Source organism: Candidatus Poriferisocius sp. (assembly GCF_965219775.1).
GTDB lineage: Bacteria > Actinomycetota > Acidimicrobiia > Acidimicrobiales > Bin134 > Poriferisocius.
This window is the reverse complement of the sequence record NZ_OZ244793.1, coordinates 1145813-1259775: the sequence shown is the minus strand read 5'-3', so window position 1 is coordinate 1259775 and position 113963 is coordinate 1145813. Positions and strand designations below refer to the sequence as shown.

At 68.9% G+C, this 113963-nt stretch carries 103 protein-coding genes, 4 tRNA genes, 1 other RNA gene and 1 pseudogene (2 of these 109 running past the window's edge); 77 read left to right on the top strand and 32 right to left on the bottom strand.

Annotated elements, in window-relative coordinates; all coding sequences use genetic code 11:
• The 7 genes from ACOQPQ_RS05785 to ACOQPQ_RS05755 all read left to right on the top strand — a co-directional run.
• On the top strand, window positions 1-118 hold the end of the coding sequence (locus tag ACOQPQ_RS05785) for a 3-isopropylmalate dehydrogenase (RefSeq protein ID WP_420638492.1). The gene continues 863 nt to the left of window position 1, outside the view; 118 of the gene's 981 nt are visible here — the last part of the coding sequence; its start codon lies beyond the left edge, outside the window; it ends in the stop codon at window positions 116-118.
• 70 nt (window positions 119-188) lie between these two features.
• The gene (locus ACOQPQ_RS05780; RefSeq protein WP_420638491.1) at window positions 189-1109 is read left to right on the top strand and encodes a branched-chain amino acid transaminase; all 921 of its coding nucleotides are present in this window, start codon (window positions 189-191) and stop codon (window positions 1107-1109) included.
• Window positions 1096-2823, top strand: a complete 1728-nt coding sequence (cimA, locus tag ACOQPQ_RS05775) for a citramalate synthase (protein WP_420638490.1) — start codon at window positions 1096-1098, stop codon at window positions 2821-2823. Before ACOQPQ_RS05780 ends, cimA begins: the two co-directional genes overlap by 14 nt.
• 2 nt (window positions 2824-2825) lie before the next feature.
• Window positions 2826-3368: a hypothetical protein gene (locus ACOQPQ_RS05770; RefSeq protein WP_420638489.1), complete on the top strand. Its 543-nt coding sequence runs from the start codon at window positions 2826-2828 to the stop codon at window positions 3366-3368.
• The gene (locus tag ACOQPQ_RS05765; protein ID WP_420638488.1) at window positions 3352-4704 is read left to right on the top strand and encodes a glutamate--tRNA ligase; all 1353 of its coding nucleotides are present in this window, start codon (window positions 3352-3354) and stop codon (window positions 4702-4704) included. Before ACOQPQ_RS05770 ends, ACOQPQ_RS05765 begins: the two co-directional genes overlap by 17 nt.
• Before the next feature lie 59 nt (window positions 4705-4763).
• Window positions 4764-4835: transfer RNA gene (locus ACOQPQ_RS05760), tRNA-Gln, on the top strand.
• Between the two features lie 95 nt (window positions 4836-4930).
• A complete protein-coding gene (locus ACOQPQ_RS05755) occupies window positions 4931-5224 on the top strand; it encodes a DUF7124 domain-containing protein (RefSeq protein ID WP_420638487.1) in 294 nt (97 codons plus the stop codon).
• A gap of 9 nt (window positions 5225-5233) precedes the next feature.
• Here the strand turns inward: ACOQPQ_RS05755 and ACOQPQ_RS05750 are convergent, their stop codons facing one another.
• Complete coding sequence (locus ACOQPQ_RS05750; RefSeq protein ID WP_420638486.1) at window positions 5234-6376, bottom strand: cysteine desulfurase family protein; 1143 nt, start codon at window positions 6374-6376, stop codon at window positions 5234-5236.
• A 109-nt stretch (window positions 6377-6485) separates the two neighbouring features.
• Between ACOQPQ_RS05750 and ACOQPQ_RS05745 the strand changes: the two genes are divergently transcribed.
• On the top strand, window positions 6486-7328 hold the full coding sequence (locus ACOQPQ_RS05745; RefSeq protein ID WP_420638485.1) for an Mrp/NBP35 family ATP-binding protein: 843 nt from the start codon (window positions 6486-6488) through the stop codon (window positions 7326-7328).
• A gap of 76 nt (window positions 7329-7404) precedes the next feature.
• Here the strand turns inward: ACOQPQ_RS05745 and ACOQPQ_RS05740 are convergent, their stop codons facing one another.
• The 3 genes from ACOQPQ_RS05740 to ACOQPQ_RS05730 all read right to left on the bottom strand — a co-directional run bounded on the left by ACOQPQ_RS05740 (window position 7405) and on the right by ACOQPQ_RS05730 (window position 10639).
• A complete protein-coding gene (locus ACOQPQ_RS05740) occupies window positions 7405-8724 on the bottom strand; it encodes a DUF222 domain-containing protein (RefSeq protein WP_420638484.1) in 1320 nt (439 codons plus the stop codon).
• Window positions 8725-8823: 99 nt separating this feature from the next.
• Complete coding sequence (locus tag ACOQPQ_RS05735) at window positions 8824-9111, bottom strand: hypothetical protein (RefSeq protein WP_420638483.1); 288 nt, start codon at window positions 9109-9111, stop codon at window positions 8824-8826.
• A gap of 238 nt (window positions 9112-9349) precedes the next feature.
• Window positions 9350-10639 (bottom strand): DUF222 domain-containing protein, encoded by a 1290-nt coding sequence (locus ACOQPQ_RS05730; RefSeq protein ID WP_420638482.1) that lies wholly within the window; start codon window positions 10637-10639, stop codon window positions 9350-9352.
• Window positions 10640-11211: 572 nt separating this feature from the next.
• Between ACOQPQ_RS05730 and dapA the strand changes: the two genes are divergently transcribed.
• The 16 genes from dapA (at window position 11212) to ACOQPQ_RS05650 (ending at window position 33012) form a co-directional block, all read left to right on the top strand.
• On the top strand, window positions 11212-12105 hold the full coding sequence (gene dapA / locus ACOQPQ_RS05725; protein WP_420638481.1) for a 4-hydroxy-tetrahydrodipicolinate synthase: 894 nt from the start codon (window positions 11212-11214) through the stop codon (window positions 12103-12105).
• Window positions 12098-13756 carry a ribonuclease J gene (locus ACOQPQ_RS05720; RefSeq protein ID WP_420638480.1) on the top strand — a complete coding sequence of 553 codons (1659 nt, stop codon included), beginning with the start codon at window positions 12098-12100 and terminating at the stop codon, window positions 13754-13756. Before dapA ends, ACOQPQ_RS05720 begins: the two co-directional genes overlap by 8 nt.
• 129 nt (window positions 13757-13885) lie before the next feature.
• Window positions 13886-16384 carry a DNA translocase FtsK 4TM domain-containing protein gene (locus ACOQPQ_RS05715; RefSeq protein ID WP_420638479.1) on the top strand — a complete coding sequence of 833 codons (2499 nt, stop codon included), beginning with the start codon at window positions 13886-13888 and terminating at the stop codon, window positions 16382-16384.
• A gap of 39 nt (window positions 16385-16423) precedes the next feature.
• Entirely contained in the window at window positions 16424-17458 is a 1035-nt protein-coding gene (locus ACOQPQ_RS05710) for a sodium:calcium antiporter (RefSeq protein ID WP_420638478.1), read from the top strand.
• Window positions 17459-17467: 9 nt separating this feature from the next.
• Window positions 17468-18712, top strand: a complete 1245-nt coding sequence (gene rimO, locus ACOQPQ_RS05705) for a 30S ribosomal protein S12 methylthiotransferase RimO (RefSeq protein WP_420638477.1) — start codon at window positions 17468-17470, stop codon at window positions 18710-18712.
• Window positions 18713-18767: 55 nt separating this feature from the next.
• The gene (locus ACOQPQ_RS05700) at window positions 18768-19364 is read left to right on the top strand and encodes a CDP-alcohol phosphatidyltransferase family protein (protein WP_420638476.1); all 597 of its coding nucleotides are present in this window, start codon (window positions 18768-18770) and stop codon (window positions 19362-19364) included.
• An 87-nt stretch (window positions 19365-19451) separates the two neighbouring features.
• Window positions 19452-20693, top strand: a complete 1242-nt coding sequence (locus tag ACOQPQ_RS05695; RefSeq protein ID WP_420638475.1) for a competence/damage-inducible protein A — start codon at window positions 19452-19454, stop codon at window positions 20691-20693.
• A gap of 40 nt (window positions 20694-20733) precedes the next feature.
• The gene (locus tag ACOQPQ_RS05690) at window positions 20734-21480 is read left to right on the top strand and encodes a maleate cis-trans isomerase family protein (RefSeq protein ID WP_420638474.1); all 747 of its coding nucleotides are present in this window, start codon (window positions 20734-20736) and stop codon (window positions 21478-21480) included.
• Window positions 21470-22681, top strand: a complete 1212-nt coding sequence (locus tag ACOQPQ_RS05685) for an FAD-dependent oxidoreductase (RefSeq protein ID WP_420638473.1) — start codon at window positions 21470-21472, stop codon at window positions 22679-22681. The genes ACOQPQ_RS05690 and ACOQPQ_RS05685 overlap by 11 nt, the downstream gene beginning before the upstream one ends.
• Before the next feature lie 109 nt (window positions 22682-22790).
• Window positions 22791-23675, top strand: coding sequence for a hypothetical protein (locus ACOQPQ_RS05680; protein WP_420638472.1), 885 nt, complete (start codon window positions 22791-22793; stop codon window positions 23673-23675).
• A 34-nt stretch (window positions 23676-23709) separates the two neighbouring features.
• Complete coding sequence (locus tag ACOQPQ_RS05675; RefSeq protein ID WP_420638471.1) at window positions 23710-24987, top strand: SBBP repeat-containing protein; 1278 nt, start codon at window positions 23710-23712, stop codon at window positions 24985-24987.
• Window positions 24988-25046: 59 nt separating this feature from the next.
• The gene (locus tag ACOQPQ_RS05670) at window positions 25047-26360 is read left to right on the top strand and encodes an acyl-CoA dehydrogenase family protein (protein WP_420638470.1); all 1314 of its coding nucleotides are present in this window, start codon (window positions 25047-25049) and stop codon (window positions 26358-26360) included.
• The gene (locus ACOQPQ_RS05665) at window positions 26357-26602 is read left to right on the top strand and encodes a hypothetical protein (protein ID WP_420638469.1); all 246 of its coding nucleotides are present in this window, start codon (window positions 26357-26359) and stop codon (window positions 26600-26602) included. The genes ACOQPQ_RS05670 and ACOQPQ_RS05665 overlap by 4 nt, the downstream gene beginning before the upstream one ends.
• Window positions 26603-26720: 118 nt before the next feature.
• Window positions 26721-28148 (top strand): hypothetical protein, encoded by a 1428-nt coding sequence (locus ACOQPQ_RS05660; protein WP_420638468.1) that lies wholly within the window; start codon window positions 26721-26723, stop codon window positions 28146-28148.
• Window positions 28149-28169: 21 nt separating this feature from the next.
• Window positions 28170-30215 (top strand): ATP-binding cassette domain-containing protein, encoded by a 2046-nt coding sequence (locus ACOQPQ_RS05655; protein WP_420638467.1) that lies wholly within the window; start codon window positions 28170-28172, stop codon window positions 30213-30215.
• Window positions 30216-30225: 10 nt separating this feature from the next.
• On the top strand, window positions 30226-33012 hold the full coding sequence (locus ACOQPQ_RS05650) for an ABC transporter permease subunit (RefSeq protein WP_420638466.1): 2787 nt from the start codon (window positions 30226-30228) through the stop codon (window positions 33010-33012).
• Window positions 33013-33020: 8 nt separating this feature from the next.
• On the opposite strand, the gene ACOQPQ_RS05645 is transcribed toward ACOQPQ_RS05650, so the two are convergent.
• Together ACOQPQ_RS05645 and ACOQPQ_RS05640 are read right to left on the bottom strand one after the other, a co-directional pair.
• On the bottom strand, window positions 33021-33833 hold the full coding sequence (locus ACOQPQ_RS05645) for an SDR family NAD(P)-dependent oxidoreductase (RefSeq protein WP_420638465.1): 813 nt from the start codon (window positions 33831-33833) through the stop codon (window positions 33021-33023).
• 70 nt (window positions 33834-33903) lie between these two features.
• Window positions 33904-34938, bottom strand: a complete 1035-nt coding sequence (locus ACOQPQ_RS05640) for a hypothetical protein (RefSeq protein ID WP_420638464.1) — start codon at window positions 34936-34938, stop codon at window positions 33904-33906.
• Between the two features lie 107 nt (window positions 34939-35045).
• On the opposite strand from ACOQPQ_RS05640, the gene ACOQPQ_RS05635 reads away from it, so the two are divergent.
• The 4 genes from ACOQPQ_RS05635 to ACOQPQ_RS05620 all read left to right on the top strand — a co-directional run bounded on the left by ACOQPQ_RS05635 (window position 35046) and on the right by ACOQPQ_RS05620 (window position 38035).
• Window positions 35046-35501 (top strand): hypothetical protein, encoded by a 456-nt coding sequence (locus ACOQPQ_RS05635; protein ID WP_420638463.1) that lies wholly within the window; start codon window positions 35046-35048, stop codon window positions 35499-35501.
• The gene (locus ACOQPQ_RS05630; RefSeq protein ID WP_420638462.1) at window positions 35498-36307 is read left to right on the top strand and encodes a DUF3891 family protein; all 810 of its coding nucleotides are present in this window, start codon (window positions 35498-35500) and stop codon (window positions 36305-36307) included. The genes ACOQPQ_RS05635 and ACOQPQ_RS05630 overlap by 4 nt, the downstream gene beginning before the upstream one ends.
• A 61-nt stretch (window positions 36308-36368) precedes the next feature.
• Window positions 36369-37361: a hypothetical protein gene (locus tag ACOQPQ_RS05625; protein ID WP_420638461.1), complete on the top strand. Its 993-nt coding sequence runs from the start codon at window positions 36369-36371 to the stop codon at window positions 37359-37361.
• Window positions 37358-38035 carry a hypothetical protein gene (locus ACOQPQ_RS05620; RefSeq protein ID WP_420638460.1) on the top strand — a complete coding sequence of 226 codons (678 nt, stop codon included), beginning with the start codon at window positions 37358-37360 and terminating at the stop codon, window positions 38033-38035. The genes ACOQPQ_RS05625 and ACOQPQ_RS05620 overlap by 4 nt, the downstream gene beginning before the upstream one ends.
• Before the next feature lie 21 nt (window positions 38036-38056).
• Here ACOQPQ_RS05620 and ACOQPQ_RS05615 read toward each other — a convergent pair whose 3' ends face one another.
• From ACOQPQ_RS05615 to ACOQPQ_RS05600, 4 genes are all read right to left on the bottom strand, one after another.
• Entirely contained in the window at window positions 38057-39016 is a 960-nt protein-coding gene (locus tag ACOQPQ_RS05615) for a hypothetical protein (protein WP_420638459.1), read from the bottom strand.
• Between the two features lie 69 nt (window positions 39017-39085).
• A complete protein-coding gene (locus ACOQPQ_RS05610; RefSeq protein WP_420638458.1) occupies window positions 39086-39802 on the bottom strand; it encodes a hypothetical protein in 717 nt (238 codons plus the stop codon).
• The gene (locus tag ACOQPQ_RS05605; RefSeq protein ID WP_420638457.1) at window positions 39799-40983 is read right to left on the bottom strand and encodes a Rieske 2Fe-2S domain-containing protein; all 1185 of its coding nucleotides are present in this window, start codon (window positions 40981-40983) and stop codon (window positions 39799-39801) included. Before ACOQPQ_RS05605 ends, ACOQPQ_RS05610 begins: the two co-directional genes overlap by 4 nt.
• Window positions 40984-40985: 2 nt before the next feature.
• On the bottom strand, window positions 40986-41834 hold the full coding sequence (locus ACOQPQ_RS05600; protein ID WP_420638456.1) for an oxidoreductase: 849 nt from the start codon (window positions 41832-41834) through the stop codon (window positions 40986-40988).
• A gap of 137 nt (window positions 41835-41971) precedes the next feature.
• Between ACOQPQ_RS05600 and ACOQPQ_RS05595 the strand changes: the two genes are divergently transcribed.
• The gene (locus ACOQPQ_RS05595; RefSeq protein ID WP_420638455.1) at window positions 41972-42796 is read left to right on the top strand and encodes an HpcH/HpaI aldolase/citrate lyase family protein; all 825 of its coding nucleotides are present in this window, start codon (window positions 41972-41974) and stop codon (window positions 42794-42796) included.
• Here the strand turns inward: ACOQPQ_RS05595 and ACOQPQ_RS05590 are convergent.
• Window positions 42761-44434, bottom strand: a complete 1674-nt coding sequence (locus tag ACOQPQ_RS05590; RefSeq protein ID WP_420638454.1) for a nitrilase-related carbon-nitrogen hydrolase — start codon at window positions 44432-44434, stop codon at window positions 42761-42763. The genes ACOQPQ_RS05595 and ACOQPQ_RS05590 overlap by 36 nt on opposite strands.
• Before the next feature lie 174 nt (window positions 44435-44608).
• On the opposite strand from ACOQPQ_RS05590, the gene ACOQPQ_RS05585 reads away from it, so the two are divergent.
• Genes ACOQPQ_RS05585 through ACOQPQ_RS05570 form a run of 4 tightly spaced genes read left to right on the top strand, consistent with a single transcriptional unit; the run spans window position 44609 to window position 49601 of the window.
• Window positions 44609-45811 carry a CaiB/BaiF CoA transferase family protein gene (locus ACOQPQ_RS05585; RefSeq protein ID WP_420638453.1) on the top strand — a complete coding sequence of 401 codons (1203 nt, stop codon included), beginning with the start codon at window positions 44609-44611 and terminating at the stop codon, window positions 45809-45811.
• Between the two features lie 31 nt (window positions 45812-45842).
• Window positions 45843-46652: a cyclase family protein gene (locus ACOQPQ_RS05580; protein ID WP_420638452.1), complete on the top strand. Its 810-nt coding sequence runs from the start codon at window positions 45843-45845 to the stop codon at window positions 46650-46652.
• Window positions 46653-46667: 15 nt separating this feature from the next.
• Complete coding sequence (locus ACOQPQ_RS05575; protein WP_420638451.1) at window positions 46668-48080, top strand: MmgE/PrpD family protein; 1413 nt, start codon at window positions 46668-46670, stop codon at window positions 48078-48080.
• Between the two features lie 48 nt (window positions 48081-48128).
• The gene (locus ACOQPQ_RS05570) at window positions 48129-49601 is read left to right on the top strand and encodes a dihydroorotase (protein ID WP_420638450.1); all 1473 of its coding nucleotides are present in this window, start codon (window positions 48129-48131) and stop codon (window positions 49599-49601) included.
• A gap of 10 nt (window positions 49602-49611) precedes the next feature.
• Here ACOQPQ_RS05570 and ACOQPQ_RS05565 read toward each other — a convergent pair whose 3' ends face one another.
• Complete coding sequence (locus ACOQPQ_RS05565) at window positions 49612-50523, bottom strand: hydroxymethylglutaryl-CoA lyase (RefSeq protein ID WP_420638449.1); 912 nt, start codon at window positions 50521-50523, stop codon at window positions 49612-49614.
• A gap of 24 nt (window positions 50524-50547) precedes the next feature.
• On the opposite strand from ACOQPQ_RS05565, the gene ACOQPQ_RS05560 reads away from it, so the two are divergent.
• The 4 genes from ACOQPQ_RS05560 (at window position 50548) to ACOQPQ_RS05545 (ending at window position 53616) form a co-directional block, all read left to right on the top strand.
• A complete protein-coding gene (locus ACOQPQ_RS05560) occupies window positions 50548-51744 on the top strand; it encodes a CaiB/BaiF CoA transferase family protein (RefSeq protein WP_420638448.1) in 1197 nt (398 codons plus the stop codon).
• An 88-nt stretch (window positions 51745-51832) separates the two neighbouring features.
• Window positions 51833-52468 carry an isochorismatase family protein gene (locus ACOQPQ_RS05555; RefSeq protein ID WP_420638447.1) on the top strand — a complete coding sequence of 212 codons (636 nt, stop codon included), beginning with the start codon at window positions 51833-51835 and terminating at the stop codon, window positions 52466-52468.
• A gap of 301 nt (window positions 52469-52769) precedes the next feature.
• Window positions 52770-53375, top strand: a complete 606-nt coding sequence (locus tag ACOQPQ_RS05550) for a hypothetical protein (RefSeq protein ID WP_420638446.1) — start codon at window positions 52770-52772, stop codon at window positions 53373-53375.
• A gap of 25 nt (window positions 53376-53400) precedes the next feature.
• On the top strand, window positions 53401-53616 hold the full coding sequence (locus ACOQPQ_RS05545) for a hypothetical protein (RefSeq protein WP_420638445.1): 216 nt from the start codon (window positions 53401-53403) through the stop codon (window positions 53614-53616).
• Window positions 53617-54835: 1219 nt separating this feature from the next.
• On the opposite strand, the pseudogene ACOQPQ_RS05540 reads toward ACOQPQ_RS05545, so the two are convergent.
• Window positions 54836-55222: pseudogene (locus ACOQPQ_RS05540) on the bottom strand (type I restriction-modification system subunit M N-terminal domain-containing protein); the annotation flags it as partial.
• Between the two features lie 208 nt (window positions 55223-55430).
• On the opposite strand from ACOQPQ_RS05540, the gene ACOQPQ_RS05535 reads away from it, so the two are divergent.
• Entirely contained in the window at window positions 55431-56129 is a 699-nt protein-coding gene (locus tag ACOQPQ_RS05535) for a DUF6338 family protein (protein WP_420638444.1), read from the top strand.
• An 849-nt stretch (window positions 56130-56978) separates the two neighbouring features.
• Here ACOQPQ_RS05535 and ACOQPQ_RS05530 read toward each other — a convergent pair.
• The 3 genes from ACOQPQ_RS05530 to msrB all read right to left on the bottom strand — a co-directional run bounded on the left by ACOQPQ_RS05530 (window position 56979) and on the right by msrB (window position 58595).
• Complete coding sequence (locus ACOQPQ_RS05530; RefSeq protein WP_420638443.1) at window positions 56979-57341, bottom strand: hypothetical protein; 363 nt, start codon at window positions 57339-57341, stop codon at window positions 56979-56981.
• A 62-nt stretch (window positions 57342-57403) separates the two neighbouring features.
• The gene (locus tag ACOQPQ_RS05525) at window positions 57404-58183 is read right to left on the bottom strand and encodes an SDR family NAD(P)-dependent oxidoreductase (RefSeq protein WP_420638442.1); all 780 of its coding nucleotides are present in this window, start codon (window positions 58181-58183) and stop codon (window positions 57404-57406) included.
• 1 nt (window position 58184) lies between these two features.
• The gene (gene msrB / locus ACOQPQ_RS05520; protein ID WP_420638441.1) at window positions 58185-58595 is read right to left on the bottom strand and encodes a peptide-methionine (R)-S-oxide reductase MsrB; all 411 of its coding nucleotides are present in this window, start codon (window positions 58593-58595) and stop codon (window positions 58185-58187) included.
• Between the two features lie 246 nt (window positions 58596-58841).
• Between msrB and recA the strand changes: the two genes are divergently transcribed.
• From recA to ACOQPQ_RS05475, 9 genes are all read left to right on the top strand, one after another.
• Window positions 58842-59855, top strand: a complete 1014-nt coding sequence (gene recA, locus ACOQPQ_RS05515; RefSeq protein WP_420640363.1) for a recombinase RecA — start codon at window positions 58842-58844, stop codon at window positions 59853-59855.
• Window positions 59856-59889: 34 nt separating this feature from the next.
• Window positions 59890-61341 (top strand): tRNA (N6-isopentenyl adenosine(37)-C2)-methylthiotransferase MiaB, encoded by a 1452-nt coding sequence (miaB, locus tag ACOQPQ_RS05510; protein ID WP_420638440.1) that lies wholly within the window; start codon window positions 59890-59892, stop codon window positions 61339-61341.
• Window positions 61338-62315 (top strand): tRNA (adenosine(37)-N6)-dimethylallyltransferase MiaA, encoded by a 978-nt coding sequence (gene miaA, locus ACOQPQ_RS05505; RefSeq protein WP_420640362.1) that lies wholly within the window; start codon window positions 61338-61340, stop codon window positions 62313-62315. The genes miaB and miaA overlap by 4 nt, the downstream gene beginning before the upstream one ends.
• A gap of 77 nt (window positions 62316-62392) precedes the next feature.
• Complete coding sequence (dapF, locus tag ACOQPQ_RS05500) at window positions 62393-63205, top strand: diaminopimelate epimerase (RefSeq protein ID WP_420638439.1); 813 nt, start codon at window positions 62393-62395, stop codon at window positions 63203-63205.
• Window positions 63202-64584, top strand: a complete 1383-nt coding sequence (gene hflX, locus ACOQPQ_RS05495) for a GTPase HflX (RefSeq protein ID WP_420638438.1) — start codon at window positions 63202-63204, stop codon at window positions 64582-64584. The genes dapF and hflX overlap by 4 nt, the downstream gene beginning before the upstream one ends.
• Window positions 64585-64592: 8 nt before the next feature.
• Window positions 64593-65738 (top strand): pyridoxal phosphate-dependent aminotransferase, encoded by a 1146-nt coding sequence (locus ACOQPQ_RS05490; protein WP_420638437.1) that lies wholly within the window; start codon window positions 64593-64595, stop codon window positions 65736-65738.
• Complete coding sequence (locus ACOQPQ_RS05485) at window positions 65735-66559, top strand: 2,3,4,5-tetrahydropyridine-2,6-dicarboxylate N-succinyltransferase (RefSeq protein ID WP_420638436.1); 825 nt, start codon at window positions 65735-65737, stop codon at window positions 66557-66559. The genes ACOQPQ_RS05490 and ACOQPQ_RS05485 overlap by 4 nt, the downstream gene beginning before the upstream one ends.
• 126 nt (window positions 66560-66685) lie before the next feature.
• Window positions 66686-67762, top strand: a complete 1077-nt coding sequence (gene dapE, locus ACOQPQ_RS05480; protein ID WP_420638435.1) for a succinyl-diaminopimelate desuccinylase — start codon at window positions 66686-66688, stop codon at window positions 67760-67762.
• A gap of 140 nt (window positions 67763-67902) precedes the next feature.
• Complete coding sequence (locus ACOQPQ_RS05475; protein ID WP_420638434.1) at window positions 67903-68244, top strand: hypothetical protein; 342 nt, start codon at window positions 67903-67905, stop codon at window positions 68242-68244.
• Here the strand turns inward: ACOQPQ_RS05475 and ACOQPQ_RS05470 are convergent.
• Window positions 68241-69053, bottom strand: a complete 813-nt coding sequence (locus tag ACOQPQ_RS05470) for a dihydrofolate reductase family protein (RefSeq protein ID WP_420638433.1) — start codon at window positions 69051-69053, stop codon at window positions 68241-68243. The two genes, ACOQPQ_RS05475 and ACOQPQ_RS05470, sit on opposite strands and share 4 nt — an antisense overlap.
• Before the next feature lie 353 nt (window positions 69054-69406).
• On the opposite strand from ACOQPQ_RS05470, the gene ACOQPQ_RS05465 reads away from it, so the two are divergent.
• The 3 genes from ACOQPQ_RS05465 to ACOQPQ_RS05455 all read left to right on the top strand — a co-directional run bounded on the left by ACOQPQ_RS05465 (window position 69407) and on the right by ACOQPQ_RS05455 (window position 75088).
• Window positions 69407-72172, top strand: a complete 2766-nt coding sequence (locus ACOQPQ_RS05465; protein WP_420638432.1) for a vitamin B12-dependent ribonucleotide reductase — start codon at window positions 69407-69409, stop codon at window positions 72170-72172.
• 158 nt (window positions 72173-72330) lie between these two features.
• Complete coding sequence (locus ACOQPQ_RS05460; protein ID WP_420638431.1) at window positions 72331-73425, top strand: Zn-dependent alcohol dehydrogenase; 1095 nt, start codon at window positions 72331-72333, stop codon at window positions 73423-73425.
• A 1-nt stretch (window position 73426) separates the two neighbouring features.
• Complete coding sequence (locus ACOQPQ_RS05455) at window positions 73427-75088, top strand: alpha-amylase family glycosyl hydrolase (protein ID WP_420638430.1); 1662 nt, start codon at window positions 73427-73429, stop codon at window positions 75086-75088.
• 25 nt (window positions 75089-75113) lie between these two features.
• Here ACOQPQ_RS05455 and ACOQPQ_RS05450 read toward each other — a convergent pair whose 3' ends face one another.
• Both ACOQPQ_RS05450 and ACOQPQ_RS05445 read right to left on the bottom strand, forming a co-directional pair.
• Window positions 75114-75899, bottom strand: a complete 786-nt coding sequence (locus ACOQPQ_RS05450; RefSeq protein ID WP_420638429.1) for an SDR family oxidoreductase — start codon at window positions 75897-75899, stop codon at window positions 75114-75116.
• Window positions 75900-75915: 16 nt separating this feature from the next.
• Complete coding sequence (locus tag ACOQPQ_RS05445; RefSeq protein ID WP_420638428.1) at window positions 75916-76371, bottom strand: nuclear transport factor 2 family protein; 456 nt, start codon at window positions 76369-76371, stop codon at window positions 75916-75918.
• Window positions 76372-76453: 82 nt separating this feature from the next.
• Between ACOQPQ_RS05445 and lgt the strand changes: the two genes are divergently transcribed.
• The 9 genes from lgt (at window position 76454) to ACOQPQ_RS05400 (ending at window position 83701) form a co-directional block, all read left to right on the top strand.
• Window positions 76454-77368 carry a prolipoprotein diacylglyceryl transferase gene (lgt, locus tag ACOQPQ_RS05440; RefSeq protein ID WP_420638427.1) on the top strand — a complete coding sequence of 305 codons (915 nt, stop codon included), beginning with the start codon at window positions 76454-76456 and terminating at the stop codon, window positions 77366-77368.
• 92 nt (window positions 77369-77460) lie between these two features.
• Entirely contained in the window at window positions 77461-78600 is a 1140-nt protein-coding gene (locus tag ACOQPQ_RS05435; protein ID WP_420638426.1) for a DEAD/DEAH box helicase, read from the top strand.
• A gap of 311 nt (window positions 78601-78911) precedes the next feature.
• Window positions 78912-80117 carry a homoserine O-acetyltransferase MetX gene (metX, locus tag ACOQPQ_RS05430; RefSeq protein WP_420638425.1) on the top strand — a complete coding sequence of 402 codons (1206 nt, stop codon included), beginning with the start codon at window positions 78912-78914 and terminating at the stop codon, window positions 80115-80117.
• Window positions 80107-81339, top strand: a complete 1233-nt coding sequence (locus ACOQPQ_RS05425) for a trans-sulfuration enzyme family protein (RefSeq protein ID WP_420638424.1) — start codon at window positions 80107-80109, stop codon at window positions 81337-81339. Before metX ends, ACOQPQ_RS05425 begins: the two co-directional genes overlap by 11 nt.
• The gene (locus ACOQPQ_RS05420; protein WP_420640361.1) at window positions 81336-82235 is read left to right on the top strand and encodes a DNA-formamidopyrimidine glycosylase family protein; all 900 of its coding nucleotides are present in this window, start codon (window positions 81336-81338) and stop codon (window positions 82233-82235) included. Before ACOQPQ_RS05425 ends, ACOQPQ_RS05420 begins: the two co-directional genes overlap by 4 nt.
• Window positions 82236-82286: 51 nt before the next feature.
• On the top strand, window positions 82287-82634 hold the full coding sequence (locus ACOQPQ_RS05415) for a hypothetical protein (protein WP_420638423.1): 348 nt from the start codon (window positions 82287-82289) through the stop codon (window positions 82632-82634).
• Window positions 82634-82861 carry a hypothetical protein gene (locus tag ACOQPQ_RS05410; RefSeq protein ID WP_420638422.1) on the top strand — a complete coding sequence of 76 codons (228 nt, stop codon included), beginning with the start codon at window positions 82634-82636 and terminating at the stop codon, window positions 82859-82861. The genes ACOQPQ_RS05415 and ACOQPQ_RS05410 overlap by 1 nt, the downstream gene beginning before the upstream one ends.
• A 5-nt stretch (window positions 82862-82866) precedes the next feature.
• Window positions 82867-83505 (top strand): DUF4202 domain-containing protein, encoded by a 639-nt coding sequence (locus ACOQPQ_RS05405; RefSeq protein WP_420638421.1) that lies wholly within the window; start codon window positions 82867-82869, stop codon window positions 83503-83505.
• A gap of 120 nt (window positions 83506-83625) precedes the next feature.
• Window positions 83626-83701, top strand: a tRNA-Gly gene (locus ACOQPQ_RS05400).
• On the opposite strand, the gene ACOQPQ_RS05395 is transcribed toward ACOQPQ_RS05400, so the two are convergent.
• Window positions 83690-84622, bottom strand: coding sequence for a hypothetical protein (locus ACOQPQ_RS05395; RefSeq protein WP_420638420.1), 933 nt, complete (start codon window positions 84620-84622; stop codon window positions 83690-83692). The two genes, ACOQPQ_RS05400 and ACOQPQ_RS05395, sit on opposite strands and share 12 nt — an antisense overlap.
• A 40-nt stretch (window positions 84623-84662) precedes the next feature.
• Window positions 84663-85646, bottom strand: a complete 984-nt coding sequence (locus tag ACOQPQ_RS05390) for an LLM class flavin-dependent oxidoreductase (protein WP_420638419.1) — start codon at window positions 85644-85646, stop codon at window positions 84663-84665.
• Between the two features lie 143 nt (window positions 85647-85789).
• Here ACOQPQ_RS05390 and ACOQPQ_RS05385 point away from each other — a divergent pair, with 143 nt between their 5' ends.
• On the top strand, window positions 85790-86998 hold the full coding sequence (locus ACOQPQ_RS05385; RefSeq protein WP_420638418.1) for an ATP-binding protein: 1209 nt from the start codon (window positions 85790-85792) through the stop codon (window positions 86996-86998).
• Window positions 86999-87085: 87 nt separating this feature from the next.
• Here the strand turns inward: ACOQPQ_RS05385 and ACOQPQ_RS05380 are convergent, their stop codons facing one another.
• The gene (locus tag ACOQPQ_RS05380; RefSeq protein ID WP_420638417.1) at window positions 87086-88093 is read right to left on the bottom strand and encodes a DUF7065 domain-containing protein; all 1008 of its coding nucleotides are present in this window, start codon (window positions 88091-88093) and stop codon (window positions 87086-87088) included.
• Window positions 88094-88278: 185 nt separating this feature from the next.
• Here ACOQPQ_RS05380 and ACOQPQ_RS05375 point away from each other — a divergent pair.
• Window positions 88279-88355 (top strand) — tRNA-Cys (locus ACOQPQ_RS05375).
• Window positions 88356-88387: 32 nt separating this feature from the next.
• On the opposite strand, the gene ACOQPQ_RS05370 is transcribed toward ACOQPQ_RS05375, so the two are convergent.
• Window positions 88388-89251 carry a hypothetical protein gene (locus tag ACOQPQ_RS05370; protein ID WP_420638416.1) on the bottom strand — a complete coding sequence of 288 codons (864 nt, stop codon included), beginning with the start codon at window positions 89249-89251 and terminating at the stop codon, window positions 88388-88390.
• Between the two features lie 151 nt (window positions 89252-89402).
• Here ACOQPQ_RS05370 and ACOQPQ_RS05365 point away from each other — a divergent pair, with 151 nt between their 5' ends.
• The 8 genes from ACOQPQ_RS05365 (at window position 89403) to ACOQPQ_RS05330 (ending at window position 95032) form a co-directional block, all read left to right on the top strand.
• A complete protein-coding gene (locus ACOQPQ_RS05365) occupies window positions 89403-90665 on the top strand; it encodes a DUF222 domain-containing protein (RefSeq protein WP_420638415.1) in 1263 nt (420 codons plus the stop codon).
• Window positions 90666-91424: 759 nt separating this feature from the next.
• Window positions 91425-91748, top strand: a complete 324-nt coding sequence (locus ACOQPQ_RS05360) for a hypothetical protein (RefSeq protein ID WP_420638414.1) — start codon at window positions 91425-91427, stop codon at window positions 91746-91748.
• A 219-nt stretch (window positions 91749-91967) separates the two neighbouring features.
• A complete protein-coding gene (locus ACOQPQ_RS05355; RefSeq protein ID WP_420638413.1) occupies window positions 91968-92603 on the top strand; it encodes a hypothetical protein in 636 nt (211 codons plus the stop codon).
• A 128-nt stretch (window positions 92604-92731) separates the two neighbouring features.
• Window positions 92732-93301 (top strand): hypothetical protein, encoded by a 570-nt coding sequence (locus ACOQPQ_RS05350; RefSeq protein ID WP_420638412.1) that lies wholly within the window; start codon window positions 92732-92734, stop codon window positions 93299-93301.
• A 91-nt stretch (window positions 93302-93392) separates the two neighbouring features.
• Window positions 93393-93469 (top strand) — tRNA-Val (locus tag ACOQPQ_RS05345).
• Window positions 93470-94345: a DMT family transporter gene (locus ACOQPQ_RS05340; protein ID WP_420638411.1), complete on the top strand. Its 876-nt coding sequence runs from the start codon at window positions 93470-93472 to the stop codon at window positions 94343-94345.
• 99 nt (window positions 94346-94444) lie between these two features.
• Window positions 94445-94630 carry a carboxymuconolactone decarboxylase family protein gene (locus tag ACOQPQ_RS05335; RefSeq protein ID WP_420638410.1) on the top strand — a complete coding sequence of 62 codons (186 nt, stop codon included), beginning with the start codon at window positions 94445-94447 and terminating at the stop codon, window positions 94628-94630.
• Window positions 94631-94651: 21 nt separating this feature from the next.
• A complete protein-coding gene (locus ACOQPQ_RS05330; protein ID WP_420638409.1) occupies window positions 94652-95032 on the top strand; it encodes a carboxymuconolactone decarboxylase family protein in 381 nt (126 codons plus the stop codon).
• A 53-nt stretch (window positions 95033-95085) separates the two neighbouring features.
• Here the strand turns inward: ACOQPQ_RS05330 and ACOQPQ_RS05325 are convergent, their stop codons facing one another.
• The 3 genes from ACOQPQ_RS05325 to ACOQPQ_RS05315 all read right to left on the bottom strand — a co-directional run bounded on the left by ACOQPQ_RS05325 (window position 95086) and on the right by ACOQPQ_RS05315 (window position 99073).
• Window positions 95086-96255 carry an epoxide hydrolase family protein gene (locus ACOQPQ_RS05325; RefSeq protein ID WP_420638408.1) on the bottom strand — a complete coding sequence of 390 codons (1170 nt, stop codon included), beginning with the start codon at window positions 96253-96255 and terminating at the stop codon, window positions 95086-95088.
• Window positions 96256-96282: 27 nt separating this feature from the next.
• The gene (locus ACOQPQ_RS05320) at window positions 96283-97881 is read right to left on the bottom strand and encodes an ABC transporter permease (RefSeq protein WP_420638407.1); all 1599 of its coding nucleotides are present in this window, start codon (window positions 97879-97881) and stop codon (window positions 96283-96285) included.
• Between the two features lie 118 nt (window positions 97882-97999).
• The gene (locus ACOQPQ_RS05315) at window positions 98000-99073 is read right to left on the bottom strand and encodes an ABC transporter ATP-binding protein (protein WP_420638406.1); all 1074 of its coding nucleotides are present in this window, start codon (window positions 99071-99073) and stop codon (window positions 98000-98002) included.
• A gap of 75 nt (window positions 99074-99148) precedes the next feature.
• Between ACOQPQ_RS05315 and ACOQPQ_RS05310 the strand changes: the two genes are divergently transcribed.
• Entirely contained in the window at window positions 99149-99928 is a 780-nt protein-coding gene (locus tag ACOQPQ_RS05310; RefSeq protein WP_420638405.1) for an alpha/beta fold hydrolase, read from the top strand.
• Between the two features lie 21 nt (window positions 99929-99949).
• Here ACOQPQ_RS05310 and ACOQPQ_RS05305 read toward each other — a convergent pair whose 3' ends face one another.
• Both ACOQPQ_RS05305 and ACOQPQ_RS05300 read right to left on the bottom strand, forming a co-directional pair.
• Window positions 99950-101149, bottom strand: coding sequence for an acyl-CoA dehydrogenase family protein (locus ACOQPQ_RS05305; RefSeq protein ID WP_420638404.1), 1200 nt, complete (start codon window positions 101147-101149; stop codon window positions 99950-99952).
• 65 nt (window positions 101150-101214) lie between these two features.
• Entirely contained in the window at window positions 101215-102273 is a 1059-nt protein-coding gene (locus tag ACOQPQ_RS05300; protein ID WP_420638403.1) for an LLM class F420-dependent oxidoreductase, read from the bottom strand.
• A 95-nt stretch (window positions 102274-102368) separates the two neighbouring features.
• On the opposite strand from ACOQPQ_RS05300, the gene ACOQPQ_RS05295 reads away from it, so the two are divergent.
• Window positions 102369-103586, top strand: coding sequence for an aspartate aminotransferase family protein (locus ACOQPQ_RS05295; protein ID WP_420638402.1), 1218 nt, complete (start codon window positions 102369-102371; stop codon window positions 103584-103586).
• A 61-nt stretch (window positions 103587-103647) separates the two neighbouring features.
• Here the strand turns inward: ACOQPQ_RS05295 and ACOQPQ_RS05290 are convergent, their stop codons facing one another.
• From ACOQPQ_RS05290 to ACOQPQ_RS05280, 3 genes are read right to left on the bottom strand one after another with little or no spacing between them, the layout of a single operon-like run.
• Entirely contained in the window at window positions 103648-104466 is an 819-nt protein-coding gene (locus tag ACOQPQ_RS05290) for an SDR family oxidoreductase (RefSeq protein ID WP_420638401.1), read from the bottom strand.
• Between the two features lie 41 nt (window positions 104467-104507).
• Window positions 104508-105593 carry a Zn-dependent alcohol dehydrogenase gene (locus ACOQPQ_RS05285; RefSeq protein WP_420638400.1) on the bottom strand — a complete coding sequence of 362 codons (1086 nt, stop codon included), beginning with the start codon at window positions 105591-105593 and terminating at the stop codon, window positions 104508-104510.
• A 28-nt stretch (window positions 105594-105621) separates the two neighbouring features.
• A complete protein-coding gene (locus tag ACOQPQ_RS05280; protein ID WP_420638399.1) occupies window positions 105622-106185 on the bottom strand; it encodes a M48 family metallopeptidase in 564 nt (187 codons plus the stop codon).
• Between the two features lie 168 nt (window positions 106186-106353).
• On the opposite strand from ACOQPQ_RS05280, the gene ACOQPQ_RS05275 reads away from it, so the two are divergent.
• From ACOQPQ_RS05275 to ACOQPQ_RS05250, 6 genes are all read left to right on the top strand, one after another.
• A complete protein-coding gene (locus ACOQPQ_RS05275) occupies window positions 106354-107466 on the top strand; it encodes a DUF1214 domain-containing protein (protein ID WP_420638398.1) in 1113 nt (370 codons plus the stop codon).
• A gap of 76 nt (window positions 107467-107542) precedes the next feature.
• Window positions 107543-107872, top strand: coding sequence for a hypothetical protein (locus ACOQPQ_RS05270; RefSeq protein WP_420638397.1), 330 nt, complete (start codon window positions 107543-107545; stop codon window positions 107870-107872).
• A 9-nt stretch (window positions 107873-107881) separates the two neighbouring features.
• Window positions 107882-109870, top strand: a complete 1989-nt coding sequence (locus tag ACOQPQ_RS05265; protein ID WP_420638396.1) for an acetoacetate--CoA ligase — start codon at window positions 107882-107884, stop codon at window positions 109868-109870.
• Between the two features lie 109 nt (window positions 109871-109979).
• On the top strand, window positions 109980-110444 hold the full coding sequence (locus ACOQPQ_RS05260; protein WP_420638395.1) for a pyridoxamine 5'-phosphate oxidase family protein: 465 nt from the start codon (window positions 109980-109982) through the stop codon (window positions 110442-110444).
• Between the two features lie 75 nt (window positions 110445-110519).
• Window positions 110520-112940 carry a transglycosylase domain-containing protein gene (locus ACOQPQ_RS05255; RefSeq protein ID WP_420638394.1) on the top strand — a complete coding sequence of 807 codons (2421 nt, stop codon included), beginning with the start codon at window positions 110520-110522 and terminating at the stop codon, window positions 112938-112940.
• Window positions 112941-112980: 40 nt separating this feature from the next.
• Complete coding sequence (locus ACOQPQ_RS05250) at window positions 112981-113703, top strand: zinc ribbon domain-containing protein (protein WP_420638393.1); 723 nt, start codon at window positions 112981-112983, stop codon at window positions 113701-113703.
• Between the two features lie 56 nt (window positions 113704-113759).
• On the opposite strand, the gene rnpB is transcribed toward ACOQPQ_RS05250, so the two are convergent.
• Window positions 113760-113963, bottom strand: an RNA gene (gene rnpB, locus ACOQPQ_RS05245) — RNase P RNA component class A (it continues 183 nt past the right edge of the window).

Here is a 113963-nt window from a genome sequence, read left to right as displayed (position 1 = left end):
GGTCGACTTCCTGGGCGACACCGATGCCGCCCGCCGGATTCGGGCCGCCTGCGGCGATCCCACAACACAGACGGGCACCACCACCGAAATCGGCGACGCCATCGCCGAGCGGGTGTGACCCCCGGCCGGACCGAGGCCGCCGACAAGGCAGCCAACAAGGCCGCCGCCCCAGAAAGGAACTGAGGACCATGCCGATCGAAGCCAGCGAAAAAGTGTGGATGGACGGCGAGCTGGTGGACTGGGCCGACGCCACCGTGCACGTGCTCACCCACACGCTCCACTACGGCAACGGTGTGTTCGAGGGCATCCGGGCCTACGAGACCGACGAGGGGCCGGCCGTGTTCCGGCTCACCCCCCACATTCGTCGTCTGTTCGCCAGCGCCAAGATTCTGCAGATCGACATCCCCTACACCGTGGAAGAGCTGGTGGACGCCACCAAGCAGACCGTGCTGGTCAACGGGCTGCAGAGCTGTTACATCCGTCCACTTGCCTATCTGGGCTACGGCGAGATGGGGCTGAACCCCCTGCCGTGCTCGGTGAACGTGGCCATCGCCGTGTGGCCGTGGGGCGCCTATCTGGGCGACGAGGGGATCGCCAACGGGGTGCGCCTCATGGTCAGCTCCTGGCAGCGTCACGACCCCAACGCCATGCCCACCGCGGCCAAGGGGTGCGGCCACTACATCAACAGCCAGATGGCCAAGGTGCAGGCGGTGAAGGCCGGCTACGACGAGGCGGTGCTGCTGTCGCCCCAGGGCTTCGTGAGCGAGTGCACCGGGGAGAACCTGTTCGTGGTGCGCGACGGCACCATCGTCACCCCGCCCACCTCGGTGGGGGCCCTGGAGGGCATCACCCAGGACGCCATCCGCACCATGGCCGGCGATCTGGGCATTCCCTACGTGGCCGACAACCTGTTGCGCAGCGATCTGTATCTGGCCGACGAGGCCTTCTTGTCGGGCACCGCCGCCGAGGTGGTGCCCATCCGGTCGGTGGACGACCGCGAGATCGGCGATCCCGGCCCGATCACCCGCAAGATCCAGGAGGTCTTTGCCGACGCGGTGCGGGGTCGTCAGGCCCAGTACCGCCACTGGAACGAGCATGTCGACCGCTGACGCGGGGGCCTCGGGTCCGGTATCGGGGGCCTCGCCTTCAGGTTCGGGTGCGCTACCGGGGGTGTCCGGGCGGCCGCTGCCGGCGGCGGTGGAGATATACGACACCACGCTGCGCGACGGGAGCCAGCTCGAGGGCATCTCCCTCACCGTGGAGGACAAGCTCCGCATCGCCCGCCAGCTCGATCTGCTCGGCGTCCACTACATCGAAGGCGGCTGGCCCGGTTCCAATCCCAAAGACGACGAGTTCTTCGACCGGGCCCAAGCGGAGTTGGCCCTGGAGACCAGCACCCTGGTGGCCTTCGGCTCCACCCGGCGGGCCAAGGGGCGTAGCGACGAAGACCGCACGCTGGCCAACCTGGTGGCCTCCGGCGCCCAGGTGGCCTGCATCGTGGGCAAGTGCTGGGACTACCACGTGCTGGAGGCCCTGCGCACCACCCTCGACGAGGGGGTGGCCATGGTGGCCGACTCGGTGCGCTTCCTGAAGGAACACGGAATGGCGGTGTTCTTCGACGCCGAACACTTCTTCGACGGCTACGAGAACAACCCGGACTTCAGCCTGGCCGTGCTGGAGGCCGCCGCCGTGGCGGGCGCCGATCGCCTGGTGTTGTGCGACACCAACGGCGGCTCTCTGCCAACCCGGGTGGAGCGCGTGGTGGGCGCGGTGGTGGACTACCTGGACACCCCGGTGGGGGTTCATCTCCACGACGACACCGGCTGCGGGGTGGCCAACGCCCTGGCCGGGGTGCGGGCCGGGGCCACCCAGGTGCAGGGCACGATCAACGGCTACGGCGAGCGCACCGGCAACTGCAACCTGGTGCCCATCATCGCCAACCTCAGCCTGAAGATGGGGGTGCAGACCGTGCCCGCCGACCGGCTGGAGCGGCTCACCGCGGTGTCACACCACGTGGCCGAGCTGGTGAACTTCACCCCCGATCCCCAACAGCCCTACGTGGGGTCGTCGGCGTTCGCCCACAAGGCGGGCCTGCACACCAGCGCCATCGCCCGCCGCCCCGACGCCTACGAGCACATCAATCCGGCCGCGGTGGGCAACGGCACCCGGTTCGTGGTGTCGGAGATGGCCGGGCGGGCCACCGTGGAGCTGAAAGCGCAGCAGCTCGGTCTGGAACTCGACGGCAAGGCGGTGGGCGAGATCGTGGACACCCTGAAGAAGCTGGAGCACGCGGGCTACCACTTCGAGGTGGCCGACGCGTCGCTGGAGCTGCTGATGCGGGGGGCCTCGGGGTGGACGCAGCCCTACTTCGAGTTGGAGTCGTTCAAGGTGTCCACCGAGCACCGGTCGGGCACCGGGGCCCGGGCCTGGAACGAGGTGGCGGTGGATATGGACACCGAGGCCACGGTGAAGATCCACATGAGCGGCGAGCGCATCGTGGCCACCGGCGAGGGCAACGGCCCGATCAACGCCCTGCACGCCGCCCTGATGTTGGCGGTGGGCGACCGCTACCCGGCCTTCCGGTCCATCTCGCTCATCGACTACAAAGTGCGGGTGTTGGACACCTCGGCGGGCACCGGTGCGGTCACCCGGGTGATCATCGACTCCACCAACGGCGACCGGGTGTGGACCACCATCGGGGTGTCCACCAACATCGTGGAGGCCAGTTGGCAGGCCCTGGTGGACAGCCTGGTCTACGGGCTTCTCCACAGCAATGACGCGGCCAACAGCAAGGGGGCAACTGCCCCAAAGGAGGCGACGTAGCGATGGCCGCTCCCGACTACGTGCCCGCCGACACCGCAACCGCCGACCGGTACTACGTCTCACCGCCCCGGCGGCCCCAGCCGTGGATGGCCGACCGGCCGGGGGAACTGGCCGGGGGCCAACCGGAAGGATCCGGCTTGGGCGTGCCCGGCCCCGATCAGGGCTACGCCCTGCGGCTGGCCCGCCGATTCGAGGACCGGCTGGCGCTGGCTCCCGGGGAACACGCCGAGGATGCCCTTGCCGGGTGCGTGGCCGTGGCCCTCAAGCGGGCGGCGGCCTTCGGGAGGGCGCCGGTGAGCGCCGACGTGGAGGTGGCCCTGCGGCTGTTCGGCTTCCTGTCCCCGACCCCCGGCGAGGCCCAGGTGGCCCGGCGCCGGGAGCTGTTCGCCGGGGTCGGCCATCCCCACCACTACGGCGAGGTGCGCCGCCTGGTGGATCTGGTGCCCGAGGCGGTTCTGCGACTGTCGCCCGCCGAGGTGGAAGCGGCTGGCGCCGACGGCCACCTCACCCTGCCGGCCCCGAGCACCGGTGAGCAGCACGGCTGAGCCGCGGGTGCGGTTCGCGCCGTCGCCCACCGGATACCTCCACGTCGGCTCGGCCCGCACCGCCCTGTTCAACTGGCTGTTCGCCCGGTCCACCGGGGGGACCATGATCCTGCGGATCGAGGACACCGACGAGAGCCGCAACCGCCCCGAGCTGACCGACGCCATCTTCGAGTACCTGGAGTGGCTGGGCATCGACTACGACGAGGGGCCCTACTACCAGTCGGAGCGGCGGAGCCGTCACCATGAGGCGGTACAGCAGCTCTTGGCCGACGGCCGGGCCTACCTGTGCGACGCCGACGACAACGAGGTGCCCGGCACCACCTGGGCTGACGGCTGGGCCGTCCGCTTCCGCACCCCACCGGGCACCACGGTCGTCCCCGACGTGATCCGGGGCGAGGTGTCCTTCGACCACGACCAGCTCGGCGACTTCGTGATCCGGCGCTCCGACGGGTCGCCCACGTTCGTATTGGCCAACGCGGTGGACGACGCCGACATGGCCATCAGCCACGCCATCCGGGGGGAGGACTTGCTGTCGAGCACCCCCCGGGCCGTGCTGGTGGCCGAGGCCCTGGGCGCCACCCCGCCCGTGTACGCCCACCTGCCGCTGTTGGTGAACGAGCAGCGCAAGAAACTGTCCAAGCGCCGCGACGACGTGTCCCTGGAGAGCTACCGCCAACGGGGCTACCTGGCCGAGGCCATGGCCAACTACCTGGCCCTGTTGGGCTGGGGGCCCCGCGACGAGGTGGAGATCCGGCCCATGGACGAGATCATCGGCCAGTTCCGCCTGGAGGACGTGAACCGGGCCCCGGCGTTCTTCGACCTGGTCAAGCTGGAGCACTTCAACGGCGTCTACATCCGGGATCTCGGCCCCGACGAGTTGCTGGCCGCAATGGCACCGTTTGTGGAGTCCGACCAGGTGCCGTGGCCGCCCGAGCGCTACCGGGCCGAGGTGGTGGCCGCCATGGCCCCCCTGGTGCAGGAGAAGCTGCGCACCCTGGCCGACATCGAGCGCCAGGTGGACTGGATCTTCCTGGCCGAGCCGCCCACCGATGAGCAGTCGTGGGAGAAGTCTGTGGTTCGGGCCAAGGCGTCGGCGGCCGTGCTCGACGACGTCATTGCCGCGCTGGGGAGCTGCCCGTGGGATCCCGAGACGGTCAAGGAGGCCGTGTTCGCCGCCGGGGCGGCCCACGGCCTCAACCGGTCCAAGTCCCAGGCCCCGGTGCGGGTGGCGGTCACCGGTCGCTCGGTGGGGCCGCCGCTGTTCGAGCCGATGGTCCAGCACCTGAGCCGTGAGGAAGTGCTGCGCCGCCTGCGGGCCGCCCGTTCCCGGCTGTAGCTCCTTCGCCCAAATCTGTTGTCGCCTGCTTCGGGTCGGGGGGTACACTGACCCCGCTCTCGGGAGTGGTGTAATTGGCAACACACCGGGTTCTGGTCCCGATATTGGGGGTTCGAGTCCTCCCTCCCGAGCTGAACACCGCTAACCTGCCGGCATCCTGATATCGTTCGACATCGACGGCACCCTGGAGTGCGGCGACCCGCCGGGGCCGATCTCGCTGGAGGCCGTGCGCGAGGCCAAGGCCCGGGGATGGGTCATTGGCAGCGGCTCCGACCGGGTGCGCTCCGATCAGCAGCGGCTGTGGGACACCCACGACATCGAAATGGACTTCGTGGGCGGCAAACACAACCTCGACCAGGTGCGCGACCAATTCGAGGCCGCCCGCTACGTCCACATCGGTGACACCGACGTCGACCGCCACTTCGCCCAGGCGGCCGGGTTCGAGTTCCTCCACGTGGACGACCTCAAGGGCATCCCCGGGGCCATCGCGGGCGACGACTTCTTCGACTGGCTGGGTTAGCCCAACCCCCTAGCCGGCCCCCCGCAACCGCCGCAGATCGGCGAGCACTGCTTCAAGGGCCGCCGCGGCGGCGTCCACGTCGTCGTCGCTGGTCGACCATCCCACCGACAGGCGCAGCGAGTGGTGGGCGTCGGCTCCCATGGCCTCCAGCACCGGCGACGGCTCCAGGCCTTCGGAGGCGCACGAGCTACCCGAATGGGCGGCCACCCCGGCCCGATCCAGGCCGATCAGCACCGCTTGGGGTTCCACGTCGGCGATGCCCACGCACACCAGGTGGGGCAGCCGTCGCTGGGGGTGGCCGTAGCTCACCACGCGGTCCAGGTTCAGGGCCCTCTCGCGGAGCCGATCGGTCTGGGATTGGGCCCGGCGGGCCTCGTCGTCCAGTCCGCCTTCGGCCAGCACGGCACAAGCCGCGGCCAAGCCGGCGATGGCCGGGCCGTTCTCCAGTCCGGCCCGGCGGGCCCGTTCCTGGTCCCCGCCCTCCAGCAGCGGCACCAGTCGCAGCCCCCGTCGCACCAACAGCGCCCCGATGCCCGGTGGACCGCCGAACTTGTGGGCGCTGATCGAAAGCAGATCGGCCCCCACCTCGGCAAAGTTCACCGGCACCCGCCCGCAGGCGGCCGCCGCGTCCACGTGGATCAGCACCTCGGGGGATCGTGCTCGACAAGCGGCCACCACTTCGGCCACCGGCTGCACCGTGCCCACCTCGTGGTTGGCCCACTGGCAGTGCACCACGCCGGTGTCGTCCTGGATGGCCGCGGCCATCCGGTCGGGGTCCACCAGGCCGGTTTCGTCCACCCCCACCACCGTGGCCCGTTGCCCGAGGGCCTCCAGCCGCGCCACCGAGAGCCGGACCGCCGAGTGCTCCACCGCGCTCAGCACCTGGTGGGGGCCCCGGCGTGACGCCCCCTGCACCACCGCGGCGATGGACTCGGTGGCCCCGCTGGTGAACACCACCTCACGGGACCGGGCGCCCAGGAATTGCGCCACCTGGCTGCGGGCCTCCTCGATTTCTGAGCGGGCGGCCAGGGCCTCGGTGTGCATACGGGACGGGTCGCCGTGCCCGTCGCCCCACCAGCGGTTCATGGCGGCCAACGCCTCGGGTCGAAGCGGGGAGGTGGAGGAGTGATCCAGGTAGTGGCGGCTGGTCACGGCACTCGGTCACCGGTGTCGGCGGTGCGGTTCACGGTACCGGTGGGGCGGGGTCGATGGGGCTGCTCACGGCACGGGAATGGGAGAGTCGATGCCGTAATCTACCGGCATGGCCCCCGCAGGAGACACTCCCGCCTCGGCGGGCCGGTCCATCCCCTTCACCGATCCGAGTTCCACCACCCGGGTGCTGTTGATCGCCTCCGGCAAGGGGGGGGTGGGCAAGTCGTCGGTCACGGTCAACCTGGGGGTTGCGCTGGCCGCCGCCGGGCACAACACCGCAGTGGTCGACGCCGACGTGTGGGGGTTCTCCGTTCCCAAGATGCTGGGTATCGACCAGTCACCCCAGATGGTGGGGGAGATGATCGTGCCTCCGGAGGCCCACGGGGTGCGGTGCATCTCCATGGGGTTCTTCGCCGAAGAGGACCAAGCGGTGATCTGGCGGGGCCCCATGCTCCACAAGGCGCTGGAGCAGTTCCTCACCGACGTGTCGTGGGACGACCCCGATTTCCTGTTGGTGGATCTCCCCCCCGGCACCGGCGACATCTCCATCTCGCTGGCCCAGTTCCTGCCCCGCTCCGAGGTGTACGTGGTGACCACGCCGCAGCCTGCGGCCCAGCGGGTGGCCCAGCGGGCGGCGTTCATGGCCGAAAAGGTCAACCTTACCGTGCGGGGCGTGATCGAGAACATGAGCTGGTTCACCGGTGACGACGGCAAGCGGTACGAGCTGTTCGGCGCCGGGGGAGGCCAGGAGCTGGCCGACCGGCTGGACGTGCCCCTCATCGGGCAGGTGCCACTGGTACCCGCGCTGAGGGAGGGAGGCGACGGAGGCCGGCCGATCGCCGCGGTGGCTCCCGACTCCGAGGCCGGACAAGTGTTCGCCGCCATGGCCGCCCACCTGCTGGACAACCCCCCACCCCGCCGCATCTACCGCCCCGAACTCAAGATCAGTTAGCTGGCTTAGACGCCAAGACCCACCTCAGGCCGCTGGGCGCGGGTTCGGGTTCTGGGCCTGATGTCGGCCCCCTGTGTCAGCGAGGGGTGAGACAGGTCCAGAGGGGGTCAGCAGACGAGGGGCAGGCCGGTGCCGGCTCGGGAAGCAGGAGCGGGAGGGGGTCCGGGGTCGGAGTTCGCGGCGGGATGTTGCGCCGGTGGGACTTGGGGGGACCGTGGTGGTGGTTGCGGTGGGTTTTGCGGTGGCAGGTGGGGCAGAGGAGGACGAGGTTGTCGATGTTGGTGGGGCCGCCGTGTTCCCAGGGGAGGACGTGGTGGATGTCGCAGGCTTGGGCGGCGAGGCCGCAGTCGACGCAGGCCTGGTCCCGGGCGAACAGGGCCATCCTCTGAGCCTGGTTGGGGGCTCGTTGGGTGCGGCCGAGGTAGAGGGGTTGGGCGTCGGTGCCGAAGATGGTGGGGATGATGTCGGCGTCGCAGGCGAGGCGGCGGAGTTCTTCGATGTCGATGGGGGTCCCGTCGATGAGTTCGGCGTCTTGGAGCACCCCGTAGATCGGATCCCACTCGGCGGTGACCACCAACGTCGTCTTCTGCGGCAACGGCCCGCAATTGGTGCCGTAGGAAGCCTCACCGTCGGTGCCGGAGCGGTTGCCTGCGGGTTGTTGGGTGATCAGCGCGACGAGGGCATCCGCGTTGCGTTGCTCGAACGACCGTTCTTGGCCGACTCGGCTGTCGTGGTGGAGCAGGCGGGTGTTCATGGCCGACAGGGCGGTTTTGACGCGTTGGCCTGCGATGGTGTCGAGTTCGGCGTGGACGATGACCATGTCGTTGTCCCCGTCGAACACGCTGGCGGTGCGGCGGGCGTGTTGGCGTTCGGTGCGGGTCATCCCATCGGCGGCCATGCGTTGGTTCTCCCTGGTGGCCAGCGACCGGCGGAACTGGTCGAACGACTGGGTCAGGGCCAGCTTGACCAGCTCGTACCCGTCACCGTCACGCAACGGTGCGCGTTCGTGGGAGGCGGCGATCAACTCGGCGTGGTCCATGGTGATGAACCCATCCCTTGCGGCATCCAACACATCGGGCAGTGCCCGCAACCCCTTGGCCGTCTTCGCCTGACGCTTGGCCTTGCGGGAACCCAAACCGAACTGCTGGCACACCGCCTCCACGGTTTCATCACCGGCGAGTTCGCCTAGCCGGACCAACAACCCGGCCTGGTGCGCTTCGATCTGGCGGCGGACCGTGTCGGTTTCCAACACCCTCTTGATCACCCCAGAGGCATCCAACTCCGAATAATCCTGCAACTCGAACTCGGCCACCATCGCCGCCACCGCATCCTGCACCCCGCCCGGCGGATCAGCAGAAGTGCCCGAGACTGTGCCGTTGGAAGAATCAAACTCCATACATGCAAGTATACCGGGGCGGGTGACAACATCCCCCCAGAATTAGGGCAAAAGCGGGATTTTGGAAGAAAAGTCTTGCCAGAGCATCCAATAGGCTGCTCAGTACTTGGGCAGGTCGCAGTCTTCCTCACCCTTGGCTGCCCAGTGGTTGGCAGCAGTCATCAGGGACAACATAATTGCGAACATGATGGGAAATGACAGGTACAGGGTGATTTCCGTGAACTGAATGATGCAGTTTCCAGCAGCCGCGCCGATTCCGGCAGCGGGAGGAACGGACATCATGTAACGTCTCCGTTCTCTCTTACACGCTAGGCGTCGCTCAAAGAGTTTCTTGATTTGTGCCTTCCTGTCTGCAATCTCTTGTTCATCCGGTGCAGTGTTCGCCATGGGATTCTGGGCCTCCGGGAATCTCTGCTGTGGGTGCTGCCCATCCGGTTGAGGCAGCCCCTTGCCATGGACATGATCTCCAGTGCGGTAGGAACTCCCTGTCGTATGGTGAATCAAGCTTACAGCCCGGGCAGCAGTGCGGGCCGGGGCACCGGGGGGCTGGGGTTGCCACGTCGGGTGGTGCCCCTGGGGGTGGTGGTGTCGCGTGTCAAGGTTCGTGGGGCAGGTCTGGGTTGGGTCAGCAGACGAGGGGCAGGCCGGTGCCGGCTCGGGAAGCAGGAGTGGGAGAGGGGTCCGGGGTTGGAGTTCGCGGCGGGATTTTGCGCCGGTGGGACTTGGGGGGACCGTGATGCTGGTCGTGCCTGTGGGTTTTGCGGTGGCAGGTGGGGCAGAGCAGGACGAGGTTGTCGATGTTGGTGGGCCCGCCGTGTTCCCAGGGAACTACGTGGTGGATGTCGCAGGCTTGGGCGGCGAGGCCGCAGTCGACGCAGTGCTGGTCCCTCGCGTACAGGGCGAGGCGTTGGGCTTGGTTGGGGGCTCGTTGGGTGCGGCCGAGGTAGAGGGGTTGGCCGTCGGTGCCGAAGATGGTGGGGATGATGTCGGCGTCGCACGCCAGGCGGCGGAGTTCTTCGATGTCGATGGGGGTGCCGTCGATGAGTTCGGCGTCCTGGAGCACCCCGTAGACGGGATCCCATTCGGCGGTGACCACCAAAGTCGTCTTCTGCGGGGTAGGCCCGCACTTGGCTCCGCCTCCGGGCCCACCCCCACTCTCAGCCGGGCGTCCGGGTTGTTGGGTGATGAGGGAGACGAGGGCATCGGCGTTGCGTTGCTCGAACGACCGTTCCTGACCGACGGTGGAGTCGTGGTGGAGCAGCCGGGTGTTCATGGCCGACAGGGCGGTCTTGACCCGTTGGCCTGCGATGGCGTCCAACTCGGCGTGGAGGATGACCATGTCGTTGTCCCCGTCGAACACGCTGGCGGTGCGCCGGGCGTGTTGGCGTTCGGTGCGGGTCATCCCATCGGCGGCCATCCGTTGGTTCTCCATGGTTGCCAGCGACCGGCGGAACTGGTCGAACGACTGGGTGAGGGCCAGCTTGACCAGTTCGTACCCGTCACCGTCGCGCAACGGGGCGCGTTCGTGGGAGGCGGCGATCAACTCGGCATGGTCCATGGTGATGAACCCATCCTTGGCGGCATCGAGCACATCGGGCAGTGCCAGCAACCCCTTGGCCGTCTTCGCCTGACGCTTGGCCTTGCGGGAAGGCAAACCGAACTGCTGGCACACCGCCTCCACGGTTTCGTCGCCAGCGAGTTCCCCCAACCGGACCAACAACCCGGCCAGGTGCGCCTCGATCTGACGGCGGACCATGTCGGTTTCCAACACCCTCTTGATCACCCCAGAGGCATCCAACTCCGAATAATCCTGCAACTCGAACTCAGCCACCATCGCCGCCACCGCATCCTGCACCCCACCCGGCGGATCAGCAGAAGTGCCCGAGACTGTGCCGTTGGAAGAATCAAACTCCATGCATGCAAGTATACCGGGGCGGGTGACAACATCCCCCCAGAATTCCAAGAAAAGTCAAGGAATCCTGTCAGAATGTCGAATTGGCTGCTCAGTACTTGGGCAGGTCACAGTGTCCCGAACCTTTGGTGCCCGAACCGCCAATTGTTTGAAGCCGGTGTGGGAAAGTGTTGATGTGTTGTCCAGCCCTTATTTGGGGGAATGTTGACAGTCCAGTCTCAGCAAGCGAGGGTCCGGTCAGTGGCGATGGCGCATGTGATGCTGCTGCCGACTGCGGGGCCGGTGGAGGCACCGTCGGATGCGTGGAGTTGGCCGCGGTCGTTGCTGCCCCAGTAGGCGGGGGAGGTCGACCACTTGACCGACACGGCCAGTCAGCCGGGGGACTCCCGCAACCGGTTGCGGGTTCTTGGAGCACGGTCCCTCTGTGGCGCATGGAATCCAAAATCCGAGGGGATCAAACGGTGGTGGGTCGGTTTGGGGAGGCGGGGTAGGGTGGGGGAGTGAGTTGGTTGGGTGAGGGCCGGGCCGAGGCTTCCACCACTTAGTCCGCGACCGCCGAGGCTTAAGGAGAATCAATGGCTCGATTCGGCAAGGTGCTCACCGCCATGGTCACGCCCTTCGGGGATGACGGATCGCTCGATCTGGACGCGGCCGCTTCCCTGGCCCAGTGGCTGATCGAGCACGGTAGCGACGGTCTGGTGGTGGCGGGCACCACCGGGGAGGCCCCCACCCTCACCCACGACGAGCAGATCGAACTCATCGCCGCCGTGGTGGCCGCGGTGGACGCACCGGTGGTGGCCGGAGCGGGGAGCAACGACACCGTGGCCGCGGTGGAACTCACCCAGCGGGCCACCGCGGCGGGAGCCCACGGCATCTTGTCGGTGACCCCCTACTACAACCGACCCTCGCAGGCGGGCCTGGTCGAGCACTTCGGCGCCGTGGCCCAAGCCACCGACCTGCCGGTGTTGATCTACGACATCGCCGTTCGCACCGGGCGCAAGGTGGACACGGCCACACTGCTGGAGTTGGCCCACCGCCACCCCAACATCGTCGGCGTCAAGGACGCGGCTGGCGATCCGGCCGAGACCGCCAACCTCATCGCCAGCGCCCCCGAGGGATTCGAGGTGTACAGCGGCGACGACAGCCTGACCCTGACGCTGTTGGCCGTGGGCGCAGTGGGGGTCATCGGGGTGGCCACCCATTGGGCCGGGGCCGAGTTCGCCGCCATGATCGCCGCCTTCGAGCGGGGCGACGTGGCGGCCGCCCGCCGGATCAACGCCGGGTTGATCCCCTCCTACGAGTACGAGACCGGCCTGTTGGCGCCCAATCCCGTTCCGGCCAAGGCCATGATGCGGGTGGTCGGCCAGCCGGTGGGCCGGTGTCGCCCCCCGATGGGCGGCGAGCCCGAGGGCTTGGAGGCCGACGCCGCCGAGGTGTTGGCGGGCACGCAACTCGGTGCCCATGGCTGAACCGGTCCGGATCACCTTTCTCGGGGGATTGGGCGACATCGGCAGGAACTGCGCGGCCATCGAATGCGGCGGCGACGTGCTCCTGTTGGACTGCGGGGTGCTGTTCGCCGACGAAACCATGCCCGGCGCCGACTTCGTGCTGCCCGACCTGGAGTACCTGCGGGACAAAGCCGACCGCATCGTGGGTTGCATCTGCACCCACGGCCACGAGGATCACATCGGCGCTCTTCCCCGGGCCCTGGACTGGCTGTCGTTTCCGATCTACGCCTCCCGGTTCACCCTGGGCTTGATCCGCAAACGCCTCGAGGAACGGGGCAACCTCCACCGCACCAACCTGCATCCCATCGGCGACCACGACCGCATCCGCATCGGATCGTTCGACTGCGAGTTCATTCCCGTCACCCACTCGGTGCCCTCCGGGTTGATCTCGGCCATTCGCACCCCGCAGGGGGTGGTCCTCCACTCCAGCGACTTCAAGCTGGACCTGAACCCGGTGGACGGCCGCCGCACCGATCTGGCCCGCATCGGGGCCATCGCCCGGGACGAGGGAATCCGGTTGCTATTGTGCGACTCCACCAACTCCGAGATTCCCGGCAGCTCCCGTTCGGAGTCCGAGGTGGGCCAGGTGCTCAAGGGGGTGTTCGCCGCCCACCCCGACCGGCGGCTGGTGGTGGCCGCCTTCTCCAGCCACATCCACCGGGTGCAGCAGATCGTGGACGCGGCGGTGGCGTCGGATCGGCTGGTGGCCACCCTGGGGCTGTCGATGAAGCGCAACTTCGCCCTCGCCCGGGAACTGGGCCTCTTGCGGCTGCCCGACCAGATGGTGATCGACGTGACCGGCGCCGAGCGGTATCCCCCCGAACGGGTGTGTGTGGTGTCGACCGGTTCCCAGGGGGAGACCCGATCGGCCCTGGCCATGGCGGCCACCGGCGACAGCCGATGGCTGGACATCGGCCCCGACGACGCCGTGGTGTTGAGTTCCAGCCCCATCCCCGGCAACGAGGCCCGGGTGGCCCGCATGATCAACAACCTGGTGCGGCGGGGGGCCCACGTGGTGCACAGCGGTCAGCTCGATGTCCACACCACCGGGCACGGCAAGCAGGACGAGTTGCGCATCCTGCACACGGTGGCCGACCCCGAGTACTTCGTGCCGGTCCACGGCGAGGCCCGTCATCTGGCGGCCCACGCCAACCTGGCCGAACGGATGGGCCAGCCCTCGGATCGGGTGGTGGTGGCCTGCGACGGGGAGCAGGTGGAACTGGGCGACCGGGGCCTGCGCAACCGGGGCAAGGTGACCACGGGGGCCTACTACTACGTGAACGGTCAGATGGTGGAAGACGACCAGGACCTGTTCGGCGAGCGTGATCTGCTGGGCACCCAGGGGGTGGTCACGGTGGTGGTGGCCGTGAACGGGGCGAAGGGCCGGTTGCAGGCTCGTCCCCGGCTGGTGAGCAGGGGATGGGTCGGGGCCGACAACGTGCAGGCCCTGGAGCGAGACGGGTCCGACGAGGTGGCCGCCGCGGTGGAAGCGCACCTGGCATCGGGGAACGCCGACGGGCTCGAGCGGGTGGTGCGGCGGGCCGCCGGTCAGTTCGTGAGCCACACCACCGGCCGCCGCCCGGTCATCGTCCCCGTGGTCGTGAACCTGTAGGGATGAACCTGTAGGGACAAGCTGTAGTCACCAGCGGTGGTTGCCGACCCGGGCAAGCCCTGGCTGCTCGCCATCCACCGGGCCGCATTTGCCAAACCGTTGGTTGGCGGTGTTGTCAATGGTACGTTTGTGGCTGTTGTGGCCACCAAGACCGCTCGAAAAGCCCCGGCCAAGTCCCGCGCCCCGGCCAAACCCAAGGCCGGTGAGGGTTCCAACTCCTGGCTGAAGCAGGCCCTGGCCGCGCTGTGGGCTCGGCATCGGATCGACATCGTGGCGGTGGGCTTCGTGCTCGCCGGGTTGGTGGCGGCCTGTGGGCTCTGGGCCGATGTGGCCGGACCGTTGGGCTCGGGGATGCGGACCCTGCTGGGCGCCCTGATCGGCGCCGCCCGGGTGGTGGTCCCCCTGGCGTTGGTGGGCATTGGGCTGGTGCTGTTGCGAGGGCCTCGTCCCGAACCGGCCGACGGCGATGAGGCCGACGGCCCCGGTGCCAAAGCCGACCGCAGCCCGCAGGCCGACGCCGTGCGGGCCGACGTGGTGCTGGCCGTGCGACTGGCCATCGGCACGACGCTGACCCTGTTGTCGGTGACCGGCCTGCTGCACATCGCCGTGAACCGGCCCGGCCTCGCCGACCTGGACGGGCTGATGGCCGCCGGGGGCGCCCTGGGCGTGGCCTTCGGTGGCACGCTGGCCGCGGTGGTCGGGGTGTGGGGTGCCGGCCTGGTGGTCGGGGCGTTCGGACTGCTGGGGATGGTGGTGCTCACCCGGGTGTCGTTGCGGGCCTGGGCCCGCCGGGTGGACGGCACCAAGGTCAAAGCCGGCCTGCACCGCATCGGCCGACGCTTCAGCCAAGCGGCGGGCTCGCCCAACGGATCGGCCTCCCCGCCCGCGGCAACACCGGATCATCCTGAACAGCCGTCCACCGCCGACGGGGATGCCGCTCAAGCCCGCGCGGCCGCCGGTGGCGCCGCCCACCCTGCGCCCGAACCCGAGCCCGCGCCCGAACCCAAGCCGGAGGCCTGGGTGGCCATCCCACCGCAAAAGCCCGCACCCGAGGCAAACCCACCGGCACCCAAGCCCTCGCCGCAATGGCGGGCCCCCGCGGTGGTCGGCGACCGCCCGGCGCGGTCCTCGATATGGAAGCTCCCGTCGCTCAAACTGCTGAAAGGCGCCGACGCCCGTCAGGTCAACGGCGATGAGGCCCACCGAAAGGGGGCCGCCCTGGAGCAGGCGTTGGCCGCCCACGACGTGGGCACCAAGCTGGTGGGCATGGTGGTCGGCCCCACCGTCACCCGCTACGAACTGGAGCTGGCGCCCGGGGTCAAGGTCAGCCGGGTCACCAGCCTCAGCAAGGACATCGCCTACGCCCTGGCCTCCCCCGACGTCCGCATCCTGGCCCCCATCCCCGGTCGCCAGGCCATCGGCGTGGAGGTCCCCAATCGCGACCGCCAGGTGGTGACGTTGGGCGGCATCCTGGCCTCCGACGACGCCCGCTCAGCCACCCATCCTCTGGAGGTGGCCATCGGCAGGGACATCAACGCCACCCCGGTGATGATGGATCTGTCCCGGATGCCCCACATCCTCATCGCCGGGGCCACCGGGGCGGGCAAGTCCTCGTGCATCAACTCGATGATCACCTCGGTGCTGATGCGCTCCACCCCCGATCAGGTCCGCATGATCCTGGTCGATCCCAAGATGGTGGAGATGGCCCAGTACGAGCACGTGCCCCATCTGCTGACCCAGCCGGTCACCGACCCGAAGAAGGCGGCCAACGCCTTGGCCTGGGCCTGTCGGGAGATGGATCGCCGCTACGAGGTGCTGGCCTCGGTGGGCGTGCGCGACATCGACGGCTACAACCACGCCTGCGACCGGGGTGCCGTGGCGGCCGACCGTCGACGGGGCATCGGCGATCCCGAGCCCCTGGAGCGGATGCCGCTCATTCTGGTGGTGGTGGACGAGCTGGCCGACCTCATGATGGTGGCCCCCCGGGACGTGGAGGACTCCATCTGCCGGATCGCCCAGAAGGCCCGGGCGGTGGGCATCCACTTGGTGATCGCCACCCAGCGGCCGTCCATCAACGTGATCACCGGCGTGATCAAGGCCAACATCCCCGCCCGGCTGGCCTTTGCCGTGTCCAGCCAGACCGACAGCCGGGTGATTCTCGACCAGCAAGGGGCCGAACGCCTGGTGGGCCGGGGCGACATGTTGCTGCTCAGCCCCACATCCACCTCCGCCCAGCGCATCCAGGGCGCCTGGGTGACCGAAGAAGAAGTGCGCAACGTGGTGGCCTGGTGGCGACGCCAAGCCGCCAAGATGGAACCGGCGGGCCAGGGGCGCTCGGTAACCGCCGACGGCCGGGGCAACGCCTCAGGAGACGACGACCCGCTGGCCCCCGCTCCCTCCTCCGGTGCCGATCGGCCTGGCAGCGAGGACGACGAGCTGTTGTCGCAGGCCATGAAGCTGGTAGTGGAGAGCCAGCTCGGTTCGACGTCGATGCTCCAACGCAAGCTCCGGGTGGGGTTTGCCCGGGCGGGCCGGCTGATGGATCTGCTGGAACAGCAGGGTGTGGTCGGACCCTCCGAGGGGTCGAAAGCCCGAGAGGTGCTGATGACCCCCGACGAGCTGTCCTGAGTCGGGCCCACCCGCACCCCACACCACTAGTCTCCACCCGTGGCGTTGGCAGCGGTTCTCTTGGCGGGGGGCCTCATCGTGCTGGCGGTGGGGGCCGACCAGCTCGTGGTGGGGGCGTCGCGGCTGGCCTTCGCCCGGGGCATCTCCCCGATCGTGATCGGGGCCCTGGTGATCGGTTTCGGCACCAGCGCCCCCGAAATGCTGGTGTCGGGTTTGGCCGCCGCCGACGGCGACGCCGACCTGGGGGTGGGCAACATCATCGGCTCCAACGTGGCCAACCTGAGCCTGGTGCTGGGCTCCGCCGCGTTGGTGGCCGCCCTGGCCGCCGGGGGGCGGTACATACGGGTGGCCCACAGCACCCTGCAGCGGGAGGGTGCGATATCGGTGGCCGCGGCGGTGTTGTTCTGGCTGCTGGTGCAGGACGGCTTCGAGCGCTGGGAGGGCATCGTCCTGCTGGTTGCCTTCCTGGTGGCCATGGCCGTCATCTTGTGGAGACCACCCCAGGAAGCCCGCGCCGCCGAAGTCGTGCCCGCCGACAAGCCGATCAGCCAACCTGCCGAGCTGGCTCGTACCGTGCTGGGGCTGGCGGCCACGGTGGTGGGAGCCCAAATGGCGGTGGAGGGCGCGGTGGACATCGCCCTGGAGGTGGGGCTGGGTTCGGGCTTCGTGGGGCTGTCGCTGGTGGCCTTCGGCACGTCGCTGCCCGAGCTGATCACCGGGGTGCAGGCCGCCCGCCGGGGGGAGGCCGACCTGCTGGTGGGCAATATCTTGGGATCCAACACCTTCAACAGCCTGCTGGTGAGCGCGGTGGTGGCGTTTGCGGGCCCCGGCCCGCTGGTGGACGCCAACCTCTCCGGTTTGGCCGTGTGGATCATGATGGGCATCTCGGTGGGCGCCTGGCTGCTCATGTTCCGGGGCGACGGCATCGAGCGGTGGTGGGAAGGGGCGATGTTGCTGGCGGTGTATCTGGTGTCGCTGCCGTTTCTCATATCGGACCCCGAAGAACAAGCGGTGCCCACCGCCCCGGCGGTGGAGGTGTCCCAGACCGTGGGGGAGCCGGGCCCGAGGGCGTAGCCTGGGCCGGTGCGCCGGTTCTGGGTTGAGACGCTGGGGTGTCCCAAGAACCAGGTGGACTCCCACAAGCTGACCGGGCTCCTGTCGCGGGACGGCATGGTGGCCGCCACCACCCCCGAGGAGGCGGAGCTGGTGGTGGTGAACACCTGCGCCTTCATTGAGGAAGCCCGCCAGGAATCGGTGGACACCGCGCTGGCCCTGCGGGCCGCCGCCCCCGATGCCGAACTGGTGCTCACCGGGTGCATGGCCGAGCGATACGGCACCGAGCTGGCCGAGGCCCTGCCCGAGGCCGACCGGGTGGCCGGATTCGGCGTGCCGGTCAGCATCGGGGCCAAGCCGGGGCCGAGCCTGCCCGCCTTCGACCTGCTGAACCTGCCCCGACCCCCGGCGACCGCGCCGTGGGCCTACGTGAAGATCGCCGAGGGCTGCGACCGTCGCTGCGGGTACTGCGCCATTCCCAGCTTCCGGGGGCCGCAACGATCCCGCTCGCTGGAGGCCGTCGTGGCCGAAGTGGAGGCCCTCGGGGTGCGCGAGGTTGTGCTGGTGGCCCAGGACCTGGCCTCCTACGGCCGGGACCAGGGGCGCGGGGAGCGGGCCATCATCCCGTTGGTGGACGATCTCCGCCGCCGGGTCGACTGGGTGCGCCTGCTCTACCTGTACCCGTCGGACCTCACCGACCCGCTGGTCGACGCCATCTGCGCCACCGGCGTGCCCTACTTCGACCTGTCGCTGCAGCACGTGTCCCGTCCGCTTTTGGCTCGGATGCGCCGGTGGGGCGACGGCGACCGATTCTCGGCCCGCATTGCCGACATCCGGCGCCGCCGCCCCGAAGCGGTGTTCCGCTCCAACTTCATCGTGGGCTATCCGGGCGAGACCGAGGCCGACCACGATGCCCTGCTCGATTTCGTGGCCGAGGTTCGCCTCGACTGGTGCGGGTTCTTCACGTACTCGGCCGAAGCGGGCACCTACGCCACCACCTTGGACCACCAGGTGCCCGCCGAGTTGGCCGCCGAGCGCCACCGGGAACTGACCGAGTTGCAGGACGGGATCACCGCCGCCAAGCGTGACCAACTCATCGGTCGTCCCGTGGAGGTGCTGGTGGATTCGCCCGGCGTGGCGCGCAGCTTCCGGGAAGCCCCGGAGATCGACGGCATCATCTCCGTGCCCGACCATCTGCCGGTCGGACAGTTCCACACCGTGCAGGTGGTGGACGCCCAAGGTCCCGACCTGATGGCGGAGGTGGCGGCCGCGTGAGCCGGACGGTGCTGGTCAGGGGGTGTGGCCCACCCGTGAGCCGGGCAGGGACTCCGTGAGCCGGGAAACGGAGTTTTCCTGGGGTGATCTTGCCCTGGTGGCCAACCTGATCACGCTGGGGCGAATCGTGTTGTCGCCGGTGCTGTTCGTGCTGATCCTGGTGGCGGGCGACGACCACGGCACGTCGTGGGCCGTGGTGGCCGTGGGCTGGGTGTTGGGGGCCAGCGACTACTACGACGGCCGCATCGCCCGGTCGTCGGGCAGCGTCAGCCGCTGGGGCGCCTTTCTGGATCCGTTGGCCGACAAGGTGATGATCCTGGGGGCGGCCTGGTGTTTCGTGGCCGTGGGTCGGCTGTTCTGGGTGCCGGTGCTGGTCATCTCGGTGCGGGAGCTGCTGGTGAGCGCGGCTCGAACCCGGTGGGCCCGCGACGGCTTGTCGCTGCCCGCCCGCCAATCGGCCAAGCTGAAGACCCTGGTCCAAGGCGCCGCCCTGACCGTGGCCGCCCTGCCCCCCCTGGAGCCCCACGCCTGGGCGCCGTCGGTGGCCATCTGGGTGGCGGTGGCCGTGACCCTCTACTCCGGCTGGCGCTACTGGGCCGACGGCCGAGCCGGGGCCGAGGCGGCGTCTGCCCACGGAGGGGGCGAGCGGTAGCGGCCACTCGGCCCATACCGCGAGCCACCACCGGTGATCCGGCCACGGGTGGGGCAGGTGGTGGGGCCGGAGGTATAGCCTCCGGGCGTGAATTGCGAGGTCATTGCCGTGGGCACCGAGCTGTTGCTCGGCCAAATCGTCGACACCAACTCGTCGTGGATCGGCGAGCAACTGGCCACCGCCGGCATCGACTCCCACCACCAGGTGAAGGTGGGCGACAACTTCGAGCGCATGCGAACCGTCCTCAACCATGCCCTGGAGCGCAGCGACTCGGTCATCATGTGCGGCGGGTTGGGGCCCACCCAGGACGACATCACCCGCGACGTGATCGCCGCGGCCGTGGGGGTGGAGCTGGTGCGGCGCCACGACCTGGTGGACCGCATCTCCTCGGTGTTCGGGGGCCGAGGGCGGCCCATGCCGGAGAACAACCTGCGCCAGGCCGACGTGCCCGAGGGTGCCGAAGTGTTGCCGGTGATGCCGGGCACGGCCCCCGGTTTCAAGGTGGAGGCGGGCGGCAAGGCGGTGTACGCCGTGCCCGGCGTGCCCTGGGAGATGCAGCAGATGGTCGAGCAGTGCGTGCTGCCCGACCTCAAGCAGCGGGCGGGCATTACCGCGGTGATCAAGAGCCGTACCCTGCGCACCTGGGGCGACTCCGAGTCGGGCCTGGCCGAGAAGCTCCACGACGAGATCGGACGGCTCGACGAGACCGGCGAGTGCACCATTGCCTTTCTGGCCTCGGGCATGGAGGGCCTGAAGGTTCGGCTCACGGCCAAGGCCCCCAACGAGGCGGCCGCCGACGAGATTCTGGCCGCCGAGGAGCGGATCGTGCGGGGCGTGATCGGCGACGACGTTGTATTCGGGGTGGACGACCAGACCATGGAGTTCGCCGTGCTCGACGCCCTGCGCTCCCGGGGTTGGACGCTGGGTTTGGCCGAATCGCTCACCGGCGGGCTGATCGGCGCCCGGCTCACCGCCGTGCCCGGTGCCAGCGACGTGTTCCGGGGGGGCCTCATTTCCTACGCGGGCGAGGTGAAGTTCGATTTGCTGGACGTGCCCGAAGGCCCGGTGGTGAGCGAGGAGGCGGTGACGGCCATGGCTCGGGGCGCGGCCCGGTTGCTCGAGGCCAATTGCGCCATCGCCGTGACCGGGGTGGCGGGCCCCGACCCGCTCGACGGCGAGGAGCCGGGCACGGTGTGGATGGCCACCCTGGTGGACGGGGTGGTGGAGGCCAACCGGGTGAAGTTCCCCTTCGACCGGGAGCGCACCCGCCAATTCACCACCGTGTCGGTGCTCAACAACCTGCGCATCCGCGTGCTGGCCGGTCGATGATTCATCGGGAAGGAAAGACCTCAAGAGAGCGGAGCATCTGATGCCTGACGTGGTGGGGTACCGAGCCAAGATCGGCGTGATCGTGCCGTCGACCAACACCGTGGTCGAGCACGATCTGGCCCAGGTCCGCCCCGCCGGGGTGACTTTTCACAGCGGACGGTTCCTGGTGGAGGCTCCCGATCTGAGCACCGACGAGGCCTTCCTGCACTTTCTGGATCTGATCCGCCAGACCATCCCCACCGCCGTGCGCGACATCATGACCTGCGAGCCCGACCACATTCTGATGGGCATGTCGGCGGAGACGTTCTGGGGGGGCAAGGAGGGCAACGCCGCCTTCGCCGAACGGGTGCGCGACATCGCGGGCGACATCGGCATCACCTCGGGGGCCTCGGCCTGCAACGCCGCCCTCGAGAAGCTCGGCGTGTCGTCCATCGCCTGTCTCACGCCGTACCAGCCCGCGGCCGACGAGCAGGTGTACGGCTACTTCACCGAGTGCGGTTTCGACGTGAAGCGGGTACACGGCCTGCGCTGTGCCACGGCCACCTCGATTGCCGACGTGACCCCGGAAACCCTGGTGGAGGTGCTGAAGGCCCTCGACGGTGACGACATCGACGCCATCGTGCAGTGCGGCACCAACCTGTCGATGGTGGAGGTGGCCGATCAGGCGGAGCGCTGGCTGGGCAAGCCGGTGCTGGCCATCAACGCCGTCTGCTTGTGGCACGCGCTGCGCACCTTGGGCATCGACGATCAATTCACCGGCCACGGCACCATGCTGCGTGAGTTCTAGCCTTCGGGTCATCGTGGTCGGCGCCGGTCCGGTGGGGTGCGCCGCCGCCGGGATGCTGGCCGAACGCGACATCGACGTGCTCCTGCTGGAGGCGGCCCCTGATCTGCCCCGAGAGCTGCGGGCGTCCACGTTCCACCCGGCCACCCTCGACCTGATCGATCGGTTCGGCGTGGTGCCCGAAATGCTGGCCCGGGGGTTGCGGGCCCCCCGCTTCTCCTACCGCCACCGACGCACCGGGTTGGTGGCCCGCTTCGACCTCGGCATCCTGGCCGACGTCACCGACCATCCCTTCCGGTTGCAGTGCGAGCAGTACAAGTTCTGCGAGGTCATGGTCGACCGCCTGGCCCGCTCCGACAGGGTGGACATTCGCTTCGGCGCCGAGGTGGTGGGCGTTTCCCCGTCGGACGACCGGGCCACGCTGGCGTTGCGTTCCGGCGAAGAGCTGGCCGCCGATGCGGTGGTGGCCGCCGACGGTGCCGCCAGTGCGGTGCGTAAGTCGCTGGGCTTGGGGTTCGAGGGCATGACCTACGAGGACCGGTACCTGGTGGTGTCCACCCCCTTCGAGATGGCCGACCGCCTCGACGACCTGGACTACGTGAACTACATCTCCGGCCCCGACGAATGGCTGGTGCTGCTGCGCACCGTCGATCTCTGGCGGGCGCTGTTCCCCGTGGGCGACGGGGAGACCGACGCCGAGGCGTTGAGCGACGAGAGCGCCCAGCGGCGTCTGAGGGGAGTGGCGGGGGTGGACGGGCCGTTCACCGTCGCCCACCGCACGCTGTACCGGGTACACCAGCGGGTGGCCGACCGGTTCCGGGTCGGTCGGGTGGTGCTCATGGGCGACGCCGCCCACATCAACAATCCCCTGGGGGGCATGGGCATGAACGGCGGGATTCACGACGCCGTGTTGCTGGGGGCCTCGCTGGCCGGGTGGCTACGGGGCGACATCTCCGAGCAGCAACTCGACCAGCACGCCGACCTCCGCCGGACCATGGCCATCGACTACGCCATGCGCCACTCCCACCAGAACGCCCTCAGCCTGGCCGCCCCCGACCCCCACATGCGCCAACAGGCCCTGGACCGGTTGGCCGAACGGGCCGCCGATCCCCAGCAGGCCCGGGCGTACCTGCGGGACGCCGCCATGGTCTCCGCGGTGGAGGCCATGAGGCCGGCGCTGAGAGAGGCCGGCGTGGTCGGCTGACCGGCGGGCGGCCATTCGTTGACCGTGGCCCGGATTGGCCCTACCCTGCCCCAAGTTGCACGCGAACGTCGACCCCGTTGAACGGGGTCAGAATTGCGGAGGGGACGACATGTCGAGGATGAGGATCCGGCACCTGACGGCAGCCGCGGTCGTGGCCGTACTGACCGGGTTTCTGCTGGCCCCGGCGGCGGTTGCCGACCACGGGGAGGGCCACAACGGTGAGACCATGGAGCTGTCCAAGAGCGACGGCATCGCCGACGGCGAGACGGTGAGCGTGACGCTGAGCAGTTGGCTGCCGGGCAAGACCGCCACCATCGTCACCTGCTTCAACTACCCGGCGGTCGGGCCGGCGGACTGCGAGCTGAGCAACTACGGCATGCACACGGTGACCATCAGCGACGACGGCACCGCCACCAAGGACTACCCCGTGGCCGTGGTGCCCGGCCGGTGCGACGTGGACAACTCGTGCTTCGTGGTGGCCGGGGACGGGTTCGGGCCCGACGCCAACTATGCCGCCCAGGCCATCACCTTTGTTGCCGGGGCACCCCCCGAGCCCGAGCCGGCCGTGGAAGACGAGGAGCCAATGCCGGTGGCCGAGCAGCCCGACGACGCCGCTGATGACACGGCGGCGGTGGCGGCCCCCGATTCGGATGACGACGGGGACTTCGCCACCGGCCCGGTGACCGAGCCCACCCTGCCGGCGGAACTCGACCAGCCCGCACCGGATGACGCCGCTGACGACACGACTGATGACTCGGCGGCGGCCCCCGATTCGGGTGACGACGGGGACTCTGCCACCGGTCCGGTGACCGAGCCCACGAGCGAGGAACCCTCGGAGGCGGACGACGGCAGCGAGATGGCGGCCCCAGCCGCCGGCGATGACGACGGCAGTTCGGTGTGGGTGTGGCTGTTGCCGGTGATCATCGTGGTCGTGGTGGTGGCCGGGATCGGCCTGTGGTTCTTCCGGCGCCGGAGTGGTTCTGCCGCGGCGTAATGTGAAACCGCACGGGAAGCCTCACCTCGGCACAGTGAGGACGGCCGCGGCCGCAACCGCGGTGGCCGCCGTCGCCCTGGTGGGCGTGGCCTGTGGTGGTGGCAGCGAGGCCGCCCCCGAGCCCTGGGTGGTGCAGGTGGGCACCGAGGCTGCCGACACCACCTACGGCGTGGCCGCGGTGCCCGAGGGCGGGGTGGTCGTCGCCGGGATCACCAGCGGCAGCCTGGTTGGGCAGAACCAAGGCGGACGGGACGTGTTCTTGGCCCGCTATTCCCCGGAGGGCGAGTTGGCCTGGTCCCGCCAATTCGGCGGCCCGGAGAACGACTCCCCCCTGGGCGTGTCGGTGGCCCCGGACGGATCGGTGTACGTCGGAGGATTCACCGAGGGTGATCTGGCCGGACCCCATCAGGGATCGGCCGATGTGTGGCTGGCCCGGTTCGCCGCCGACGGCCAGGAGTTGTGGCGAGCCCAATTGGGCGGTGAGCAGTGGGACCGGGGCTTCGACGTGGCCGCCTTCAACGGGGGCGCCTACATAACCGGTTACACGGCCGGGGTGCTCGATCCCGGCACCGATCTCGGGGGATTCGACGGCTTCGCCGCCCGCTACGACGCCGACGGCACCCTGGAGTGGGTCCGCCAGTTCGGCACCGACGCCACCGACTGGGGCCAGGGAGCGGCGGTGGCCCCCGACGGCGGCCTCTACGTCACCGGCTACACCGAGGGCGCCCTCGGCGGGCCCGGCGCGGGCGACAAGGACGTGTTCGTGGTGCGGCTCACCCCCGACGGCGACACCGCCTGGGCGACCCAGATCGGCACCGAGGCCCTGGACTGGACCCAAGGCGTGGGGGCGGGGCCCGACGGTGGGGTGCTGGTGGCCGGCTCCACCGAGGGGTCGTTGGCCGCCGCCAACGCGGGCGGGCGGGACATGGTGGTCATCTCCCTGGACGCCGGCGGAACCGAGCAATGGCGGTGGCAGGCGGGCACCCCCGGCGAGGACACCGCCTTCGAAGTCCGCCGGGTGGGCGACCGCATCGCCGTGACCGGCAGCGTCGGCGGCGCCCTGGGTGCTGCGGCACCCTCCGGGGGCAAGGACGCCGTGGTGGTGTGGCTCAACCGGGACGGCACCACCGCGCGGATCGACCAGTTCGGCACCGAGGCCGATGACGACGCCACCGGCTTGGACGCCGCCTGGGATTCCGGCGACGACGAGGCCGTGTACTGGAGCGGGCACACCTTCGGCTCGCTGTCGGGGGCGGGCGCCGGGGCGTCCGATCTGGTGTTCGGCCGCAGGCTGTTCCCGGGGTCGGGCTGACGTGAGGGTCGACAGCGTGGTTCACGGGGCCCGATGGCCGTCGGGCGGATCGGACCGAGATGGGCGCTGAGAGCCCCGGTCGGGCCACCGGGGAGCTCCTGGTGGAGGACATGACCGATGCGGAGCGGGGGCGGGCCCTCCGGGTCGACTCGGTGCTGGGGTCGCTGGCCGAGCGGGCCGAAGAGGCTGACCGCACCGGGCAGTTCCCCCTGGAGCACGTGCGGACCATTTCCGACGCGGGCCTGCTGGGGCTGACCGTACCGGTGGCCTACGGAGGGCTGGGCGGTGGCCTGCGCGACCTGGCCGCGGCCACCTTCGCCATGGGAACGGCCTGTGCGTCGACCGCCCTGGCCTACTTCTTCCAGTGCAGCGGATCGTCACGAGGGCTGTTGCCGCTGGATGCCGTCGATGCCGGGCTGTTCGCCGACGACGAGGTGCCCGTCGTGCGGGCTTTCGGGGAGAAGGTGCTGCGGCGGATGGGGGCCGAGGGGCGTTGGGTGGCCAACTTCGCCAGCGAGTCGGTCCGCTCCAAGAGCGCGGCCGTTACCATCGCCACCGAGGCCACCCGCACCGAGGGCGGCTGGAGGCTCAACGGGGTCAAGTCGTTCGGCTGCGCCACCGGGGTGGCCGACGACTACCTGGTGACCGCCAAGCTCGACACCGGCAACACCGCCGAGCACCTGGTCGTGTTCCTGGTGCCCCGCACCACGCCCGGGGTCGCCGACCGCACCAAGTGGGACGCCATCGGCATGCGGGCCAGCGCCACCCACGGCATCGTGCTGGACGACGCCTTTGTGCCCGACGAGAACGCCCTGGCCGTGCCCGGTGTGTTCATGAAGATGACCCAGGTGAGCCGGGGCAGCTTCGTGGGAAACCAGGTGGCCCTGTCCTGTGTGTACCTGGGCGCCGCCCAGGCGGTGTACGACTACGCCCTGGGGTTCTTGACCACCACCACCTACCACGACTCCGACGAGCCCATCGGCGGCAGCGACGTCCACCGCCAGCTCATCGGCAAGATGCGGGCCCACCTGGACACGGCCTACCTGTGGGCCCGTCGACAGATCGCTCTGGAGTCCACCGATCCGCCCGTCATCCCCAAGGACGACGTGGTGGCCAACTGGCGCATCGCCAAGGGGGAGATCGCCGACAACTGCTTCAATGTGGCGGTGCACGCGCTCAAGGCCTGCGGCACCGGCAACACCGGGATGCAGGGACCCATCTCCCGGGCGTTGCGCGACCTGTCGATGGGATTGGTGCAGGGCTTTCCCGCCGAGCGGGGCCGGCTGGAGGCCGCCGCCTACCACGTGTTCGGGAAAGAGGGCGAGCAATTCGCCACCGCGGGCCCCCAGGGTGCGCAAGGGCGGGGGCGATGAACCGGCTGCGATCCCGTCCGTGGTTCTTCCCGGTGCTCGGGGCGGCGTTGTACTTGACCGGGATGAACGACGAGCTACTGCACATCGTGGGCGATGCCTGGCTGGAGCTGGGGCGCTGGGTGCAGACCGCGGTGGTGCTGGCCCTGTTGGCGTTGATCGCCTACTTCACGCTGGACGCGCTCAACCGCCGCCGTTCGGCCTACCGATCGGCGCTTCGTGCAGCCGACAAGCAATCGCAATAGTCCAGCAAACGCAAGAGTGAGGTGACCCATGGAGACTGCTGAGAACCCCGGACCTGGGACGACGTTCCGACCCTTCGGGCCGGCAACCAGCCGACCGTCACCCCGAAACCGGCGGTGGATGCGACGGGCAACCATCCTCCTGGTGGTACCCGCCCTGTTCGCGGCGGCGTGCGGGTCGTCGGGCGGGGACGAGGGCGCGCCCGAACCGGCGGTGTCCACGCCCACCCAAGGCGCAGCCGATGGAGCCGAACCGGCCGCCGACGAACCTCCCGCCGGCGAGCCCGGTTCCGATGAACCTGCTGCCGGGGATACTGCCGGCGGGGAGGCGGGGCCCGTCCCCGCCGGACCCGACACCCCCGGCGTCTCCGACGACACCGTGACCCTCTCGTTCATCATCACCGACACCTCGGCGGTGGCGGCCGCCTTCGGCTGGGAAACCCCCGACGAGGGCGACCGGGAGGCCCAGCTGGACGCCCTGGTCGAGCACTTCAATGCCACCGGCGGCTTGGCCGGCCGCCAGATCGAGGCCAAGTCCATCGTGTTCAACGCCATCACCGACGGTCCGGTGGCCGAAGAAGCACTGTGCAACACCATCACCCAGGACCACAAGGCCTTCGCCGTGGTGCTGACCGGGCAATTGCAGGAGAACGCCCGCCCCTGTTACCGCAACGCCAACACCCTCATGTTCGACGCCACCCTCTACCCGGTGGACAACGCCGGGTTCGAGGCCCTGGCCCCCTACTACTGGTCACCGCTGTTGCCGTCCTACGACGACCTGGTGAGCGGGCTGGCCGCCGGGCTTATCGCCGACGGCTGGTTCGACGGGGCCACCATCGGGGTCATCGCCATCGAGTCCGACCTGGGTCAGCGGGTCTACGAGGAGCAGTTCCTGCCCCGGTTGGCCGACGCGGGCGTGGAGGTGGCCTCCTACAACACCATCGATCCCACCGACGGCACCTCCTTCAACAACGACCAGCTTCAGGCCATCATCAACTTCAAGGAGGCCGGGGTCGACAAGGTGGTGGCCATCGGCGGATCCCGGCTGGTGTCCTGGTTCATCGACACCAGCATCACCCAGAACTTCGCCCCCGCCTACGCGGTGTCCAGCTACGACGCCCCGGAGTTCAACGTGTTCAACTACCCCGAGATGATGGCCGGGGCCAGTGGCATCAGCGTGTTGCCCGGCTACGACGTGGAGGACGACCAGTACGCCTTCCCGGCGGGCGACGCCGAACAGGAGTGCGCCGACATCTTCGCCGCCGCCGGGCTGGAGTTCCAGGAGCGGGCCAACATCCGCACCGGCCTCATGTTCTGCGACGTGTTCCGCCTGCTGCGGGCGGCCTCGCCCCACCTCACTGAACTGAGCGCCCAAGGGGTGACCGAGGCGGTGTGGACCTTGGGGGACGGCTTCCAGCCGGCCTCGGTCTACGGGGTGGAGTTCCACGAGGGCAGCTACGCCGGTGGCGATCTGTTCCGGCGCTTCCGTTTCGACCCGGAGTGCCAGTGCATGGCGCTGTCGGGTGACCCGCTGGACTTCGACGGCTGATCTGCCGATGTGCTTCCCGGCATGACTGAGGATCACGCGGCCGGGATGTCCCCGCGGGGGTTGGGGGCAATGGCCGTCCAGGCGGCCGCGCTGGCCTCGCCCATCCCGGTGCTGCTGTTCCTGCGGGCCGACATCGCCCACCGGCTCGGCCGATCCGGGAACCTCACCGGGGAGCTTGCCGTCTTGGGCGGGATAGCGGTGGTGGCCGCCTTGGGGGTGCCCCGGCTGCGCAACACGCTGCCCGCCGGTGCCGGTTGGGTGCTGGGCGGTGTGCTGGCCACCGTGGGGCTGGCCTTGATGGCCGGTGCGGGCCGGACCTCCACGTTCGTGGTCGGAACGGCGCTTTTGGGCGTCGGCGCGGCTCCGGCGCTGGTCACCCATCGAGTGGTCCTGGCCGTCGACGGCCACCAAGGGGCTCGATTCCGCAGGCTGTCGTGGTACTGGGCCGGGGTCTCGGCCGGTGCCGCCTGGCCTCTGGTGATCGGCATCTTCGGCTCGGTGGCCGACGATCACCTTCTGTGGGCCTGCACCGGGCTGATGGCCGCGGCCACGGTGTTGACGGCGCCTCGTGGATTGGCCCACGACGACGACGTGAACGTGGAGCGATCCGTGGCCCGCACCGATGTGCCCTGGGCCCGACGGTCGTACGCGGCGGCCGCCACCGTCGGCGCCGTGGTGATCGGCGGTGCGGTGCCCGCCCAGTCGTTGCTGGAGGGGGAGTGGCAGCGCAGCGACGCCCAGACGGCTGCCGTGCTGGCCGTGGGGGTGGTGGCTGCCGCCCTGATCAGCGCGCTCGGCCCCTGGTACCACCGGCTGCACCGGCTGAGGGGTGATCGCCGGGCCGATGCGGTGGGCACCCAGTTCCTATTGGCCGGCGCGCTGGTGGCGCTGGGAGGGGTCTCGTTCACCTACATCGGGCTGATCGTCTGCTGGGGGGTGGCCGGGGGCGCCGTCGCCTTGGCCGCCGCGGGCACCGATGCCGCCGTGTTCCCCACGGTGGCCCCGTCCCTTCGCCGGGCGGTGGCCGCCCGCCAGGTGCTGTGGGCCGGCATCGGGGCGTTTGGGGCGGTGGCGATCAATGCCTGGGTGATCGGCGGCTGGTCGGATCAGTGGCGGATCGCCTGGACCGGGCTGCCGCTGGTGGCCGTCGGCTGGGCTGTGCGGCGGTTCGCCGCCTCGGCCCGTGACGCCGAGCTGGACACCACCCGGTTGGACGCCACCACCGTGCCCCGCCGGGTCTACGAGCACGCCGGGGCAGACCAACCGCCGGTGCTGTCGGTGGAGGAGGTGTCGGTGGCCTACGGGCCGGTGCAGGTGCTGTTCGACGTGGACGTGCGGGTGGATGACGGCACGGTGGTGGCCCTGCTGGGGACCAACGGGGCGGGCAAGACCACGCTGTTGCGGGCCGTGTCGGGGCTGGAGCCCACCATCGGTGGCCGCATCGTCTACGCCGGGCTGGACGTCACCAACACCCGCCCCACCTGGCGGGTGGGAATGGGCCTGCACCAGGTGGTGGGCGGTCACGCGGTGGTGGACTCCCTCACCGTGGACGAGAACCTCCGGCTGTTCGCCCACGGCCTGTCGGGGTCGCGCCGCACCGAGGGGATCGCCGAGGCCCTCGAATTGTTCCCCCGACTGGCCGAGCGGGCCGGCCAGCGGGCGGCCACCCTGTCGGGGGGCGAGAAGCAGATGCTGGCCTTGGCCAAGGCAGTGATGGTGCCCCCTCGCCTGCTGTTGATCGACGAGTTCTCCCTCGGGCTGGCCCCTTCGGTCATCGCCGATCTGCTGCCGGTGTTGCGGGGCATCGCCGAGGGCGGCGCCTCGGTGCTGCTGGTGGAGCAGTCGGCCAACATCGCCTTGTCGGTCGCCGATCAGGTGTACGTGATGCAAAAGGGCAGCATCGTCCACTCGGGCCCGGCCCGCGATGCGCGCGACCGGCCCGACCTGTTGCAGGCCGCCTACCTCACCGGGGTGGCTCAAGCCCCCGCCCCGAGCCCCTGGCCGTCCGCCATGGGTTCGTTCGACGTGTCCCCACAACCACCAACCGGCAAACCGCCAATCGGGTAGGCAGCGCGCCATGGGTTCGTTCGATGTGTCGCTGCCGCTGCTGCTCCTTGGCACCATCTTCGGGATGGGGTACGGGCTGTTGGGCATCGGGCTGGTGTTGGCCTACCGGTCCAGCGGCTTCATCAACTTCGCCCACGGCTCGGTGGGCTTGGTCGTGGCCGCCATGATGGCGGTGGTGGTCGACGGGTACGGCGTCCCCTACTGGTTGGGGTTCGTCGGGGCGGTGATCGCCGCCGCGCTGCTGTCGGCCGGCCTGGAGGCCTTCGTGGTCCGCAAGCTGGCCCACGCACCCCGGGTGTTGTCGATGGTGGCCACCCTGGGCGTGGCCGAGGCCCTGTTGCTGTTGGCCTTGTCGTTCTCCAAGGGCGGTCTGGGTGGAGGCCGCTTCCCCCAGCCCCCCGGCTTCCCCCGGTTCGATCTGACCGTGTTCGTGTCGCCGTCGGCGTCGGCCCTGTTGATCCTCTCGCCGGTGGTGGTGGCGGCGCTGTCGATCTTCTGGATGCGCAGCCGGTACGGCCTGGCCATCCGGGGGGCGGCCGCCAACCCCGATTCGGCCACCCTGGCCGGTGTCGATCCCCGGCACATGGCGATGCTGTCGTGGGCCTTGGCCGGGGCCCTGGCCGCCTTCGCCGCCATGTTGATCATTCCCAACCAGTCCACCGTCACCGCCGACGCCCTCGGCCCCGACTTCATCATCCGGGGCTTGGCGGTGGCCGCGGTGGCCGGCTTCGCCAACCTGCCCCTGGCGCTGGGCGCCGGTCTGGGCATCGGCCTGATCGAGCAGATCCTGGCCACCAACACCGAGGCCACCGGCTGGTTCGAGGTGGTGCTGTTCGGGTTGATCCTGGTGGGGGTGGCTCGTCGGGGGCGCCTGGGCGCCATCGCCACCGAGAGCTGGGCCGTGTTGGCCCCCGACCGCCGACTGCCCGATGCCTACCGGGACGTGTGGCTGATCCGCAAACTCGGCGGGGTCATCGGCGCGGTGGCGCTGGCGGTGGCCGCCCTGGCCCCGCTGTGGATCACCAACCGCTCAGCGTTCGTGCTGTCGACCATCGCGGCTTTCGCCGTCATCGGGATCTCGGTGAGCTTCCTCACCGGGGTGGCGGGGCAGCTCTCCCTGGGGCAGGTGGCGTTTGCCGCCATCGGGGCGGTCGCCGGGGTGCGGGTGGCCACCGGTACCGGCAGCATGGTGCTCGGCCTGCTGGCGGGGGGTGCGGTGGGGGCGGCCACCTCGGCGGTGGTGGGGTGGCCCGCCATGCGAATCAAAGGGGTGCTTCCTGCGGTGGCCACGCTGGCCTTCGCCCTGGCCACCTTCAGTTGGCTGCTGCGCGAGGACTGGGCCTTCGGCACCGGCTTGTCCTCCCGCCCGGTGAGCATTGTCGGGATCGACCTGCTCACCTCCCGGGCCTTCTACTACGTGGGGTTGACCGTGCTGGCCGGGGTGTTGGCCGGGGCCGGACTGTTGCGCCGGTCCTCCTTCGGACGCTCCCTGGTGGCGGTGCGTGACAACGAGGCCGCCTCCCGGGTGTTGCAGATTTCCCCACGAGGGTTGCTGCTGCGGGCTTACGGGGTGGCCGGGTTCGTGGCCGGGGTGGGAGGGGTGGTGCTGGCCATGAGCAATACGTTTGTCTCCCGCAGCATCTTCACCCCGTCCGACAGCATCAATGTGGTGTCGCTGGCCGTCATCGGCGGGCTCTCCGAGCTGACCGGTCCGCTGTTGGGCGCGGCCTATCTGATCGGCGCCCGGGAGTTCTTCGACCTGGAGCTGTCGGCGCTGGCCGGCCTCAACGCCGCCTGGCTGATTCTGATTCTGGAACAACCCCGGGGCATTCACGGCTTGTTGGCCTCCACCCGCCGCAACGTGATCGACCAGATCGCCCGATGGCGAGGGGTCGACCCGGCGGCCGCCGCCCCGACGGCACAGGGCCCATCGGACCAGCCGATGCTTCTCCCCGTGGCCACCCGAACCGACTCCGGTCGCTCGGAAGTAACTGAGCAACAGCCGCACGAACCGGTTCTGCTGGACGTTCAGGGTCTGACCAAGCGATTCGGCGACCTGGTGGCGGTCAACGAGGTGTCCTTCCGGGTGGAACCGGGGGAGACGCTGGGACTCATCGGCCCCAACGGGGCGGGCAAGACCACCTTGTTCGAGTTGGTCAGCGGGTATCTCCGCCCCGACGCCGGCACGGTGGCGTTCGCCGGCGCGGATGTCACCCGCTTGGCCCCGGAGGCCCGCAGCCGTCGGGGGATGGTGCGGTCGTTTCAGAACGCCTCGCTCTTTCCCACGCTCACGCCTCGTGACGTGTTGGGCTTGGCCCACCAGCGGGCCGCCGGGCGAAGCCTGGTGTTGGCCGGATCGGCCGTCGAGCGCCGGATCGAGGCCGAGGCCCGGCAGGGGCTGGCGGCCTTCGGCCTGCAGGAGGTGGCCGATCAGCCCATCAGCACGCTGTCCACCGGCACCCGGCGCATCGTCGAGCTGGCCGCCAACGTGGCCTTGCGCCCCCGGCTGCTGCTGCTCGACGAGCCCTCCGCCGGGCTGGCCCAGGCCGAGACGGAGGCTTTGGCCGAGGTGATCGCCGGGTTGCGGGAGGCCCACGGGATCACCCTGGTGGTGATCGAACACGACATGCCGCTGTTGGCGTCGGTGTGCAACCGCATGATCGCCCTGGAGGTGGGCGAGGTCATCGCCGAGGGAACCCCCGCCGAGGTACAGGCCCATCCCGCGGTGGTACGCAGCTACCTGGGCGACGACCCCGCCGCCATCGCCCGCAGCGGCACCGCGCCCCAAAGCCCCTAGGAGTCAGGTCAGGGCAAGTCCGCGAAGAGGTCTCGCTTGCGGAAGGCGGCGGTCATGAAGCGGGCGGTGGCCTTGCGGCGGGTCAGCCACACCACCCGGGCCCCCGACTTGTCGGTGGCCAGCATGTGGTCGGCCAGCCACGGGGTCACGGTGTGGACGTGGTCGCCGAGGATGTTGAAGATCTTCTTGGACTTCTCCCACTGCGCGGAGGTCAGGTCGTAGTCGCCGGTCAGAAGGTCGGTGACCACGATGCCGGGTGAGACGGTGCAGATCTGCACCGGGGTGCCGTCCACGTCCTTGCGCAACGCCCGCTGCAGGTAGCGGACGGCCCGCTTGGTGGACCCGTAGGCGGCCATGCCGGGCTGGGTGGCCCCGTCGGAGCCGAAACCCTCGGTGTTCCACACCTGGCCGTGCCCCTGCTCCACCATGTTGGCGATGGCGACCTTGCTGGCCAGCAGCGTGCCGGTCAGGTTGGTGGCCACCAGAGCGGCCAGGTCCTCGTCGCGCTGTTGCCACAGGGGCTTGCGTTCGATGCTGACGCCGGCGTTGTTGATCCACAGGTCGACCCCACCGAAGGCCTGGACGGCTTGGTCCCACAGGCCCTGGAGTTGTTCGGGCTCGGTGATGTCGCACGCCACCCCGCACACGTTGGAGTCGCCGTAGTACTGGCCCAGATCGGCGGTTACCGCGGCGACCGCGTCCGGCGACCGCCCGCTGACGGCCACCCGGCCGCCTCGCTTCAGGAACTCCCGGGCCAACCCGTTGCCGATCCCCCGAGTACTGCCGGTGATGACGATTCGGGGGTTGATGGCGGATGTCATACAGGCGCCCCTCCTTTTCTTCCTTCTCGTCCATCTCGGAACTCGGAGCCCATGCCAACAGTCTTGCCGGTCATTTTCGGGCCCAACGTCCGATGAGGTGGTGTTCCCGGTGGCGCTCGAAGGTTAGGTCGTCGGTTCGTCCGAGGGCTTGGCCGATGAAGTCGGCGATGAGGTCACCGAGCAGGACGCGCCCGGCCGGGTCGGCGTGCTCGGTGTCGGGCTCCAGGAAACTCCGACCGCTGGTGGTGTCCACCGGGTCACAGATGGCGAAGTGCCCGGCCCCGGCCAACTCCACGAGCCACGAGTCCTGCTGATCCCGGCTCACGGCCTCGCTGAACGTGCGGCCCACCGGATCGTGGGCGGCGGGCTCGGCGTGGTCGGGGTCCGGGGTCGTTGCATCGCCTTCGGGTGTACCCGAGCGTGGGGAGCCGCCGTCGGGGCGGTAGCGGTCCCGGCTGGCGGCGATCACCCGGTCGTCGGCCCCGGCCAACAGCAGCACCGGCACCTGGGCCGGCACCGGGAGCACCGCGGCCTCGCCGTGGCCCAGCGCGGCCGACGTCATGGTGTGGCCCCCGTAGGCGAACACCGCCCGCAAGCCGGGGATCCAGGCCGGGGTGCTGTTGTGCAGGGCCACCGTGCCCCCGGCGGAATGGCCGCCCACCACCACCCGGTCGAGGTCCAGGCGCCCGGCCACCGGCTCGTCGCCGCCCTGCAGTTCGCCGAGGCCGGCCAAGAGAGGCCCCACCGCGGTGGCCGAGCACCGGGTTCCGGCCACGCCGGGGGCCAGGGCGGCCAGGTCCAGGCCAGGGGTGATACCGCGGCCCGCGGGGCCGAGTTCCCCGACGGCGGCGTAGGTCACCGCACAGAGCCCGTCGGCCACCAACCGGCGGGCCAGCCACCGGTAGCAGTCCGGGGCGATGTTGATGCCCGGCATGATGATCACCACCGGCCACGGTGGGCTCCACGGGCCGTCGTCCTGGGCGGGCAGCCGCCCGGTCAGCCGGGCCTCGTCCAACCGGCGATCGTCTCCCGGATAGTAGAGCGTGGCCACCGCGGGGGTGCGAGGCTGGAACTCGAAGGCAAAGTGGACGGCTCGAACCATCATGGCCCGGCCTCCGGGCCGCGGTCCCAGCCGTCAGCAGGGGCCGTCATCGTGGCCGAGACCCTGGACTCTGAGCGGAAGATAATGGCTGAGACCCTAAGCTCTCGGGCGTGAGCGATTCCAGAGACTACGGGCCGGCCTCCCCCCGGCCCTACCAGTGCTTCATGGGTCAGTGGGAGGGGCTGTGCAAGAGCTTCAGCCCGGCGGGGGAGTTCCTGGAGTCCAGCGCCGTCCACATGGACGTGTACTGGCTCGACGACCGCACCTGGCACCTGCACGAGCACTTCGAGAACCTCTACGGGGTGGGGGAGACCGTGTTCGACACCCCGATCCAGGTGGAGGGCAAGCGCTGCTTCGCCGACAGCGAGCAGATCAGCCTGGAGGGCACCGAACTCACCCCCTACAACTACGTGTTCACCATCGATAGCCGGGTGAGCAACAACATCGTCTACAACAACCACTACTTCTTGGATCCGGACACCCGCCGCATCATCACCCACAAGGTGCGAGAAGCCCAGACGAGCTTGTTCCAGATCCAGGACTTCGTGCGGGTGGCCCGGCCATGATCGTGCAGGCCGCCGCCGAGGGCGATGCCCACTTCGTGATCGCCATGCACCAGCACACCGCCTTTGCCGGGCAGTTGGCCGCCCACTTCGGCAACGAGGAGTTCGCCGGGTTGGTTCCCGCCGAGCCCATGCAGTTCATCGTGGACCACCACGACCAGGGCTGGGCCGACCTCGACGCCGAGGCCCCCCAGGATCCCGACACCGGGCTTCCCTACAACCTGACGGCCACCCCCCTGCGGGAGATCGTGGCCACCTCGGCGGGCTCCCCGGCCTTCAACGAGGCTCACCACCCCTTCAGCGGGCTGATCTCCTCGATGCACACCTACGGCCTCTACTGCGGCCGCTACGGCCTGAGCGACAAGATCTTCCTCGACGTCATCCCCCCCGAGCTGCGCCCCGACGTGGACGCCATGCTGCGGGGGGAAGAGGAGCGTCAGGATCGCCTGAAGGCCGAGATCGCCGCCGGCCACCCGGACCACGCCGTCGACGAGTTCGTGTTCCACGCCTACAAGCAATTGCAGTTCTTCGACACGCTGTCGTTGTACATGCACCTGCAGCCCGAGGGTCGGCGGGGCGAGTCCACGTTTCCCAACGTGCCCCGCCAGGTGGGCGACGACGTGGCCGTCGCGGTCACCGAGCGTCCGGGGGCGGTGTATCAGGTGGACCCCTACCCCTTCGCCGTGGACGACCTGGTATTGACCACCGAGGGGCGCTACCTCACCCCCCAGCCGCCGGGCACCGACCTGGGCGCCCGCCTGGCCGACACCCCCGTGGAGACCCAGGCGGTGCGTCTGGTCGCCGCGTGAGCGGGGGCTGGTACCGGCCCGGTCGGGGGGAGTGCCCGGTGGGCGACGGCAGGGTCCGAGCGTGAGCGGGGGCTCCTTCTCCCAGGGGGTGGGCCAATGGGAGGGGGCGGCCGAGGTCTACGACCACGAGGGGCGCTTTGCCGGTTGGGGCCACGACACCCGCACGGTGCTGGCCGACGACCAGGCCGGCCGGGTCACCGTGGACGTGCGCTTCGACGGGCCGTTCTCCCTCGCCGGCACCTACACCATCGCCGACCACGGCGGCTTTCGCACCTACGAGGGCCCGCTCAACGTCGGCCACGCCGAGGCGTTGGGCGACAGCGTGGTGGCCGCCCACAACTACTGGCCGGACCTGGGCCTGTCGCAGCGGTTCTTCCTCATGGTGCTGCCCGACGGCGATCATCAACTGTCGTTGGCTCTGCTCAGCCGGGGGGAACGGCTGTGCTGGACCGTGGTCGGCGAGTACGTGCGCCGAAGTGGCCCCGGCCCTCTGCCCGACGATCCGGGGAACCAGTCCACGAACCAACCCCAGGACTCGCCGGCCGGGCCGGGCGACGCAGCGGCGATGCCCGATGATCCCACGGTGGCCAGGGGCGCCAACCTGCTGCATCGCGCCGGGCGCTGGTCGGGCCGGCTGACCAGTTACGACCGGCAACGAGAGCCCACCGGCACCGTCGACTACACGGAGGCAGTGGACCCCGCCGAGGCGGCCGGCGACTCTCTGACGGCGGGCGAATCCGGCCCGGCCCAACCCACGGGCCAACCCTTCAACGTTGCCGTTTCCGGGCTCCCGCATTGCGGTGATGTTGCCTTCCGGATGCTGAGCGACGATTGCTCGGCGTGGACCCCTTCCGGCGACGTGGTGGGCAGCGCCACCTGCAGCGGGGGGCGAGCGGTGAGCGGCCAGTTCCACGTGTGGGCCGACGACCTGCGTTGGTGGCGACGGGAGGTGGCCGCCCGTGACGGCTCGGTCAAGGCGGTGGTGCACTCCTGGTACCGAGGCGAGGAGCATCTCGGCTTCACCTGCGGCGCCCTCAAGTTCCACGGGCCATGAGCGACCGGGACCGCTTCGGGGGAGCGTGGTTGGTGACCGAGTACGTGTTCGATCCCGACGGCACCCACCGGGGCACGGTGAGTCAGCACCGTCGGGTGGAGGCGACCGGCGACCAAAGGATGCGAGTGACCCAGCACTGCCGGCCGTCGCCGGAACTGGCCAACCACGCCATGGCCGCTTTCGCCGGGGAGTGGGTGTTCGACCTGGCGGTGGTGGGCGACCAGCGGCACTATCTCGGCCCCGACGTGGTCGGCATGGCCACCCAGTGGCAGCCCGGCGCCATGACCGGTCGAGGCTGCTGGCCCCGGTTCGGCTACGAATTCGAGTCGTACGGGGTGATGGTGGCCCCCGACCGTCAGCTTACCGGCGGTTCGTTCTCGTTGGCCGGTCGGTCGGTGGTCGACATCGTGGGCGTCGCCGCCCCCGAGTCGGTGGGCGCGGCCCCTCACCTGGATCTCGACGCCCCGCGGCCCGAGCCCCCCGGCGGGGCCGACCACCCCCACCGCTGGCTCCTGCGCCGGACGGTGGGCCCCATGCTGGTGGCGGCGGGGTGGGCGAGCACCACCAGCCATGACCGCCTGTGGGCCATGCGCGACCCCGTCGGCGACACCGGCATCGCCATCACCGAGCGGGTGGACGGCAGCGACCGGCAGGTGACGGTGGTGGTGGGCTAGGAGGGATCTCTGGGGGCTCGCTCAGTCGGGCGACCAGGTGAGGGGGCCGAACACGATGTCGGTCATGCGGTCGCCGGTGTGGAGTTTCCAGGCCACCGCCAGGGTGTAGTCCCGGTCGATGATGAACTCCCGCCCCTTCACTTTGGAGGCCTCGCTCACGTGGTGTTGCGAGGTGTAGAGGGCCCGGCCGTAGGCGATGGCGTTGCCCCACAGGTCGGGACCGTCGTAGGTGTAGCGATTGCCGTTGGAGCGGGTGCGAACGTAGGAGAACGACCGGTCGACGGCCCCCGACAGTTCCAGGGTGTGGCGGGCCCGCACCAGGTCGATGGGGTCGTGGCGCAGCCGGACGTCCACCGTGCCCCGGGGCTGTTGGTCGGCACCGTACACCTGGCACTGGCCGGTCCACTGGCCCCCGGTGCGGTCGGGTACGGTGTGGGGCCAGGCGGCCATCTCCCGCTCGGCCTCGATGTGGTGGTCGATCCAGTCCTTGGTCTCGGGGTTGGTGTCGTAGTCGTGGGCGTTGAGGTACACCCCGTTGAACACCGCGAACACGGTCGGCCCCTCGTACAGCAGCGACGAGTACACCTGGGTCACCCCGTCGGGGAGGATCTGGTTCATGGTGTTCAGATCGGCCCGCCAGCCGGGGGAGTAGTAGTGCGAGTCCACCAGGGAGCCGTAGGGATGGCCGGCACCATAGAAGTCGGGCCCGAGGTAGATGCGGTCGTTGCCCTGGTCGTCCACGCCGAACTCGAAATCGGTGATCTCGAATCGGTTGCGCAGCGGGCCGGTGTTCATGAAGTTGCACTTCATCCAGAAGGTCACCTGGCCGTCGGCGAACACGCTGGCCCGGCTCACCTTGTTGAAGCCGGTGTGGCTGCCGTCGGCGTCGAACACCGAGGGCAGGCCGTACCACTCACCGGTGATCCGCTGCTGCCACTCCGACGCAGTGTCCCCTGGGCTATCCCGGCCGTCCTGGCTCATCTCGTACTCCCGTCGTGGGCGTCGTGGGCGGACCCAGCCGCGCCGAACCCCGCCAGATTCCGGCCAACCCTACCGGCCGGCATTGAGCAGGCTGTGGCGGATGTCGGCGCTGGCGTCGGGGCCGATGAGTTGGTCGACACGGGCCCACACCGGATCGACGTCGGGGTTGAAGATGGCGCCCCGGTTGCGGGCGTCCCGCTCGTCGAGCCGGTCGGGGGTGGCCCCGCCGGTCACCTCGTCGGGTACGCCGTGGTCCACCAGGCCCAACCAGTGATCCCGGTAGGCGGCCACCGCGGGGAACACCGCGGCGAAGGCGTCCTCGTCGGCCCGGTGGGCCAGCATCCACGCTGACATCAACTGCCACTGCCGAGGGGACAAGTGGGCCGGGGTCAACCCCGGGATCTCCTGGGTGGCGGCGTGGGTCTCGGTGAGCGGGCCGTAGCAGTGGTCGATGTAGGCCAGGTTGGCCCCGGCGTCCACCCGGGGAATCATGTCCAGGTGAAAGGCGTAGTGGGGACCGGCGAGCACCGAGTCCACCGTGAAGTGGGGCACCGCGCTGGTGGGCGGGGCGAAGGCGAAGCACATGTGGCTGTCCAGGCCGAAGGCCTCCACGGTCATCCCCACGTACACCAGCGTGGCCACCTTTGAGCGGCTGAGCACCCGATGCGTCCCCACCGGCGACCCGTCCATGGTCGAGACCAGGGGAGTGTTGACCGTCTCCTCCAGCTCCAGACGCTGGGCGATCACGTCCATCGTGCCGATGCACAACTCGGCCGACAGGCTCATGTTGCCTCCTGGGTGTCCTGTCCGACAGCGGCCTGTTGGTCGCCTGTGGCGGCTTGGGGGACGGCGGGGAACACCCAGGCCCCGGCCAGCTCGGGGTCGTTGGCCCGTCCCGGTGAGGCGATGACTGCGGCGGCCCGCCGGGACTGGTCGTCGGTGGGGTGGGCCAGCCCCCAGCCCCGGTCGAGCTGTTCTTGGCGCCACCGCCGGTAGGCCAGTTGGATGGAGTCGGACTTCACGTGCAGCTCGGCCGACAGGTCGAAGGGCAGCAGCTCGGGCCGCTGACCCTCCACGGTGGGCTGATCCTCCAGGAAGATCTTGATGGTGCGCTGCATCGAGTTCTTGTCGGCCCAGCCCCCGGTGAAGAAGGTCCGCAACATGCAGAACTTGGACACTGTGGTGTGCTCGTCGCGGGGGACCGCCGCGGTGAAGATGCGGATCTCGCCCAGCGGCAGCCGCACGATGAGAAGCGACACGTTGGGGGGGTAGAACCCGGTGGTGGTGCTCACCGGGGGCCGGTCCTTTTTGGAGATGAACCGCCACATGCCCGACGGCCGGGGTGGTTCCAGATCGACGGTGGCCGTCACCGAGGTGAGATACCCGTTGTGGTGGGTTTCGTCCAGGTCGAAGTCCTGGATTTCCGGCTGGTCGGCGTTGCCGAACGATCCGGCGTGTACGAACGGGGTGTGGGCGATGTCCACCGCGTTCTCCAGCACGCGGTCGTAGTTTGCCTGCCAGGTGAAGTCGCCGAAGATGGGCCGGTAGCCCTCGGCCTTGGCCGCGGTGTGCTCCTCCAGTCCGTCCAGGGCCGGTACCGGGGGCCGCTCGTCGGGGGGCAGGTCGCCCAGGAACACCCAGACGAACCCGTACCGCTCCACGCACGGATAGGTGTCGATCCGGGCTCGTTTGGGAATGGGCAGATCGGGGCGATTGGCGGGGATCTCCACGCACGTCCCTTGACGGTCGAAGCGCCACCCGTGGTAGGGGCAGCGGATGCAGTCGCCCACCACCGTGCCCCCGGCCAGCGACCCGCCCCGGTGAATGCACAGGTCGGACTGGGCGTTGACCATGCCGTCGGGGCCGCGCCACAGCACCAGGTCGTGGCCGTGGACGGGCGCCTGTATCGGCTGGTCGCCCACGTTGTGGCCGAACTCCAGCGCGTACCAGTGGTTCTTGATCAACATGCTCAGCCCTCCCCGAGAGAAGTTATCGGCGTGGGCCCCGGCCCCGGACGGGGCAGCACCCGGTCGCCACCCCACAGTGCCCGTACCAGCCGGTCGGTGGTCTCCTGGCCGAAGAACCGCACCCCCATCACGTTGGCCGGGTCGCGTTCGGCGATGTTGCGCCGCCGGGTCAGGTCGTCGGCGGCCAGTTGGGCCCGTCGCTCGGGGGGCACCGGCGGGGCCTCGTCGATCCAGGCCAGCCACTGGTCCACCCGGCGATGGGCCAGCTCGCTCACCTGGTCGAGCCGGGCCTCGTCGTAGGTGCGCCCCGGTGTGGTGAAGCAGACGGCCACGTCGCTCAGCGCCAGGCGCACGTACAGCGCCCGGGAGGTGAACGGGGCCAGCCCCTCGTCGGCCCGCAGCTCCAGGAACTCCTCGTTGAGCGGCCCCCAGTAGCGGTCGAGGGCGTCGGTGTCGACCATGAGGTCGGACCGGGGGTTGAAGTCGATGTAGAACCACAGGTCGGGCAGCGTCCCCCAGGCGATGCCCAGGTGGGGCACGTCGATGTGGGGGCCGAGCCAGCCGGTGACGTGCATGTTGGTGAAGCCCAGGGGCGGGTTGCCGATCCACGAATGCACCAGCCAGTCCATCTCCGGGCCGGTGTAGGCGGCCAGGCGGCCCGCGGGGTACTCGGCGTCACCCCGGTACGACTCCAAATCCTCGGTGCTGGGGTCGCGGGTCAACTCGAACCGGGCGCTGATCTTGGCCATGAGTTCCTCGGTGATGCCCCACAGGCGGTCGAAGGTGGCCGTGGCGTCCGTCGGGCCCCGCTGGTCGTAAATCTGTTCGACGCCCTGCAACGTCTCTCGCATACGTGCTCCGGTAGGGTGTTGGCCGCAATGCCGGGGCCGAGAGAACCCAAGGCGACATCGCCTCGCTGGATTCCCGACAGTAGGGCCGCACCTCCTGGGGTGTCAACGAACCCCGGCGGGCTCGGGAGCCGGTGCCGATGAGCCGCACGACCCTGTACGTGCCGGGGGATCGGCCCGAGCGCTTCGACAAGGCGGTGGCCTCGGGGGCCGATGCGGTGATCTGCGACCTGGAGGACGCGGTGGCCGAAGGGGCCAAGGCCGACGCCCGGTCTGCGGTGATGTCCTGGCTGCGGGCCCATTCCGGGGTGGCCGCGTGGGTGCGGGTCAACAGCCGTCCCGATCTGCGGGAGGACGACGCCGCCGCGGTGCGATCCCTGGTGGCCGACGGCGTGGGGTTCGCCGGGGTGGTGGTGCCCAAGGCCGACGTGGCCGCCTGTTCGGTGGATTTCGGCGGGTGCCCGATCATGGCGCTGATCGAGTCGGCCGTCGGGGTGGCCGACATCTACCAGGTGGCGGCGGCCCCCGCCGTGGTGCGACTCGCCCTCGGCGAGGAGGATTTGGCCGCCGACCTGGGGATGGAGCTGTCGGCCGACCGGTTGGAGATGTGGCCGATTCGCACACGGGTGGTGGTGGCGTCGGTCGGATCCGGGCTGGAGGCGCCCTGCGGCCCGGTGTTCACCGACCTGGCCGATGGCGACGGGCTGACGGCCACCAGCGAGTCGCTGCGCCGCCACGGTTTCGGGGGCCGGTCGGTGATCCACCCCGGTCAGGTGGCGGCGGTCAACGCGGCGTTCACCCCTCCGGCCGAGCTGATCGCCTGGGCTGAGGCGGTGGTGGCCACCTCCGAGGAGGCCGCGGCGGAGGGTCGGTCGGTGGCGGTGCTCGACGGCGAGTTCATCGACACTGCGGTCCTGCGCCGGGCGCAATCAGTGCTGGCCCGACGGGGTCGCCAGCACTTGTGAAGCCTGCCAGGGGCGGCCGGCCACCAGGTCGGTGTCCTTGGACACTTCCCGGCTGCGGGCCCGACCGGGGTGCAGGGTGGCCACCAACAGGCCGTCGCCGGGCCCGGCCCGGGTGATGTGCGGGGTGTTGATGGTGCCGTCGAATGGCCGGACACGATCGGGGTTCCACAGCGAGTCGACCGGGGGGTCGAGCATCATGGTGGGTGACGGCGGCCCTGGTGGCGCCGACCGCTCCGGTGGCTCCGAGGGCCCGCACACCGCCATGGCGAGGCGATTCTCCGCGGCCCGCTCCACCACGGCCAGGTCGCACTGCCACCCGTGGGTGGGCTGGTAGCAGACCACGACCAGGTGCGCCCCGGCGATGGCGGCCAGGCGCACCACTTCGGGATGGTGGACGTCGTCGCCCACCAACACCGCCACTTCGCCGAACGGGGTGCTGGACAGGGTCAACTCGTCGCCCAGGCCGGTGACGTGGGGGAGTCGCGGGCTCCAATGGGTTTGGGGCTGCTCATGGACCAGTCCGGCGGTCGACCAGATCTGGCCGATGTGCCGGTCGCCCCGCAACGTGGTGGCCACGACCAGCACACCGTCGGGCAGCCCGCCCTCGGTGAGGCCTGGGGGCAGCGGGGTCAGCTCGGGCAGGACGATCAACGTGGAGCCGGCGGCGATGGCCTCGTGTACCAACTCGGGTGCCGTGCGGGCACCGGGAACGCAGGCGGCCGTCACCTCGGGCGTGGTTCCCGACCTGGGTGCTGCGGTGTGGGGTTGGGCCAGGGCTGCGTAGATCTCGGGCCGACGGTGCTGGGGTCGTGGCGGGTCGGCCTCCGAGAGGTCGATGTCGGCCACGATGACGGCCTCGCCGCGGGTGGGCCCCCGGGCCACCACCGTGCCGGTGGGATCGACGATCTGACTCTCGCCCGCACCGTGGAGGGCATCGGCGGGCACCCCCAGGGCCGCGCTGAACGCCTCGATCTGGTCGGCGGGCAAGAGCGGCCCCACCTTGTTGGCCGCGGCCACGAACACCCCGTTCTCGGCCGCCCGCACCGGGATGTGCAGCCGGGCCTCGTCACGGGCGAACGAGTTGAGGCTGTTCACCAGCAGCCGGGCCCCGCGCACAGCAAAAGTGCGGGGCACCTCAAACGTCACCCCGTCCATACAGGAGTAGAGGCCGATGGGGCCGAACGACGTGTGGGCCACGGGGGAAGGAGCCGCACCCCCGCAGAGGAATGCCCGCTCGTTGCCCATCAGCATTTGCTTGTCGGCGGTGGCCACCACCCGGCCGTCGGGCCCCAGGAGCACGCTGGTGACGGTGATCCGTTCGTCGACTCGGGGAACGGTCACCGCCAGAGCCACGTACACCCCCCGCTGTCGGGCCCGCTCGGCTACCGCCCCCATCCAGGGGCCGTCCAGGGCCACGGCCACCGCCCGGCAGTGCGCCGCGCTCTCGTAGACCGACGGGTGGTTGCAGAATTCGGGCAGCACCACCAGATCAGCCCCCTCGGCGGCGGCCTCGTCCACCATCCGAAGGCACGTGGCCAGGTTCTCCTCGGTGTCCCACCCGGTGGCCATCTGCCCCACGGCCACCCTGATCTTGCTCCTGAAGTCGCTGGCGATCTTGCCGGCGATGCCCGCAGTCACCGGTCCACCCATCCAACGGGCCTCGTCGGCGATCGCTCATGGGCACCGGCGATGGTTGCCGGCCCCGTTCGTCGGTGATGGTTGCCGCCCCGGCCCACAGTGGGCGACACTAACGGCCATGGTCTGGTCGGTCATCACGGACGCATCGGTCCCCCGTAACGAACTCCAGTCCGCATGACCATGCCACCGGTCGGCCCCCTGGACGGCGTGCGGGTAGTGGATGCGTCCACCGTGTTGGCCGGGCCCCTGGTGGCCCAGGTTCTCGGCGATTTCGGCGCCGACGTGATCAAGATCGAACACCCCCGCCACCACGACAGCCTGCGGGGCCACGGTGCCCAAAGGGACGGGCACGGGCTGTGGTGGAAGATGGTGGCCCGCAACAAGCGCTGCATCACCCTCGACTTGGGCAAGCCGACCGGCGCCGAGGTGTTTCTGGAGCTGGCCGCCACCGCCGACGTGGTGGTGGAGAACTTCCGCCCGGGCACCCTGGAGAGGTGGGGTTTGGGCTGGGAGGAGCTGTCGGCCCGCAATCCGGGGTTGATCTTGTGCCGGGTGACCGGCTTCGGCCAAACCGGCCCCTACGCCCGGCGACCGGCGTTCGGCACGCTCATTGAGGCCATGAGCGGTTTCGCCCACATGACCGGCGAGGCCGACCGACCGCCCACGCTGCCCCCGTTCGGTTTGGCCGACAGCGTGGCCGGCATCAGCGGGGTGGCCGCGGTGATGATGGCCCTGCACCACCGGCACGCCACCGGGCAGGGCCAGGTCATCGACGTCTCCATCCTGGAGGCCATGGCCACCGTGCTCGGCCCCCACGTAGTCACCTGGGATCAAACCGGCCAGATTCAGGGCCGCGCCGGCAATCGGTCGACCAGCAACGCCCCCCGCAACACCTACCTCACGGCCGACCGCCACTGGGTGGCGGTGTCCAGCAGCGCCGACGCGGTGGCCCGCCGCACGCTCCAACTGGTGGGCCGGGCCGACTTGGTGAACCAACCCTGGTTCTCCACCGGGGCCGGCCGGGCCGACCATGCCGAGGAGATCGACCGGGCCATGTCGGAGTGGATCGGCGAGCGTACCCTGGTCGAGGTGATCGACGCCTTCGAGGCGGCCGAGGTGGCCTTGGCCCCGGTGTGCGACGCCGCCCAGTACGTCGCCGATGCCCAGGTGCAGGCCCGAGAGGCGGTCACCACCGTGGACGATCCGGACCTGGGGCCGATGCGCATGCAGAACCTGCTGTTCGGACTGTCGGCCACCCCCGGAGCCATCCGCCACACCGGGCGCTCCCCGGGGGCCGACACCGACGAGGTTCTGGCTGAGCTGGGGCTCGACATCGACCAGGTGGCGGCCTTACGCCGAGAAGGAGCCGTGGCGTGATCCGCGCTCGTCACCGCCTGGGGGGCGCAGCGTGAGCGCACCTATGGGGTTGATCGAGGCCGTGGCCCAGGCCACGGTGTACGACCTGGGGCGGCCGATGCACACCGGCATGGCCCAGTCGCCCAACCATCCCCCCTTCCGCCACTGCCTCGACCGTCGTCACGGCGATCACATTCGCGCCGACGGCGTGTCGGCGGCGGCCGACCTGCTCACCACCGGGTGTCACGTGGGCACCCACGTGGACGCCCTGGCCCACGTCAGCCACGAAGGGCGCCTGTACGGCGACGTGTCGGCCGCCGACGCCCAGGCGGGTGGCCGCTTCGAGGTGTTGGGCATCCACGAACTCGCCCCCTTCGCAGGCCGGGGGGTGCTGTTGGACATTCCCGGCTCGCTGGGGGTGGACTGCTGCCCAGGGGGCGACGAGATCACCGCCGCCCAGCTCGAGGCGGCCGCCACGGCCCAGGGCAGCCCCCTCCAGCCCGGCGACGCCGTTCTGGTGCGCACCGGCTGGGGACGCCATTTCGATGATCCGCCCCGCTACCGGGGGGCCGACACCGGCGTGCCCGGTGTGGGGGAGGAGGGCGCCCGCTGGCTGGTGGACCAGGGCGCCGCCCTGGTGGGGGCCGACACCCTGGCCCTGGAGTGCATCCCACCCCATGAGGGCCATGCCCGGCTGCCGGTGCATCGGCTCTTGTTGGTGGAGGAGGGGATTCACATCATCGAGGCCATGGAGCTCGACGGTCTGGCCGCCGACCGGGTGTACGAGTTCGCCTTCGTCATGGCCCACCTCAACATCCACGGGGCCACCGGTGCCCCCGTGCGGCCCCTGGCCCTGGCCTGAGCCGGCCCCGTTGCGATGTCCCCGATAGTGGCCCGGCTGGCCGCCTTGGCCCACGGCCCGGTGCCCGAGGAGGTTCGCCGGGGCATCCCTGCCCGCATCATCGACATCGTGGGCATCGCGGTACGGGCGAGCACCCTGGACACCTCACGGGCGGCCATGGCGTTCGCCTCCGACCAAGCCACCGCACCCCAGGCCACCGCCATCGGGGCGGGCCGGGCCGTGTCGGCGGCCGAAGCCGGGTTCGTCAACGGGGTGTTGGCCCACTCCCTCGACTACGACGACACCCACCTTCCCTCCATCCTCCACCCCAGCGCCTCGGTGGTGCCCGCCTCGCTGGCCGTGGCCGAATGGCGGGATGTTCCCGGTGCCGCGGTGATCGACGCCGTGGCCGTGGGCATCGAGATCGCCGTGCGGCTGGGGATGGGCGGCTACGACCCCGTTGCCCGCCAGTCGGTGTACTTCGAGCGGGGCCAACACGCCACCTCCATCTGCGGGGCGGTGGGGTCGGCCGCGACCGCCGCCCGGCTCATGGGGGCGTCGGCCGAGGTCATCGCCCACGCCATGGGCATCGCCTGCAGCATGGGCTCCGGCATCATCGAGGCCAACCGGGCGGGCGGTACCGTCAAGCGCCTGCACTGCGGTTGGGCCGCTCGGGCGGGCATCACCGCCGCCCAACTCGCCGTTCGTGGCTTCACCGGTCCACCCACCGCCATCGAAGGCCGCTTCGGGCTGTTCCAGGCCTTCCTCGGCGACCAGGCCAACCCCGAGGCGGTCACCCATGAGCTGGGCCACACCTGGGAGGCGGCCGGCGTCTTCTTCAAGCCCTACCCCGCCAACCACTTCACCCACACCGGCATCGACGCCGCCATCGGGTTGCGTGAGCGGGGCGTGCGCCCCGACGACATCGCCCACGCCGTGCTGGCGGTGGCCCCGCCCACGGTGCGAACCATCGGCGAGCCCCTCGACCAAAAGCGCAACCCCGACACCGGCTACCAAGCCCAGTTCAGCGGCCCCTACACGGTGGCCGCGGGGCTCTTCGGTCCCATCTCAGGGGGCAGCCTCTGCGTGGGCCTGGCCGACTTCACCGATGCCTTGGCCCGTGATCCGGCGCGCCGGGCGCTCACGGCCCGCGTCGAGGTGGTGGGCGAGCCCGAGTTCACGGACATCTACCCCTTCCACTTCCCCTCCCGCCTGACGGTGCGCACCACCGACGGCGACACCCTGACCGAGGAGGTGCTGGTCAACCGGGGCAGCCCCGCCCGGCCCCTGTCGGCCCGGGAGCTGGCCGCCAAGTACGGCGACAACGTGGCCGGGCTGGTCGACGACGCCGTTGCCCGACAGATGCACGAAACCCTGGCCGATCTCGACCGGGCCGCCTCCACCGCCAAACTGTTGGCCCCTCTGGCCGACTTGGGCACCCCACCGTGACCGACACCGGTCTCCCTGGGGCCCTCTGGCCGAAGTGAGCTTTCGATCATGACCGACACCGTGATCACCGGAGCCACCGTCGTCCGTCCCGACGTCGGCGTCGCCGAGCGGCTCGACATTGCCATCGCCGACGGGCGCATCAGCGGCGTGGGAGCGGGCCTGGTGGCCGAGGCTCCGGCCACCGCCGAGATCGTCGACGCCTCGGGACTCATCGCCTTTCCCGGCTCGGTGGACGCCCACACCCACATGGGCATCTACAACCCGCTCCCCGAGGATGCCACGAGCGAGAGTCGGGCCGCCGCCCAAGGCGGCACCACCACGGTGCTCAACTACATGCGGACCGGGCAGTACTACCTCAACCGGGGTGGCCCTTACGCCGAGTTCTTTCCCGAGGTGCTGCGCCAGATCGAGGGCCGCAGCCACGTGGACTACGGATTTCACCTGGCTCCCATGCAGTCGAGCCACATCGACGAGATACCCCTGCTGGCCTCCGACCACGGGGTCACCTCGTTCAAGATCTTCATGTTCTACGGGTCGCACGGCCTCCACGGTGCCAGCGACGATCAGAGCAACTTCCTCATGATCCCCCCGGGCGAGCGTTACGACCTGGCCCACTTCGAGTTCATCATGCGGGGCATCGCCCAGGCCCGACGGGATCACCCCCACCTGGCCGAGGCGCTGTCGCTGTCGCTGCACTGCGAAACCGCGGAGATCATGACGGCCTACACCCACCTGGTGGAAGCCGAGGGTCGCCTGGCCGGGCTGGCCGCCTACTCGGCCTCGCGGCCCCCGCACTCCGAGGGACTGGCCGTCACCATTGCCTCCTACCTGGCCCACGAGACCGAGGTGGCCAACATCAACCTGCTGCACTTGTCGTCGGCCAAGGCCATGGACGCCGCGCTGCGCATGGAGCGGTGCTTCGAGAACGTGGACTTCCGCCGGGAGGTGACCATCGGCCACCTGCTGGTGGACATCGAGACCTCGGGCGACCCCTGGGGCAAGGTCAACCCGCCCATCCGTCCCCGGGCCGACGTGGAAGCCCTCTGGGAGCACGTGCTGGCCGGACAGGTCCACTGGGTGGTCAGCGACCACGCCTGCTGTCGGGCCGAGGCCAAGGTGTCCGCCGAGAACCCCGACGACATCTGGCTGGCCAAGAGCGGGTTCGGGGGCACCGAGTACCTGCTCAACGGGCTCTATTCGGAGGGTTCCCGCCGGGGATTGCCCCTGGTGGACATGGCCCGACTGCTGGCCTGGAACCCGGCTCGGCGCTACGGCCTCGGCACCAAAGGCACTATCTCACCTGGCTACGACGCCGACATCGCCCTGCTCGATCCGGCCGTCAGCCACGTGGTGCGGGCCGAACAGTCGGCCTCCAGCCAGGGCTATACCCCCTTCGAGGGCCAGGAGTTGCAAGGCCGGGTCCGCCACGTGTGGTTGCGGGGCCGGCGCATCCTGGCCGACGGCCTGGTGGTGGGCACCCCTCACGGGAGCTATCTGAAGCGCCCCACGGTGGGCCGCTAGCCGGGAGTGCTCAGCCGGGGAAGCCGCCGGCCTTGGCCACCAGGCTGGGCACCCCGTGGCCGAGTTGGTCCTCCAACCAGGCGGTGGTGGCAATGAGGGCGTCCAGGTCCAGGCCGGTGTCGTAGCCCATTCCGTGCGCCAGATACACCACGTCCTCGGTTGCCACGTTGCCGGTGGCCCGGGGGGCGAACGGGCAGCCCCCCACCCCGCCCAGGCTGGCGTCGAAGGTCCGTACCCCTACGTCGATGGCGGCGGCGATGTTGGCCAGGGCCGTGTTCCTGGTGTTGTGGAAGTGCCCCCGTCGGGCGATGCCCGGCGCCCGCCGGCTCACCCCTTCGAACAACGCCGCCACCTGGGTCGGCACCCCGGCCCCCACGGTGTCGGCCAACACGATCTCGTCGGGTTCGGTCTCGGCCACCTCGGCCACGATGTCCAGCACCCGCTCGGGGTCGACCGGCCCCTCGTAGGGGCACCCGCAGGCCGCCGATATCGTGACCGCCGTGGTGACGCCCGCTTGTCGGGCCGCACCGCTGATGGCCCGCCACCGCTCGATGGATTCGGCCACCGAAGCCCGCTGGTTGGCCTGGGAGAACGTCTCGCTGGCCACCACCACGCCACAGATCTCATCCACCTCGGCCGCCATGGCCCGCTCCAGGCCCCGCTGGTTGAACACCAGGGCGCTGTAGCTCACGCCAGCCGATCGTGTAACCCCGGCCATCACGGCGTCGCCGTCGGCCATCTTGGGTACCGCCTTGGGGCTCACAAAGCTGGCCGCTTCAATGCGACGGTGCCCGGCCGCCGCCAGCCGTTCGACCAGCTCGATCTTCTGCTCGGAGGTCAGATCGGCCGGGTCGGCCTGCAGTCCGTCTCGGGGCGCCACCTCGACCAAGGTGATCCGTTGCCCGTTGTGCTCGCTGTTCATGGCCCCAGAAACAATACTTGAGCCATGACTGGTGCTCTGGATGACATCCGGGTGATCGAGATCGGCACGCTGCTTGCTGGGCCGTTTTGTGGTCAGCAACTGGCCGATCACGGCGCCGAGGTCATCAAAGTCGAGCCCCCCGGCACCGGCGACCCCATGCGGGCCTGGGGTCAGGAGAAGGCCGACGGCAAGTCGCTGTGGTGGCCGGTGGTGGGGCGGGGCAAGAAGTCCGTCACCGTCAACCTGCGGGAGGAGGCCGGGCAAGACCTGGTGCGACGGCTGACGGCCACCGCCGATGTGCTGGTGGAGAACTTCCGACCGGGCACACTGGAGCGCTGGAACCTCGCCCCCGACGACCTGTTGGCCCGCAATCCCCGCCTCATCGTCACCCGGGTGTCGGGCTACGGTCAGAGCGGCCCCTACGCGGGCCAGCCCGGTTTCGGGGCCATCGGCGAGGCGGTCGGCGGCATTCGCTACACCACCGGCGACCCCGACCGGATGCCCAGCCGAACCGGCATCAGCATCGGCGACACGCTCACCGCCATGTTCGCCACCATCGGCACCCTCAACGCCCTGCACGCCCGGCAGCGCACCGGTAGGGGTCAAGTGGTGGACGCCGCCCTCTACGAGTCGGTGCTGGCCGTCATGGAGTCGCTGCTCACCGAGTACCACGTGGCCGACTTCATCCGGGAGCGCACCGGGTCGATGATCCCCAACATCGCCCCGGCCAACGTGTATCCCACCCGCGACAACAAGATGCACCTCATCTCCGGCAATCAGGACACGGTGTGGCGTCGGCTCGCCCAGGCCATGGGCCGCCCCGAGTTGGGCGACGACCCCCGGTTTGCCACCCACATCGCCCGGGGCGACAACCAGCTCATGCTCGACGAGATGATCGCCGAGTGGTCGGCCACCCTGGATGCCGACGAGCTCCACGAGTTGTTGAACGAGCACGGTGTGCCCAACGGCCAGATGTACCGGGCCCCGGAGATGCTGGCCGACGAGCACTTCGCTGCCCGCCAGGCCATCGCCTGGGTCGACAGCCCCGACTTCGGGTCGATCCCCATGCAGAACGTGGTGCCCAAGCTGTCGGACACCCCTGGGTCCATCGACTGGTCGGGCCCGACGCTGGGCGAGCACAACGACGAGGTGTTCGGCGGCATTCTCGGGCTGAGCGACGCCGAGCAGGCCCGGCTCCGCGCCGACGGGATCATCTCGTGATGGGTGGTGTGTTGGGTGGCGGGAAAGGCCTCGCGCCGGTTGGATACTGTCCGTGGCTTCGCAGCCGCCCCGGTAGGGTCTCCGGTCGATGAGCGATCCGCTGGCTGAGGACTACAGGCGGGCCGGATTCAGCAACCGGTTGGGATTCGGGGCGGCGCCCGCTCTGGTGGTGGTGGACTTCTGCCGGGCTTACCTGGATGAGGATTCGCCGCTGTACGCCGGGGTGGAGGAGGCCCGGCGGTCGTGCGTGCGGGTGCTGGTTGCCGCTCGGGAGGCCGGGGTTCCGGTGTTGCACACCAGGGTGGAGTTCCAGCCCGGCGGCGCCGACGGCGGGATCTTCTTTCGCAAGGTGGCGGCCCTGGAGTGCTTTGTGCGGGGCAATCCCCTGGCCGCGTTCGGCGAGGGTCTGGAGCCCGCCGAGGGAGAGGTGGTGGTCACCAAGCAGTACGCCTCGGCCTTCTTCGGCACCTCGCTGGCCCCCACGCTCACCGCCATGGGCATCGACACCCTGATGATCGCCGGGGTCTCCACCAGCGGCTGTGTGCGAGCCACCGCCGTGGACGCCTGCCAAAACGGCTTCATTCCCATCGTGATACGCGACGCCTGCGGCGATCGCGACCCGAGCGTCCACGACGCCAACCTCTTCGACCTCGACGCCAAGTACGCCGACGTGGTCTCCGAACAGGAAGCCCTCAACCATCTGGCCGGCTTTTCCACCGCCTGACACCTCAGTCACCGGGTAGGGGCACTGCGGCTTTGGCCGCAGCCATTGCGCTCATCGAAGCAGACCGTGGGAGAAGGCAGGGTCGGGCAGGTGCGGTCACCAGTGGCTGCTAGGGTGGCCCCACAGAACCCTTCCCCTGTCACTTCCCCCCTCAAATCCTTTGCAAGGGCAGAAACTGATGGATTTAGCAAGTATCGGCGTGCTTTCGGGCCTTTGGGGCAGCCTGCTGGCACTCACTTTCTACTACCACCGCGATCTTCGATCGTCAATTGACAAGCTGGGAGGGTCGCTCAGGGGTGAGATGGCTGGGCTGGAAACCTCACTGCGGGGTGAGATCGCCGACCTCAGGGGTGAGATGGCTGGGCTGGAAACCTCGCTGCGGGGTGAGATCGCCTCGCTGCGGGGTGAGATGTCCGAGCTGGGTGCCTCGCTGCGGGGTGAGATGTCCGAGCTGGGTGCCTCGCTGCGGGGTGAGATCGCCGCCCTTCGGGGTGAGATGTCCGAGCTGGGTGCCTCGCTGCGGGGCGAGATGGCTCGGCTGGAAGAGTCGCTGCGGGGTGAGATCGCCGAGGTTCGGGGTGAGATGTCTCAGCAGGGTGCCTCGCTGCGGGGCGAGATGGCCGAGCTGGGTGCCTCGCTGCGGGGCGAGATCGCCGAGGTTCGGGGCAAGTTGGCGGACCTGCAGGGCAACATGTCCACCCTGGAGACCTCGCTCCGAGGTGAGATCGCCTCTGTGCGGGAGGAGATCGTTCGGGTCGAGGCTGAGCTTCAGGGCCAGATCAGCACGGTGGCATCCCACATGGAAGTGCTTCGCGGCCAGGTCACCGCCCTGAATGATCGGGTTGACCGAGTGCTGGAGAAGCTCACCGACCACGGTGAGCGGATCGTGTTGCTCGAGACTGGTTGACACTCGCCACTTCCAAAGTTCCCCGGTGCTCCAATCGACCATCTCGAAGAAGTCGTCCGTGTCGCGTCCCGACAGGCTGCCGGACCTCTTCCTGGACCGCAGCCTCGGCCCGATCGAAGTTCCCAAGCTGCTCCGCGAAGCAGGCCTGTACCTGGTCACGCTATCCGAGAATTATGGCGAGACCGAAGGCCAGGATGTTAAGGATGAAGTGTGGTCAGAACTCGCGGGAACAAATGGCTAGGCAGTGTTCATGAAGGAAAAGCGCATCCGATGCAACCCACAAGAGAAGGCAATGGCCAAGGGATTCAATGTACGTTGCTTCTGTCTAGCCAGACAAGATCTGCCAGGGAACGAGATAGTTCATCGGTTTCTGTTTGACAGCAAATCCACCACTCGAGCTCGTGAGAAGGAGGGCCCTCCATATGGGCAGGGTACCTGAATCGAAATAGACGACTAAATCTGGGATCGAACTGATCGATCTGTTGGGGCAAAAGCTGCCTCTCATTGTTGCCCAGATGATGAGCGACTAGTCGGTAGAGTTGATCAATTGAGCAGGGCAAAAAGGGGTCGCAGGACAGGTGGGGCATCCAGCCCGAGGCTGGCTCGTGCTGTTAGTTCTAGTGGATCCATATCACGCCAAAGTCCTTCCCATACTATGCGGTCCAAACCTAGGTACAATACAATTGGTAGAGTGTGCAGTCTGTGGTACCGATTGGGCTCTGGGTCATGGTCACTGTCAGTGCAAGCAATCTAACAGGGTACCCAAAAGACTCATGGCCCAGAGGTGTAGACAACGCATGTTACCAGCCGTAGAAGAATCAGGTGTACTATGTTTACCTCCAACAATCTGTCAAACATTGCCATGAATTGTAAGCTCCTGTCTTTCGACAATGCCACATCTCCCATCTCGTCGATATTTGAAACATAGTGATGAATGTTGGGGTACATGGGCAATCAAGAAATCTCTGTGTTGAAGTACAATATCAGTCCACCCTCGAGCTATCTCGCCAATCAGGTAGTGATGATCAGCAACAAGGTGGACTTCAACTGATGCCCCATAAGTTTTGCCTACCTGGCCACAGAAGGCAGCCGCTACAGGTTTCCCCTGTGGAGATCTCTTTCTGTCCAAGTATTCATCTGATATAGCTGGCCCAGATATGATGACCGATTGCAAGCGTATGGGTACAGGTCCATCGTTCCAGATCTTCCATGTATCAAGAAGTGGTTCTGCAAGGTCGTCTCCCGTTGCAACTTCAGATCTCAAAGTTATGCCACGTGGCAGGAATGCCCACAGTCCGATTCCCACCAGTATGCTCACTGCTCCACTAATACAAATTGTCATCCAGTACATTAGGGTGGCATCCAGACTACAAGACTCTTGTCGAACCTTGTAGGCGACCAAGCAAATGGAGTGGGCCATTGCTTTGATCCTTGTAAGGAGGTGATTTCAACCCTGCTTGGTGGATGTTGTCGTAGTAGGTGTTGGCTTCGGCGATTTCTTCGGCGAGGCCGTGGACAGCCAGTTTCACGGTCTTCCTCGTCTTCTCTTGGCCGTAGATGGACAGTTCCCTCGCCGGATTCTTGCGCTGGCGCTCCACGAAGCGGGCTGCTTCCGGCAGGTACAGCACCCCCTTGGCGTGGTAGTCCGCTGGGCCGATGGTGCGGCGGGCGGATCCCCGCCCTTCCAGGTCGGCGTGGGCTTCGGCGAACCGCAAGTCGGCGTAGCGCAGGAAGATCAGGCCCAGCACCGGTGTGGAGTACTCCGACGCCTTCAGCCCCGAGTTGGCCCGAAGCTGATCCGCTGCCTCCCACAGCCGCCCCTGCAACTCCGCCAGATCAGTGCCCACCAGCGCCCCCTCTCAGCGTTTCGTGGCGTACCGCCGCCATTCTTCCCCATCCCGTTCCCGACGGGCGACCCGAGCGCGTGGGCCTGGCCCGGTCGCACGCTGGGTGGCCCGAGGCAAAGTGTCACCGCCCCCCAGTACTTTCTCGGCCAGGAACCCCGGAGCGGCCAAGGAGGACCGGTGAGGGACCGGTGAGAAAGGTGGATGCACGATGTCTCTGACTGCTGGATCATTGCTCTTGGTAGCGCTGCTGGCCCCTGGCTTGCTGTTCGGGTGGGGCTATTCCCTGCAGCGTCCCCTCTACAGCGGGAGGGGAAGGGACTGGCTGCTCCGGTACGCAGCCACTTCAGCCGGTTGGTTGGCGGCCGGTGCTTGGCCCTTGCACTGGTTCTACACCACCTACTGGGATGACATCACCTCCCAGCAGTCGCTGCCCGTGGAGGCCTATCTCTTTCCCCTTGGCTACGTGGTCATTCCCGCGGCTGCAGGCTGGCTTGTGGGAATTGTGGCATCAGTGCTGCGGAGATCATCCAAGCGACATGACTGGCTCGACAGCCTGCTTCCCAAAACAAGCTCACCAACAGCCCGGGACCATCTATTTGGATCAAGAGAAGTGGGCTATGTCAGGTGTAAGCTCCATTCGGGTAGATGGGTAGGTGGTCTGTACGATAGCAGTACACCCGTTGGGTCATATGTATCAGAGGGGTATGAAGAACGAGATATCTACATATCTGTAGCATTGAAACTTGACCAGAACTCAGGCGAAGTAATTGTAGAGGATGGTCAGCCATGTGTGACTCAAGGTGGAGTGCTGGTAAAGTCTAGGGATGTGGAGACAATTGACTTTGCCCCGCTTGACTCATATGATGTCAACCTGAAAGGAGACAATCCTAATGAAGAGACGTCGTAAGGTTCGCAGAGTAGACACTCGTCCGGAGAGGCGCGGCTACAGCCCGATCGGAAGGGCGAGCTTGGATCAGATTCCACCTGCTTTCCTGCAGAAGCCTCAGCCCCCCAGTTCTGATGCGTCAGAAGATGTCTCGGAGCCGGCGCGGGCCCAGCCGTCGGAGTCCAGCGACTGACCTCGTTGCCGGTCACCCACCGGCGAGCCGCCTCCCTGTCGGGTCGGAGTGCAGTGCCCCTGCCCGCGAAGGCACTGTTGTGGACTTTCGGGCCCTCTCCACCCCTCCGTTCTACTGGTGTCTCTGCTTGAGACTTTGGGGAAGTGGCTCAGGGATCCCCGTGCCCACAGGGCGGTGCACTTCAAATGACATATGTGGCTCAAAGCGTACTCTAAACGCTCTGTCGGCCTCTGACCTGGGGATTCAGCGGTACTCTAAACCTACTCTAAACGGTTCTCCGGTTGGGTCAGCGGTCGGGGTTGACGGCGCCGGCCGCCGTGGCGCTAGACCCTGAGAGCGTTGACTCTTGGGTGGGGGGTCTTGGCATCAGGCACTGGGGTCGGCTACCTCAATGGCTCGGGTCTGCTGGGCCCAAGCCGTGATCAGCCGATCAGCAGTCAAGAGCCGCATGCCCTCGATTTCGGCAGTCGCCACGATCATGCGATCTGCCGGATCCGGGTGGAGGCCCTGTGAACCCAGTTCCACCGAACGGATAGCGATCTCGTCGTCAACCGACCGTGTTTGAAGTCCGTGTCGCTTCAGGCCAAGGCGCAGAGAACGGATGGGTTGGTCCAACTCCAGCCTTCGCTTATCCGGCTCTACGCGACGTAGCTGGGAGTGGGGGGTGGTGTCGGGCCTCAGAAGATGGGCATCCAGTACCAGACCTGGAAGGGGAGTGAGATCAGTGCGGGGAACAGCACGGCCTTGCGGCGCGGAAGAAGGGCGAATGCTGCCGAGAGCACGATGACCGTCACTGCCACAACTGGCTCTCCCATTGACCCCAATCGGCTGGGACTGTCCGGATCATCCCAGTCACGGTCCGCAGCCAGGACAATCATGGTGGCCAAGGAGTACAGCAGTGCTGTCCCGACGAGCCACGCGCCAAGAAAGCGCCAGGTTGCCCTGTTGCCGTCACCGGTCAAGAGAATCCGAAGCGTTCCGGCTAACAGAACCAACAGTGCTACAGGAAATAGAAACTGGAAGAACAGGAGAAGTGGCATCCTGCCGGGCTAACCATCTCCTGGTTCTGGAGGCATGGTTGGCGTGAAGGGATGGGGGTGGGTCAGATGTCGGGGTTGACGGCGCCGGCGAGCATGCCGCCGTCGGCGACGAACTCCGATCCGGTGCTGTAGGAGGACTCGTCGGAGGCCAGGTACAGGGCCAGGCGGGCGATTTCCTGGGGCTGGGCCACCCGGCCCAGCGGGATCATGGCGTACGCCGCCTGTTGGGCCTCCTCGGTCATGGTGCCGCCCAGGGCATCCAGGGAGGTCATGGCGGTGTCCACCCCACCGGGGTGGATGGAGTTGACCCGGATGCCGTGCCTTCCCAATTCCAGCGCAGCCGTCTTGGTCATGCCCCGCACCGCGAACTTCGAGGCGGTGTAGGCCATGGTGCCGCCGAAGCCCGCCAGCCCGTTGGTGGAACTGATATTCACGATGGACCCACCCTTGCCCGCGTCGATCATGGCGGGCACGGTGTACTTCATGCCCAGGAAGGGCCCTACCTGGTTGATGTTGACCACCCGCATGTAGTCGTCCAGGGTGGTGTCCACCAGCGACACCCCGAACTGGAGCACCCCGGCGTTGTTCACCAGTACGTCGGGGGCGCCGAACCGGCTGACGGTCTCGGCCACCGCCGCCTCCCAGGCCCCAGGGTCGGTCACGTCCAGCGGCACATAGTGAACGCTCGACCCCACGTCGGCGGCCACCGCCTCCCCCTGGTCGTGGAGCACGTCGCCGAAGAGCACCTTGGCCCCCTCGGCGGCGAACAACCGCACCTCGGCCTCGCCCTGGCCCCGGGCTCCGCCGGTGATGATGGCCACCTTGCCGTCCAATCTGCCCATGTCAGTTCTCCTCTCCGGAATCGTCTCGGTCGAGTCGCAGCGACGCCGAGTTCATGCAGTATCGCTCACCGGTGGGGTGCGGCCCGTCGGGGAACACGTGGCCCAGGTGGGCCCCGCACGCCGCACACACCGCTTCGGTGCGCACCATGCCGTGACTGGCATCGGTATGGCGCACCACCTTGCCCTCGGCGGCCTCCTCGTAGAACGACGGCCAGCCCGTGCCGGAGTCGTACTTGGCCTCCGAGGAGAACAGCACCACGTCGCACACCCGGCACCGGTAGGTGCCCTCGTCCTTGCAGTCCCAGTATTCGCCGGTGAAGGCCCGCTCGGTGCCGGCCTGCTGGGTGATGTGGTACTGCTCGGCCGTGAGCCGTTCGCGCAGCTCCTCGTCGGTGAAGGTCCGCTCAACCATGGGTCCACGGTAGCGGATTCTCGCCGTGGTGGGGCCAGGTTGGCGCCGATCCCACCCCATTCGGCGGGGCGGCGCCGAGCCGTCGGGTACTTGTCAAATACGGTCCCCGTAACTACGCTGGTGTCGTTACCGGGCGACCAACTGTCACCGGTCGTCTCTACAGTGTGGCTCGACATTCCCCCCACAGTTCGCAGCCGCGAAACACAACCCTAAGGAGGAGATGTGGAGCGAGAAAAAGCACTGGAAATGGCCCTCGGCCAGATCGAGAAGCAATTCGGCCAAGGTGCCGTCATGAAAATGGGCGAGAAGGGCGCCATGGCGATCGAGACCATCCCCACCGGGGCCCTGGCCCTCGACCTGGCCCTGGGCGTCGGTGGACTGCCCCGAGGCCGGGTGGTGGAAATCTACGGCCCGGAGTCCTCGGGCAAGACCACCTTGGCCCTGCACGCGGTGGCCGAGGCCCAGCGCAACGGTGGCATCTGCGCCTTCGTGGACGCCGAGCACGCCCTCGACCCGATCTACGCGAAAGCCATCGGCGTGGACGTGGACGAGCTGTTGATCTCGCAGCCCGACACCGGTGAGCAGGCCCTGGAGATCGCCGACATGTTGATCCGGTCGGGCGCGCTCGACGTGATCGTCATCGACTCGGTGGCCGCCCTCACCCCCCGAGCGGAGATCGAGGGCGACATGGGCGACACCCACGTGGGGCTGCAGGCCCGGCTCATGTCGCAGGCCCTGCGCAAGCTCACCGCCAACCTGAACAAGTCCAAGACGGTGTGCATCTTCATCAACCAGCTCCGGGAGAAGATCGGCGTGATGTTCGGGTCACCCGAGACCACGCCGGGTGGCCGGGCGCTGAAGTTCTACTCGTCGGTGCGGCTGGACATCCGCCGCATCGAGTCCCTCAAGCAGGGGGTCGACGTGGTGGGCAACCGCACCCGGGTCAAGGTGGTCAAGAACAAGGTGGCCCCGCCGTTCCGGCAGGCCGAGTTCGACATCATGTACTCCAGGGGCATCAGCCGGGAGGGCTCCCTGCTCGACGTGGGCGTCGACCTGGGCATCGTCGACAAGTCGGGGGCGTGGTTCACCTACGAGGGTGAGCACCTCGGCCAGGGTCGGGAGAAGGCCAAGTCGTTTCTGGGTGAGCACCCCGAGATCATGGTGGAGATCACCGAGCGGGTGTGGCGGACGGTGCGTCCGCCCGCCGAAGAGGAAACGGTAGAGACACCGGATCCCGAATCCGCCGCATCAACTGCTTAGCGGTCCGCCGGGGGCCGACGGGTAGCCTGGCCGGGTGAGTCGCAGCTACTTCATCCGCACCTACGGGTGTCAGATGAACGAGCACGATACCGAGCGCATCGCCGGTCTCTTGGAGGCCGACGGGATGACATCGGCCGACGCCATGGAGTCGGCCGACGTCATCGTGCTCAACACCTGCTGCATCCGCGAGAACGCCGACAACAAGCTCTACGGGCAGCTCGGCCACCTCAAGCGGCTCAAACAGGAGCGCCCCGACCTGCAGATCGCCGTGGCCGGTTGCCTGGCCCAAAAGGACCGGGAGCTGATCACCGAGCGGGCCGACCATGTGGACGTGGTGTTCGGCACCCACAACGTTCATCGGGCCGCGGAGTTGATCGGCGCGGCCGCCGACGGTCCCGTGGTCGAGATCCTGGAGGAAGCGGTCGAGGACGACCGCAACAGCTTCCCCTCGGCTCTGCCGGTGCGCCGCGACGCACCCTACGCCGCCTGGATGACCATCCAGGTGGGCTGCGACAACTCGTGCGCCTTTTGCATCGTGCCCTCAGTCCGAGGAGCGGAAATCAGCCGCCCGATGGAGTTGTTGGTGGCCGAAGCCCGCGAGCTGGTGGCCGGAGGGGTCACCGAGATCACCTTGTTGGGTCAAAACGTCAACTCCTACGGGCGGGATCTGCAGCGGGCTCGCCGCCAGGCGGGCGAAGGAGTGGCGTTGCGCCCCCTGTTCGCCGACCTGCTGCGGGCCCTGGGCGCGGTGGAGGGCATCGAGCGGATCCGGTTCACCAGCCCCCACCCCAAGGATCTTCGGCCCGAGACCATCGAGGCCATGGCCGAGGTGCCCGCGGCGTGCGAGCACCTGCACCTGCCCCTGCAGGCGGGCAGCGACCGGGTGCTGGCCGCCATGCACCGGGGCTACACCGCCGAGCGGTACCTGCAGCGGCTGCGGGCGGCTCGGGCCGCGGTGGACGATCTGGCGGTGTCCACCGACATCATCGTGGGGTTCCCCGGTGAGACCGAGGACGACTTCGAGCAGACCCTGCTGGTGGCGGCCGAGGCCGAGTTCGACTCCGCCTTCACCTTTGTGTTCTCCCCCCGGCCCGGCACCGAGGCCGCCGAGATGGCCGACCGATTCTGTGATCCCGACGAGGTACGGGACCGCTTCGAACGACTCCGGGCGGTGGTGGAGCGTTCCAGTCGCCGGGGCAACCAGGCCCGGGTGGGTCGCCGTGAAGAGGTGGTGGTGGAAGGGCCGTCGAAGCGTGACCCTGGCGTGCTCACCGGCCGGACCCGCCAGAACCGACTGGTCCATTTCCCCTCGCCGGATCCGCTCAGGCCGGGCACCTACGCCGAGGTGGACGTGACCGCGGCGGGGGCCCATCACCTGCGCGGCGAACTGGCCCGCGTCACCGCCCCGCCCCGTTGGCGCACCCGGATCCCGGTGGTGGCCCAGGAACCGGCGGAGCGCACCCGGATCCCGGTGGTGGCCCACTGAGCGGCCGGTCGCTTCCGGATTCACAAGGGGCGCCCGAGAGGCTCGCCATCGTCGGGCCCACGGCCAGCGGCAAGTCGGCGGTGGCGCTGGCCATCGCCCGGTGTCTGCGAGGCTCAGAAGCCGACCCAGGCGGGGGTGCCGAGATCGTCTCGGTGGACTCCATGCAGGTGTACCGAGAAATGGACATCGGCACCGACAAGCCGTCGGCCCTGGTGCGGGCCGAGGTGCCCCATCACCTGGTGGACGTGGCCGACCCCTCCGAGGACTACTCCCTCACCCGGTTCCAAGAGGCCGCCCGGCAGGCCCTGGCCGACATCGCCGACCGGGGCCGGGTGGCCGTGCTGGTGGGCGGGACCGGGCTGTACCACCGGGCGGTGATCGACGACCTGGACATCCCCGGCCGGTTTCCGGCCACCGTGGCCGAGTTGGAGAACGAGCCCGACACCCCGGCGCTTCACCGCCGGTTGGCCGAACTCGATCCGGTGGCCGCCACCCGGATGGAGCCCACCAACCGCCGACGGGTGGTGCGGGCTTTGGAAGTGACCGTGGGGAGCGGGCGGCCGTTCTCGTCCTACGGGCCCGGCCTGGGGGAGTATCCGCCCGGCGGTATCGCCCAGATCGGCCTGTCGCTGCCCCGGCCCGAGATCGACCGGCGCGTCGAAGAGCGCTTCCACCGCCTGATGGCCGACAGCCTCCTGGCCGAGGTGCAGGCTCTGGCCGACCGCCGCCCCCCGCTGTCGCGCACCGCGTCGCAGGCGCTGGGGTACCGGGAGTTGCTGGCCCACCTCCGCGGTGAGATGTCGCTGGACGAGGCGGTGGTGCTGGCCATTCGCCGCACCCGCCGCTTCGCCCGTCGCCAGGAGCGGTGGTTCCGGCGCGACCCCCGCATCGTGTGGCTCCCCGCCGACGCCGCGCCCGAAGCCCTGGCCGAACAAGCCCTTGCCCACGGCTTGCCGCGCCGGTTGCCGACATGAACGCAGCATCATCCCCGCGAAACCAGGAATCCGAAATGGTACGCCCATCGCCGCGCAGCCCTTGCCAGACTGGAGTGATGCGGCTCACCAAGCACCACGGCTTGGGGAACGAGTTTCTGATCGCCCTGGAGGACGAGTTGCCCGCCGACCCGGACAAGCTGGCCAAACGGTGGTGTGACCGGACCGGGGGCGAGGGGGCCGACGGCTTGATCTTCGGACTGCCTGGTGACCCCGATGCGGACATCGACATCACCATGGTGCTGTTCAACGCCGACGGCAGCCGGGCCGAGATCAGCGGCAACGGCATCCGCTGTTTGGCCCAAGCGGTTCTGCGCCAACCCGACCGTGCTGACGGTGGTGCCGCCTCGCTCATGATCGCCACCGACGCCGGCATTCGTCAGGTGTCAGTGCATTCGGACGAGGAGGGCCGGTCCGTCAACGATGCTCGGGCGGTTCGCGCCTGGGTGAACATGGGGCCGGTGACGATGAGCCGCAAACCGGTTGATATCGATTATCCCCACGCCTTGCGGATGGCCCGGCTGGATGTGGGCAATCCCCACCTGGTGATCCTGGTGCCCGACGTGGATGCCGTGGACGTGGCCGCTGACGGCGAGAGATTGTCGGCCCAGGCCGGGGGGGTCAACGTGCAGTTCATCAGCGAGCGTCCTGGCGAAGACGCCATCGACCTGCGGGTGTGGGAGCGAGGGGTGGGGGTGACGCAGGCGTGCGGGACCGGGGCGTGCGCCGCCGCCCGCGCCGCCCGGCAGTGGGGATTGGTAGGGACCCAACTCCAGGTCTTCATGCTCGGCGGCGACGTAGTGGTGCAATTGGTGGGGGACGACGTCACGCTCATCGGACCGGCCGTGTACGTGGAGCCTGAAAAATTGTGACTGAGCGCCCCCGCCGGGCCGGCGATTCCCCCGGCACCGCGTCACACAGGGCCTCCGCCCCGGTCCACGAGACCGACGACACCACCCACCGGGGCGGGTTCGGCACCCACGGGGGGGAGTCGGGGGCGTTCATCGAACGAACGTTTCGCGAGCAGATCGTGCTGGTGGGGGTCTCCCTGGGTGGGGCCGACCCGACCCGCACCGACGCCGATCTGGACGAGTTGGCTCAGCTCATCGACACCGCCGGGGCCGACGAGGTGGCCCGGGTGTCCCAGCGCCGCTCGGCCCCCGATCCGGCCACCTACATCGGGGCGGGCAAGGCCAAAGAGGTGCTGGCCCTGTGCGAACAGCACGACGCCGACACCGTGGTGTTCGACGACGAGCTGAGCCCGGCCCAGCAGTTCAACCTGGAGAAGCTCCTGGGCCGCACCGCCATCGACCGCACCGCGGTGATCCTGGACATCTTCGCCCAGAACGCCAGCAGCCAGGAGGGCCAGGCCCAGGTGGAGCTGGCCCAACTCCGCTATCGGCTGCCCCGATTGCGCCGGGGCCAAGGGTTCAGCCAGCAGGCGGGCGGGATCGGCACCCGGGGACCGGGGGAGACCCAGTTGGAGGTGGACCGCCGCCGCATCCAGCGCCGCATCCACAAGCTGGAGGCCCAGCTTCGCACCATCACCAAGAACCGCCAGGTGCAGGGCCGCAGCCGCCGACGCTCCGCCCAGCACACCGTGGCCATCGTCGGCTACACCAACGCGGGTAAGTCCCGGCTCCTCAACCGGCTGACCGACTCGGGCGTGCTGGTGCAGAACCGCCTGTTCGCCACCCTGGATGCCGCCACCCGTCGCTTGGAGCTACCCGGCGGGGAGCGGGTGTTGGTCACCGACACGGTGGGGTTCATCCAGAAGCTGCCCCACCAGTTGGTGGAGGCCTTCCGGTCCACCCTCGACGTGGTGGCCGAGGCCGACCTGCTGCTCCACGTGGTGGACGCCTCCGGCGCCGACCCCGAGGCCCACATCGCCGCGGTGCGCCAGGTGCTGCGGGAGATCGGCGCTGGGGCCGTGCCCGAGCTGCTGGTGTACAACAAGTGCGACCTGTTGGCCGGCCGCCAGGTGCCCCTGGGCACCGACAAGGACGCCGTGGTCATCTCGGCGGCCACGGGGGAGGGCACCGACAAGCTGCTGGCCGCCATGGCCGACCACCTGCGGGCCGACGCGGTCATCGTGGAGCTGTTGGTGCCCTACGCCCGGGGTGAGGTGCTGGCCGCGGTGCAGCGGGCCGGTCAGGTGCTCACCACCGACACCACCGACGACGGCTACCGGCTGCAGGCCCGGCTCGACCCGGCGTCGGCCGCCCGCCTCTCCCAATGGATGGTGGGGTAGGGGCGCCCGTGGCCGGTTTCGTGCTGCCCCCCTACCCCTACGACCGCCTCGATGAGCTGCGGGCGGTGGCCGACGGCTTCGACGGGGGGTGCGTGGACCTGTCGGTGGGGGCGCCCACCGATCCACCCCCGCCTGAGGTGGTGGCCGCCTTGTCGGGATCGGACGCTGAACGGGGCTATCCGCCGTCGGTGGGGTCACCGGCCTATCGGGAGGCGGCACTGGGCTGGCTGGCCCGCCGGTTCGGGATCGACCACACCGGCGCGGCGGTGGCCGGGTGCGTGGGCACCAAGGAGTTCGTCGTCTCGCTGCCCCACTACCTGCGGCTGCTCCGGCCCGGTGGCGACACCGTGTTGTACCCGGCGGTCTCCTACCCCTCCTACGCCATGGGGGCCACCCTGGCCGGGTGCCGAGCCGTCCCGGTGCCCCTCGACGACCGGTGGCGCCTCGACCTGTCCGCCGTCGACCCCGACGACATCGACCGCTGCCTGTGCCTGTGGGTCAACTCGCCGGGCAACCCCGCCGGGGCCATCGACGACCTGGCGGCCGCGGCCCGATGGGGACGACGCCACCGCGTCCCGGTGTTCAGCGACGAGTGCTACATCGAATACGTGTGGGACCCCGAGCGGTGTTGCCGCGACCACCTCAGCATCCTTAGTCAAGGGGCCGATGGGGTGGTGGCCGTGCATTCGCTGTCCAAGCGGTCGAACCTGGCCGGGGCCCGCGCCGGCTTCTACGCGGGCGACCCCGAACTGGTCGGCTTCCTGTCGGAGGTACGCAAGCACGCGGGCCTGATGATCCCCGGCCCGGTGCAGGCCGCCGCGGTGGCCGCCTGGGCCGACGACGCCCACGTCGACACCCAGCGGGCCGTCTACCGATCCCGGCTGGCTCGCCTGGGCGCGGTGCTGTCGGCCTTCGGCACCGGCGGCGGACTCCCCGAAGGGGGCTTCTACCTGTGGGTCCGATCCGACGACGGGGACTGTTGGTCGCTGGCCCGACGGATGGCCGAGGAGCTGGGGGCGCTGGTCAGCCCCGGTGAGTTCTACGGCCCTGCGGGCGCCGGGTTCGTGCGGGTGGCCGCGGTGGCCCCCGATGCCGCCATCGACCGGCTTGAACAGCGTTCGGCCTCCCGGCGTGGGGGTACCGTGGGCAAATGAGCACGCTGCAAGGTCAGATCGAAGCGTTGTGGGACGACCGCACCCCCATCACCGAGGGTGATCCCGAGGCCCGGGCGGCGGTGCATGAGGCCATCGACCTGCTCGACACCGGGGCGGCCCGGGTGGCCGAGGTGGCCGACGACGGCACGGTGGTGGTCAACCAGTGGCTCAAGCAGGCCATCTTGTTGCTGTTCTCGGTGGCCGAGATGGAGACCACGGAGTTGGGGCCATTCGAGTACGCCGACAAGATTCCCCTCAAGTCCGACTACCAGGCCGCCGGGGTCCGGGTGGTGCCGGGGGCGTCGGCCCGCTGGGGCTCGTTCCTGGACAGGGGCGTGGTGATGATGCCCAGCTACGTGAACATCGGCGCCCGGGTGGGGGCCAACTCCATGGTCGACACCTGGGCCACGGTGGGCTCGTGCGCCCAGATCGGGGCCAACGTGCACCTGTCGGGCGGGGTGGGCATCGGCGGGGTGCTGGAGCCCCCCCAGGCCGCCCCGGTGATCGTGGGCGACGACTGCCTGGTGGGCAGCCGCTGCATCGTGGCCGAGGGGGCCCGGCTGGGCGACGGGGTGGTGCTGGGAGCGGGGTGCGTGCTCACCGGCTCGATCCCGGTGATCGACGCCGCCTCGGGAGAGGAGCTGGGGCGGGGCTCGGTGCCCGACTGGTCGGTGGCCGTGGCCGCCACCAGGCCCCGCTCGTTCGACGGGGGCACCTTCGGCATGCCCTGCGTGCTGGTGCTGCGTCGACTGGAGCCCGGCGAGCGCCACGACAAGGCCCAGTTGAACGCCGTGCTGCGCGAGCACGGGGCCGCCACGTGATGGGTTGTCCCCAGGGCCTGCGACCCGAGCGTGGCCCCCACCGGGCCGACGCCGATGGGTACCCGGGGACGTACCCGAACACGGCGTACCCGAGGAGCCGGCCCACGACCGTGCCGCGGTGATCGCATGACCAGCGACCTGTTGGCGGACGCCGCCGAACTCGTCAACGTGGCCTCGGTGTCCTACCACGAAGGGGCCATGGCCGATCTGGTGGAGGCCCGGCTGGGGGCGGTGGCCGGGCTCGCCGTGGACCGGGTGGGCGACAACGTGGTGGCCCGCACCGACCTGGGGCGCAAGTACCGGGTGCTTATCGGCGGACACTCCGACACCGTGCCCCCCAACGGCAACGCCGTGGCCCGCATCGACGGCGACGAGTTGTGGGGCCTCGGGGCGGCCGACATGAAGTCGGCTCTGGCCGTGATGCTGGAACTCGCCGCCGCCGTGGACGAGCCCACGGTGGACATCACCTGGCTGGTGTATGCCCGCGAGGAGGTTCGCATCGCCGACAGCGGGTTGCGGGAGTTGTTCGGTGCCCGCCCCGACCTGTTAGTGGCCGATGTGGCCCTATTGGGCGAACCCACCAGCGGGGGAGTGGAGGCCGGGTGCCAGGGGGTGCTCCGGGGGGTGGTGACCGTGGCCGGCGCCCGGGCCCACACGGCGAGACCGTGGATGGGGGAGAACGCCATTCACCGTCTTGGACCGCTGCTCAGCCGGGTGGCCGCCTACGAGCCCCGCACGCCGGAGATCGACGGTTGCCGGTATCGGGAGTCGTTGCAGGCAGTGGCGGTGGCCGGCGGGGTGGCCGGCAACGTGGTGCCCGACGCCGCCGAGGTCACGCTCGGACACCGGTTCGCCCCCGATCGCAACGCCTCCGCCGCCGAGGCCGCCGTGCGGGAGTTTCTGGCGCCGGTGCTGGGCGAGGGGGATCGCTTCGAGGTGTCCGAGAGTTCTCCGGCGGCGGCGCCCGGTTTGGGTCATCCGGTACTGCAGCGGCTCATCGGGGACCATCAACTGGAGGTTCGGGCCAAACTGGGTTGGACCGACGTGGCCTTCTTCGCCGAGCGGGGGGTTCCCGCGGCCAACTTCGGCCCCGGCGATCCCACGCTGGCCCACACCGCCCAGGAGCGGGTCCACCGGGCCGACGTCGAGCGGTATCGGCACTGTCTGCGGGGACTGCTCACCGCCCCCGAACTGCTCGGGTGACTCACCGGCCCATTTGTTCGGCCGAATTGCCCGGCTGAATTTCTCGAGGGAACGGCAAACAGCCAGGTCACGGGCCGATTTCCTGCCCGCGGGCCCCATACTGTCACCACCGTCGGGACAATGGTCGCATGGCTCTACCCATGTACCGACAAACGCTCTCCCAACCGGCCTACTCCCAGGCGGCCTTGTCCCAACCGGGCCTGCCCCAACCGGCGGTTCATCGCCCGCTGGTTGCGGCGCCCACCCATCGCCTCGCGGTCCGACCGGTTCCGGTGGCGGTCTACTGGTTCCGACGGGCCTTGGCCGTCGGAGCGCTGTTGCTCGTGCTGTGGGCCAGTGCGCTACTGGCCGGCCACCTCGGCGTCACGCTCAATCCCGACGATCCCGCGGGGTTGTCGCGCCCCGAGCCCGCATTCGTCATCGTGGGCGACACCGCCCTCCCGTTGAACGCCGACGACCGGTGGGCGGGAGAAGCCGGCTAATGGGTGAGGTAACGCAGGAACAGGCTGTGGTCGTGGACCAGCACGCGGGCCAATCGCAGGTGTGCCAGTCCGGGTGGGCCGCCTTCGACCAAGCGCGCGCTGTCGCCCCCGGCCAACAGCGGCGAGATGGTCCAGCACAGCTCGTCCACCAGCCCTTCGGCCACGAGCTGGCTGTTCAGGCGGGGCCCACCCTCGGCCAACACCACCTGCGCCCCCAACTGACCCAGCCGGGCCACCACCGCGGCCGCCTCCACCCGAGGGGTGCCCGGTCGGTGGGAGTCCGCCCGTTCCACCCGTGGGGTGCCCGGTCGATAGGTGTGCGCGGGCTCCACCCGCTCGTTGCCCAACCGGTGTACGTCGGCGGTGGCCTCGGCTCGGGCCAGGCGGTCCGCGGGCGGTTCTGCCCCGGTGAACAGCAGCGGTGGCGGGTCGTCGTCGAACAGGGGGGCAGCGAAGTCCAGGTCCAGGGACCCGCTCACCACGGCCAGGCGCGGTCTCGGGGCCTGCTTGCGGCCCGCTCGGGCGGCGGCCGCCGCCGGATGGGCCCTGGGCGGGCCGTAGCCCTCTCGGCGCACGGTCTCGGCCCCCACCAGGATCACATCGGCCACCGCCCGGATGGCGGCGAACACCCGCCGGTCGCCGGGGCTCGACAGCGTGCCCGACACCTGGTCGGCCGAGGTGGCGCCGTCGACCGAGGTCACCATGTTCAACATCAGCCACGGGCGGTCCTCAGGGGGCACGCGGCGGTCGGCGCCGTAGAGAGCAATGGGGTCCACGTCGCCGACGAACTCGGGGAGAAGCTGATCCACCTGCCGGTGACCGTAGCAGGCCCCCCGGTCCGGCAGTCCTTCGGAAATTCACCTGAAATCCACAGGCAATACCCCTGTTTCTCCTTACCGTCCACAGGCCTCTTGCTCTACCGTGACCTACCGCTGCGGCGTGAGTGGCCGGAATGGTGGTTGGCGCCGATGACCATAGTGGGGTTCAGGCGACTCCTTGAGGGGTTCAGCCCGTCAATTCGGCGGGGGAGCGTGTTCGGTGCAGACACGCCTCATGACGAGGCCCCTTTGACCTGGCCACTCATGCCGCAGCCTCGATTTCCGGGAATAGAATGGACCAGGGGAATGCGCCTTGCCGAGCGGCATTCCCGTGAGGAGTGCTGATGGCTCTGGCATCTGACCGCACCAGAATCGGCCTGAGCCGTCACTTCAGCCGTCCCGACGTGCACCCCTACGAGCAGGTCGAGTGGCTTCGCCGCGACGCCCGCATCACCGGAGCCGACGGCACGGTGGCCTTCGAGCAGAAGAACGTGGAGTTCCCCGCCGGCTGGTCGGTGAACGCGGGCAACATCGTCACCCAGAAGTACTTCCGGGGCGGGCTGGGCACCCCGGAGCGGGAGACCTCGTTGCGCCAGGTCATCGACCGGGTGGTGGACACCCTGGTGGCCTGGGGCACCGAATCGGGCCACCTGGACGAACCCGAGGAGGCGGCCGCTTTCGCCGACGAGCTCCGCTGGCTGTTGGTCCACCAGCGGGCGGCGTTCAACTCCCCGGTGTGGTTCAACCTCGGGGTTCCCGGCGCGGTGCCCCAGTCGTCGGCCTGCTTCATCCTGTCGGTGGACGACACCATGGAGTCCATCCTCGACTGGTACGGGGAGGAGGGCCGCATCTTCAAGGGAGGGTCGGGCGCCGGGGTCAACCTGAGCCGCATCCGGTCGCGTCGCGAGACGATGAGCGGCGGGGGCACCCCCAGCGGCCCGGTGAGCTTCATGCGGGGCGCCGACGCCTCGGCGGGCACCATCAAGTCGGGCGGCAAGACGCGGCGGGCGGCCAAGATGGTGGTGCTCGACGCCGACCATCCCGACGTGGCCGAGTTCATCTGGTGCAAGGCCATCGAGGAACGCAAGGCCCGGGCCCTGCGGGACGCCGGCTTCGACATGGATCTGGACGGGGCCGACAGCCACTCCATCCAGTACCAGAACGCCAACAACTCGGTCCGACTGAGCGACGCCTTCATGTCGGCGGTGGTCAACGACGACAACTGGCAGCTCACCGCCCGCACCAGCGGCGAGGTGGTGGAGACGGTGTCGGCCCGGTCGCTTCTGACCCAGATGGCCGAGGCCGCCTGGGAGTGCGCCGACCCCGGGGTGCAGTTCGAGACCACCATCAACCGTTGGAACACCGCCGCCGAATCGGGCCGCATCACCGCCAGCAACCCCTGTTCGGAGTACCTCCACCTCGACAATTCGGCCTGCAATCTGGCCAGCTTGAACCTGTTGGCGTTCGTGGACGACGACAACGAGTTCGACGTCGAGGGGTTCAGCGCCGCCGTGCGGGTGATGACCGTGGCCCAGGAGATCCTGGTCGGCCCGTCGCACTATCCCACCGAACCCATCGGGGACACCACCCGCCGGTTCCGGCAACTGGGTCTCGGCTACACCAACCTCGGGGCCATGCTCATGGCCTTGGGTCTGGCCTACGACTCCGACGAGGGCCGGGGGGTGGCCGCCTCCATCACCGCGTTGATGACAGGGGTGGCCTACGAGGCCTCGGGGCGCATGGCCGCCCAACTGGGCCCCTTTGAGGGCTTCGCCCAAAACCGTGACGCCACCCGGCGGGTGCTCCACATGCACCGTGACGCGCTGAACCGCCTGGAGGGTGAGCCGGTGCCAGCGAAAGTGCTGGGCGCGGCCCGGGCGGCGTGGGACGCGGCGGTGGAATGGGGCGACACCTTCGGGGTCCGCAACTCACAGGCCACCGTGCTGGCCCCCACCGGCACCATCTCGTTCATGATGGACTGCGACACCACCGGTATCGAGCCCGACCTGGGTCTGGTCAAGACCAAGAAGCTGGTGGGGGGTGGCACCGTGGCCCTGGTCAACCAAACGGTGGGCCGGGCCCTGTTCCGATTGGGGTATCCGCCCGATCAGGTGGCCGAGATCGTGACCCATGTCCACGAGCACGGCACGGTGGTGGGTGCCCCGCACCTGGATGCCGACCACCTCCCGGTGTTCGCCTGTTCCATGGGCGACAACGTGATCTCGCCCAACGGCCACGTCGCCATGATGGCCGCGGTGCAACCCTGGCTGTCGGGGGGCATCAGCAAGACCGTCAACGTTCCCGAGGACACCACGGCGGCCGAGATCGAACAGCTCTTCGTGGACGCCTGGCAGATGGGGGTCAAGGCCCTGGCCGTTTACCGGGACAACTGCAAGGTGGGCCAGCCCCTTTCGGTGTCCGACGGCTCCACGGTGTCCGACGGCTCTGCGGCGAGCGACGGCTCCACGGCGAGCGAGGGCACCTCCGACGCCGGACCCGACGCACCGGCGGCGGTGCCGCAGCGGCAACGGCTGCCCCGCACCCGCACCAGCCGCACCTTCGAGTTCCGGGTGGCCGACTGCAAGGGTTTCGCCACCGTGGGGGAGTACGAGGACGGCCGCCCCGGCGAGATCTTCCTGCGGGTGTCCAAGCAGGGTTCCACGCTGGCCGGGGTCATGGACGCCTTCGCCATGGCGGTCAGCCACGGCCTCCAGTACGGGGTGCCGCTGCGGGCCTACGTAGACGCCTTCACCGGAATGCGCTTCGAACCGGCCGGGATGACCGACGACCCCGACATCCGCATCGCCACCAGCCTCATCGACTACCTGTTCCGCCGCCTGGCGGTGGAGTACCTGGGCCTGGACGAACGCCGGGAACTGGGGGTCTACACCACCGACGAGCGGAAGCAACCCACCCTGCCCGGAGTGGAAGAGCAGGTGGGCGTGCCCATGTCCACCCACGGCACCAAGCCCGACCCCCCGACACTCCCCGGTCGCCCGTCCTCGCCGCCCACCGATGCCCCTTTGTGCTCGGACTGCGGCGTGTTCATGGTCCGAGCGGGCTCCTGCCACGCCTGTCCCGACTGCGGGTCCACCTCCGGCTGCTCCTGAGCCGACCCCGCTTGCTCAACCCAGCGGTCGACCCCGGTGGCCGACCCCGAGAGGGGGGAGGGGGCGGCAATTGCGGTTGCCGACGAAGTGGCCGAGTACATTGCCGATGAGATTGCCGGCCCGCCGGGATTCCGGTGGCCGCCGAGGGGGAGGTACCCATGAGGGCAGCGCTGTTGTTGGAGGAGCACGACGAGCTGGTGGTGGACCAGGTTGAGGTGGCCGCCCCGACGGGCAGCGAGGTGCTGGTACGCACCGCGGCGTCGGGGTTGTGCCACAGCGATCTCCACTTCATGGAAACGGATGGCTGGGACGTGGAACGTCCGGTGGTGCTGGGCCACGAGGCCGCCGGGGTGGTCGAGGCGGTGGGGCCCGACGTGCGGGAGGTGCAGCCCGGCGATCACGTGATCTGCTGTCTGTCGGTGTTCTGCGGGCGCTGCGAGGTGTGTCTGGGCGGGCAGCCGTACCTGTGTGTCCGCAGTCGGGTGGAGTGCGTGCGCACCGCCGAGGAGCCTCCCCGGCTCAGCCGTGGTGGCCAAGAGGTGTACCAGTTCGCGCATTTGTCGTCGTTTGCCGAGGAGATGCTGGTCCACGAGAACGCCCTGGTGAAGATTCGCCCCGACATGCCCCTGGATCGGGCCGCGCTCATCGGCTGTGGCGTCACCACCGGCACCGGGGCGGTGTTCCGCACCACCGAGGTGGGCCCCGGCTCGACGGTGGCGGTGATCGGCTGCGGCGGCGTGGGCATGTCGGCGGTCCAGGCCGCCCGCATCGCCGGGGCCACCGCCATCATCGCCGTGGACCTGGAATCCCGAAAGCTCGACACCGCCCTGCGGCTGGGGGCGACCCACGCCGTCAATCCCGCCGACGGCGACCCGGTGGCGCAGGTGATGGAGCTGACCAGTGGTGGCGTGGACTACTCGTTCGAGGCCATCGGCCTGGCCCTCACCGCCCAGCAGGCCTTCGCCATGATCCGCCGAGGGGGAACGGCCACGGTGATGGGCATGATCCCGCCAGGCACCAAGGTCCAGATCGAGGGCCAGGAACTGTTCATGTCCGAGAAGCGGCTCCAGGGTTCCCTGATGGGCTCCAACGTGTTCCGGGTGGACATGCCCCGCCTGGTGGACCTCTACCTCGACGGACGACTCATGCTCGACGAGATGGTGTCGGCCACCATCACCCTCGACGACGTGAACGACGGCTTTGCCGCCATGAAGGCGGGCGACGTGGTCCGAAGCGTCATCGCCTTCAACTGAGATGAGCACCCCCACCGCAGCGGGCGGTTCGACGGCGACCCAGTGGCCCGCAGCGGCCGAGAACCTGCGCTGGTGGGATCGAGAAGTCGGCTACGAGGTGTACATCCGGTCGTTCGCCGACGGCAACGGCGACGGGGTGGGTGACTTCGTCGGCCTGACCGACAAGCTGGACTACCTGGCCTGGCTGGGGATCGGCATCGTGTGGATCACCCCCTTCTACCCCTCGCCCATGGCCGATTTCGGCTACGACGTGGCCGACTACACCGACGTCGATCCCCTGTTCGGCACGCTGGCCGACTTCGACGCCTGCGTCGCCGAGGCCCATCGGCTGGGCCTGCGGGTGCTCGTCGATCTGGTGCCCAACCACACCTCCGACCAGCACCGGTGGTTTCAGTCGTCCCGGTCCGATCCCGACGGCTACTGGCGGGGCTACTACCACTGGCGGGATCCCGGTCCGGGGGGCGGTCCCCCCAACAACTGGGTGTCGCATTTCGGCGGCCCGGCCTGGACCCTCGACGAAGCGTCGGGGCAGTACTACCTGCACCTGTTTCTGCCCGAGCAGCCCGACCTGAACTGGTCCAACCCGCGTCTGGTGCGGGAGTTCGACCAGATACTGGAGTTCTGGCTGGACCGCCACGTGGACGGGTTCCGGGTGGACGTGGCCCACGGCCTGGTCAAGAACATGCTCATGCCCGACAACCCCCAGCGCTTCCCGGTCACCCCCGACATGAGCCCCCGCCAGGCCTGGGCCTGCTACGACCACCGCTACGACCTCGACCAGGCGGGCGTCACCGCCATCTACCGTCGCTGGCGCAACATCGTGGAGCCCCGCGACGCCCTGTTGCTGGGGGAGGTCTACCTGCGGGAGAACAATCCCGACCGGGTGAGCCGCTACGTGACCCACCAGGACGGCCTGCACCGGGCCTTCTACTTCGCTCCCATGCACACGCCCTGGGAACCGGCGGCGCTGTGGTCCACGTTTCGCGACGCCCTCGACGCCGCTCCCCGTGACCTCTCCTGGGCGCTGAGCAGCCACGACGACCCCCGGGCCCCCACCCGGTTGGGCGGGGGAGCGCTGGGTCGAGCTCGGGCGCTGTCCTATGCCGTGCTGCAGTTCGCCCTGCCCGGATTGCCCTTCCTCTACCAGGGTGAGGAGCTGGCCCTCGACGACGTGGACGTGCCCCCCCAGCAGTGTCAGGACCCGGTGGCGGTCCGCAACCAGAACCCCGCCGACGGAAGGGACGGCTGCCGCACCCCCATGCCGTGGGCGCCGGGGCCCACCGGGGGCTTCACCGACGCCGACGAACCGTGGCTGCCCGTGGGCCGGGCCCCGGCCGACACCGTGGCCGCTCAGCGTGACGACCCCGGCTCGGCGTTGGCCAAGTACCGGGAGTTGCTGGCGCTCCGGCGGGAGCTGACCGACCTCCACCACGCCGAGCTGGAGTGGCTCACCGACCGGCCCGCACCGGTGATCAGCTTCCGGCGGGGCGACTGCGTGTGCGCCCTCAACGTGGCCGACGACCCGAAGGAGCTGGCCCTGCCGCCGGGACGGTGGCGGGTGGCGTTCTCCTCCCAGCGTGAGGCCGGGCCGGTGGTCGAAGGCGAACTCACGCTGGAGGCGCCCGAGGGACTGCTGTTGGTGGCCGAGCCCGGCGAGGCCTGAGGGGCTCGGCTGGCTCAGGGGGGCCCTACAACGTGGTGACGAAGCCGCCGTCCACCGGGATGACCGCGCCGGTCACGTAGGAGCCCGCCCGTCCCGACAGGAACACGGCCACCCCGGCCATGTCGGCGGGCTGCCCGAGGCGTCCCAGGGCGGTGGCCGCGGTGATCTCCTCGCCGAAGGTGTCCAGGGTGTGGGCCATCATCTTGGTGTAGAACGGGCCGGGCGCCACCGCGTTCACCGTGATGTGGCGGGGCCCCAGCTTCTTGGCCAGCACCACGCTCATGTGGTGGACGGCCGCCTTGCTGGCCGAGTAGGAGTAGTTCTCGATGTCGGGGGCGTGCAACCCCTGCACCGAACCGATGTTGATAACCCGGGCGGGATCGTCGGGGGAGGCGGCTGCCTCCAGCAAGGGCAGCAGAGCCACGGTGAGCTGAAACACCCCCTTCACGTTCAGGTTCATCACCCGATCCCAGGCCGAATCGGGGAACTCGGCCATCGGCGCCCCCCAGGTGGCGCCCGCGTTGTTCACCAGGATGTCCAGCCGGTCGGTTCGCTCGCCCACCGCGTCGGCCAGGCCCCCGCAGCCCTCCTCGGAGGACAGATCGGCGGCGACGGCCTCCACCGGGCCGATGGCCGAGAGCTGTTCCACGGCCTCGTCGAGTTGGTCCTGGCGGCGCGAGGCGATGATCACCCGGGCCCCGGCCCCCAACAGGCCCTCGGCGATCATGGCCCCGATGCCCCGTCCACCCCCGGTGACCAGGGCGGTCTTGCCCTCCAGGGTGAACAGGTTGGTGGGCGTCAGTTCCGTCATGAGTCCTCCCCGTGGCCTAGAGCTCGAGTTCGAACAACAGGTGGCGGCTGAGGTCGCCCAGGTGGTCCACCAGCATGATCCGCTGGTCGAACCACCAGGTGCCGTCGGGGCGGTGGAAGGTGTCGTGGTAGCGGCCGGTGATGATGGGCTGCAGGGGGAAGTCGTCGAGCTGCTGGAACACGGTGTAGTAGGAGCGGGCCGCCGCGGTGCCGGCCTCGTCGTCGACCTCGATGATGGCGTTGGTGGTCACGTGCTTGGTGCGGGGCGTGCCGCAGGGGTACAGACGGGTGGAGTTCTGGTAGATGCCCAACACCGCCTCTCGGCCCACCGCCGCCTCGGTGACCGGGGCCTCCGGGGTGGTCACGATGCGGCCGTGGGCGAACAGGTCGGCCACCCCTTCCAGATCTCCGGCGTCGATCCGCTCGGCGTAGGTGTAGAGGAGGTTCTCGATCAATCGGGTGCTGTCGCTCATGGGCAGAAATCTACCCAAAGCGAACACCGGGAGACCCAAGATGAGCGGTCCGGCCCCCCGGTCGTGGCAAACTCGCGGGGTGATGGCATCCATTCCCAGCCCCAGTTGGAGAAGTCTGGACATCGGCTCTTTGGAGTTGCGGGCCTACGGACTGATGATCGCCCTGGGCGTGGTGGCCGCGGCCTGGTTGTTCTCCCGGCGGTTCACCCAGCGGGGCCACTCCCCCGATCTGGCCACCTCGGCCACGGTGTGGGCGGTGATCGCCGGGCTGATCGGCGCCCGGGTCTACCACGTGATCACCGACTGGAAGTCGTTCAGGGGCAATTGGGGGGAGGCCTGGCAGATCTGGGAGGGGGGGCTGGGCATCCCCGGCGCGGTCATGGCCGCGGCCCTGGCCATGTGGGTATTCGCCCGGGCCAAGAAGATCCCGCTGTCGGACGTCGCCGACTCGGTGGCCCCCGCCCTGCCGTTGGGCCAGGCCATCGGGCGGTGGGGCAACTGGTTCAACCAGGAGCTGTACGGGCGGCCCACCGACCTGCCGTGGGCCTTGGAGATCGACCCTCGCTACCGCCCGGACAAGTATCGGGCCGACGAGACCTTCCACCCCACCTTCTTGTACGAGTGCATCTGGAACCTGGCCCTGATGGGGGTGCTGTTGTGGGTGTCCAAGCGGTTCACGCTCAAGCCCGGTCGCCTGTTCGGGCTCTACGTGCTGGGGTACGCCCTGGGCCGCCTCTGGATCGAGACCATCCGGGTGGACTTCGCCAGCGAGCTGGCCGGGGTGCGGGTGAACATCTGGGTGATGCTGGCCCTCATCGCGGGCTCGGTGGTGTTCCTGCTCTGGCGCCGAGGCAGCCAAGACGAGGCCCTCGACTCAGAATCCCTCGGCGACGGTGCCCCCGAACACGGTGCCCCCGAACACGGTGCCCCCGAACACGAGGCCCACGAGGATCACGAGGAACAAGACACCGCGCAGAACATCACTTCGGAGGCCTGAATCCGGTATCCTGAACCTGCGGGCTCGCCGATCATTCCGCTTCCTTTCGCAGCCCGGACCCAAAGATGACAGAAGAATTCCGCGTTTTGGGTGTGGCCACCGACTTGGCCACATCCCTCCAGGAGCGGGGCATCCACACCCCGTTCCCCATCCAAGCTCTCACCATCCCCGACGCGCTCGCCGGTCGGGACGTGTGCGGCAAGGCCAAGACCGGCTCGGGCAAGACCCTGGCCTTCGGCCTGCCCCTGGTGGAGAACCTCTCCCATGCCGAGCGCCGTCGGGTGCGCGGATTGGTGTTGGTGCCCACCCGGGAGTTGGCCGTGCAGGTGGCCAAGGAACTCCGCCCTCTGGCCCGGGTGCGGGGCCTCGAGCTGGCCCCGGTGTACGGCGGGGCGGCCATGGAGGCCCAGATCAAGCAGATCAAGGCCGGGTTGGACATCATCGTGGCCACCCCCGGACGCCTGATCGACCTCATCGATCGCCAAGTGGTCTCGGTGGCCAAGCTGGAGGTGGTGGTGGTGGACGAGGCCGACCGCATGGCCGACATGGGGTTCTTGCCCCAGGTGGAGTGGATCCTGCGCCATGTGGACTCCCGCCATCAGACCCTGCTGTTCTCCGCCACCCTCGACGGGGCGGTGGACGGGTTGGTCCGCCGTTACCAGACCAATCCGGTCCGCCACGAGGTGCAGTCCCGACAGGTGACCGTCGACGAGATGCAGCACCGTTTCGTGGCCGTCCACGAGATGGACAAGGTCAAAGTGGCCGCGGCCATCATCCGGGCCTCCAACCGCACGCTGGTGTTCTCCGCCACCCGCCACGGCTGTGATCGCCTCAGCCGCAAGCTGAAGGCCGAGGACGTGCGGGCCGAACCCATCCACGGCGACCTCCGTCAAAAGGCCCGGGAGCGTTCGTTAGCCCGGTTCTCGTCGGGCGACATTCAGGCCCTGGTGGCCACCGACGTGGCTGCCCGGGGACTGCACATCGACGACGTGGACGTGGTGATCCACTACGACCCGCCGCCCGACCACAAGACGTATCTGCACCGCTCGGGGCGCACGGCCCGAGCCGGCGAGTCGGGCATGGCGGTCACCCTGTCGCTGTGGAACGAGGAGTTGGAGGTCAAGCGGCTGCAGCGTCGCCTGGCGTTGGACGTGCCCATCGTGGAGATGTTCTCCAACGACGGCCGCCTGGATGCCCTGGATCGCTGGGATCCGGTGGCCGAGGTCGTCTAGCCCTCCAGCCATCCGTTACCCCGGGGTACCGGGCGTTCCGTCGGCGTCCCGCCAAGAGTGCTGAGCCAAATGTGTTGAGCCGCCAATAGGCACCCCGCTACCCTGGTGCGGTACATCGAGAGCGGCCCGCCGCCTGAGGTCACGCAAGCCGTGGGCTCAGTCGGGGGGTCCGGCAACCTGGGAGGGACACCCAAGGTGCTCACCCGCTTCGGCGGGGGATGTGGTCTCCGGCGCCGCCGGAGGCAACCAAGTGTCCGTGCTCGTCGGCAACGGAACCGGTGGCCCTCCCACAACCAGACGAAGGGAAGACCGTGTCCGACGGGAGCCGCCCCGAGCATCCCCGCAACTACAGCACCGACCTGCCGGTAACCGGTGCCTGGCAGCCCGGCGACCCGGCGGGCAACCGCCGGTTCTTCACTCTCGACCGTCCCCGCCTGTTCGAGCTGGAGGGAGGCGGGGCCCTGCGGGAGGTCACCCTGGCCTATGAGACGTGGGGCACCCTCGACCCCGACGGGGCCAACGCGGTGCTCATCTGCCACGCCCTGACCGGGGATTCCCACGTGACCGGCGAGGCGGGCCGTGGCCACCCCACCCCCGGCTGGTGGGGAGAGATGGTGGGACCGGGCAAGGCGCTGGACACCGACGAGTTGTTCGTGGTGTGCGCCAACGTGTTGGGCGGCTGCCAGGGCAGCACCGGGCCGTCCTCGCCCCACCCCGACACCGGGCGCCCGTACGGTTCGTCGTTCCCCACGCTCACCGTGCGCGACATCGTGCGCAGCCAGCGCCGCCTGGCCGACCACCTGGGCATCGGGCGGTGGCTGACCGTGGTGGGAGGCTCCATGGGGGCCATGCAGGCCCTGGAGTGGGGGGTGATGTTCCCCGAGCGGGTGGGGTCGGTGTGCTCGCTGGCCGGGTGCATGGCGGCCAGCGCCCAGCAGATCGGCTGGTCGGCGGTGGGCCGTACCGCACTGGCCTTGGATCCCCACTGGCGGGGGGGCGACTACTACCGGAATCCGCCCGGCCAGGGTCCCCATGCCGGGCTGGCCATCGCCCGCTCCCTGGCCCAGATCACCTACCGGTCCGACGAGGTGTTCGAGGACCGCTTCGGGCGGGAGCTGTTCGACACCCGCTCGGTGTACGGCAAGTGGGATCGGTTCCAGGTGGAGTCCTACCTCGACTACCACGGGGAGAAGCTGGTGAAGCGGTTCGACGCCAACACCTACCTGGTGCTCAACCGGGTGATGGACCTGCACGACATCGGCCGGGACCGGGGTGGGCTGGCCGCGGCCGCCGCCCGGATCACCTCGCCGGTGCTGTCGCTCAGCATCACCAGCGACACCTTGTACCCGCCCCGCCAGCAGGTGGAACTCCACGACGCGGTGGTCGCCGCCGGCGGCCGGTGCGTCTACACGGTGGTGGACAGCCCCCACGGCCACGACGGCTTCCTCCTGGAGGTGGAAGCGGTGGGCCAGGCCATCAGCGACTTCCTCGACAAGGTGGGCAGCGGTGCAAGCTGACGCAGCCCCGAAGCCGACCGACGACGCCCCACCCTGGGCGGTGCCCGCCCCCGATCCGGCGGCGTTCTGTCATCCCGACACGGTGGCGATCCTGGCTGGCCGCCGCACCGGCGGCCCGGAGCTGGCCCCCACGCTGCATCCCGCCACCACCTTCCGCCTCCCCTCGCTTCCCGACAGCCGGCGCATGGCCCTCGATCCCACCGAGAGCCGCTACTACACCCGCAACGGCAATCCCACCGTGGCCGCTTTCGAGGAGGCCATGGCCGAGCTGGAGGGGGCCGAGGCCTCCCGGGCATATGCGTCGGGCATGGGGGCGGTGAGCGGTGTCGTACTCGGCCTGTGTTCGGCGGGCGACCACATCGTGGCCCAGCGGCAGCTCTACTCGGGCACCCAGTTCCTGCTCCAGGCGGTGTGCCCCCGATTCGGGATCGAGGTGACCTTCGTGGACGGCACCGAGCCGGGGGCTTTTGCCGCCGCCGTGCAACCGGGGCGGACCATGTTGGTGTGGGCCGAGAGTCCGGCCAATCCCCGTTTGGAGTTGGTGGACCTGGAGGCGTTGGGGGCCATCGTCGGACCGCTGACCGTGGTGGACGCCACCTTCGCCCCGCCGAGCATCACCCGGCCGTTGGACTACGGGGTGGACCTGAGCCTGCACTCGGCCACCAAGGGCATCGGCGGCCACAACGATGCCACCTTGGGGGTGGTCTCGGGCAGCGCCGAGTTGATCGCCTCGCTGTGGGGGTTCGCCGTGCTGCAGGGGGCCAACGCCGCCCCGTTCGACGCCATGAACGGCCTGCGGGGCCTGCGGACCCTGGGCGTTCGCCTGGAGCGCCAGAGCGCCACCGCCCAGCAGGCCGCCGAGGCCCTGGTGGAGCATCCCGGCGTGGCCGCGGTGCGCTATCCCGGCCTGGCCTGCCATCCCCAGCACGAACTGGCCAAGCGGCAGATGCGGCTGTTCGGCGGCCTGTTGACCTTCGACCTGGCCGGGGGACACCCGGCCGGGGAACGATTCGTGGACGCGGTGCGGTTGGCCCAGATCGCCCCGTCACTGGGCGGCCCCGAGACCCTGGTGTCCCATTCGGCGTCCACCACCCACGCCGGGCTGACCCCCGAGGAGTTGGAGACGGCGGGCATCGGGGCGGGCACCATCCGGGTCTCCGTCGGTCTGGAGCACGGCGACGACGTGGTGGCCGACCTGCTGCAAGCCGTCGATGCTGCCTGAGGCGGACGAGGTCGATTCCCCTGCCGGAGATCATCGAGGTCGAGTACTACCGCCGGGCGGCATCGGCCACGGTGGGGCGCACGGTGGCCGAGGTGCACGCGCCCGATGACTGGTTCATCAAGGGAGGGGCCGACGCCGTCGCCCTGAAGCAGGCCTTGGGGGGCGCAACGGTGGTCGAGGTGCGCCGTGCGGGCAAGCTCCTGATGCTGGACTTGGTGTCGGCCCCTCACAAGGCCACGATGCCGGACCGCCCCGACCGGGCCATTGACCCCGTCCCTGGCGCCCACACCGGCGCCCGCTCCCGCCTTCTGCCGGACGTTGTGCTGGGGGTGCGATTCGGTATGACCGGGCGGCTGGAGGTGGACGGCCACGCGGTGATCGATCGGCTGGTGTACGGCAGCGTCCGGGATGTGCCGCAGTGGCGGCGGTTCGGGTTGGAGTTCTCCGACGGCGGCGCCCTGGTGGTGATCGACCCCCGCCGCCTGGGCGGGGTGGAGCTGGAACCCGACGAGCATGGGCTCGGTCCCGACGCTCTGGCGTTGACGCCCGAACAGCTCGCCGTTGCCCTGGAGGGCAGCCACAGCCCGCTGAAGGCCCGGTTGCTCGACCAGCGTCGGGTGGCCGGGCTGGGCAACCTGCTGGTGGACGAGATCCTGTGGCGCGCCGGGCTGGACCCGGCTCGGGAGTCGAAATCGCTGAGCCCAGCCGAGCACCAGCGGCTGGCTCGGGAAATCTCCGCCACGCTCGCCGAATTGGCCGAACGGGGCGGCTCGCACACCGGCGACCTGCAGGTGGCCCGCATTCGTGGCGGGTCGTGCCCCCGAGACGCCGAGTTGCTGGACCGCCGTACCATCGGCGGCCGCACCACCTACTCCTGCCCGTACCACCAGCGATGAGTGTCACCAGGGGGGCATTCATCGGGCAGGGGCTGCGCGAGACTGAACGTCGTGGGAAGCAAGTGGCTGGTGCCGGCGGGCCTGGCGGTGGCTCTGCTGTTGGCGGTGGCTCTGCTGTTGGCGGCCGCCGCCGGAGGGTCGGTGGCCGGGGGCGTGGGTCCGCCCGATGCGTGGGCTCAAACCCAACCGCCCCCGGTGGAGCCCGCCGACGCACCCGCCGATTCCGACGACGAGATCCGGTTGGTGATGGCCCTGTTGATCACCGTGGCCGCCGTGGCCTTGCTGGGCACCTTCGTCTACTGGGTGCGCACCGGCGACCGTCCGGCGTCGGACGAAGAGGGGGCTTCCGACGACGTGGATGCGTCCGATCCTTGCGAACCAGGCGATACCGTGGGGTGATGGCCGACGAACTGGATGTGGACGCGATGATCACTCGGTTTCGGGAGCGAGCCGAGGCGGTGAGAAGTCGCCCGCTGCCCCCGGTGGGGGGAGAGGAGCGAACCCTGTTCATCCGCCGGGCCCAGGAGGACTTTCAGGACTTCGCCATCATCGGTGACGCCACCGGTGCCGTCGAGGACGGCATCTTGGTCCTGCGGGTGGACCTGCGTCCGCCCCAAGATGGTTGACCGTCGTGGGTGCTGAGGCCGACGCTGATCCCGGCCCGGAGTCGGTCGCGTCCAATTCCCGGCTGGAGGCCGCGCTGGCGGCCATCGACGAGGCCAACTCCGACGACCCGCACACCCTCGAGGTGGACGGGGCCGTTCGACCCAAGGAGCAGGCCCACGCCGAGTTGATGACGGAGTGGTTGCTGCACCTTGATCCTCACGCCGACGACGCCCAGCGGGTGGCCGCCCGCGCCCACCACCTGCGGCGTTGGGTGCTGGCCCGCACCGACTATCCCGACGGCCGGGCCGGTTACCTGCGGTGGCGGGCCGCCCAGGGCAAGCGCCACGCCGCCGAGGTGGCCGACATCGTCACCGCCGTGGGCTACGACGCCGCGTTCGCCGCCGACGTCTCCGCCATCGTCACCAAGAAGGGCCTGGGCACCGACCCACGGGTCCAGACCCACGAGGACGCCCTGTGCCTGGTGTTTCTCCAAACCCAGTTCGACGCCCTGACCGACAAGTTGGGCGACGACCACATGGCCCAGGTGCTGGCCAAGACCCTGGCCAAGATGAGTCCCACCGCCCGGACCATCGCCCGAGGCCTCCCGGTGGGCGACCGGGCGGGTGCGGTGCTGGCCGGGGTGCTGAGCGAGTTCGGGGGTTGAGCCTCGGGCCGTCGGCCGTTGCCCGTACGTCCCCGCCGTGCCACCCGGCTGTCCCCGTAACCGGGCCACCGGCAAAAGTTATCGGCCCCCGAACCCGGTGTTGCTATGATGGGCAACCCTGCGGATGTAGCTCAGTTGGGAGAGCGACACCTTGCCAAGGTGTAGGTCGCCGGTTCGAGCCCGGTCATCCGCTCCAGTCGGGTAACTCGTCGGGCAGCGTGTCGGGATCCTTGTACAGCACCACCCGGCAGGGTTCGGCCTCCATTCCCGCCGGGCATTGGATCACCGGCCACGGCACCCCGATGCGCTCCATCGGCACCCAGTGGTGCATGACGGCCACGTGGGCTCGGTAGATGGGCACCGGTCCCTGGCCGAACGTGAGGGGATGGTCCTCGGTCACCACCGCCAAGTCCATGGTTTGGCCGTAGCAGCCGTCGGACACCTGACGCCCACAGGTGCCGCACGGGTGGAGGGTGATCACGAAGGCATCGTCGGTCTCCTCCACGGTGATGTCGGTGAAGTTGCCCTTCTGCATGGCCGCCCACTGGCGCACCCGCACCTCCGGGGGTCGGGCCCGATCCTGGGGCATCCACCCCAGCAGGGTCTGCTCGCCGGCGAAGCGGATGCTGTCCATCAACACGTCGGCCCCCCACGCCCGGTACACCTGCGACAGCACCGAGGCCACCCGGTCGCGCTCCACGTCGTGGATCCGGCGGTAGCCGGCCTCCAGGTCGTCGTAGTGGGCCAGGGCGGCCTGGTGGTCTCCCTGGTCGATGAGCCGAGCGATGCGGTCGGCCCGGTCGGTGCGGAGGCGGCCGATGACGTCCTCGTCGGTCAGCCCGTGCAGCAGAGCCGAGCGGTACCCGTCGTCGGCCGAGCCCACCCGCGCCAGTCCCTCGGCGCCGTACCGCTCGGCCACAAAGGCCCAGGTGACGGTGATCCAGGTGCCGAAGCCGTCGATGAAGTTCCGGTACGACCGGTCGATGCGTCGCAACACCTCCACCGCGGCGGTGGGGCTGTTGTCCAAGGCCAAGGCGAACTCGGCTCGGGGTGGCCGGCTGAGCGCGGCCAACTCGTCGTCGCTCAACAAGCGTCGAGGAGTCTCATGCTCCGTCATCGGCTCATCCACCGGCCTCGGCTCATCCGTGGTCATGTGCTCATCCACCGGGGTCGTCGGCCAAGAGGGGCATGACCTGGTGCTTCACCAACTCCAAGCTCTCCCAGCCGATGGCCGGGTCGATGCCCCCCGCCAGGGGGTGCAACATGGCGCTTCCCTTGTCCCGCACCAACTGGGCGCAGCCCTCGGGGGTGAGCACCTCCCATTGGCCGCTGGCCGCCAGTCCGGCCACGTCGTGGGCGTCCACCGCCGTGAGGTTGTGATGGTCGTCGTACTGCCAGCTCGCGTAGAGGGCGGCGTCGTACAGGGCGTGGCGCTCGATGGCCGCCCAGGTGCGTTCGGGATCCTCGGTGACCATCACCATGGAGGGGCCGTCGGGCACGATAGCGAACGGGGTCTCGTAGCCCAGGCGGGCGGCCTCGGCGTAGTAGAGGTCGGCCAGTGACTGGTCGGGGGTGGAGGGGGAGAAGGGCAGGCCCAGCCGGGCTGCCCGTCGGGCCGACGCCGGGACCGAGCCGCCCACCATCAGCACGGGATGGGGTTCGGTGACCGGCTTGGGGGTGACCCGGATGGTGCGGCCCTGATACTCGAACGGTTCGCCCGACCAGCACCGCAGGATCAGTTCGATGGCCTCCTCGGTGTCTCGGCCCCGTCGGGTGCGGTCCTTGGCGAACATGTCGAACTCGAACTCCCGGTAGCCCACCCCCATGGTCACCGACAGGCGACCGGGGGCCATCAGGTCGATGGTGGCGATGTCCTCGGCCACCCGGATGGGGTCGTGCAGGGGTAGCAGCAAGGCCGACACCGCCACGGTGATGTTGTCGGTGCGGGCCAACGCGGCGGCGGCCAGTACCAGTGGTGAGGGCATGAACCCGTCCTCGGCCCCGTGATGCTCCGACACGATGACGGTGGCGATGCCGTTGTCGTCACACCACGAGACCATGTCCCGGTACTCGCGGTGCAGTTGGGCGTGGGTGGTGTCGGCAAACGGGGGCACCCGCAGCTCGAATCGGGCGGTGAACATCCCCCGACCCTACTTCCTGCCCCCTGGAAGGTCGCCCGCCACCCCCTGACCCCCGGCCCCGCCCAGAATTATCAAAATTGCCAAGGTTTTCCGAAAGTCAGAAAACCCCAAATACTCTGGCAAAACGCCGCTAGGCTGAAGGCGTGGACCGCAGCTCCAATCCCTACACCCCCAATGCCGGGGCGCGACCGCCCGCTCTCATCGGACGTGATCTTGAGCTGGAGGCCTTCCAGGTGCTCCTGCGGCGCTTGGCCGCAGGCCGCACCGAGCAGTCGCTGGTCGTGACCGGACTTCGCGGCGTCGGCAAGACGGTGCTGTTGGGCGAGTTCCGCAAGATCGCCGAGGAGGAATCATGGAAGGTCGTCGAAATTGAGGTGGCCAAGGGAGACGAGGACCAGTTTCGACGGGTGCTTGCCCGCGAGGTGCGTAAAGTGCTCCACAACATTGCTCCCCGGGCGAAGTGGACCGACAAGACCAGGCGGGTCGGTGCCCTGCTGAAGTCATTCACCATGAGCATCGACCCTGAGGGACGACTCACGGTGGGCCTGGACGGGGGTCCGGCCGCCGGATATGCCGACAGCGGAGTCCTGGATGCCGACCTCACCGATCTCCTCATCGGTCTGGGCGAGGCGGCCAAGGACAAGCAGACCGGGGTGGCGCTCCTGCTGGATGAGATTCACTTCCTGGACCAGGCGCAGATGGAGGCGTTGATCGCGGCCCTGCACAAGACGGTGCAACGCGCCCTGCCGGTCACGATGGCAGCCGCCGGACTGCCCCAGATCCATGAACTCGTCGGGGAAGCGAAAACCTACGCGGAGCGACTGTTCAAGTTCCCGGAAATCGGCAGCTTCGACGACAGCGATGCCAAGCGAGTCCTGAGCGAGCCCGCAGCCTCGCTTGGCGTTCGGTTCAGCGAGGAGGCCCTCGAGCACGCCCTCGTCTTCACGCAGGGCTACCCGTATTTCCTGCAGGAGTTGGGTCAGGCAGCGTGGGATATCTCTCCCGGCCCGGAGATCACGCTGGGCGATGTGGAAAACGCCCGGGTTGTCGTGGAGGAAAAGTTGGACTCAGGATTCTTCAAGGTACGCCTTGACCGGGCCACCGAGTTGCAGCGTTCGTACCTGAGGGCCATGGCGGAACTCGGTCCCGAACCCCAACTCGCGAGCGATGTGGCCCGGCAACTCGACCGGACGTCCCAGCAATGTGGCGGCACTCGAAGGCAGTTGATCGAGAAGGGCCTCCTGTACACCACCGAGCACGGCTACGCGGCCTTCACCGTGCCCCAGTTCGACCAGTACCTCAAACGGGTGATGCCCGAACTGCCTGCTGCCCCGGTCCGCCGACGCACCTGACGTGGTGGTTGATGCCGGTGCGCTGCGGCCAGCCTTTCGTTGAAGCCGGAACGGTCGGTATCGCCCTTCGGCCTTCTTTCGTGGGGGTCAGCGGGGGGTGCGGCGGAAGCGGGACCATTGGTCGGGGCGCCAGCAGTCCTGGTCCTCGCCCCAGCCGGTGGCCCCGTCGAAGTCCCAGGCGGTGGTGCTGATCCAGGAGAGCATCTTGGGGTAGGGGTCGAACACGATGCGGCTCACCGGGGTGCCCACGGCGTGCAGTTCCCGGCCCAGCTCGTCCACCGCCTCGATCTCGAACCTGATGGCGTAGCCGTGGTCGGGGTGGCGCTCCACCCGCCGCCGGCCGCCGGTGATGTCGGCCCGCACCTCGTCGCGCAGGTAGTAGCCCGCGCTGATGGGGTCGTCGCCGGGGCTCTTGCCCGTGGGGCTGGATGCCGAGTCGGTCGGTGACGGCTGGGGGACGCGGGCGTCGGTGGGCAGCGAGTAGCACAAGAAGGCACTCCGGTCGGAGGCCGTGCCGAAGGAGTAGCCGATGCGAAAGCCCCGCAGGTCGGGGCGCGGTCCCCAGGAGCGGTCCCGCATGGCGTAACAGTCCACGTCGATGTGCTCGCCGTGCAGGCGGATGTGCCCGGTGACCCGACCGGGCTGGTCGATGTGGCTGGCGATGGAGAACGGGGGCTCCCCCCGAGTGAACACGTGGGGCGGGGTGAGCCCGTCGAAGCGCAGTTCGGCCTCGAACAGGTCGCCGAAGGGGTAGCGGTAGCCCAGTTCGTAGCTGGTGAGCGGCTCAATGGCCTTCACCCGCATTCCGGTGGGGAGCAGGCAGTCCCGCAGGTCGAGCCCCTCGGGCAGTGGGAGGCTGCGGTTGTAGTCGAAGAACGGCACTTCCCAGGGGACGAACGCGGTGTCGTCCCACACCAGGGCCCCGCCCCCGGCGATGCCCAGGTTGGGCCGGATCCAGGTGTAGAGGTAGCCCATCATGGAGCGCTCGGGCACGCAGAAGGCGAACCAGCACGTCTCGGTCTCCCAGGGGTCGTCCGACGGGGGGTGGAAGTTGTCGTCCTCCGGCCCGATCAGGGCATCTTCGGCCGCACCCATGAGCTTGCTCCTGTTACGTGGTCACCCGGTCGGCCCCGAGCGTATGGCAACCTCGCCGAGTCCAGCGACCCGGTGGACACCGACCCTGCCAGGCTGCCGGTGGCCCAGGAGAATCCGGCAACCCGTGTGGCCTGGGCGGGCCGATCCCGTACACTGGGCGAATCCGGCTGCTACGGCAGTCACCTGCGTCGGTGCCCGAGCGGACTAAGGGAGTGGCCTGCAAAGCCATGATTCACGGGTTCAAATCCCGTCCGGCGCTCCAATCAATCTTCCCACCCCACCGCAGCCGGCCTGTCAGCCCCTGAACGGCACTTGAACGACCTTCCTCCACTCCGAGCTGGCATCGGTCATCCGCAGAGCCACATGGTAGCCATTCCCAAATGACCTGGCGAACACCCAAACCTCTTCAAAGCGACGTAGATTTACCCTCTTGTGGAAGTCTGCGTACTGCGCCTCATGCCCACCCAAGACCCTTTGACAAGCCTCATCAAGCTGCTCGGAGGCGCGAGATCCGTCAAGGGCCACCACGAGCCAATCAGTAGGGTACTCATACTGATTGCACTTGACGTGCTTGGCATCAACGCAGCCCTGAACGGCTGACACTAGATGGTCGACGCCTTCCAAATAGAAGCCATCATCGCCCTCAAGGAACATTCCGTGACCAGTTCTGACCTTCGTCTTGACCAGTCCCTGCCCGTACCCAACGGGGACTGGTGGCAAGACGTCGACGCTCCGGGCCATTCCCTCAGGCCCACTGGCATCAAATCGCTCCACTGCATGTTCCAGGTATATCTGAGCGCGGGCTTGCATTGTCCGAAGTGGGCTTCCGGTCGACTCTACATCCGCGAGTAGCGGAATCAACGTCTCCTTCACCAAAGAACTGATCGAGCGGGATTTTCTTTTGGAGGGATCGCTAGCCGCTGGGTCAGAGATCCAGACCACCCACCGGTGTGCGAGTTCGGATGATGAGTGTTCCTTTCCGTCAACTGTGAACAGGTGGTGCTTTGCGTCGTACGTGTGCTGGGTAACCTCTACGCCTACTTCTCGACCAGTCTTCAACCGAACCCATAGATCCGGTCGCTCCTGCCATTCGTACTCATCAACATCGCCCCACTGTCGGAGGACTCCGAGTGCTTCCTCTTCTTCTGCTTTCCTCATAGAATCTAGCATGGGATAATGCTACACCATTCCGAAGAAGCATCAGTGGATTTCCATGTAGTTCTTCCTGCCGAGGCTAAATGAGCAAATTTCCGAAGAAAAATGGCCAATTCGGGGGGATGTTGTCACCCGCCCCGGTATGCTTGCATGCATGGAGTTTGATTCTTCTGACAGCACTACTGCTGATCTGCCGGGCTCTGTGCGGGATGCGGTTGTGGCGATGGTGGCCGAGTTCGAGTTGGAGGATTATTCGGAGTTGGATGCCTCTGGGGTGATCAAGAGGGTGTTGGAAGCCGACATGGTCCGCCGTCAGATCGAAGCGCACTTGGCCGGGTTGTTGGTCCGGTTGGGTGAACTCGCCGGCGACGACACGGTGGAGGCGGTGTGCCAGCAGTTCGGGTTGGCTTCTCGCAAGGCCAGGCGTCAGGCGAAGACGGCCAAGGGGTTGCGGGCACTGCCGGATGTGTTGGATGCCGCCAAGGATGGGTTCATCACCATGGACCACGCCGAGTTGATCGCCGCCTCCCATGAACGCGCCCCCCTCCGTGACGGGGACGGGTACGAGCTGGTCAAGTTGGCCCTGACCCAGTCGTTCGACCAGTTCCGCCGGTCGTTGGCAACCATGGAGAACCAACGCATGGCCGCCGACGGGATGACCCGCACCGAACGCCAACACGCCCGACGCAATGCCAAAGTGTTCAACGGGGACAACGACATGGTCATCCTCCACGCCGAACTCGACACCATCAACGGTCAACGCGTCAAAACCGCACTCTCGGCCATGAACACCCGACTCCTCAAGCACGACTCCACCGTCGGCCAGGAACGGTCGTTCGAGCAACGCAACGCCGATGCCCTCGTCGCGCTCATCACCCAACAACCCGCAGGCAACCGGCCCGAAACCGACGGTGAGGCTTCCAACGGCATCGATTGCGGGCCGTTGCCGCAGAAGACGACTTTGGTGGTCACCGCCGAGTGGGATCCCATCCACGGGGTGCTCCAAGACGCCGAACTCATCGACGGGACCCCCATCGAGGTCGAAGAACTCCGCCGATTGGCCTGCGACGCCGACATCATTCCGGCCATCTTCGGCACCGACGGCCAACCCCTCTACCTCGGCCGCACCCAACGAGCCCCCAACCAGGCTCAGCGGATGGCCCTGTACGCCAGGGACCAGGCCTGCGTCGACTGCGGCCTGGCCGCCCAAGCCTGCGACATCCACCACATCCTTCCTTGGGAACACGGCGGGCCCACCAACATCGACAACCTGGTCCTGCTCTGCCCTTCGTGCCACCGGAAGGCCCACCGAGACGACCAGCCGAAGTGGCATCGCCGCAAGCCGAGGCCTCCGGTTACTCACCGCCACGTACCGCCCGATCCGGCCAAGGAACACACAACCGTTTCGATCTCTTGACCCCGGACGCCGCGACCATCATCCGAGTTTTCTCTCTCCTTTGCCGCCCCATCACTGGGAACCAAGGGGAACCCTGCCGAGTTGCCCGATTGGTAGGGGTGGCTGCCCTCTCCGAAGGAGGCTGAGGGCTCCAGCTCCTGCATGTTGGAGAGTTCTCAGGGGTTTGGCTGGGCACGGTAGAATTCTATGGTCATGGCACTTCGGGTGGTTCCTCTCACAATTTTGAAGTTCACCACTATCTCGATGGCTGCCATGTTGGTGATGAGTTCCTGTGGCAATGTTGGAAGCAATGATCATTCTGTGAATCCGAAACTCGCTCCTGCAGGAGGTGAGTCTCTTGTTGCCAACTTGGCCCAGCAATTGACCGCCACACCGGCAGCCACTCCAATTCCGTCTGCAGGTTCAAGTCCTGTGCCGACTGGGGTTCCGTCTGCGGTGCCGAATGCGAGTCCGTCTGCAGGTCCGGATGTTGTACCCTCTGCGGGTCCGAGTTCTGTGCCGACGGCGGTTCCGAGTGTTGTGCCGAGTGTGAGCCCGTCTGCGGGTCCGAGCGTTGTGCCGAGTGCCAGCCCGTCTGCGGGTCCGAGCGTTGTGCCGAGTGCGAGCCCGTCTGCGGGTCCGAGTGTTGTGCCGAGTGCGAGCCCGTCTGCGGGTCCGAGTGTTGTGCCGACGGCGGTACCGTCTGCTAGTCCGAGTCCGAATAGCACAGCTACCTCTGAACCAGGCACCAGTGATGGTGAAGAGGAAGGCTACCCGTTTGTGGGAATGTGGACCTACGATCCCGAGGAGGGCAACTTTGATGGTATTGCTTATGGCTTCTTAGTATTTGAGCCTCCTTGTATGTACCTTGAGTATGATGGGTATAGGACTTTGCTAAGACTTCCTGGCAACTTTTATGATTGGGATGGCATGTCGGCAATGTTGTCGACCAAGCTGGAGGTCTTTGCTGACATGAAGACTTTTGCCAGTGGCGACTTTGTCAGTGCTGGCGGTGGTGGCTATCCGGACCAATTTTCTGCGGTGTGCCCTACACGTTCTTCCTTTCTTGCTTCAACAATAGTGCATTATGAGTCAACACGTTGATAGTTCTCCCGATGGTGGGGGCTCTGTTGGCGGTCGCGACAGAGTTGAGTATAGATGGTTTAGGCTGAGTGCCATTGGTGGAGTGTGCGGGTCATGGTGTTGAGGAGGTCTTCGAAGACAGCGAGGCGTGGGAGCCCGAGGTTGAGGCCGATGCTCTTGGGTAGCCGTGGCGTGTTAGTGGCCCTGCTGGCGGTCTTGTGTTCCACTGCAGTAGCCTGCATGGATGCCTCTGAAAGCAGCATTGCGAGAGACTCGTTTCTGGAGGTACCCGTTGCAGTCGCTACGGCTGTGGTGAGGGAGCCTACTCCTTTGGTGATCCCTACGGATCCCATGATTGCGGAGACCCCCTCGACTGTGGAGGGTGCACCCACCTCGGTTCCTATCTTGCCTACATCAGTGGTGACTACTACCGCAGTTGCAATTTCTCCCACCCCTGGGCAGACTGCTTCGGTGACCCCTTTTGTAGTCGCCAGTGAGGACTCATTTCCCTTTGTGGGCATGTGGATGGATGATTTAGAGATTATTCTAAATTACCCGATAATGTCAGGGGAACTTGTCATAGCCCCCCCCTGTCTATACGTTAGAGATCACGGAAATACTCCGGAAGATGTTGTTGTAGGTCTGTTGCGTCTTCCGGGGAACCTATACGCATGGGATGATCAACGGCATGCAATTGTTCGAAAATATGAAGATGGGAGAAGTGTGGAGTTTTCCAATGGTGATACAGTAACTCTAGGTGGGAGTATTGTTTACTACGATTGGGATCATCCTTACGGCCAATGGGCACGCCATGAAGAATGCGGCCCAGATATCGCTGTGATGGGTTATCTGCTTGAGGTAATAGAGCAACAGTAGGCGCAGAGAGAAGTCCCATGGCATAGCTTGTCACCCTTACTGGTATGCTTGGGGACATGGAGTGTTGTTCTTGGAGCGGGGCATCGGACCAGTCTTCTGCCCTGGCTGATGTTGGGGATTCGGGCCGGGTGAGGGATGCGGTGGTGGCGATGGTGGCTGAGTTCGAGTTGCAGGATTATTCGGAGTTGGATGCCTCTGGGGTGATCAAGAGGGTGTTGGAAACCGACACGGTGCGCCGTCAGATCGAAGCGCACCTGGCCGGGTTGTTGGTCCGGTTGGGTGAACTCGCCGGTGATGACACGGTGGAGGCGGTGTGCCAGCAGTTCGGTTTGGCTTCACGCAAGGCCAAGCGTCAGGCGAAGACGGCCAAGGGGTTACGCGCGCTACCGGATGTGTTGGATGCCGCAAGGGATGGGTTCATCACCATGGACCACGCCGAGTTGATCGCCGCCTCCCACGAACGCGCCCCTTTGCGCGACGGTGACGGGTACGAGCTGGTCAAGCTGGCCCTCACCCAGTCGTTCGACCAGTTCCGCCGGTCGCTGGCCACCAGGGAGAACCAACGCATGGCCGCCGACGGGATGACCCGCACCGAACGCCAACACGCCCGCCGCACCGCCAAAGTGTTCGAGGGCAACCTCATTGACCAGTCAATTGGGCCGGGTTGCCTGACCAAGACTGTGTCTCCTGCGACCTGACCCTGTGGCGTTGGCGCGCTCAAGCTTCTTCAGGCAGGCAGAGTTTCTCATCGCGGCGGGGGGTGTGGATGGTGCTAGCGTGGCGGACTCGGGGCCGTTAGCTCAGTTGGCTAGAGCACCTGCATGACGCGCAGGGGGTCAGGGGTTCGAGTCCCTTACGGCCCACCAATGGTTGTGAACCAGTCCGGCGACCGTCGGCGGCTGGGCTGGCTGCTGGCCGGAGTGGGGATACTGGCCGTATCCACCGACTCGCTGTGGATACGGGTGTCGGAGGCCGACGCCATCGACGTGGCCTTCTGGGTGGCGTGCATCTCCATCCCCCTCTACAGCGCACTGGGCCGACGAATCGACGGCTGTTGGCCGCTCGAAGCCTTCCGGCGCCACCCGGTGGCCCACCTGGTGATGGGGGCCATCACCGGCGGAAGCCAGCTCTGCTTCATCATCGCCGTCACCCAGACCCAGGTGGCCAATGTGGTGGCCATCGTGGCCGCGGTGCCGCTCTTGGCCGCGGTCAGCGGGTGGTTCATGCTGGGGGAGCGGATCAGCCGACCGACGGGGCTGGCCATCGTGATCACCATGGCGGGCATCGGGATGATCGTGTCCGGCTCCCTGGGAGAGCCCACCCTGCGGGGGGACGTGTTGGCGGTGGTGGCCGTGTCCGGCTTCGGTGTCGGCCTGAGCCTGTGGCGGCTCTATCCCGCCATGAGCCGCCTGGTGGGCCTGTCCCTCGGCGGGGTGCTGACCGTGATCGGCACCATGTTCTCGGTGTCGCCGGTGTCGCTGGACGCCCGGGCCTATCTGTCCATCGCCGCCATGGGGTTGGTGTTCAATCCGTTCGGCCGCCTGGCCATGTCCACCGCCCCCCGCTACGCCCCGGTGGCCGAGGTCGCCCTGTTCTCGCCGGTGGAAACGGTGGCCGGAACGCTGTGGGCCGTGTTGTTCCTGAACGAACTGCCCCGAGTCTCCGCCGCCATCGGCGCCGCCGTGGTGCTGGCCGGCGTCTTCTACGGCACCCTGGCCGCGTCCCGGCAACCCGCTGCATAGAGCCTGCGGAGCCACTCAGGAGCAGCCCGTGTCTCCGGCGAGCCGATGGGGGCCGACGCGGAAGGGCTACGGTAGGGGGACCCCAGCCAAGGAGGACCCATGCCACGAATTCGGATTCCCGACGGCCCCCAGGAGGAACTGCACCGCCTGTGGATGATGTGCCCGGAGCTGACCGCCCCGGCATCGGCGTTCAGCGCCGCGGTGTACAACCACAGCAAGCTCTCGGTGCGGCTGCGAGAGCTGTTGCGAATGAGGATCGCCCAGATCAACCACTGCGTGGTTTGACTGGACACCCGGGTTGCGTCGTTGGCGCAACATGATCTCAGCGAGGACGACTACCTCCACGTCGGCAATCGCGACGACTACGACGGCTACACCCAAGCCGAGCGGGACGCCCTGGAGTACTGCGAGAAGTACGCCACCGACCACATGTCCATCGACCAGGCCTTCATGGACCGCATGGTGGAGCACTTCGGCGACGAGCTGATGGTGGACATGACGCTGTCCATCGGCTGCTGGATCGCCTTCGGGCGCCTCAACCAGGTGATGGACGTGTCGGTCTCGTGCCCCCTGCGGATGAAGTCCCCCGAGGAGGCCCGTGACCAACTCGACGGCAGCGCCAACGGCAACGGCGAAGCCGGCGTCGAGGACGACATCATGGCCATGCGCACCGCCCGCTTCGCGTAGGCAAGCCAACTCAAGTAGCCGGGGCGTAGCGCCCGGCGCCCGGCCCCAGGGGCTCAGCGAAAGAGCCGTCCGAAGGCGCGCAGGTCGTCGGTGAACAGGGCGGGCTGCTCGAAGGGGGCGAAGTGGCCGCCTCTGGCCTGCACCGACCAGTACACGATGTTGTAGCGGCGTTCCGCCCACGCTCGGGGGGTTTGCAGCAACTCCCGGGGGTAGACGGCGTGGCCGGTGGGCACCTCCACCCGGCCGGCCCACGAGTCCACCGCCGAGGTGCCCGATCGGGTCGACTCCAGATACAGCCGTCCCGATGACGCCGCCGTGGCGGTGACCCAGTAGAGCATCACGTTGTCCAGCAGTTGATCGTTGGTGAACACGCTCTCCAGGTCGCCGTCCTCCAGGTCGCACCAGTGCTGGTACTTCTCGATGAGCCAGGCGGCCAGCCCGGTGGGGGAGTCGTTGTGGGCCATGGCCAGGGTCTGCGGCTTGGTGGACAGCATGGCCATGTAGCCGGTGCCCCCGGCGATCACTTCCAGCGACCGGGCCATGGCCGCCTGCTCGGCCTCGGTCACTCCCTCCATCAACCGGGATGGGTCGGCGGCCTCCTCGGGGGTGGGTTGGGCAAAGAGCATGTTGAAGTGGGCGGCGATGAGCCGATCCGGGTAGGCCTCGGCCATGCGCCGGGTGACCAGCGCCCCCCAGTCGCCCCCCTGCACGATGTAGCGCGCATAGCCGAGCTGTTCCATCACCTCGGCGATGGCATCGGCGCAGCGGTGCATGTCCACCCCCTCGTTGACGGTGGGTCCGGAGAGGCCGTAGCCGGGCAGCGACGGCACCACCACGTGAAAGGCGTCGGCGGGGTCGCCGCCGTGGGCCGCCGGATCGGACAACGGCCCCATCATCTCCCGGAACTCCACCACCGACCCCATGTAGCCGTGGATCAGCACCAGGGGCAGGGCGGCGGGCTCGGGCGACCGGACGTGATAGAAGTGCACCCGTTCCCCGGCGGCGGAGGTGGTGTACTGCGGGTGGGCGTTGAGATAGGCCTCACGGGCCCGCCAGTCGTAGCCGTCGGCCCAGTACTCGACCAGTTCCCGCAGGTAGGCCACGTCGGCGCCGTCGGCCCACCCCGGTCGCACGGCGTCCGGCCACCGGGTGTTGGCCAGACGGCGATGCAGGTCGTCGAGGTCGGCTTGGGGAATGTCGATCAGGAACGGCTCGATGCTCATGGCCCGAGCGTGTCATGTGGAGGCGGGTCAGTCGAAGTGGTCGGCCCGGCGGACGACGAACAGCCAGGTGAGCACGCCCGACAGCACCACCAGGATGCCCGACCACACGCCCGCTTCGGCCACGAAGGCCTCCTCGATGCTGTTGAACGCCTTGGTGGTGAGGGTGGGGAAGTCGAAGGGGGCGATGAGCAGGGTGATGGGCAGCTCCTTCATCACCGACAGCATCACCAATCCGCCGCCCGCCACCAGGCCGGGGGCGATGAGCGGCAGCTCCAGCGAGCGGAACCGCCGCACCCCGCGGGCCCCCAGGGTGCGGGCCGCGTCGGTCAGCCGGGACGACACCGCCGACACCGCCACCTGGGAGGTGCGCATGGTCTGGCCTCCGAAGCGCACCACGTAGGCGAACACCAGCAACACCAGGGTGTTGCGCAGGTGATTGCCCACGTCGGTCTTCAGGGTCCAGAACAGCAGCGCCAGCCCGATGAGGATGCCGGGCAGGGCGAACGACGACACGATCACCGCGTTGGCCAGCGTGCCGATGCGCGACCGATGGCGCACCACCAGGTAGGCGGCGGGCAACACCACCGCCACCGACACCACGGCGGCCACCACGCTGCCGAAGGCGGTGTTCCAGATGGGCGACCCCACGTCGTCCCATCCCACCAGCAGGTCACGGCCCCCGGAGGCGTCCAGCCTTATGCCGTCGATGGCCCAGTCGATCAGCGAGGCCAGCGGCCCCGCCAGGCTCAACCCCACGGCCCCCACCAACAGGGCCACGACCAGCGGCTTGGCCCGGCCCAGGGGGTAGATCACCGGGCGCCTCGACCGAACCGGGGCGGCCACCTCGTAGCGCCGGGTGGCCGACCGCTCCAGCAAGACGACGGCGGCGGCCAGCACCAACAGGATCACGCTGAGGGACAGGGACACCGGCGGGTTGTTCAGCCGGGTGGTGTAGATGGCCCGGCTCAACGTGTCGTAGCGCATGAGCTGCACGGCGCCGAAGTCGCTGATGGCGTACAGGAACACCAGCAGGGTTCCCGCGCTGATTGCGGTGGCCGCTTGCGGCAACACCACCCGGCGGAAGATGGTGAACGGGCCGTCGCCCAGCAGTCGGGCGGTCTCCTCGGCCGAGCCCGGCAGGCGGCGCAGCCGGGCGGCCACCGGTAGGTAGACGTAGGGGTAGGTGAACAGGGTGAGGGCCAGCCAGGCCCCGAACAGCCCTCGCATCTCCACGTCCCAGGTGACCCCGAGGTTGTCCAGCCAGTCGGCCAGGAGCCCGCCGGGGTTGAGGGTGCGGATCAGCGCGGCGGCCCCCACGAAGGTGGGAAACACCAGCGGCAGCGGTAGCAGCGCCTGCCACAACCGCCGGGCGGGGATGTCGCAGCGGGCGGTGAGCCAGGCCAGGGCGGTGCCCAGCACCGCGGTGGACGCCGAGACCAACACCGCCAACCGCAGGGTGCGCAGGAGCGGCCCCTGGGTTCGGGAGGAGAACAGCACCCCCAGCGGGTCGCTCTGGAAGGTGAAGTTGCGCCACACCAGGTACCCCGCCGGGAACGCGAACCCCACGGTGACCACCAGGGCCGCGACCTTCAAGAACCCGGAAAAACGAATGGCCGTCAGCCCCACGGTGGGCGACCTTATCCACAGGACACCGTGTGGGTAAAGCTTGCTTTACATCCGGGGGTCGGGGTGGTGGAGCCGGCGGGCTGGGATCAGCCGGCCAGCAGTGAGGTCCGGCCCGTGATCAGCCGGGGTCGGAGCGGGGAAAGGCCGCCGCCGGGGGACCGACGTAGGCGGGCGCGACCACATCACCGGGAGCCAGTCGCTGCGTGCTGGGCACCCGCGCATGAAGATGGGCGCCGCCGGGGCCGGCCAACACGACCACGGCGTCGGGGCCGCGGAACTCGAAGGACACCACGGTGTGGCGGGCGGTGGCGGTGGTGCCCGCGCTCGGGCCCGCGTTTTCGGCCACGTCCACGGCCTCCGGGCGCACCGCCACCTCGACGGGGCCGTGGGCGGGCTGCTGGAGGGGAATCGTCCCGAAGTCGGTGTGGGCGACGGCACCGTCGGCCTCGGCCGGATACAGCGACACCGCCCCGGCGAACGCCGCCACCCAGGGGGTGGCGGGCTGGTGGTAGATCTCTTCGGGCGATCCGCTCTGCACGATGCGGCCGGCGTCCATCACCGCCACGCGATCGCCCAGCACCAGGGCCTCCTCGCGGTCGTGGGTGACGAACACCGCGGTCATGGCCGCATCCTGGAGCAGGGAGCGCACCTCGGAGCGGACGTCGCGCCGCAAGGTGGCGTCCAGATTGGAGAAGGGCTCGTCCAACAGCAGCACCGACGGTTTGGGGGCCAAGGCTCGGGCCAACGCCACCCGTTGCTGTTGGCCGCCGGACAAAGTGTCGGGGGTGCGGTCCTGCATCCCCGGCAGGTTCACCAACTCCAGGGTGGTGGCCACCACCTCGGGTCGCTGCCGTCGGGACACCCCGTAGCCCACGTTGGCCCCCACGTCCAGATGGGGGAACAGGGCCCAGTCCTGAAAGACCATGCCCACCTGGCGATCCTCGGGCCGTACCCAGGTGCCGCCGCCGTCAACCGGCTGCCCGTTCAGGCGGATGGTGCCCCGATCGGCTCGCTCCAGCCCGGCGATCAGCCGCAGCAGGGTGGTCTTGCCGCACCCGCTCGGCCCCAGCAGCGACAACATGTCGCCCGCGTGCAGCGTCAGGTCGAAATCGTCCAGCACCTTGGTGGCGCCGAACGACTTGTGGACCCCTTCCACGCTCAACAGCGGGGCGGCGGTTTGGGCCGATGGCATACTCGCTGAAAGGCTACCGGTATGCCCCAGGTGCCCAAGGGGATAGTGCTCGAGGGGACTGTGCTCGAGGAGACAATGACCAAGGTGTTGGTGCCCGCCGGCCCCGGACCGATCGACGTCTGCGTGCGGGGCCAGGGCCGGCTGGTGGTCATGTTGCCGTCATTGGGGCGGGGGGCGGAGGACTTCGACCACTTGGCCACCGCGGTGGCCGATGCCGGCTACCGGGTGGCCTGTCCCCAGCCCCGGGGGTTGGGGGCCGCCTCGGTGCCCGAGGCCGAGGAGACCCTGGGCGCGTTGGCCGCCGATGTGGCCGCGGTGATCACCGAGTTGGGAGAAAGTCCCGCGGTGATCGTGGGTCACGCCTACGGCAACCGGATCGCCCGGATGACCGCCACCAACCACCCGGATTTGGTGGAGAGCCTGGTGCTGTTGGCCTGTGGGGGGTTCATTCCCCCCACCGACGAGGTGGCCGCCGACCTGAGGCTGGTGTTCGACCCCCGCCATCCTCCCGAGGTGCGGCTGGAGGCGGTGGGCCGGGCGTTCTTCGCGCCGGGCAACGACCCCTCGCCTTGGGCCGACGGTTGGTACGGCTCGCTGGCGCAGCGTCAGGAGCGGGCCACCGTGTCCACCCCGGTGGACGATTGGTGGGAGGGGGGCCGAGCCCCCATGCTGGCCGTGCAACCCGCCGACGACGTGCTGGCCGTGCCCGCCAATGCCGACGCCCTGGTGGCCGCCGTGGGCGACCGGGTGGAGGTGGTGACCGTCGCCGGGGCCGGGCACGCCCTATTGCCCGAACAGCCCGAGGCGGTGGCCGACATCGTGATCGAGTGGTTGCGTCGGCGCTGGGCCAACTGAGGCTGCTTCGCAGCCCCGCCCTCAGTTGCGGGGGACCTCGTTCCAGGGGACGGCTTTGTCCACTCGGGGTTCGCCGGGCAGGCCGAGCACCTGCTCCCCCAGGATGTTGCGCATGATCTCGCTGGTACCGCCCTCGATGGAGTTGGCCCGAGCCCGCAGGAAGGCGTGGCCCACGCCGCTCTCGGCACCGGTTTCCGACACGATCTCCGGTCGGCGGAAGGTGTAGTCGAAGCCCACCGACCCGGCCGGGCCCAGCAGATTGATGCACTCCTCGAACACCGCCTTGTTGAGGTCGGCGTGGATGGCCTTGGCCACCGACCCCTCGGGGCCGGGGTTGCCCGCCCGGCGGTTCTGCGAAGCCCGCATGTTGGTCAGCCGCAGCGTCTCGGCCTGGCTCCACAACCGCATCACCCGGTCGCGCCGGATGGACGTGCGCTCCTCGGCGGGCAGCTTCGACCACACCTGCACCAGCTCGGCGATGCTGCCCGACCCTTTCTTGGGGGAGCCGCCGCCCCCGATCACCGTGCGCTCGTTCATCAGCGTGGTGAGCGACACCCGCCAGCCCTCGCCTTCCTCGCCGATGCGGTCGGCGTCGGGCACCCGCACCCCGGTGAGGTAGACCTCGTTGAATTCGGCCTCGCCGGTGATCTGACGCAACGGGCGCACCTCCACCCCCTCGGCGTGCATGTCCAGGGCGAAGTAGGTCATGCCCTTGTGCTTGGGGGCGTCGGGGTCGCTGCGGGTGACCAGCATCCCCCGGTCGGCCAGGTGGGCCAGGGTGTTCCACACCTTCTGGCCGTCCACCGTCCACACGTCGCCGTCGCGCACCGCCCGGGTGGCCAGCCCGGCGAAGTCGCTGCCCGCGCCCGGTTCGGAGAACAACTGGCACCACCGCTCCTCGCCGGTGAACATGGGCCGCAGGAAGCGGTCCTTTTGCTCGTCGGTGCCGTGGGTGACGATCGTGGGTCCGGCCAGGGCGAAGAAGAAGCTGCCGGGATCGGCCGGCCCGGCCCCGGCGTCGCGCAGCCGTCGGTCGATGTGTCGCTGGATGCGGGGGGCCAGGCCCATGCCGCCGAATCCCGTCGGGAAGTGGATCCAGGCCAGTCCGGCGTCGTACTGATGGCCCCGGAAGTCGGCCACCGACATGGTCTTGGGATCATGGTCGGCCAGCAACGTGTCGATGGCGTGGTCGACCTCGGAGGGAATGGCGTCGGTGCTCACGCTGTCAATGTAGCGGCCTGCCCGCCGGTCTCGCCCATGGGCGGCTGGTGCCCGGCGACGCCCGGTCACCCTCGGGGTTCGGCCTCGGCCAGTTCGGCCAGGTAGGCCAGTTCTTCGTCGGTGTCGGCCCTTATGGTGAGCCCGGTGGCCTTGGTGTCGCACCAGCGGTTGAACCGCTCCTTGATGCGTCGGCGGGAGCCGAGCAGGGCGCCGTCGTCGATGTACTCGTCGGGTACGGCGGCCACCGCCTCGTCGCGGCGTCCGGCCAGGAACAGCTCCTGGATGCGCTCGGCGGCCTCGCCGAAGCCCCGCCTGACCATGGCGTCGCGGTGGAAGTTGTACTCCCGGGTGCCGTAACCCCCCACCAGGAAGGCGAACTGGGGCTTGGCCGCGTCGATGGCCGCCTGCACGTCGTCGGTGATCGACACCCGGGCGCCGGCCTGGATCTCGATGTCGTCCCAGGTGCGTCCGGCCCGGTCGAGCCCCCGCTGGATGGCTTCGGTGTAGAGGTGGGCGCTGTCGGGCGTGTAGCCCAGGGGCAGCCAGCCGTCGGCCAGCTCGGCCATGAGGGCGGTGTTGGCCGGTCCGCCGGTGGCCAGGAACACCGGGATGTCGGGGTTCATGTGCAGGATCGACTTGAGCGGTTTGCCCACGCCCAACGCATCGTCACCGGCATAGGGCAGGCTGATCTGGGTTCCGTCGTGGGTCACCGGGCCTTGGCGGGCGAACACCTGCTTGATGATGGTCACGTAGTCCCGCAACAAGGCGTTGGGCTTCCCCCAGGGCTGGCCGTACCACCCCTCCACGATCTGGGGGCCCGAGAGGCCCAGTCCGCAGATCGCCCGCCCGCGGCCGGCCAGGGCGTCGAGGGTGCCGAACTGCATGGCGGTGGTCACCGCCGGGCGGGCGGCCACCTGGCACACCGCGGTGCCCAGGCGGATGTGGCGGGTGTGGGCCGCGATCCACGCCAGTGGGGTGATGGCGTCGATGCCGTAGATCTCCGCCGACCACACCGAGTCGTAACCCAGCCGCTCGGCCAACTGCACCCGGGCCAAGGGGATGTCCAGGTGGGCCTGATTCCACACGTCCACGCCGATGCCCAGCTTGATTCTTCCCTGCCCCATGGCCCCGAATATCCCACGGTCGGGGACGGGAGGGGGAATTGGCGATGCCCCCGTCGGCCATCGGCGGGGCAACGGCCCAGGAGTAGACTTCGGCGGTGCCTACCAAGTTCTTGCATCCGTTCTCGCCGCCCGCGGCCGACAACTTCATCACCATCGTGCGAGCCGAGGGCTGCACGTTGTGGGACGACCAGGGCAACCGCTACCTCGACGCCCTGGGCAGCCTCTGGTACTGCCAGGTGGGCCATGGCCGGGCCGAGATCATCGACGCGGTGGCCGACCAGATGCGCCTGCTCGACGCCTACCAGACCTTCGCCCCCTTCACGAACGAGCCGGCCGAGGAGCTGGCCTCGATGGTGGCCGAGCGGTCGCCGTTGTCCGACGGCCGGGTCTTCTTCTGCGGCTCCGGGTCCGAGGCGGTGGACTCGGCCCTCAAGATCGCCCGAGCGGTCCACCAGCTTCGGGACGAGCCCGACCGCCAGGTGGTCATCCGTCGCACCGACGCCTACCACGGCACCAACTTCGGGGGAACCTCGGCCCAGGGCATCGCCGGCAACCGCCAGGGTTGGGGTGACCTGCTGCCCCACTTCGTGGAGGTGCCCCGTGACGACATCGAGGCGGTGAGCACCACCATGGCCGCCCACGAGGGCCGGGTGGCCGCCGTCATCACCGAGCCGCTGCAGGGGGCCGGGGGCGTGTTCCCGCCCGCCGACGGCTACCTGGCCGGGTTGCGGCGGCTGTGCGACCAGCACGGCGCCCTGCTGATCCTGGACGAGGTGATCTGCGGGTTCGGACGGACCGGCCGGTGGTTCGGGGCCCAGCACTACGGGGTCACCCCCGACCTGATGACGTTCGCCAAGGGGGTTACGTCGGGCTACCAGCCGGTGGGCGGGGTGATCTGTAGCCGATCGGTGTGCGACGTGCTGGAACGGCCCGATTGGATGTTGCGCACCGGCTACACCTACGCCGGGCATCCGGCGGGGATGGCCGCCGGGGTGGCCAATCTGGCCCTGATGGAGGCCGAGGAGCTGCTGGACCGGGTGCCGCACCTGGCCGCCAAGCTCACCGACGGGCTGGCCGCCCTGCAGGCCGACGGGTTGATTCAGAGCTACCGGGGCACCGGGGCGGTGTACGCCGCCGAGCTGGGCTACGACGCCGCGCCCGCCCGGATGCGCCTGCTGGAGGCGGGCATGGTGGTGCGGCCCATCGGCACCGCGCTGGCCATCTGCCCGCCGCTGGTGATCAGCGACCACGAGATCGGCACCCTGTTCGACGCCATGGCCGACGTCCTGGCCAAGGAACCGGCCGCCGCCTGACCGGCTCGGGCGGAAGACATGCCGCCCCGGCCGCTCGACAGCCCGGCGCCGGACGGCGAACTCAGCCGATCATCTGGCCGGCGTCCACCCGGACTTCCACCCCGGTGACCCCCCGGCCTCGCTCGGAGGCCAGAAACAGCACCGCTTGGGCGATGTCGTCGGGATCCACGTGGCGGCGCAGGGCGGCCGATCGGGCGGCCCGGTCGGACACCTGCTGGGCGTCGCCGCCGGTCTGGTCGGCGATGCGCTGCCACATGGCGCTCAGCTTGTTGCCGGTGATGTAGCCGGGGGTGACCACGTTCACCCGGACGTTGTGCGGTCCCAGCTCCCGGGCCAACACCATAGAGGCGGTGTGCAGGGCCGACTTGGTGGAGGTGTAGATGGCCATCTTCTCGGGCACCGAATGGGTGCTGAGCGTGCCGATCTGCACGATGGCGCCACCCCCGGTGGCGGTCATGTGCTGGGCGGCCCGGCGGCTGACCGCCAGGGTGCCCACCACGTTCACCTCGAAGGAGTGGCGGTACTCGTCCCAGTCGATGTCGGCCACCGCGGCCCGAGCCCCACCGGCGGTGGCCACGTTGACCACCGCGTCCACTCGGCCCAGTTCGGCCACGGTGCGGTCCACCAGGGCGTCGGCCGAAGCCACGTCGGCGATGTCGGTGGGGACGGCCACCACCCTGCGTCCGGTGGCCTCGGCCACCTCGGCGGCCAGCTCCTCGAGCGGGCCGGCCCGGCGGGCCGCCAGGGCCAGATCGGCGCCGTCGGCGGCCAGGGCCAAAGCGCACGACCGCCCCACCCCCGGCCCCGCCCCGGTCACTACCGCCACCCTGCCTCTCAGGGTGCGGTCCACGGACAGGGTGCGGTCCACGGTCGGATCCATGGCCAGGGAGCTGTTTCGTCAGGCGGCGACGGCGAACGCGCTCAGAAGGCGATCACCGAGCGGAGGGTCTCACCGGCCTTCATGGCGGCGTAGCCGTCGTTGACCTCGCCGATGTCGATGGTGGCCGACACCATCTCGTCGAGCTTGAGCCGCCCGTCGAGGTAGAGGTCGATGAACTTGGGCATGTCCAGGCGGAAGCGGTTGCCCCCCATGAGCGACCCCTGGAGTTTCTTCTCGCTCATGATGATGTGCCCGCCGGGAATGGTCACCTCGCTGTTCATGGGCAGCATCCCGATGATGGTGGCGGTGCCGCCGATGCCGATCATGTGCCAGCTCTGCTCGGCGGTGGCCGACAAGCCGATGGCCTCGAAGGAGTAGTCGGCCCCGCCCTCGGTGATCTCGTGGACCGCGGCCACCGGGTCGACCTCCGAGGCGTCCACGGTGTGGGTGGCCCCCAGGGTGCGGGCCATCTCCAGCTTGGAGGCCACCAGGTCCACCGCGATGATGGGGGTGGCCCCCACGATGCGGGCTCCCTGCACCGCCGACAGGCCGATGCCTCCGCAGCCGATCACCACCACACTCGATCCGGCGGGCACCGCGGCGGTGCGCATCACCGCCCCCAGCCCGGTGGTCACCCCGCAGCCGATGAGCGCGGCCCGATCCAGGGGCATGTCGTCGCGGATCTTCACCACCGCCCGCTCGTGGACCAACAACTCCTCGGCGAACGACCCCAGCCCGGCAAAGGCGGTGCAGGGGCGGCCGTCCTCGAAGGTCAGCGAGGGGGTCGGACGGCCCGAGCGCATGGAATCGGCGTCGAGGCAGAGGTAGGGCTTGCCCTGCAGGCACATGCGGCACACCCCGCACCACATCGACACACAGGTGATCACGTGGTCGCCGGGCGCCACGTAGGTCACGTCGTCGCCCACGGCGGCCACCACCCCGGCCGACTCGTGGCCCATCACCATGGATTGGGCCACCGGCCAGTGGCCGTCCATGAAGTGCAGGTCGGAGTGGCACAGACCGGCGTGGGTGGTGTTGATGAGCACCTCGTTGGGCCCGGGCTTGTCGATGGTGAGATCTTCGATCACCAACTCTCCGGGACTGGTGTGCAAAACGGCACCGCGCATGGCTGTTCCTTTCAGATCAGTTCTCGGATCAGACCGTATGGTAGGGGCTGCCGTGGCCGCCGCTCATGGCTTCGAGGAACCCTCGGGCCCGCTCCTGGTGCGGGTGGCGATTGGCCAGCGTCCAGAAGGCCGGGCTGTGGTTGGGCTCGCTCAAGTGGGCCAGCTCGTGGACGATCACCGCGTCCAGCACCCAGCCGGGTACCCGGGCCAGCCGGGTGGAGATGCGTATGGTCCCCCGAGCCGCAGTACACGACCCCCAGCGGTCGTTCTGCTCGGCCCAGCGCACCGATTCCGGCTCCGGCAGGTCGTAGCGTCGGGCCAGCTCGGCCGCCCGCTCGGCCAGGTCCACCCCGCCCGCCTCGGCCGCCCGACGACGTTCCAGGCGGGCCACCAGGCTCGCCACCATTTGGGCCTCGTCGTCGGGTGTCATCTGGGCCGGCACCCGTACCTCGATGCAGCCGCCCTTGATCTGAGCCGCCGCCGTCTTGCGGCGCCGCGGGCTGCGGATGACCCGCACCGGCAGCCGCGGCAGCACCTCGGGTGCGGTCGCCGCTCCCGGATCGGAATCCGATTCCAACAAGGCTGAGGTCACCGTGCGACCCTACCCACGCCCGCTGACGGTTTGGTGGATGGTGGGTCGGGCGGGTGCCGGGCCGTGAGGATCGGAGGCCGGGTGGCGTGCGGGTCATGGGGATGGTGGGCACCACCGGGCCGCGATAACGTCCCCGAACGTCGGGAGCAACACCGAGGAGGCGTCGACATGGCAGCGCAAACCAAGACCCAGGCCGCGTGGTCCGAGATGGTGGCCGCACTGGCGGAGGTGAGCGAGCGCTTCTGCGGCGAGGAGTGGGGGGTGTCGGGTGATCAGGACATCGCCGACAGCCACCGCTTGGTGACGCACATCCTGCAGTCGGCCCTGTACTCCCACGCCGAGTTCGACCCCGAGCGCCCGGTGTGGCGGCGGATCGTGTCGCCCACCCGCAAGTTCACCGGCGACAACGCCGACGCCGTGTACTTCGAGGCCCCGGTGCGCGGCGACCTGGCCTACCGGGTCACCGGCAATCTGGCCGGGGCGGTGTACACGTCGTTCACCGTGGAGTTGGGCTCGTCCGAGGGCCGGTACGCCACCGGCACCGGCGGGGTGCTCAACGACGACGACATGGATGTGGACGCCGACGGCAACTACGAGGTGTTCCTGGGGGGCGAGCCCCGGGACCGCAACTGGCTGGAGTTGCCCGCCGACGCCGGTCGCCTGACCACCCGGCACTACTTCGAGGTTCCCCGACCGGCCGCCGCCGACGAAACCCTCCACATTCCCCTGACCATCGAGTGCCTGTCGCCGGTGGGCCCGGCCCCGCACTGGAACGACGACATGATGGCCACCGCCCTCAACCGGGTGACCACCCACGTGCTGGGCAAGACGGTGCAGCAGCCCATTCCCGGCAGCTACCCGCTGCCCACCTGGGTCAGCCGTGAGCCCAACGTGCTGCCCGACCCCCAACCGCCGGGCACCATGGGCTTCTCGGCCTTCGACGCCTACTACACCATGGGGCGCTACGAGGTCGGCCCCGACGAGGCCCTGGTGATGACCGGGCGGTGGCCCGAGTGCAAGTTCGGCAACGTGTGCCTCTGGACCACGTTCGGCCAGACCTACGACTACGCCAACCGCACCACCAGCCGCAACCGGGCCAACACCACCCTGGAGGCCGACGGCACCTTCAAGATGGTCATCGCCCACACCGACCCCGGCGTGTACAACTGGCTGGACACCGAGGGCCGGGAGGCGGGCAACGTGTTCTGGCGTTTCTTCCTGCCCACCGGGACGGTGGGGCGCATCGAGACCGAACTGGTCAAGCTGGCCGACCTGCGCTGACCCCGGCGGCCGCGTCCGGCCGCCCGTCGGGCGGGGGGTGCGCCCAATTGGGCTGCTCCTCGGCGAGAATGTCGGGGTGCCAACGCTCGCCCAGCCCCCCGAGCCGCCCAGCGGGCTGGACTGTGTTGGCGTCGAGCGGCTGGAGCAACTGCGACCGGGGGACATCGGCGAACTGCCCGAGCATCTCAAGGAGTGCCTGACTCCCGAGGTGCGCGACCGGGTGCCCGACGAGGCCGTGGCCTTCATCGAGGGTGACCCCGTCCTGGCCCTGGTGCTCCTCGTGGTGGGCGCGGTGGCCGTGGTGGCCGTCGTCTACCGGCTGATCAAGCGATCCTTCGTCGCGGCCCTGGTGCTCGCCGCGGTGGCCGGAGCCGCCTGGTGGTGGCTCCTGATTGGTACCCAATAGTCTCCGCCCATGAGCGGCCGTCCCCTGTGGGCTCCCGAACGGGACCGGGTTGTCGGCACCAACCTGGCCCGCTTCGGCCAGACCGTGGGCATCGACATGGTGGCCGACAGCGGCTACGAAAAGCTGCACCGATGGTCGGTGGACGACCCGGGGGGCTTTTGGTCGGCGGTGTGGGACTTCGGCGGGGTGGTGGCGTCGGAGCGGGGAAGCGTGGCCGTGCAGGCCGCCGATCACCCGGCCGACGTGCGGTTCTTCCCCGACGCCCGCCTGAACTTCGCCGAGAACCTGCTGGTCGCAGACGACGACCACCCGGTGCTGGTCTCCGCCGACGAGACCGGCGCCTACGCCGAGATCACCGGGGCCGAGTTGCGGGCCCTGGTGTCGCGTTTGGCCGGGGCCATGCGGGCCCAAGGAGTGGGGGTCGGCGACCGGGTGGCCTGCTGGCTGCCCAACGTGGCCGAGGCCCACGCCGTGATGCTGGCGGCCGCCTCGGTGGGGGCGGTGTTCTCGTCCACCTCGCCCGACTTCGGCACCGCCGGGGTGCTGGACCGGTTCGGACAGATCGAGCCGGTGATCCTCTTCGCCGCCGACGGCTACCACTACGGCGGGCAATGGTTCGACTGCCGGGAGCGGCTGGCGGAGATCCGGGCGGGCCTGCCCACGGTGACGGCCACCGTGGTGCTCAACCGGTCGGCCTCGGCCTCGGGCCAATACCCGCCGGAGGACCCACCCGCGGGCACAACCGAGGACCCACCCGAGGGCACCGTGGATTTCGACGCCTGGATCGAACCCCACCCGGCCGGGCCCATCGCCTACGAGCAGCTTCCCTTCGACCACCCGCTGTACGTGCTGTACTCGTCGGGTACCACCGGGCGGCCCAAGTGCATCGTCCACCGGGCCGGCGGGATTCTCCTCAAGCACCTGAGCGAACACCAGCTCCACTGTGACGTGCGCCCCGGCGACCGGGTGTTCTACTTCACCACCACCGGTTGGATGATGTGGAACTGGCTGGCCTCGGTGCCGGCCTCGGGGGCCGCCGCGGTGGTGTGGGACGGCAATCCCGTCCATCCGGGCCCCGACGCCCTGTTCGACCTGGTGGACCGGGCCGGGATCACCCTGTTCGGCACCTCGGCCCGCTACCTCGACTCCCTGCGCAAGGCCGGCGCATCACCCCGCGGCACCCACCACCTGGGCAGCCTGCGCACGGTGACGTCCACCGGCTCGCCGTTGTCCCCCGACGGATTCGGCTACGTGTACGAGCACATCAAGCCGGACGTGCATCTGGCCTCCATCTCGGGGGGCACCGACCTGTGCGGCTGCCTGGTGGCGGGCGATCCCACCGGGCCGGTGTGGCCCGGCGAAATCCAGCGGCCCGCGCTGGGCATGGCCATCGAGGTGCTCGGTGACGACGGCGCGTCCCGAGAGTCCGGTCAGTTCGGCGAGCTGGTGTGCTCGTCGCCGTTCCCGTCCCAGCCCCTGCGTTTCTGGGGTGAGGGCGGCGACCGGCGCTACCGGGCGGCCTACTACGAACGATTCGAGGGCCGATGGCACCAGGGCGACTACATCTGTGCCACCGACCACGGGGGCTACGTGATCTCCGGTCGTTCCGACGCCACCCTGAACCCCGGCGGGGTCCGGATCGGCACCGCCGAGATCTACCGGCTGGTGGACGCCATGGAGGAGGTGGCCGAGAGCGTGGTGGTGGGCCGGCCCGTCGACGACGACGTGAGGGTGGTGCTGTTCGTCAAGCTCGCCGAGGGTCACCGCCTGACCGACGAGCTGACCGCGGCCATCAAGTCGACCATCCGGGCCGGGGCCACCCCCCGCCACGTGCCCGCGGTGATCGGCGCGGTGGACGACATTCCCCGCACCCGCAGCGGCAAGACGGTGGAGCTGGCCGTGCTGGACGCCATCTGCGGGCGTCCGGTGGCCAACCTCGAAGCCCTGGCCAACCCCGAGGCCCTCGACGGTTTCCGCAACCGGCCCGAGCTGGCGTGACCGCGGGCTCCGGCGACGACGACTCTGGCCAAGCGCAAGCCTGGCCAACGGCAACCCCGGCTAAGGGGAACGTTGGTGATGGGAACTTGGGGTATGGAAGGCTGAGGGGATGGCAAAGCGTCGCGACAAGATCCGCCTCAGCCCCGAGGAGCTCGAAACCTTCATCGAGGAGCAGAAGAGCCTGCAGGTGGCCACCATCAACCGGGACGGGACCCCCCACCTGAGCACCCTGTGGTTCGCGGTGGTGGACGGCGACATCGTGTTCGAGACCTACACCAAGTCGCAGAAGATCAAGAACCTGGAGCGCGACGACCGCATCGCCCTGTTGCTGGAGGACGGCCTGGAGTACGACAAGCTGCGGGGCGCCCAGATCAACGGGCGGGCCGAGTTGCACACCGATCCCGAGGTGGTCCACCGCTACGCCCTGGAGGTGATGGCCCGCAACAACCCCGGCGTCGACCGGGAGATGCTGTCGAAGGCGGCCGAGAGCATGGCCCAAAAGCGCACCGCGGTGGTGGTGAAGGCCGACACGACCATCACCTGGGACCACACCAAGCTGGGCGGCTCTTACTGAGCAACCCCGCACCCCCGGCAACGGCGAGGGGGTGCGACCTGGCCCGAGGGCCGGGCCGGTAGCGTGGGGGGTCTGGTGAAGGACTTCCTGCGGTGGCTGTCCCATCTGGTGCGGCTGGCGGTGCTCATACCCATGCTGGCGTTGGCCCTGGCCGCCACCTTGTTCGTGGCGTGGCCTCCCGCGGCCGACGTGCTGCGGTCGTGGGAGTCGACCCCGGTGGAAGTGAACCTGACCGAGGACGTGAGCCTGGACGAGCTGGCCATCCGCTCCTACGTCTACGACGCCAACCGCCAGATCATCGACGTGTTCAGCTACGTGGAGAACCGGGTGCTGGTGGAGCTGGACGACATCTCCCAGCCGGTCAAGCACGCCATCGTGGCCATCGAGGACGAGAACTTCTACCTGCACACGGGCATCGACCTGAGCGCGGTCTTCCGGGCCGGCCTCGAGAACGTGGGGGCCGGGGGCATCACCCAGGGCGGCTCCACCATCACCCAGCAGCTCATCAAGAACCTGGTGGTGGGCAACAGGGTGGAGGCCGAGCGCAAGCTGCAGGAGATGGCCATGGCCAAGCGCCTGGAGCGGGAGATGGAAAAGGACGACATCCTCCACCTCTATCTCAACACCGTGTACTTCGGTCAGGGGGCCTACGGGGTGCAGGCCGCCGCCGAGGTCTACTGGGGGCTGGACGCCGAGGACCTGGGCTGGGGGGAGGCGGCGCTTCTGGCCGCGCTCATCAGCAACCCCAGCCGCTACGACCCCATCAACAATCCCGTGCGGGCTCTGCGGCAGCGACGCATCGTGCTGAACCGGCTGGCCGTGCTGGGCTACCTCACCCAGGACCAGGCCGACGCCTTCCACCTCCAGCCCCTGCCCACCGAGGTCAACGAGATCGAGCTGCCCCCCAAGAGTTACTTCGTGGAGGAGGTGAAGCAACAGCTCCTGGACGACCCCCGCTACTTGGGCGGCAGCGCCGAGGACCGCTTCAACCTGGTGTTCAACGGCGGCCTCAGCATCCACACCACCTTCGACCCGGTGGCCCAGCAGCAGGCCGAGAACGCGGTGGCCACCACCTTGGCCGAGTACCGCCAGGGCGATCACGGCGGCGTGGAGGCCACCATGGCCCTGGTGGCCCTGGAGCCCGACACCGGGGCGGTGCGAGCGGTGGTGGGCGGACCGGGCTTCGCCCAACAGGACCAGGAGTTCAACCTGGCCACCCAGGGCACCCGCCAGCCGGGCTCGGCGTTCAAGACGTTCGTGATGATGGCCCTGTTCGAGCAGGGCTATCAGCCCGGCGACACCATCAGCGGGCGGGGGCCCTGCCAGATCCCCAATCCCGGCGGGGTGCCCGACCCCTACGTGGCCAACAACTTCGCCGGTTCGCCCGGCCAGGTGGACACCATCACCAACCAGATTCGGGTGTCGTCCAACTGCGCCTTCTTGCGCCTGGGCCGGGTGGCGGGCGTGCAGCCGGTGGTCGACACCGCGGCCAGGATGGGCGTGACCACCGAGCTGGACCCGGTGGCGTCGCTCCCGTTGGGGTCCGAGGAGGTGCATCCCATCGACATGGCCTCGGCCTACGGGGTGCTGGCCACCGGCGGGATTCGCTACCAGCCCTACTTCATCGAGCGCATTCTGGATCGCCAGGGCAACGTGTTGTACCGCCACGAGCTGTCGGGGGAGCGGGTGGTGTCGCAACGCTCGGCCTGTTGGGCCACCGACGTGCTGGAGAACAACGTGATCAACGGCACCGGCCGGCGGGGGCAACTGCCTGCCCAGACCGCGGCGGGCAAGACCGGCACCACCGAGGAGTCGGCCGACGCCTGGTTCGTGGGGTTTACCCCCCACCTGGCCACCGCGGTGTGGCTGGGCAACCCCAACGAACGCATCCCCATGCGCCGGGTGACCGGCAGCTCCTACCCCACGGTGGCCTGGGGCCGCTTCATGGCCGACTACCACCAGGGCCGGGAGTCGGTGGACTTCCCCGGCTGCCCCGGCGAGCCCCGGTTGAGCGAGCTCATCGAGCTGGAGGACGTGTTCACCGTGGGCACCCCCTGCGAGACACCGCCGTCCGACCAACCGGAGGGTGCCGAGGACGGGGCCCCGACCCCGGTTCTGGTGCCGGTGGACAACGACGGGGACGGGGCCCACGACACCTGCGTGAACCTGGCCACCACCGGGGGTATCGAACCGTGTGGTTTGAGCGAGTTCGCCGAGGAGGGGGGTGAGCCCTTCCCCCTGTACTGCGGCACGCCGTCGCCCATCGAGGTGGAATGCCCCGACGGCCAAATCCCGCTGGATGCCGACGACGACGGCATCGCCGACACCTGCGTGGGCACGGCGTCGCCCCCGGTGACCCCGTCGGAGGAGGACGACCCCGAGATCAACCCGGCTCCTGACGCCGGCGACGGGCCTGACCTCGCCGATGGCTCCGACCCCGCCGATGGGGTTCAAGCGGGCGATGGGGCTCAGGCCGGCGGCCCGTCCGACGGCTGACACCGGTGGCGGCGGGCCGATTGGACCCTAAGATCGCGGCGTGAGCGACGATCAATTCCAGCGGCTGTTGTCGGTGCAGGATCACGACTCCCGGCTCGACCAGCTTCGTCATCGCTTCGACACCCTGGCCGAGCGGGACTCGCTGGCCGCCGGCGAGCAGGCCTGCCAACGGATTCACGACCGGCGGGAGGCGTTGCAGGTGCAGCGCATCGAACAGCAGCGGAACCTCAAGCGCAACGAGGACGAGCTGGCCGCCCTGGAGGATCGGATCACCCGGGAGAACGACAAGCTGTACTCGGGGGAGGTGACCGGCACCCGGGAGCTGTTGGCCCTCCAACAGGAGGTGGACGGTCTGCGGGCCCGCCGCTCCGACACCGAAAGCGCGGCCCTGGAGTTGATGGAGGCCATCGAGGCGTTGGACGGCCAACTGGCCGCCCTCGCCGCCGACCTGGAGGCCGCCGAAGCCGAGGTGTCCGCCGCCCAGCAGGCTCTGTCGGCCGCCGAGGCGGTGGTCCGGTCGGAGATCGACCAGGAGACCGAGGCCCGTTCCTCGGTGACGGCCACCATCTCCGAGGCGGCGCTGGCCAGCTACGAGGATCTGCGGGCCCGGATGGGCGGGGTGGCGGTGGCCCGGCTGCGCGACGGCACGTGCGAGGGATGCCACCTGGGGCTGTCGGCCATGGAGCTGGATCGGCTGCGCCACGCCCCGGCCGACGAGTTGTGCCACTGCGAGGAATGCGGCCGCATCCTGGTGCGCACCTGACCGAAGGACTCCCGGACGCACCCTTGGCCTGGTGGTCAAGGCCCTGACGGCCCGAGACGGTGAGTCGGCCTGTAGGCGGGATTCTGTCCGGGTCCTTTCGGACCGTGGGTGGCCATCCATCTTTGCGGCCTACCCGGGGGTTGCCCCTGGCGGGGCGGTGGGCCACCGTGCCCCCTGCTTGGCCTTGCTCCCGGTGGGGTTTACCGAGCGAACCGGGTCGCCCCGGTCCCTGGTGCGCTCTTACCGCACCGTTTCACCCT

Excerpts from the sequence above, each read along its gene's own strand:
- ACOQPQ_RS05365 (WP_420638415.1), top strand. The coding sequence starts at position 89,403 with ATGGAGTTTGATTCTTCTGACAGCACTACTGCTGATCTGCCGGGCTCT.
- lgt (WP_420638427.1), top strand. The coding sequence starts at position 76,454 with ATGGCATCCATTCCCAGCCCCAGTTGGAGAAGTCTGGACATCGGCTCT.
- ACOQPQ_RS05770 (WP_420638489.1), top strand. The coding sequence starts at position 2,826 with ATGGCCGCTCCCGACTACGTGCCCGCCGACACCGCAACCGCCGACCGG.
- ACOQPQ_RS05410 (WP_420638422.1), top strand. The coding sequence starts at position 82,634 with ATGGCCGACGAACTGGATGTGGACGCGATGATCACTCGGTTTCGGGAG.
- ACOQPQ_RS05525 (WP_420638442.1), bottom strand. The coding sequence starts at position 58,183 with ATGGGCAGATTGGACGGCAAGGTGGCCATCATCACCGGCGGAGCCCGG.
- ACOQPQ_RS05455 (WP_420638430.1), top strand. The coding sequence starts at position 73,427 with ATGAGCACCCCCACCGCAGCGGGCGGTTCGACGGCGACCCAGTGGCCC.
- ACOQPQ_RS05355 (WP_420638413.1), top strand. The coding sequence starts at position 91,968 with ATGGATGCCTCTGAAAGCAGCATTGCGAGAGACTCGTTTCTGGAGGTA.
- ACOQPQ_RS05475 (WP_420638434.1), top strand. The coding sequence starts at position 67,903 with ATGTACCGACAAACGCTCTCCCAACCGGCCTACTCCCAGGCGGCCTTG.
- ACOQPQ_RS05575 (WP_420638451.1), top strand. The coding sequence starts at position 46,668 with ATGTCCCCGATAGTGGCCCGGCTGGCCGCCTTGGCCCACGGCCCGGTG.
- ACOQPQ_RS05395 (WP_420638420.1), bottom strand. The coding sequence starts at position 84,622 with ATGACGGAGCATGAGACTCCTCGACGCTTGTTGAGCGACGACGAGTTG.
- ACOQPQ_RS05315 (WP_420638406.1), bottom strand. The coding sequence starts at position 99,073 with ATGCCATCGGCCCAAACCGCCGCCCCGCTGTTGAGCGTGGAAGGGGTC.
- ACOQPQ_RS05660 (WP_420638468.1), top strand. The coding sequence starts at position 26,721 with ATGCGACGGGCAACCATCCTCCTGGTGGTACCCGCCCTGTTCGCGGCG.
- ACOQPQ_RS05260 (WP_420638395.1), top strand. The coding sequence starts at position 109,980 with ATGGCAAAGCGTCGCGACAAGATCCGCCTCAGCCCCGAGGAGCTCGAA.
- ACOQPQ_RS05680 (WP_420638472.1), top strand. The coding sequence starts at position 22,791 with ATGTCGAGGATGAGGATCCGGCACCTGACGGCAGCCGCGGTCGTGGCC.
- ACOQPQ_RS05450 (WP_420638429.1), bottom strand. The coding sequence starts at position 75,899 with ATGACGGAACTGACGCCCACCAACCTGTTCACCCTGGAGGGCAAGACC.
- ACOQPQ_RS05340 (WP_420638411.1), top strand. The coding sequence starts at position 93,470 with ATGGTTGTGAACCAGTCCGGCGACCGTCGGCGGCTGGGCTGGCTGCTG.
- ACOQPQ_RS05390 (WP_420638419.1), bottom strand. The coding sequence starts at position 85,646 with ATGTTCACCGCCCGATTCGAGCTGCGGGTGCCCCCGTTTGCCGACACC.
- ACOQPQ_RS05670 (WP_420638470.1), top strand. The coding sequence starts at position 25,047 with ATGGGCGCTGAGAGCCCCGGTCGGGCCACCGGGGAGCTCCTGGTGGAG.
- ACOQPQ_RS05310 (WP_420638405.1), top strand. The coding sequence starts at position 99,149 with ATGACCAAGGTGTTGGTGCCCGCCGGCCCCGGACCGATCGACGTCTGC.
- ACOQPQ_RS05485 (WP_420638436.1), top strand. The coding sequence starts at position 65,735 with ATGAGCACGCTGCAAGGTCAGATCGAAGCGTTGTGGGACGACCGCACC.
- ACOQPQ_RS05650 (WP_420638466.1), top strand. The coding sequence starts at position 30,226 with ATGGGTTCGTTCGATGTGTCGCTGCCGCTGCTGCTCCTTGGCACCATC.
- ACOQPQ_RS05780 (WP_420638491.1), top strand. The coding sequence starts at position 189 with ATGCCGATCGAAGCCAGCGAAAAAGTGTGGATGGACGGCGAGCTGGTG.
- ACOQPQ_RS05560 (WP_420638448.1), top strand. The coding sequence starts at position 50,548 with ATGACTGGTGCTCTGGATGACATCCGGGTGATCGAGATCGGCACGCTG.
- ACOQPQ_RS05615 (WP_420638459.1), bottom strand. The coding sequence starts at position 39,016 with ATGAGCCAGGACGGCCGGGATAGCCCAGGGGACACTGCGTCGGAGTGG.
- ACOQPQ_RS05555 (WP_420638447.1), top strand. The coding sequence starts at position 51,833 with ATGAGCGATCCGCTGGCTGAGGACTACAGGCGGGCCGGATTCAGCAAC.
- ACOQPQ_RS05300 (WP_420638403.1), bottom strand. The coding sequence starts at position 102,273 with ATGGGGCAGGGAAGAATCAAGCTGGGCATCGGCGTGGACGTGTGGAAT.
- ACOQPQ_RS05735 (WP_420638483.1), bottom strand. The coding sequence starts at position 9,111 with ATGGCGAACACTGCACCGGATGAACAAGAGATTGCAGACAGGAAGGCA.
- ACOQPQ_RS05335 (WP_420638410.1), top strand. The coding sequence starts at position 94,445 with ATGCCACGAATTCGGATTCCCGACGGCCCCCAGGAGGAACTGCACCGC.
- ACOQPQ_RS05745 (WP_420638485.1), top strand. The coding sequence starts at position 6,486 with ATGGCCCCCGCAGGAGACACTCCCGCCTCGGCGGGCCGGTCCATCCCC.
- ACOQPQ_RS05325 (WP_420638408.1), bottom strand. The coding sequence starts at position 96,255 with ATGAGCATCGAGCCGTTCCTGATCGACATTCCCCAAGCCGACCTCGAC.
- ACOQPQ_RS05445 (WP_420638428.1), bottom strand. The coding sequence starts at position 76,371 with ATGAGCGACAGCACCCGATTGATCGAGAACCTCCTCTACACCTACGCC.
- ACOQPQ_RS05690 (WP_420638474.1), top strand. The coding sequence starts at position 20,734 with ATGCCTGACGTGGTGGGGTACCGAGCCAAGATCGGCGTGATCGTGCCG.
- ACOQPQ_RS05275 (WP_420638398.1), top strand. The coding sequence starts at position 106,354 with ATGGCAGCGCAAACCAAGACCCAGGCCGCGTGGTCCGAGATGGTGGCC.
- ACOQPQ_RS05535 (WP_420638444.1), top strand. The coding sequence starts at position 55,431 with ATGTCTCTGACTGCTGGATCATTGCTCTTGGTAGCGCTGCTGGCCCCT.
- ACOQPQ_RS05290 (WP_420638401.1), bottom strand. The coding sequence starts at position 104,466 with ATGGATCCGACCGTGGACCGCACCCTGTCCGTGGACCGCACCCTGAGA.
- ACOQPQ_RS05645 (WP_420638465.1), bottom strand. The coding sequence starts at position 33,833 with ATGACATCCGCCATCAACCCCCGAATCGTCATCACCGGCAGTACTCGG.
- ACOQPQ_RS05665 (WP_420638469.1), top strand. The coding sequence starts at position 26,357 with ATGAACCGGCTGCGATCCCGTCCGTGGTTCTTCCCGGTGCTCGGGGCG.
- ACOQPQ_RS05265 (WP_420638396.1), top strand. The coding sequence starts at position 107,882 with ATGAGCGGCCGTCCCCTGTGGGCTCCCGAACGGGACCGGGTTGTCGGC.
- ACOQPQ_RS05460 (WP_420638431.1), top strand. The coding sequence starts at position 72,331 with ATGAGGGCAGCGCTGTTGTTGGAGGAGCACGACGAGCTGGTGGTGGAC.
- ACOQPQ_RS05565 (WP_420638449.1), bottom strand. The coding sequence starts at position 50,523 with ATGAACAGCGAGCACAACGGGCAACGGATCACCTTGGTCGAGGTGGCG.
- ACOQPQ_RS05620 (WP_420638460.1), top strand. The coding sequence starts at position 37,358 with ATGAGCGACCGGGACCGCTTCGGGGGAGCGTGGTTGGTGACCGAGTAC.
- ACOQPQ_RS05370 (WP_420638416.1), bottom strand. The coding sequence starts at position 89,251 with ATGAGGAAAGCAGAAGAAGAGGAAGCACTCGGAGTCCTCCGACAGTGG.
- ACOQPQ_RS05605 (WP_420638457.1), bottom strand. The coding sequence starts at position 40,983 with ATGTTGATCAAGAACCACTGGTACGCGCTGGAGTTCGGCCACAACGTG.
- ACOQPQ_RS05630 (WP_420638462.1), top strand. The coding sequence starts at position 35,498 with ATGATCGTGCAGGCCGCCGCCGAGGGCGATGCCCACTTCGTGATCGCC.
- ACOQPQ_RS05570 (WP_420638450.1), top strand. The coding sequence starts at position 48,129 with ATGACCGACACCGTGATCACCGGAGCCACCGTCGTCCGTCCCGACGTC.
- ACOQPQ_RS05730 (WP_420638482.1), bottom strand. The coding sequence starts at position 10,639 with ATGGAGTTTGATTCTTCCAACGGCACAGTCTCGGGCACTTCTGCTGAT.
- ACOQPQ_RS05740 (WP_420638484.1), bottom strand. The coding sequence starts at position 8,724 with ATGGAGTTTGATTCTTCCAACGGCACAGTCTCGGGCACTTCTGCTGAT.
- dapE (WP_420638435.1), top strand. The coding sequence starts at position 66,686 with ATGACCAGCGACCTGTTGGCGGACGCCGCCGAACTCGTCAACGTGGCC.
- ACOQPQ_RS05655 (WP_420638467.1), top strand. The coding sequence starts at position 28,170 with ATGACTGAGGATCACGCGGCCGGGATGTCCCCGCGGGGGTTGGGGGCA.
- ACOQPQ_RS05595 (WP_420638455.1), top strand. The coding sequence starts at position 41,972 with ATGAGCCGCACGACCCTGTACGTGCCGGGGGATCGGCCCGAGCGCTTC.
- ACOQPQ_RS05585 (WP_420638453.1), top strand. The coding sequence starts at position 44,609 with ATGACCATGCCACCGGTCGGCCCCCTGGACGGCGTGCGGGTAGTGGAT.
- dapF (WP_420638439.1), top strand. The coding sequence starts at position 62,393 with ATGCGGCTCACCAAGCACCACGGCTTGGGGAACGAGTTTCTGATCGCC.
- ACOQPQ_RS05465 (WP_420638432.1), top strand. The coding sequence starts at position 69,407 with ATGGCTCTGGCATCTGACCGCACCAGAATCGGCCTGAGCCGTCACTTC.
- ACOQPQ_RS05550 (WP_420638446.1), top strand. The coding sequence starts at position 52,770 with ATGGCTGGGCTGGAAACCTCACTGCGGGGTGAGATCGCCGACCTCAGG.
- dapA (WP_420638481.1), top strand. The coding sequence starts at position 11,212 with ATGGCTCGATTCGGCAAGGTGCTCACCGCCATGGTCACGCCCTTCGGG.
- ACOQPQ_RS05380 (WP_420638417.1), bottom strand. The coding sequence starts at position 88,093 with ATGGGTGCGGCCGAAGATGCCCTGATCGGGCCGGAGGACGACAACTTC.
- ACOQPQ_RS05600 (WP_420638456.1), bottom strand. The coding sequence starts at position 41,834 with ATGCGAGAGACGTTGCAGGGCGTCGAACAGATTTACGACCAGCGGGGC.
- ACOQPQ_RS05530 (WP_420638443.1), bottom strand. The coding sequence starts at position 57,341 with ATGCCACTTCTCCTGTTCTTCCAGTTTCTATTTCCTGTAGCACTGTTG.
- ACOQPQ_RS05285 (WP_420638400.1), bottom strand. The coding sequence starts at position 105,593 with ATGCGCGGTGCCGTTTTGCACACCAGTCCCGGAGAGTTGGTGATCGAA.
- ACOQPQ_RS05610 (WP_420638458.1), bottom strand. The coding sequence starts at position 39,802 with ATGAGCCTGTCGGCCGAGTTGTGCATCGGCACGATGGACGTGATCGCC.
- ACOQPQ_RS05640 (WP_420638464.1), bottom strand. The coding sequence starts at position 34,938 with ATGATGGTTCGAGCCGTCCACTTTGCCTTCGAGTTCCAGCCTCGCACC.
- recA (WP_420640363.1), top strand. The coding sequence starts at position 58,842 with ATGGCCCTCGGCCAGATCGAGAAGCAATTCGGCCAAGGTGCCGTCATG.
- ACOQPQ_RS05720 (WP_420638480.1), top strand. The coding sequence starts at position 12,098 with ATGGCTGAACCGGTCCGGATCACCTTTCTCGGGGGATTGGGCGACATC.
- msrB (WP_420638441.1), bottom strand. The coding sequence starts at position 58,595 with ATGGTTGAGCGGACCTTCACCGACGAGGAGCTGCGCGAACGGCTCACG.
- cimA (WP_420638490.1), top strand. The coding sequence starts at position 1,096 with ATGTCGACCGCTGACGCGGGGGCCTCGGGTCCGGTATCGGGGGCCTCG.